A 113348-nucleotide genomic window follows, 5' to 3' on the forward strand; every position below is an offset into this window, starting at 1 on the left:
AACACCGCGCGCTGCAATACGCGCTGGAAGCTGAGCGTCGGCTGAGTGTCGCGCTCCTCTTCACTGACGGGCAGCACCGGTGTCGTTTGTTCGATGAAGGCTTCGAGTTCCTGACGCAGCGCCACCAGATCCACAGAACACGCTTCCAGCGCTTCACGGGCAGATGGGTTGCTGAGCAGTGCCAATAGCAGATGCTCCACGGTCATAAACTCATGTCGGTGCTCACGCGCTCTGGCGAAAGCCATGTTTAAACTGAGTTCCAGTTCTTGATTGAGCATAGGCACCTCCCCCAATTTTTATGCCTTTTCAGGCTTTTTCCAGCGTACACAGCAACGGATGCTCGTTCTCCCTTGCATATTCGTTCACCATCGCCACTTTGGTTTCGGCCACTTCGGCGGTAAAAATGCCGCAGATGGCTTTGCCACGATAGTGAACGGTAAGCATCAGTTGCGTTGCACGTTCAACATCATAAGAAAAGAACTTTTGTAGCACGTCAATAACAAATTCCATCGGCGTGTAATCATCGTTCATTAACATAACTTTATACATAGATGGCGGTTTTAGCGCGTCGCGCACTTTGTCTTCCGCCAGTTGGTCAAAATCCAGCCAGTCGTTCTTCTTACTCATTGTCAGTCGTCATCATCGGTTACGGTTTCCGGCAGAACATCTTCGCTGACAGGAGTCGGTACATACTTTGAATCTACCTCAGATATCAGATAACAAACATCTATTAATGCCATCCGCGATATCTGTCACATTCCCGTCAATAGCGTTAACTGCTTCAAAAATTTGGTTGATTATTGTCCCAACTCCAGCGCCTGACACTTGACGCAATGGTTGGTTTATCTAAATTGTACAGGCGTGAGTTGGCGAGGTTTTGAACAGCCCCCACTCCACCACCGGTTCATTCCATCTTACTTAATAAGATATACGAAGGATGTCGAAGCATGGAAATGGGTACTGTTAAGTGGTTCAACAACGCCAAAGGGTTCGGGTTCATCTGCCCTGAAGGCGGCGGCGAAGATATCTTCGCTCATTATTCCACCATTCAGATGGATGGTTACAGAACGCTAAAAGCCGGGCAGTCGGTTCGGTTTGATGTTCACCTGGGGCCAAAAGGCAATCATGCCAGTGTCATTGTGCCCATCGAAGCAGAAGCTGTTGCATAGCCCTCTGATTCATTGTGTACATCCTCCAGTCAAAATGCCAGCCCGATCGGCTGGCATTTTTATTTCCGCTACTCGCGCGCCAGCGCATCTACCGGATCGAGCCGCGCCGCATTGCGCGCCGGGAGCCAACCAAACAAAACGCCCGTCGCTGTTGAACATAAAAATGCCGTCAGCAGCGCAAACGGTGAGAAACCAATTTCCCAGCCGGGTAAAAACAGTTGCAGCGTAAAGGCAATCAGCATCGACAACGCAATCCCCAACGCACCGCCAACCAAACACACCAGCACCGCTTCAATCAAAAACTGTTGCAGCACATCGCTTGCCCGCGCGCCAACGGCCATACGAATGCCGATTTCACGCGTGCGTTCCGTCACGGACACCAGCATGATATTCATCACGCCAATCCCCCCCACCACGAGCGAAATAACCGCGACAAGCGTCAGGAACATCTGAAGAGTACGTGTGGTCTTTTCAGCCGTTTTCAAGAGGCCGTCCATGTTCCAGGTGAAGAAATCTTTCTTGCCGTGGCGCAGCGTAAGCAGACGCTCAATCTGTTGTTCAGCCTGGGCGCTGTCGTATCCCTCTTTCACCCTCACGGTAATGGAGTTCAGCCACGACTGGCCCATAATCCGCCCGGAAATCGTCGTGTACGGCAGCCAGACGCGCAAAATTTTGCTGCTACCGAACATCGACTGCTTTTCTTCTGCCACGCCAATCACCGTGGCTGGCATGTTCCCCACCAGGATCACTTCACCCACCACGCTGGATTTTCCCGGGAACAGCTGTTTACGCGAGTTTGCGTCGAGCACGACAACCTGCGCTCTCCCGGCGAGCTGCTCTGCGTTGAAGGTTGCCCCTTCGCTGAACGTCATGCCGTAAACGTTGAAATAGTCGCCGCTGACGCCGTTCGCGCTGGCCGCGACGTCGATATTCCCGTAACGCAGGCGCAGGTTTTGCGAAACGGCCGGAGTCGCCGAGTTCACCCACGGCTGCTTCTGGATCGCCGCCAGATCGTCATATTTCAGCGCCTGCTGATTTTGCGGCTCATCGTCGCCAAAATCTTTACCAGGATAGACATCAATGGTGTTCGTGCCAATCGCGCGAATATCCGCCAGCACCAGCTGTTTGGCTGCATCGCCCACCACCACAATCGACACCACCGACGCGATCCCGATGATAATGCCGAGCATGGTGAGGAGCGTGCGCATTTTATTCGCCGCCATCGCCAGCCAGGCCATGGTTAACGCCTCGCGAAAGCCGCTGACGAACTGCCCCCATCCCGTCGGTGGCGGCAGCACCTCTTTGTGCACGCCTGCGTGGTTTTTCCTGGCCGGTGGGTTGCTGATCAATTCGCCGTCATGGATCTCAATGATCCGCTCAGCCTGCGCTGCAACCTGCGGATCGTGGGTCACAATAATCACCGTGTGCCCCTGATCGCGCAGCTGGTGCAGGATCGCCATCACCTCTTCGCCAGAATGACTGTCGAGCGCGCCGGTCGGTTCATCGGCCAGAATGACCTGTCCACCGTTCATCAGCGCTCGGGCGATACTGACGCGTTGCTGCTGCCCCCCGGACAGCTGCGAAGGCTGATAATCAACGCGCTCCGCCAACCCCAGCCGGGTTAATAATGCCTGAGCGCGTTCGAGACGTTTTTTGCGCTCAACGCCCGCGTAAACCGCAGGAACCTCAACGTTTTGTGCGGCCGTCAGATGCGAGAGCAAATGATAGCGCTGGAAAATAAAGCCAAAGTGCTCGCGCCGCAGCCGCGCCAGCGCATCGCTATCGAGAGTGGAAATATCCGTTCCCGCCACGCGATATGTGCCACTGGTCGGCTTATCCAGACAGCCCAGAATGTTCATCAGCGTGGATTTACCGGAACCTGACGCGCCGACAATAGCGACCATCTCGCCAGGCTCAACCTGAAGCGTGATCCCTTTCAGAACCTCCACCGCGCCCTCTCCGGAAGGATAGCTCCGGCGAATATTATTCAGCTCAAGCAACGCCGTCATTTAGCGGCTCCGGGCTGACTTTCGCCGATGACAACTTCCTCTCCCTCTTCCAGGCCTTTGACTATCACCACGTCAGTATCATTGCGCTCGCCAATTTCAACCTCACGTTCGCGCGTTTCGCCGTTACGCAATACTTTGACTTTATAACGATTCACCCCCGCCGGTTCGCCGAGCGCCGCCAGCGGCACCGTCAGAACGTCTTTCACGCCGGTGAGCTGAATATGGACCTGTGCGGTCATCTCCAGACGCAGTACGCCTTTCGGGTTGGGCACTTCAAAACGGGCGTGATAGAAAATAGCGTCGTTGACTTTTTCCGGCGTCGGCAGAATGTCTTTCAGCACGCCTTCATAACGCGTAAGCGGATCGCCCAGCACCGTAAACCACGCCTTTTGGCCCGGTTTGAGATGGATTACGTCAGCTTCCGAAACCTGGGCTTTGACCAGCATCGTGCCCATATCTGCGAGTGTCAGAATGTTTGGCGCTTGCTGCGCGGCGATCACCGTCTGACCCTGAAGCGTGGTGATTTGTGTCACTTCGCCCGCCATGGGGGCCACGATGCGGGTGTATTCGAGATTCGCTTTGGCCGTATCCAGCGACGCCTGGTTACGTTTGATTTGCGCGTCAATCGTGCCTATTTGCGCCTGCTTGACCGCCAGCTCAGTGGCTGCGGTATCCAGATCCTGACGCGAAATCGCCTGGGTTTTGGCCAGTGCCTGCTGACGCCCAAGCGTCACCTGTGCGAGTTTACGTTCCGCCTCGGCCTGACTGCGCTGCGCCCGCAGCTCCATGAGCGTCGCTTCCACTTCGCGGATTTGGTTTTCTGCCTGCTCAGGATCGATAACCCCCAAAAGCTGGCCTTTTTTCACTTTGTCACCAATTTCCACAGAGAGCGTTTTCAACTGACCACTCACCTGCGCACCGACATCCACTTTGCGCAGCGCGTCCAGCTTTCCGGTTGCGAGGACGTTTTGTTGCAGTTCGCCCGGCCGGACAATCAGCGTTTGGTAGTGCGGCACGGGCGCGTTGAGAACCTGCCATAGCCAGAAACCACCGACGATTACCACCACTGCCAGCAGAAGATAGAGCTTCCTGCGTTTTCCCTTAAGGTTCATAAATATTCCAAATAAATGTTCTGGCAATTATAACCGTTGATTCTATCTAAACTGTTCGTCAACGAAACCCCTGTTTTTGGTATCGCAAAACCTTTGTTGACGCGCTGTTGATTATAGACCTGCTGAAATACAGATCTTATCCTGAAGCCGGTAATCATCATGTCTTCCATCGTCGATACACCTTATTCACAGCAGCCTCAACCAAAATCAGGCTGGCAGCTTTTCAAAAGTCTTGCTTCCGGTGAATATACGCCTGGCCTCGCCTGGCAAAACCCGTCATATCGACGCAAATTCATGTTACGTTCACTGGCGACACCGTTCAGCACCACCCGCCTGCTGGCAAGCCTGGCAAAGCAACCGCGGCTGATGCAAATGATGCAGGTCCAGCCTGGGTTGCCGTGCCGGTTACATCGCCCGTGGCTGTCTGTGAATATGGATCGTCAGAAAACGCTCGACGCGCTGGCCTGGCATTATCAGACAATGAATTCTGTTCTTCCCGCCGCGTTGATGAATGGCTATTTATCCAAACAGGGCATGACGTTACTGACTCTGACAGGAAAAGACGAGCAACAGTTTACCGTTCGCCTCTGCGCCGATGCGTTTCTGGATAAAGAAGGCGAAGCGACGCTGGCGTTTTGCGATCGGGAAAATACCATTCTGGCTGAGTTGACCTTTACGCTCTGCCAGTTTGAGGGAAAATCGACGCTGTTTATCGGTGGCATGCAGGGCGCAAAAGCCTTTGTTCCGCATGAACTAATCCAGGGGGCGACCAAAGCCTGCCACGGCCTGTTCCCGAAACGTCTGCTGGTGGAAGCCGCCATGACGCTGGGCGCAGTCTTCCCGGTTGAGCAGATTTTGGCGGTCAGTAACGCTACGCATATTTATCGCAGCTGGCGTTATCGCAAGAAAAAAGAGGGGAAACTGCTGGCGGATTACGACAGTTTCTGGCGCTCCATTGGTGGCGAACAGCACCCGACCGGCAATTTTTCGCTCGCGCTCGAAATGCCCCGCAAGTCTATGGAAGATATCGCGAGCAAGAAACGCGCCGAGTACCGTCGTCGCTATGAGCTTCTGGACAGCCTGATCGCTCAGGTCAATCAGGCCGCACGCGGCTAATCCGCTTTCCCGCGTGCCAGCCACAGCACGCGGGAAAACATTTTCCGCAGCAGCGTGGGCACAGACTCGACGCCCCTTCTTCCGGCCTCCGCCGCCACTTCAATCGCCAGATCGGGTTTTGACGAGCGATGAATCGCCTTCGTGATCACCCGCCGCATGTTCATCGGCACATTGACCGGAATCATCGCCACCCGGTGAAAAACGTCGTCAAAGCCCTGACGATACATAAAGTGTTCCATGTCCATCGCCGGCAATGCTGTGAGGTGCACGCGCTCCTCTTCCCCGTTATTACCCAGCACACCGCGCACGGTGCTAGCGTACTTTTTCCCGGCTTCATCACCATCCACCAGCACGTGCCATTCGATGCCCATACGGCTGGCAAACTTAATCAGCGGCTTTAAACCAGACTGGGCGAACTCAATGACTTTGATGCCTTCCGCATCGAAATGATGCCCGCACTGGCGCGCCAGTTCGTTGATCACCCAGGTTTCGGTTTCCCCTTCAACCAGGAGCCAGCAGCGCGCAAACAACGACGACGCGCGATTGAAACGAATATGAAAGGCAATGCGGCGACCATCTTCGGCGCTCAACCCGCCAGGGCCGAGGCGGAACGCCGTGACGCGTGATGACTCGCGCACCAGCCGACAGACGTGCTCGACGGGCGTCAATGAAAGCAGTTCTCCGGAATTAGTGGTGGTGATGCGCTGGAGCGGCAGCAAATTGAGCAGATGCCATGCCACCGAAAGCATGATGGGATGCAGCCGCGTTTCAGGATCTTCGACGAGCAACAGCGGACGGGCATCTTTGTCGAGCTGAAGATTGCCTTTCGCCTGCAACAGCGTGGAGAACAATCCCAGCAGGATGACGCGATGAGACCGTCCGCCAGGTTTATCGATCATCCGGTTGATAATGTCCAGATAGCGCCAGCTGCGCTGCTCGTCATACGAACGGCGGCGCATTAGCCGGTTATGCGTTTGCGTTGTCCCCTGCTCAGAAAAATAGTGCTCCAGCAGTTGCACCATCGCTGACAGCCCCTGGCGAATTTGCCCGTCAGTCAGATTTTGCGGACGAGCCACCAGCTCGCGCGCCAGAAAGTCCAGCTCGCGGGCCGTCACTTCGACTTCAGGCAAATGAGGCACCGTACCGTTACGGATCCGGCGCATAAAACGTGCGTCCCTCAGACGTAATACCGGCATCAGGCGCACCAGATGGCGAGCCTGTTCGTCGATATTCTCAAGCGCTATTTGATGACCTTTGGCATCCATAAACCCGCGCAGCGTCAGCACGGTGTCGTCTTGCGCCAGTTCACCTTCCAGACGGTAAAAAATGCGCTGGTAATTGTCGTCACAAGGCACCCAGCACGGTGAAAGCGGACGATAACGCCGAACGCGGTGGCGACCGGGCTCAAGTTCGCGGAAAGTCAGAATGATATGCAGATGACGTTCTCGCCCCAGGATATCGCCGGGCGGGAACCAGAAATCTTCCCGAGCAAAGCTGTACAGTTCCGCTCCAGGCGCAAGCAATAAGGTTAATGCATCCAGAAGACTGGATTTACCCCAGGCGTTTTCACCAATCAGAACATTGTTCTGTTCCAGCATGAGCGACAAACGATTAATGCCGCGAAACCCGACAATCTCCACACGCTCGAGAAGCATATAACCCCCGCGAATTAGTCACTTTTTCCTTCAAGTTATCAGGAGTATAGCGCCCAGCGACGAGACAGAACACTCTGGCGTCGGTTTGGTGTTTGTCACGCAGCGTTAAAATCAGAATTTGCTCGCGAGCTTTCATTTGAAATACGCCCTGCCGCGCAAGATACTACGCGTCCAGAATTGAGCTACGCTTTATTTCAGCCCAATTCCAATAATAACTAACATCACATTGCCTTAAATCAAATTAACAGAATTTATTTAAGTAGTATTGCTAAGTTATTGCTTTCTAAAATATCGGCTCTTTGAGTCGTCATCCTTTTAGGCGATATACAGCCGTACGCAAATTAGCGTATGGAATTTAACGAGGTGGTTATGTTTAGAAAATTAGCGGCGGAATGCTTTGGTACATTCTGGCTGGTATTTGGTGGCTGCGGTAGCGCAGTGCTTGCAGCAGCATTTCCGGAATTAGGCATTGGTTTTGCGGGTGTGGCATTAGCTTTTGGTTTAACGGTATTAACCATGGCATTTGCGGTCGGGCATATTTCCGGCGGTCACTTTAACCCTGCCGTGACATTAGGTCTCTGGGCCGGCGGTCGTTTCCCGGCAAAAGACGTGATTGGCTATATTATTGCCCAGGTTGTCGGCGGCATTATTGCCGCGGCGGTTCTGTATGTTGTCGCCAGCGGTAAAGCTGGCTTTGATGCGACAGCGAGCGGTTTTGCCTCAAACGGTTACGGCGAACACTCTCCTGGCGGCTTCTCTATGCTGTCAGCGATAGTGATTGAAATTGTCCTGACCGCCGGTTTCTTGCTGGTGATTCACGGGGCGACAGACAAAAACGCACCAGCGGGATTTGCGCCAATTGCTATCGGTCTGGCGTTAACCCTGATTCACTTGATCAGTATTCCAGTGACCAATACCTCGGTTAACCCGGCACGCAGTACCGCCGTCGCCCTCTTCCAGGGTGGCTGGGCGCTTCAGCAGCTGTGGCTGTTCTGGGTGATGCCAATTATCGGCGGTATTTTGGGTGGCGTGCTGTACCGCACCCTGCTTGAAAAGCGTCGTTAATTCACTCCGCGACTCAGCCGGGTGGTCATTGCGCCACCCGGCTTTTATTTTGCATCTTTACTGAGCAGTCTTTATTGGGTAGTGTCTTTGGCGCTATTCAGATACTTATAAAGGACAGGCTGTTCATGTTTTCAGGACTTTTAATCATTCTGCTGCCACTGGTAGTGGGCTACCTTATTCCCCTCCGTCACGCCTCCGCTTTAAAACTCATTAATCGCTTTCTGAGTTGGATTGTTTACGTGATCTTGTTTTTCATGGGGATAAGCCTCGGATTCCTGGATAATCTGGCCGCCAATCTGCTGTCAATTCTCCATTATTCCATTGTCACTATTGTGGTTATTTTGGTGTGTAATATTGCCGCGCTGTTGTGGCTAGAACGAACCATTCCGTGGAAAAATCATCACCAGCAAGAAAAATTACCCTCACGAATTGCGATGGCGCTGGAGTCATTAAAACTGTGCGGTGTGGTGGTGCTGGGTTTTCTGCTCGGCCTGACAGGGCTTGCGTTTTTACAGCACGCAACCGAAGCCAGCGAATATACATTAATTTTCCTGCTGTTCCTGATTGGTATTCAGCTGCGTAATAACGGCATGACCCTGAAACAAATCGTGCTAAATCGCCGAGGGATGATTGTCGCGGTGGTCGTCGTGGCAAGCTCCATGGTCGCGGGGGTGATTAACGCGTTTATTCTCGATCTGCCGCTAAAAACCGGCCTGGCGATGGCATCAGGGTTTGGCTGGTATTCGTTGTCCGGTATTTTACTCACCGAATCATTTGGTCCGGTTATCGGCAGCGCCGCGTTCTTTAACGATCTGGGTCGAGAACTGATCGCGATTATGCTCATTCCGGGGCTGGTGCGTCAGAGCCGCTCAACGGCGCTCGGCCTGTGCGGAGCCACATCGATGGACTTCACGCTGCCCGTTTTACAGCGCTCGGGTGGGCTGGAGCTGGTGCCTGCCGCCATCGTGCATGGTTTTATTTTGAGCCTGCTGGTACCGATTCTGATGGCGGTTTTCTCCGCCTGATACCTCTCTGGCGGTAGCCCTCTACCGCCAAAATTGCGCTAAATCAATATCCCTTTACTTTGTAGAAGAAAGACCTTTTCTACGTCCCGCCAAGCGCATAATCTTAAACATGTATCTAAAATATAACTTTAATAGGTGTGATTATGTTTTGTGTGCAATGCGAACAAACCATCCGTACCCCCGCCGGCAACGGCTGCTCCTACTCGCAGGGTATGTGCGGTAAAACGGCAGAAACGTCTGACCTGCAAGATCTCCTGATTGCGGCCCTGCAAGGCCTGTCCGCCTGGGCCGCAAAAGCGCGTCAATACGGCATTGTGGATCACTATGTCGATAACTTCGCACCGCGCGCCTTTTTCTCCACGCTGACTAACGTGAACTTCGATTCTCCACGCATCGTGGGCTACGCGCGTGAAGCCATTGCCCTTCGCGAAGCACTGAAAGCACAAAGCCTGAATGCAGATGCCAATGCTGCGGTGGATAACCCAATGGCTGACCTGCAACTGGTGAGCGACGATCTGGGCGACCTGCAGCGTCAGGCGGCAGACTTCACCCCGAACAAAGATAAAGCGGCGATCGGTGAGAATATTCTCGGCCTGCGCCTGCTGTGCCTGTACGGCCTGAAAGGCGCAGCGGCCTATATGGAACACGCCCACGTACTCGGTCAGTACGACAACGACATTTACGCCCAGTACCACAACATCATGGCGTGGCTGGGGACCTGGCCTTCCGATATGAACGCGCTGCTGGCGTGCTCAATGGAAATCGGCCAGATGAACTTCAAAGTGATGAGCATTCTGGATGCGGGCGAAACCGAGACTTACGGTCACCCAACCCCAACGCAGGTGAACGTGAAAGCGACTGCCGGTAAGTGTATTTTGATCTCCGGCCACGACCTGAAAGACCTCTACAATCTGTTGCTGCAAACCGAAGGAACAGGCGTTAACGTCTACACCCACGGCGAAATGCTGCCTGCACACGGCTATCCGGAGCTGCGCAAATTCAAACATCTGATCGGTAACTACGGCAGCGGCTGGCAGAATCAACAGGTGGAATTTGCCCGCTTCCCAGGCCCCATCGTGATGACCTCAAACTGCATTATCGATCCGACCGTCGGTTCTTACGACGATCGCATCTGGACCCGCAGCATTGTCGGTTGGCCAGGTGTGAGCCACCTCGAAGGTGATGATTTCGCACCGGTTATCACCCAGGCACAGCAGATGGCGGGCTTCCCGTTCAGCGAAATCGAACACATGATCACCGTGGGCTTTGGCCGCGAAACCCTGTTGGGTGCTGCTGATTCTCTGATCGATCTGGTGAGCCGCGAAAAACTGCGTCACATCTTCCTGGTGGGCGGCTGTGACGGCGCACGGGGTGAACGTAACTACTTCACCGATTTCGCCACCAGCGTCCCGCAGGATTGTCTGATCCTGACCCTGGCCTGCGGTAAATATCGCTTCAACAAACTGGACTTCGGCGATATCGAAGGCCTGCCGCGTCTGATTGATGCCGGTCAGTGTAACGATGCGTACTCAGCAATTATCCTGGCGGTGACGCTTGCAGAGAAACTGGGCTGCGGCGTGAACGATCTGCCGCTGTCTCTGGTGCTCTCCTGGTTCGAGCAGAAAGCGATCGTGATCCTGCTGACCCTGCTGTCGCTGGGCGTCACCAATATCGTCACCGGTCCGACCGCGCCAGGCTTCCTGACCCCGGATCTGCTGGCCGTGTTGAACGAGAAATTCGGTCTGCGTTCCGTGACGACCGTAGAAGAAGACATGCAGCAACTGCTGAGCGCGTAAGGAGTATTTATGACGATGCCAACCTCACAATGTCCGTGGCGGATGCAGGTTCATCACATCCATCAGGAGACGCCGGATGTGTGGACGCTTTCACTGCTGTGCCATGACTTCTATCCGTACCGTGCGGGTCAGTATGCGCTGGTTAGCGTTCGCAATGCTGCCGACACGCTGCGTGCGTACACCCTTTCCTCGACACCGGGCGTGAGCGAGTACATTACGCTCACCATCCGCCGTATTGACGAGGGCGCGGGATCGCAGTGGCTGACCAACGACGTCAAGCGCGGGGATTATATTTGGCTCTCCGATGCGCAGGGGGATTTCACCTGCGACGACAAAGCCGACGATAAATTCCTGATGCTGGCTGCGGGTTGTGGCGTAACGCCGGTGATGTCGATGCGTCGCTGGCTGGCAAAAAATCGTCCGCACGCTGACGTGCAGGTTATCTTTAGCGTGTGCTCTCCCGACGATGTGATTTTTGCCGACGAATGGCGAAATTATCCTGTGACGATGGTGGCAGAAAATAACGCCACTCACGGCTTTGTCGCCGGTCGTCTGAGCCGTGAACTGCTGCAAAGCGTGCCGGACATCGCGTCGCGTACGGTAATGACCTGTGGGCCTGCGCCGTATATGGACATTGTCGAAAAAGAGGTTCACGCGCTCGGGGTGACTCGCTTCTTTAAAGAGCAGTTCTTCACGCCAGTGGCAGAAGCCGTAACCAGCGGCGTGAAATTCACCAAGCTACAACCGGCGCAGACCTTTTTCGGTCGCGTTGGCACCACGCTGTTGGAAGCGCTGGAAAGCAACAAGGTTCCGATTGTCGCCGCCTGCCGTGCTGGCGTGTGCGGTTGCTGCAAAACGAAAGTGGTTTCCGGTGACTATACCGTCAACAGCACCATGACGCTGACGGAAGCAGAGATCGCCGAGGGCTACGTGCTGGCCTGTTCCTGTCATCCACAGGGTGATTTGGTACTGGCGTAAACTCGTTATCGCCTGTTAAAACGCGAAAGGCCAGCATCCGCTGGCCTTTTTATTTGGCGTATTTCCAGGCTGCCTGTACGGCAGTGAACTGAAGCAATCTACACCTTTCCTTTTGATACTTAAAGTGAAATTCGATTCCAGCGCGCCAAACCCTTTTTTTTTAGATACTTATTCTACTCAACAATATCAATGACTTAAACAGCACCCACAAAAAAGGGTTCCGAAGAACCCTCTCTGTGGAAGCTGGTTTTTATCTCGATATAAGCTCGCGCCGCCCGGATAAAACCTTACTTCCAGGCCGGGTCTTTGGCTAAGGCATAACGCCCAGCACCTAAAAACGCCACGGCTAACGCGCCGATAAAGAAATAGACCAGACTTTCGATCGCCCATGCGCCTACTGCGTCCAGCGCGAACGTTTTGCCGGTGCCGACCATCAGCCAGGCGACAATCATCGTGAAGGCCAGCACCAGCGCTGCCGGACGCGTCAGAATGCCCAGCACAATCAGCACAGGCGCAACCACTTCGCCAATCAACACGCCATAGGCGATAAACCCTGGTAATCCTTTTGCCACCAGCATGCCGCTAATGCCATCCACGCCGCCAATCAGCTTGTGCATCCCGTGGAACAGCATTAACCCACCAACGGCCAATCGCAGTAACAGCTTGCCAAAATCTTCATGTGTTAGCGTTTTATTAACAGCAATTAACAATGATTTAACCATCTGAAATGATTCCTGTTTTTAATTGAAGTCTCAACAGAATATGACGAATTGTTGCACAATGAAAGTAACTATTAATCAGGGGGATTTGACGGGCAGAACGGCCATTTTCTTCTAAGCTTGTAAGCGTTATCACATAACGGAGATGGACACCCATGAAACAGACCGTAGCGGCTTACGTCGCGAAAACGCTGGAACAAGCTGGAGTGAAACGCATCTGGGGCGTGACCGGCGATTCACTTAACGGACTCAGCGACAGCCTCAACCGAATGGGCACCATCGAATGGATGCCCACCCGCCATGAAGAAGTCGCGGCATTTGCCGCAGGCGCGGAAGCGCAACTGACAGGCGAACTGGCGGTTTGCGCCGGATCGTGCGGGCCGGGTAATTTGCATTTGATAAACGGTTTGTTCGACTGCCATCGCAATCACGTTCCGGTGCTGGCCATTGCCGCACATATTCCGTCGAGCGAAATCGGCAGCGGCTATTTTCAGGAAACGCATCCGCAGGAGCTGTTCCGTGAATGTAGCCACTACTGCGAGCTGGTTTCCACGCCGGAGCAAATCCCGCAGGTGATGGCAATTGCGATGCGCAAAGCGATCCTCAATCGTGGCGTTTCAGTCGTGGTGCTGCCTGGCGACGTGGCGTTGAAAGCCGCGCCAGAAGGGGCGAGCACGCACTGGTACCCCGCGCCGCAGCCGGTTGTCACGCCAGCGGAAGAGGAGCTCAAAAAACTGGCTCAGCTCTTACGCTACTCCAGCAACATTGCGCTCATGTGCGGCAGCGGCTGCGCGGGCGCGCATAAAGAACTGCTGGAATTTGCCGGAAAACTAAAAGCACCGATTGTTCACGCCCTGCGCGGCAAAGAACATGTGGAGTACGACAACCCTTACGACGTGGGGATGACCGGTCTGATCGGTTTCTCCAGCGGCTTCCACACGATGATGAACGCCGATACGCTGGTGCTGCTCGGCACGCAATTCCCCTATCGCGCGTTCTATCCAACTGACGCGAAAATCATCCAGATCGATATTAATCCCGGCAGTATTGGCTCGCACAGCAAGGTCGATATGGCGCTGATTGGCGATATCAAAGCCACGCTCGCGGCCCTGATCCCACATCTGGAAGAGAAAACCGATCGCAAATTCCTCGACAAAGCGCTCAGCGATTATCGTGACGCGCGCAAAGGGCTGGACGACCTCGCGAAGCCGAGCGACAAGGCAATTCATCCGCAGTATCTGGTGCAACAGATTAGCCATTTCGCCACTGATGACGCCATCTTTACCTGCGACGTGGGCACCCCCACCGTCTGGGCAGCGCGTTATCTGAAAATGAACGGCAAGCGCCGACTGATCGGCTCCTTCAACCACGGTTCAATGGCCAACGCCATGCCGCAAGCGCTGGGCGCTAAAGCCACCGCGCCGGAGCGTCAGGTTGTCGCCATGTGCGGCGACGGCGGATTCAGCATGCTGATGGGCGATTTTTTGTCGGTGGTACAGATGAAGCTGCCGCTGAAAATCGTGGTGTTCAATAACAGCGTGCTGGGATTCGTGGCGATGGAGATGAAAGCCGGTGGCTATCTGACCGACGGCACGGATCTGCACGATACCAACTTTGCGAAAATCGCCGAAGCCTGCGGTATCACGGGTATCCGCGTGGAAAAAGCCGCAGACGTGGATGAAGCGCTGCAACGTGCGTTTTCCATCGACGGTCCGGTGCTGGTCGATGTCGTGGTGGCCAAAGAAGAGCTGGCGATCCCACCGCAAATCAAACTGGAGCAGGCCAAAGGCTTTAGCCTGTATATGCTGCGCGCCATTATTAGCCGTCGCGGTGACGAAGTGATGGAGCTAGCAAAAACCAACTGGCTCAGGTAAAAATATCCTTTTAAAGTCATACGCAAAAATCATTCGTGATGCGTCAAAGCGGCAAGCCTGAAACCCCAGGAACACAAAATGTGACAGGGGTTTGCAGGTGCCGCTAACGCGCAGGCGTGAAAGATGCGTGTATATAAGGATATGCCATGATTGATTTACGCAGTGATACCGTCACCCGTCCGAATCGCGCCATGCTTGAAGAGATGATGGCCGCACCGGTCGGGGACGACGTGTACGGTGACGACCCAACGGTCAACGAACTCCAGCGCTATGCCGCGGAATTAAGCGGGAAAGAGGCGGCGCTGTTCCTGCCCACCGGCACGCAGGCCAATCTGGTCGCATTGCTCAGCCATTGCGAGCGCGGCGAAGAGTATATTGTGGGCCAGGGCGCGCATAACTATCTGTACGAAGCCGGTGGCGCCGCGGTGCTGGGCAGCATTCAGCCGCAGCCGATTGATGCCGCGTCTGACGGCTCCCTGCCGCTGGATAAAGTCGCGGCCAAAATCAAAGCCGACGATATTCACTTCGCGCGAACCAAACTGCTCAGTCTGGAAAATACCCATAACGGTAAAGTCCTTCCGCGCGAATACCTGAAAGCCGCGTGGGCGTTCACCCGCGAGCGCAATCTGGCGCTGCATGTCGACGGCGCGCGCATCTTTAACGCCGTGGTGGAATATGGCTGCGAGCTGAAAGAGATTACTCAATACTGCGATACGTTCACGATTTGTCTTTCAAAAGGTCTGGGGACGCCGGTCGGATCGCTGTTGGTCGGCGATGCGGGTTACATCAAGCGCGCCAACCGCTGGCGTAAAATGACCGGCGGCGGTATGCGTCAGGCTGGCATTCTGGCCGCAGCTGGACTGTATGCGCTGAAAAACAACGTCGCGCGCCTGAAAGACGATCATGACAATGCCGCTTGGATGGCGACTCAACTGCGTGAAATCGGCGCGGATGTGATGCGTCACGATACCAATATGCTGTTCATTCGCGTGGGTGATGAAAACGCCGCCGCACTGGGTGAGTTCATGAAATCCCGTGGCGTGCTGTTAAACGCATCCCCAGTGGTGCGCCTGGTAATGCACCTTGACGTCAGTCGCGAGCAGCTTTCTGACGTGGTGAAACACTGGCAGGCCTTTTTACAGCGCTAAGGAGCACACCGTGCCGCAACGTATTCTGGTGCTCGGCGCCAGTGGCTATATCGGTCAGCATTTGACGTCCGCATTGAGTGAGCAAGGACATCAGGTGCTGGCGGCGGCACGCAATACTGAGCGCCTCCAGAAGCTGAACCTGCCCAACGTCAGCTGTCACAATGTTGATCTCAACTGGCCAAAGGAATTGCCCGTCCTGCTGGAGGGCGTCGATACGCTCTATTATCTGGTGCACAGCATGGGCGAAGGCGGTGATTTTATCGCGCATGAACGCCAGGTGGCGTTGAACGTGCGCGACGCCCTGCTGAAAACGCCCGTTAAGCAGATCATTTTCTTAAGCTCGTTGCAAGCGCCTGAAAGCGAGCAGTCCGATCACCTGCGCGCGCGTCAGCTTACGGGTGAAATGCTGCGCAGCGCCACTATTCCGCTTACCGAATTACGTGCCGGGATCATCGTGGGCGCAGGATCGGCGGCATTTGAAGTGATGCGCGATATGGTTTACAACCTGCCGGTGCTGACGCCACCGCGCTGGGTACGCTCGCGCACCACGCCGATTGCGCTGGAAAATCTGCTGCATTATCTGATGGAACTGCTGAATCATCCCAGCGCGCAGCATCGCGTGCTGGAAGCCGCCGGGCCGGAAGTGTTGAGCTATCAGGAACAGTTTGAGCATTTTATGAGGGTTAGCGGACGTCGCCGCTTGCTGGTACCCATCCCCTTCCCAACCAGCTGGATCTCCGTCTGGTTTTTGAACATCATTACGTCCGTTCCGCCGACGACAGCCAAAGCGCTGATCCAGGGACTGAAACACGATCTGCTGGCCGATGACCGCGAATTGCGGGCGCTGATCCCGCAAGATCTGATCCGTTTCGACGACGCGGTGCGCAACACGCTAAAAGAAGAAGAGAAGCTGATGAACTCCAGCGACTGGGGTTACGACGCGCAGGCCTTTGCCCGTTGGCGTCCGGAGTACGGATATTACGCCAAACAGGCGGGCTACACGGTGAAAACCCGTGCCAGCCTCGAAGCACTCTGGGAAGTAGTCAATCAAATTGGCGGCAAAGAGCGCTATTTCTTTGGCAATATTCTCTGGCAAACGCGCGGCATGCTGGATCTACTGGTGGGACACAAGCTGGCAAAAGGCCGGCCTGAACACGCCATGCTGCAGCCAGGCGATACGGTCGATAGCTGGAAAGTGATCATCGTCGAGCCCGAAAAACAGCTGGCGCTGCTGTTCGGTATGAAAGCGCCAGGCCTTGGGCGATTGTGCTTCACGCTGAAAGACAAAGGCGATCACCGCGAACTGGACGTGCGCGCGTGGTGGCACCCGCACGGAATGCCGGGGCTTTTCTACTGGCTGTTGATGATCCCGGCGCACCTGTTTATCTTCCGCGGCATGGCAAAACGGATTGCGCATCTTGCAGAACACAAGTCAGAAAAAATCTGATTAAAACTCTGATTCTTTCACCTTTCCCATTGCATCGTGGCGTGATTCACGGAAGAATGCGCACGAAATTCTTTTCAACACAGTGGATTGATATGAAGGTACTGGTTACCGGCGCCACCAGCGGCTTAGGCCGAAATGCGGTCGAATTCCTGCGCAACAAAGGCATCAGTGTCAGAGCCACCGGTCGCAACGAAGCGATGGGCAAACTCCTGCAAAAAATGGGGGCTGAATTCATCCATGCCGACCTGACGGAGCTGGTTTCTTCGCAGGCCAAAGTTATGCTCGCCGGAATCGATACGCTGTGGCACTGCTCCAGTTTTACCTCTCCCTGGGGAACGCAGGAAGCCTTTGACCTCGCGAACGTGCGCGCCACCCGCCGTCTCGGGGAATGGTCTGTCGCGTGGGGAGTGCGGAATTTCATTCATGTCTCCTCCCCGTCTCTCTATTTCGATTATCACCATCATCGTAATATCCAGGAAGATTTTCGCCCGGCGCGGTTCGCCTGCGAATTTGCGCGCAGTAAAGCCGCCAGCGAAGAGGTGATCGATCTGCTGGCGCAGTCAAACCCGCACACGCGGTTTACCGTTCTGCGTCCGCAAAGCCTGTTTGGGCCGCACGATAAAGTGTTTATCCCGCGTCTGGCTCAAATGATGCATCACTACGGCAGCGTGCTGTTGCCGCGCGGTGGCGATGCGCTGGTGGATATGACCTATTTTGAAAATGCGATTCATGCGATGTGGCTGGCGAGCCAGCCAGAGTGCGATAACCTTATTTCAGGTCGCGCGTACAACATCACCAACGGTGAGCCGCAAAGCCTGCGTAATATCGTACAGCGTCTGATCGACGAGCTGAATATTCACTGCCGTATTCGTTCGGTGCCCTACCCGATGCTGGACATGATCGCCCGCAGCATGGAGCGCTTTGGCAATAAATCCGCCAAAGAGCCCGCGCTGACGCACTATGGCGTGTCGAAGCTCAATTTTGATTTTACGCTGGATACCACGCGTGCTGAAAACGAACTGGGATACAAGCCGATCGTCACGCTGGATGAAGGCATTGTACGCACGGCGGCGTGGCTGCGCGATCACGGTAAACTGCACCGCTAACGCGAATTATCCCTGCCCGTACTTTTCTAATAACGCCTCGGCAATCGCCATAGATTCCGCATCCGCAATACCGTTCCAGACCTCGGGACGGTAGTGCATCTGAAACGCCATAATAATGCGCTTATGCTGCGCCTCAGTGCTATTTTCCGGCACGTCATACCCGTAACGCGCCAGAAGATCGAGCAACGCGGCAGGTTCCACGCTCTGATACGGCGGCTTTCCGTTAAGATAAAATGCGACGCGAGCCGGATCGGGCCATGCGCCAATCCCCTGCTGGGCCAGCGCGTGCCACGGGAATAGCGGGCCAGGATCGTCTTTGCGCTGCGGGGCAATATCAGAATGCGCCACCACGTTCTGCGGCTTGATGTCGTACCGGGCAATAATGTCTTTGGCGAGCGGAATCAACGCGGCAATTTGCTCAGGCTCAAACGGGGTAAAGGTCTTCACGCTGCCCGTTTTCTGCCAGCCTCGGTTTTCCAGCTCAATGCCAATCGAGGTATCGTTAATACGGTTCGTGCCGCGCCAGAAACTCACGCCCGCATGCCAGGCCAGCTCGCTTTCAGGCACCAGTTGCCAGATGCGCGGTTTGCCGTCCGGCGCAGGCGGTTTAGCGGGAATAAGATAATGCGAGCTGACGTGTTTATCGGTCAGCGTTGCCAGAGAACTGTCGAAATCATCTGCTGTATAATGGATCACCAACACTTTAATGCGTGGATAGGCAGCCTGCGCCTGATGGCGGGTATCCAGCTCATACGTCCCTTTATCGACGATGCCCTTTTCACCCGCGCATCCCACCAGCAGCAAGGCCAGCAGGGAAAGAGACAGCAGACGTTTCATCGACGCGTTTTCACCGCGGTACCGCTGACGCTCACCATCAGCATGCTGGCGTCTTTACCGACCGTTTCATAGTCGATATCAATCCCCACAACCGCATCAGCGCCCAACGCTTTGGCCTGCTCGCCGAGTTCTTTGAACGCGATTTCGCGCGCCTTGCGCAGCTCTTTTTCATAAGCTCCGGAACGCCCACCGACGATATCGCGGATGCCAGCAAAAAAGTCGCGGAAAATATTCGCCCCCAGAATGGCCTCACCCGTTACCACGCCGCAGTACTCGACGATCGGCTGCCCTTCCAGCGTTGGAGTTGTTGAAAATTGCATCGTGTCTCTCCTTTTTACATGCCCTGAACCCTTAAGTTGCGACAACACGGCCGCAACCCGACGGATGACCGGTATCGCGTTCAACGCCTTAGCGCATCACTTCCCCAGCATTATCGGTGCGTTACGCTATGATTGAAAGGATAGTTAATCATTAAGGAAATCAACATGCGCTATTCTGCTTTGACGCTTTTGGTGCCTTGTGCGCTGCTGCTCAGCGCCTGCACCACGCCTGTTACACCGGCATTCAAGGACATCGGAACCCGCAGCGGCCCTTGCATTGACGGCGGTCCTGATGCGGTAGCCCAGCAGTTTTACGACTACCGTATCCAGCATCGCAACAACGACATCACCGCCCTGCGCCCCTATCTGAGCGACAACCTGGCGAAACTGCTGAGCGATGCCACTCGCGACCCGCAACACAACGCGCTGCTTCAGTCCGATCCGTTCTCCAGTCGCACCACGCCGCCTGACAGCGCAGCGGTCGCCAGCGCCTCCACGATTCCGAATACCGATGCGCGAAACATTCCGTTAAGAGTGAAACTGACTCAAGGCGACCAGTCCTGGCAGGACGAAGTGCTGATGATCCGCGAAGGCCAATGTTGGGCGATTGATGACGTTCGCTATATCGGTGGCAGCGTACACGCCCCGGCTGGCACGCTGCGCCAGTCGATTGAGAATCGCTGAGTAAAAATCGTTACCCCCGTAAAATGTCCGGCATTTCATGAGGAATGCCGACATTTATTCTCACCCCATTTGCCTTCCGCTATTTTGTGCTATGTTTAGATAGAATTACGGGTTATATTTAACTTTTAACGCATAAATATTGCATAACTATTCTGTCAACGGTACTATCTGCGGCCTCAATTGCTATAGATTGCCTGGATGAGTAAAGACTGCCCCGATGAGTATTCAACTAAACGGCATTAACTGCTTCTACGGCGCACACCAGGCGCTGTTCGACATCACGCTGAACTGCCCCGAGGGCGAAACGCTGGTTTTACTTGGCCCAAGCGGCGCAGGTAAAAGCTCACTTCTGCGCGTCCTCAATCTGCTTGAAATGCCACGCTCCGGTACGCTTGCGATCGCCGGCAATCACTTTGATTTTGCCAAAACGCCGTCCGACAAAGCGATCCGCGATTTGCGCCAGAACGTCGGCATGGTCTTTCAGCAATATAATCTCTGGCCGCACCTGACCGTGCAGCAAAACCTGATTGAAGCGCCCTGTCGTGTGCTGGGTTTGAGCAAAGATCAGGCGCTGGCGCGTGCCGAAAAATTACTGGAACGTCTGCGCCTGAAACCGTACAGCGATCGCTATCCACTGCATCTTTCTGGCGGTCAACAGCAGCGCGTTGCCATTGCACGCGCCCTGATGATGGAACCCGCTGTTCTACTGTTCGATGAACCTACCGCCGCGCTGGACCCAGAAATTACCGCCCAGATCGTCAGCATTATCCGCGAACTGGCTGAAACGAATATCACGCAAGTCATCGTGACGCACGAAGTGGAAGTGGCGCGCAAAACCGCCAGCCGCGTGGTGTATATGGAAAACGGTCTTATCGTCGAGCAAGGGGATGCGAGCTGCTTCACCGCTCCGCAAACTGACGCCTTTAAAAACTATTTATCTCACTGATGTGTTAGGGAAAATGATAATGAAAAAAGTATTGATTGCCGCACTGCTTGCTAGCATCAGCCTTTCCGCTACCGCAGCACAGACTATCCGCTTTGCCACCGAAGCCTCTTATCCTCCGTTTGAGTCTATCGATGCGAACAACAAAATTGTGGGCTTTGACGTGGACCTGGCAAACGCGTTGTGTCAAGAGATCGATGCGACCTGTACCTTCACCAACCAGTCTTTCGATAGCCTGATCCCAAGCCTGAAATTCAAGCGCATCGATGCGGTCATGGCCGGTATGGACATCACCCCTGAGCGTGAAAAACAGGTTCTGTTCTCTACCCCTTACTATGACAACTCCGCCCTGTTCATCGGTCAGAAAGGCAAATTTGCCTCTATTGATCTGCTGAAAGGCAAAAAAGTCGGCGTACAGAACGGCACAACGCACCAGAAATTCATCATGGATAAACATCCGGAAATCACCACCGTGCCTTATGACAGCTACCAGAATGCGAAACTGGATCTGCAAAACGGGCGTATCGACGCGGTATTTGGTGATACCGCTGTAGTTACCGAATGGCTGAAAGCCAACGATAAGCTGGCGGCAGTCGGCGATAAAGTGACCGACAAAGATTACTTCGGCACGGGTCTGGGCATCGCGGTACGTCAGGGCAACACGGAATTGCAGCAGAAATTCAACGCTGCGCTCGAAAAAGTGAAAAAAGACGGCACCTACGAAACCATCTATGCCAAATGGTTCCAGAAGTAAGATCTGATGAACGAATTTTTTCCTCTAGCAAGCGCCGCCGGGATGACCGTCGGCCTTGCCGTTTGTGCGCTCATTATCGGCCTGGCGCTGGCGATGATCTTTGCGGTATGGGAGTCAGCGAAATGGCGCCCAATCGCATGGATTGGCTCCGCGCTGGTCACCGTTCTGCGCGGACTGCCAGAAATTCTGGTAGTCCTGTTTATCTATTTCGGTTCGTCACAGCTGCTGCTGACGCTCTCTGACGGCTTCACGATAAACCTGGGTTTTGCCCAGATTCCCGTGCAGATGCAGATTGAGAACTTTGACGTCAGTCCGTTCCTCTGCGGCGTGATCGCGCTTTCGCTGCTCTATTCCGCCTACGCGTCGCAAACGCTACGCGGTGCGCTGAAAGCGGTGCCAATCGGGCAGTGGGAATCCGGTCAGGCGTTGGGTTTATCTAAGACGGCGATTTTCTTCCGTCTGGTGATGCCACAGATGTGGCGTCATGCCCTGCCAGGCCTGGGAAATCAGTGGCTGGTATTGCTGAAAGATACCGCGCTGGTGAGCCTGATAAGCGTGAACGATTTAATGCTCCAGACCAAAAGTATTGCCACCCGCACCCAGGAGCCTTTCACCTGGTATATCGTTGCGGCGGCTATCTACCTGGTGATCACGCTACTAAGTCAGTACGTTCTGAAACGCATTGACCTGCGTGCCACGCGCTTTGAACGGAGACCCGGCTGATGCTTGAGTATTTACCTGAGCTGATGAAAGGGCTTCACACCAGCTTGACGCTCACCGTGGCGTCCATTGTGGTGGCTCTGATTCTGGCGCTGATTTTTACCATCGTTTTGACGCTAAAAACGCCGGTGCTGGTGTGGATTGTTCGCGCCTATATCACGTTGTTTACGGGTACGCCGCTGCTGGTGCAGATCTTCCTGATTTACTACGGACCGGGCCAGTTCCCGGCGCTGCAGGAATACCCGGTTATCTGGCATCTGCTGTCTGAACCCTGGCTTTGCGCCTTGATTGCCCTGTCGCTGAACAGCGCGGCGTATACCACGCAGCTTTTCTATGGCGCGATCCGCGCGATTCCGGAAGGCCAGTGGCAGTCCTGCGGCGCGCTGGGGATGAGCAAGAAAGACACGCTGGCGATCCTGCTGCCGTATGCGTTTAAACGCGCGCTCTCTTCCTATTCCAATGAAGTGGTGCTGGTGTTTAAAAGCACGTCTCTGGCGTACACCATCACATTGATGGAAGTTATGGGTCACGGACAGCTGCTGTACGGCCGCACCTATGACGTCATGGTGTTTGGTGCAGCAGGTCTGGTTTATCTGATTGTGAACGGTCTGCTGACGCTGATGATGCGTCTTATCGAGAACAAAGCGCTGGCATTTGAGCGCAGAAATTAATCAATAAACTGCATAAACCGTGAGTCTTAAAGACGGGCAAGTCTAACCACTGCCCGTCTTTTTTTATGCGATAAATAATATTTAATCATTTTTATTGCATACAAATTCAATAAATGGCATTGTTTATCTATGCCGAAGACACGGCGCATAAGACAGATTGACAGACGGGAGCAGTAAAATGAAAAAGTACGTTCTGGCCGCATTACTGGCAACTTTCGCCGCTGGCGCATCAGCCGCAGATAAAATCAGCTTCGGCGTTTCCGCCACTTATCCGCCATTCGAATCGCTGGATGCCAGCAATCAGATCGTTGGTTTTGATATCGATCTTGCGAAAGCGCTGTGCAAACAAATGCAGGCCGACTGCACTTTTACCAACCACGCGTTCGACAGCCTGATCCCGGCGCTGAAATTTAAAAAATACGATGCGGTCATTTCCGGAATGGACATCACACCAGATCGTAGCAAACAGGTCTCTTTCACCGACCCTTACTATGCTAACTCTGCGGTCGTTATCGCGAAAAAAGACACTTACAAATCCTTCGCTGAGCTGAAAGGCAAACGCATCGGGATGGAAAACGGCACCACGCACCAGAAATATCTGCAGGATCAACATCCTGAAGTCAAAACCGTGGCTTACGATAGCTACCAGAACGCGATTATCGACCTGAAAAATGGCCGTATTGACGGGGTGTTTGGTGACACCGCCGTGGTGAACGAGTGGCTTAAAACCAACCCTCAGCTGGGTACAGCGACGGAAAAAGTGACCGACCCGCAGTACTTTGGTACTGGCCTTGGCATCGCGGTACGCCCGGATAACAAAGCCCTACTGGAAAAACTGAACGGTGCGCTGAAAGCAATCAAAGCCGACGGCACTTACCAGAAAATCAGTGACCAGTGGTTCCCACAATAATCACGTCTCGCCGGGCACTCGCCCGGCTTTTTATTTGTGATTTATAGCGGTACATAAAAGCGGAAACGCGCCCCGCTCGCCGCCTCCATCAGGTTAATCCCGCCGCCGTGCAGCTCCAGCATCCTTTTCACGATTAACAGCCCTAATCCGCCGCGATTTTCGCGCGATGCCTGCTGGCTCAACGCAGACGGTCGCTGGAATAATTCATCCCGCAACGCCGCCGCAATCCCCGGTCCGCTATCGGTCACTTCCACCTGCAATTGCTGATTCTCCTGCCACACCGCCAGGCGAATATCGCCGCCCGCAGGCGTGTGGCGCATCGCATTATCCAGCAGATTCGTCACCACCCGCTCGATCATCGAGACGTCAGCATTCACCAGAGGCAGCCGCCCTGGGACATCAATATGCAGGCGAAGCTCACGGGTCTGCGCGGTCAGCTCAAACTTCTGCGCCACGTCGGAAATCAGCTCGCCCATCGCAAAGCGTTCGCGCTGCGGTTTGATGCCGCCATATTCCAGGCGCGCCAGTTCAAACAGCTGTTGCGAAAGATGCCGCACCTTTTGCCCCTGTCGCAGCGCCGTGGCCAGATACTTCTGGCTCTCTTCTGCCGTCAGGGTCGCGGATTTCATCGATAGCGTCTCCAGATACCCCAGCAACGACGTGAGCGGCGTGCGCAAATCGTGAGAAATATTGGCGATAAATTCCCGACGCTGCCGGTCGCTGTCGGCCAGCTGATCCCACTGGGACGTAATCTTGCGCGCCAGTTCGATAAAGGTGTTGCGCAGGAGCGTCACCTCATCACCCGTGCTGTTTTCGAGCGGCTGGTCTGCAAGCTGTTTTATGGCGCTGATGCTGTCCTGCTCCAGACCGGAGACTTCCGCCGTCAGTCGCTTGACCGGTTGCGTCACCCAATAGCGCACCAGCAGGCCCGCCAGCAGGCCAAACAGGGCCACCAGCAGCAACGACCACATCGCAGTGCTCCAGAGCGTTTTGTGCCACGCCATGTCCGCGAGCGCATTAAACTCTTCACCTTGCAGGATGATGTACAAATAGCCGCGAAGCTGGCCGTCCTGGCGAAGCGGCGTGGCGCTGAAGACTTTTTGCTTATCGAGACTGCGCGGATCGTCGCCATACACCGGCCACGTTTCGCCGCTGAGGAAATTTTGCAGCGGCGCAATCGCAATGCGTTGCCGCTGAATATGCCCCGGCGGGGCCGCATCAGCCAGCAGCTCGCCGTCCGGCGAAATCACGTACAGCTCTACGCTGGGATTAAACGTCATCAGCCGATCGAACAGCGGCTTCAGACGATGGCGATCGACCTTGCCCTGCGCATCAAGAATCGGTTCGCGCTGAGCAATTTGCTGCGCCAGCCCGCCCGACAGGCGCTGAACCATGGCGTTGCCGTACTGCATGCTGGTGTAGAGCTGCACCACACAGGCCACGGCCGCGCTGAGCATCAGCAACAGAATAAACAGCAGCGTCAGCCGCTGGCTGAGGCTAAACCTGCGCGTCATGATGAAACTCCGCAAATTTATAGCCTTTGCCCCAGACGGTACGAATAATTTCCGGCTCGGCGGCGTCTTTTTCTATCTTGATCCGCAGGCGATTGATATGGGTGTTAACGGTGTGTTCGTAGCCTTCGTGCTGATAGCCCCAGACCTGCTCGAGCAAAGCCAGACGCGAGAACACCTCGCCGGGATGACGGGCAAAAAAGTACAGCAGCTCAAATTCGCGTGGCGTGAGCACCACCTCTTTGCCGTTCAGCTGCACGCTCCGCAAGAGCGGATCCAGCGCCAGGCCGTGCGCATAAATTTGCCCGTTGGCCTGCGCCTGCCCCATCGCCTGCTGGCGACGGAACAGCGCTTTAATGCGGGCAATCAGCTCCTGCACGGAAAAGGGTTTAGCCAGATAGTCATCCGCGCCGGTTTCCAGCCCGGTGATGCGGTCAGTTTCACTGCTGCGGGCGCTGATAATAATGATGGGCAGATAGCGGGTGAGCTGGCGAATGCGACGACAAATTTCCAGCCCGTCGACATGAGGCAACATCAGATCGAGGATCACCGCATCCCATTGCACCTGCTCAAGCAGCAGCAACGCTTTGGCACCGTCGGCCTCATGGGTAATGACGTAACCTTCGTCTTCAAGATGTAAACGCAGGAGAGACGCGATATCGCCGTCGTCTTCCACCAGCAGAATCTGTTTTGCCGCCGCCATTCATTTGCCTTTTTCAGTGTTTAACCGTTAAAGCTTACCTGATTTTGGGCGGCAGAAGAGTTCACATTTTGTTTAAGATTTGACGAGCAGCGTCAACACTTCGTAGTGCGCGGTGTGCGGGAACATATCAAAAAGCTGAACGCGCTCTACACGGTAGCCGGGCAAGTGGTCAAAATCCTTTGCCATGCTCCGGGCGTTACAGCTGGAATAGATGATGAAGTCAGGTGCCATCTGGCTCAGGTAATCGCACAGCGTTTTACCGATGCCCCGACGCGGAGGATTCACCAGCACCAGTTCAGGCACGCTGCCCTGACCGGTGGCGAACTCTGCAGAATCCAGCGCCTGAAAATGAAGATCGGTTAAGCCTAATTGCGCAGCAGAGTGTTTGGCGCAGGCAATGGCTTCCGGCGAAATCTCAATACCCGTCAGCGTCATCTGCGGCGTGGCGCAGTGCAGACCAAAGCCGCCAACACCACAAAAAAGATCCCACATATGATGGATGTTTAGCGCCCGCACCCAGTCGCGCGCCGTGGCATAGAGCCGACTCGCCACCGTCGGGTTGGTCTGGAAGAAACTGTGCGGGCGGATCCACAGCGGGACGTCGTTAAAACTTTCCGCCAGCGCCTGCTGCTCAGTGAAGAAAATCTCTTTCTCCCCTTCCATAATCGCCATATGTACCGGCTGAATATTTGCCGTGATCACCTTCAACTGCGGTAACTGCTGCTGAAGCCACGGCAGCGCCGCGCGCAGTTGTTCAATTTTGGCTTCGGAACGCAGGACAATGCGCAGCATCATTCCGCCGTCGAGCTGGCTTTCAGTTAACAGCAGGTATTTGAGTTCACCGCGTTTACGCTCAACGTTATAGGGCGTCAAACCCGCACGGGCGATAAAGGGTTTCAGCGCCGCGAAGACCGGCTCAAACGAAGCGGGATACAGCGGACAGTCGGTCAAATCTTCCGGCGTGCCGTCGCGGTGCAACATCCCCAGCAGCGGTTTTTCAACACTCCCACTCACCACCATTTTGGCTTTATTGCGAAAGCCCTGCTCCGGCCCGCTGACGGGTGCGCACCACTCCGCCACCGGGTGCGATGCAAGCAGCTGCTGCAAATCGGTCATTTTCGCGGAGAGTTGTTGGGAAACCGGCTGCTCAATCCACTGACAGGAGCGGCAACGACCGGCATCAAAGAGTGCGCACTGCATAGGAAAACCTTAAGAATAACGGGGCTGCGATTATATACACAAAATCATTCAAGTTGTATCAAGGCGGCAAGTCTAAGAATCCCCCGGCCTTATTCAAGGAAGTGACTGGGGTGAGCAGACGCAGCCAACGCAGAGACAGCTTAAAGAATGACGTGTATACACATTACTGCAGACGGAAAAACCGTCGGCTGGACGCAGGAACAAAGAGGAGGAACAGCACCAGCAAATCCGGAAGTTTTTGCAGCATAAGCGAGCGGAAAATTTCTCGTTTCGACTCACCGGCAATACTGAACAGCTCGGGATACCCATAGCCGATCGACGCGGCCCACAGATAACCGGTGGCAATCACCTGGGTCAGCAGAAACACCCACCGCGCCCAGTTACGTCCTTTCGCCAGGGAAAAAGCGCAGTAGATCTCAACGAAAACCAGCGCCAGGCTGCCCATGAAAACGAGTGTCAAATTCCACGTTTGCACGCTGCGATGGATAAATTCCCCCACGCCACGCAGACCCAGCATATTAAACAGCATCACTAAATCCAGACAGCGGATCATAATAATGGCGAGCGCCGCTACCTGCACAAGAGCAGGTACGTTCAGGCGAGCATGTGCTTGTCGCGATTTCGTTAAGAATCCCAATGTTTTTACTTCCCTGAAAAACAGTGCCGCGACACGCGCGGCACTTCATTGAGAATTTTAAATGCTTCAGCCGCGTCTTGCACGCTGGATATCGCGCACGCGCTGTTTTTCCGCGCGCGCCATCAGATACCAGGCAATAAAGCCCACGACGCCCACAACCCCTAAAATGATTGACGCCAGGGCGTTGATCTCAGGGTTAACGCCCATGCGTACGCTGGAGAAAACCAGCATCGGCAGCGTCGTGGCACCCGGGCCTGAAACGAAGCTGGCAATCACCAGGTCGTCGAGCGACAGCGTAAACGCCAGCAGCCAACCCGAGATCACCGCAGGCATAATCATCGGCAGCGTAATGATGAAGAAGACTTTAACCGGCGTAGCACCGAGATCCATCGCCGCCTCTTCAATCGAATGATCCAGCTCGCGCAGACGCGACGAAATCACCACCGCCACATAGGCGGTACAGAAGGTGACGTGCGCCAGCCAGATGGTCAACATGCCCCGATCCGCCGGCCAGCCAATCGCATGCGCCAGCGCGACAAACAGCAGCAGCAACGACAAACCCGTGATGACGTCCGGCATGACCAGCGGAGCGGTTATCATAAACGCAAAGCCCGTCGAGCCACGGAAGCGACCAAATCGCACCATCACCAGCGCGGCAATGGTGCCAAGAACAGAGGCCATGGTGGCTGCGCAGGCTGCAATCGTCAGACTCAACCCCACCGCGCTCATCATGGCGGTATCATGGAAAAGTTCGCCGTACCAGCGCGTCGACCAGCCCGCCCAAACGGTCACCAGTTTGGAGCTGTTGAACGAGTAGATCACCAGCATCAACATCGGGGCGTAAAGGAACGTGAAGCTCAGCACCAGAATCAGAATGCGCCACGGAGAGCGTACGACCGGTAAATTATTCATCCGTGATCTCCCATCTGTTTTTGCTGATGCTTGTGGAACCACATGATCGGCACGATCAGCAGCAGCAGCATGACAATCGCGACCGCAGAGGCCACCGGCCAGTCGCGGTTGTTGAAGAACTCCTGCCACAGCACGCGCCCAATCATGATGCTGTCCGGGCCGCCGAGCAGTTCCGGGATAACAAACTCACCGACTGCAGGGATAAACACCAGCATCGACCCCGCGATAATGCCGCCTTTGGTGAGGGGGACAATCACATTGAAAAACGTTTTCAGCGGACGGGCACCGAGATCCAGTGAGGCCTCCACCAGCGAATAATCAATGCGCGTCAGCGCCGTATAAATGGGCAGTACCATAAACGGCAGATAGGCGTACACAATGCCGATATACACTGCCAGATTGGTGTGCAAAATCGTCAGCGGCTGATCGATAACGCCGAGCCACAGCAAGAAGTTATTCAGTACACCGTTGTTTTTCAGAATCCCCATCCACGCGTACACGCGGATCAGAAACGAGGTCCATGACGGCAGAATCACCAGCAACAGCAGAATATTGCGCGTCGACGGTTTGCTGTGCGCCACCGCCCACGCAAGCGGATAGCCGATCGCCAGACAGCAGATCGTCGAGACCGCGGCTATTTGCAACGACTGCAAATATGCTTCGAAATAGAGCGGATCGTCGGTGAGCTGTAAATAATTACCCAAATTCAGCGCGATCGTCAGCGTTCCGTCCGCCCACTCCATCAGATTGGAATAAGGCGGGATCGCCCGCGCCATTTCGGCGAGACTGATCTTGAAGACAATCAAGAATGGCAGCAGGAACAGCAGGATCAGCCACACGTACGGCATGGCGATCACCAGCTTGCGGCCATGCGCCATCTGCATATGCGTCAGCCATTTCGCGAATCCGCTGGTTTTAGGCTCGCGGACAGGGGGTTCAAGTGTACTCATTGCCGCTCCTTATACCGTCAGCACGACGCAACTGTCCGCGTCCCAGCACAGACGCACTTCATCGCCCCACGTTGGCAGCCCTTTTCGGTAGCGGTGCTCGTTCTGCAACTGGGCGCTGATCATCTGGCCGCTTTTGAGTCGAACGTGATAAATCGAGAGATCGCCCAGGTATGCAATATGCACCACTTCTCCGACGGCAAGGTTATAGCCATCGGCAGGCGACGCCTCGCAGAGCATGATTTTTTCCGGACGCAGTGCAACGTAAACCGGCACGTTATCCACGACCGAGGCGTCAGGATCTACTTTCAGCGGATGCACCAGCCCTGGCGCTTCAATCACCAGACCATCTTCCTGACGTTCTTTCAGCAACCCTTCAAACACATTGACCGAACCTATAAATTCCGCGCTGTAGCGCGTGGTCGGGTGCTCGTAAATCTCTTCGGGTTCGCCGATTTGCACGAACTTACCGCGGTTCATGATCGCGATGCGTCCGGCCATGGTCATGGCCTCTTCCTGATCGTGCGTCACCATCACACAGGTCGCACCCACGCGCTCAAGAATATCCACCACTTCGAGTTGCATACGGTCGCGCAGCTTTTTGTCCAGCGCCCCCATGGGCTCGTCAAGCAGCAGCAGTTTTGGCCGTTTTGCCAGGCTACGCGCCAGCGCCACGCGCTGACGCTGGCCGCCAGAAAGCTGATGCGGCTTGCGCTTTGCGAATTCCTGCATATGCACCAGGCTGAGCATTTCGGCCACGCGTGCAGTGATTTCCGCTTTTGGCAGCTTGTCCTGCTTCAGGCCAAACGCGATGTTCTGCTCCACCGTCATATGGGGGAACAGCGCGTAGGACTGAAACATCATATTGATCGGGCGTTCGTAAGGCGGCACGCGGGAGAGATCGACGCCATCCAGCATAATTTGCCCGGCTGTCGGCTGTTCAAAACCGGCCAACATCCGCAACAGCGTGGATTTGCCACAGCCGGACGCGCCAAGCAGCGCAAAGATCTCGCCTTTGTAGATGGTGAGGCTGACATCGTCCACGGCATGCTGACCATCAAAGGACTTCGTCAAATTACGGATTTCAAGAAGCGGGGTCAGCGCTTTACGGGTTTTCGCCTGCGGGCGGGGGTTCGCTTCATTCACGGGGTGCTCTCCGGCATCAATCTAAACTGGTGCAGGCGCACCCTTTCGGTGCGCCTGTTGCCGGGATGTTCTGAACATTCCCGGCCTGGAAAAAGTCGGTGAATGAATTATTTACCGCTTTTCACCTTCGTCCACGCACGGGTACGCACGCGGTCGATTTTCGGGTCTTGTACTTTCAGCGTGAACAGCTTGGCGAACACATCTGCCGGCGGGAAGATTGCTGGATTGTCACGGACTTCAGCGCTGATCAGCGGCACCGACGCTTTGTTACCGTTGGCGTAGAAGACGTGATCGCTGATATGGGCAATGACTTCCGGACGCAGCAGGTAGTTCAGGAACTGATAGGCTTCATCTTTGTTTTTCGCATCCGCAGGCATTGCGAAGACGTCAAAGAACGCCAGCGCGCCCTCTTTCGGGATCGTATAGGTCACGTTCACGCCATTCTTCGCTTCTTTCGCGCGGTTGGCCGCTTGCCACACATCACCCGCCCAGCCGATGGCAACACAGATATCGCCGTTAGCGAGATCGTTAATGTACTGAGATGAATGGAAGTAACGAATGTTTGGACGCAGCTTGAGCAGCAGGTCGGTGGCCGGCCCGGTGTAGTCATCTGCTTTGGTGCTGTTCGGATCTTTGCCGAGGTAATTCAGCACGGTGGCAAAAATCTCTTCAGGCGCATCGAGGAATGAGACGCCGCAGCTTTTCAGCTTGGCCAGGTTTTCCGGTTTCAGCACCATATCCCAGCTGTCCAGCGGTACGTCGGTTCCCAGCGCCTTTTTCACTTTATCGACGTTGTAGCCAATCCCGGTCGTCGCCCACAAATACGGTAAGGCGTATTTGTTATCCGGATCGTGCTTCGCGACCATCTTCAGCACTTCAGGATCGAGGTTTTTCCAGTTCGGCATCTTGCTCTTATCCAGCGGCTGGAAAACGCCGGCCGCCAGCTGGCGCTCAAGGAAACTGGCCGAGGGAACCACCAGGTCAAAGCCGGTGCTGCCCGCCATCAATTTGCCTTCCAGCACTTCGTTGGAGTCAAAGACGTCGTAAACCACTTTAATCCCGGTCTCTTTTTCGAAATTCGCCACCGTATCCGGCGCGATATAATCAGACCAGTTATAAATGTGCAGCGTTTTTTGTTCCGCAGCGAGCGTACCGGCAGAGACAGCCATCAGAGCGCCCGCAACCAGACCCGATAACCATTTTTTATTAAAGGCGACCATATCGTTATTCCTTATGAAAGCTCGTTAACTGTTGTTAACAAACGAACTAAAAGCATGCATTTGGGGATATGCAAGAATCATGCATATTTTGTCGCTCTGCCTGACGCAAAAGAAAAAACCTTCTGGCAGTTTTCGCTCGCTTTTTTAAGCTCCGCAAGAATAACTGTAGCCTGTGCCCCAGGCTATAGCCCAGATTAAAAAGCGGTTTTTATCAATTTTTTACGCAGAAAGGGTCTATGTGATAAGCCGAACAGGCCCGCAGACAGGTGAAATATTCTTTAAAGGGAGGTTAATAGCAGCAGATTAGAGGGTGTTATGCAGCCGCTGCGGTAGCGACTGCGAGAGTGTCAGCGCGTTTTAGTGCAGAAACGCGTCGCGTGAATCGTTATTCTCGACCTCTTCATCTTCAGCCATAAAGAGCAGGTGGTGCGCGCTGGCCTCTAACATCACCATCGAGATTTGCTCTTCGCTCTGGCGCATAAACCAGGCAAACTGCTGAAATGACAACCCCGCACCGGCGCATAAAGACTGGCAAACCACCAATTTTGGCAGATTATCATCCTGAATATCGAGAAATGCTTTCACGGTCAAAGAACCGGCATTGATTGCCGATAAATCAGAGGCCAGGGCCAGCAGTGCCGACGGTTTTACTTCGGCCAGCGCCGAGAAAAGAATTACGTCGTTAATCAGGTCGATTTTGGCGTCAAAAATGCCGTCGAAATTTTGCATGTGCGGCAGGTGCAACGCCTGACAGGAATCACACTCAAAGTAAGTGATGCCAGCATCGTCGAGCCAGTGACGTAACGTATCCAGAGTTGGAACGACCTGTAAATCCATAGAGTGCAGCCTCGTAATAAAAAACTTTGCTTAGAGTACGCAAAAAGCGTGTTCCTAACCACCCGTTTTCAGGCAATAGCCCGGCGTGGCGTGGCGCTCAATCCATGAGATCATTTTACCCGCAATATCGACGCCCGTGGTTTTCTCTATCCCTTCAAGGCCTGGCGAGGCATTAACCTCCATCACCATCGGCCCCCGGTTAGCGCGCAAAATATCCACGCCCGCAATATCCAGTCCAAGGGTTTGCGCCGCTGTAATGGCGATTTCACGTTCGCGCTCGGTGATGTTCGCGATACGCGCCACGCCGCCACGGTGCAAATTAGAGCGGAAATCCCCGTCTTTCGCCTGGCGTTCAATCGCCGCCACCACCTCATTGCCGACGACCAGACAGCGAATATCGCGCCCTTTCGCCTCTTCGATATATTCCTGCACCAGAATATGCGCATTCAGGCCGCGAAACGCGTCAATCACGCTCTCGGCTGCCTGACGCGTTTCGGCCAGCACCACTCCAATGCCCTGGGTGCCCTCCACCAGCTTCACCACCAGCGGTGCGCCGCCCACCATTGCAATTAAATCGCTGGTGTCGTCGGGCGAATGGGCAATGCCGGTCATCGGTAAATCGATGCCCTGTCGGGCGAGTAACTGCAGGGAACGCAATTTATCGCGCGCGCGGGTAATGGCAACAGATTCATTCAGGGGATAACTGCCGAGCATCTCGAACTGACGCAACGCGGCGGTGCCATAGAAGGTCATTTGCGAACCGATGCGCGGGATCACCGCATCGAAGTGCGGTAACTGGCGACCTTTATAATGGATTGAAGACGCTGCCGGGCTGATGTTCATATAGCACGACAGCGGATCGAGGATCTCAACCGAATGGCCACGCTTATTCGCCGCATCAAGCAGGCGCTTACAAGAATAGAGCGTTCCATCCCGGGACAAAATGGCAATTTTCACCCTGCACCTCTCTAAAAACTCAATAAGAGCCTGCGTATCATATACGCAGCAGGGCGCAGGATAAATGTGCTATCGCACGGCCCAGCCCTGTTTATGTAAATAGTCGAGAATAAACGGACGGTTTTCTTTAATAATGGTGCGACGAATATGGTCACTCCAGGTGTCGCGACGATTATTGCTGTCGCGCGTCAGATAATAGTTGGCCAGGTCTTCGTCGTACTGCGCCAGCACGTCAGCATCCACGGGCTGATAGTGATTTTCATGCATCAGCATCGCAGCAGGAATACGCGGTTTCACGTCCGGGTTATCAGCGGGCCAGCCAAGGCACAGGCCAAACAGCGGTAAAACGTGTTTTGGCAGTTGCAGCAGTTCCGTCACACTTTCAATGTTATTGCGAATGCCACCGATATACACGCCACCCAAACCCAGCGATTCCGCGGCTGTTAACGCATTTTGCGCCATCATTGCGGTATCCACCACGCCCAGCAGCAGCTGTTCCGCCAGCCCCAGTTGCGCATCGGGACAAATTTGCAGATGACGATTAAAATCGGCGCAGAATACCCAAAACTCAGCCGCTTGCCCGACATGCTTCTGCCCGCCGGTCAGCGTCACCAGTTGCTCACGCATCGAGGGATCGGTAATGCGGATAATCGACGTGCACTGTAAAAAGCTGGAGCTGGAGGTTCCCTGCGCGCTTGCGATAATCGCTTCCCGCTGGGCATCCGTAATCGGTTGGTCGGTGTAATGGCGGATAGAACGGTGGGAACGGATCACATCAATCGTCGGGGTCATAGGTCTCTCTTTTCTCTCTCTTTACGCGGTTTCCAGCCAGTATAGGCAAAGATGGCGAACGTGTAATTGGCGAAATATAGCCTAAAGATATCAAAGCGACAGGTGAAACCTGCTTTTCATGAGGGCAGGTTATCGTGCACTATAAGCGTCATTCGCCGTCGGGCTTACGTTTTAGGAGAGAGATATGTTTGCAGTGATTTTTGGACGTCCAGGTTGCCCTTACTGCGTGCGCGCTAAAGAACTGGCAGAAAAACTGACCGCTGAGCGTGATGACTTTAACTTCCGCTACGTTGATATCCACGCGGAAGGCATCAGCAAATCTGACCTCGAAAAAACCGTGGGTAAACCGGTTGAAACCGTGCCGCAGATTTTCCTCGATCAGACGCACATTGGTGGTTTCACTGATTTCGAAGCCTATGCGAAAGAGAATCTGGGTCTTTTTGCTGCCCAGTAATGTGTGAAGCGCCCTCTCTGGAGGGCGTTTTTATTTGTGACGCAGACGTCGGATCAGACTGCGCGCAAAGAGAAAGCACAGCGCGCCCAGCGCACACCAGAATATTCCGCTCATCAGCCACGCCAGTTCCTGCCACAGCGAACGCGACGGTACAAACACCCAGCGCATCACCACCAGGCATAGCGGTGCCGCCAGAACCGCACCAATCAACGACTTAAATACCGCTTCACCGCGCGTCAGAAAACTGGCCACTATCCCTGGGAGAATGAAAAACAGTAACCCCAGCTCAGGATGACCTGATGACCGAAACGCGCCCTTCACATTCGCTAATACCAGGCAAACCACGGTAAACAACAAGAAACAGCAGGCGACCCCCGCCCAGTTCCGTTTTATGTTCAAAAATCCTCCTGACTTCATCTCTATCGAATACACATTCGTCCAGCGGACGCCCAGTCAGATAAAGCAACGTGGCACTCCTTGCCAAAGCCCATAGGTGATATGCGATCTTTACTGGCTCTGAATATCCAATGCGATTAGACTATCGGCCAGTTATTGTTCTTCGGATATATTCTTAGTGTGTGAAAAGTGTATTTTTCTGCTCGCGCATGGAACAAAACAGTAGCCTAAATAACCCTTTCTTTCAACAGCTTAACGGTAAACAAGAAGTTAGCCTTCGTGAATATAAACGTCGCAGATTTGTTAAACGGGAATTACATCCTGTTATTATTTGTTGTACTGGCATTAGGCCTGTGCCTGGGCAAATTACGCCTGGGTTCAGTTCAACTCGGTAATTCCATTGGCGTTTTAGTCGTCTCATTATTATTAGGCCAACAACATTTCAGCATTAACACCGACGCGCTAAACCTTGGATTTATGCTGTTTATTTTTTGCGTAGGCGTAGAAGCGGGCCCGAACTTTTTTTCAATTTTCTTTCGCGACGGCAAAAATTATCTGGTGCTGGCGCTGGTGATGGTCGGTAGCGCACTGATTATCGCATTAGGGTTGGGCAAACTGTTTGGCTGGGATATCGGGTTAACTGCAGGCATGCTGGCAGGATCGATGACCTCGACGCCCGTTCTCGTCGGCGCTGGCGACACGTTGCGCCACTCGGGGATGGAAGGGAGCCAACTTTCCGTTGCGCTCGATCATCTGAGTTTGGGTTATGCCCTCACCTATCTGATCGGTCTGGTCAGTCTGATTGTCGCCGCACGCTATTTGCCAAAATTACAGCACCAGGATTTGCAAACCAGCGCCCAGCAAATCGCCCGTGAACGCGGCCTGGACACTGACACTAAACGCAAAGTCTACTTACCGGTGATCCGCGCCTATCGCGTGGGGCCGGAGCTGGTGGCCTGGGCTGACGGTAAAAATTTGCGTGAGCTGGGGATCTATCGCCAGACCGGCTGTTACATCGAACGCATTCGCCGCAACGGCATTCTGGCGAACCCGGATGGCGACGCGGTGTTGCAGATGGGCGACGATATCGCGCTGGTAGGTTATCCCGATGCGCATGCCCGTCTCGATCCCAGCTTCCGTAACGGCAAAGAGGTGTTTGACCGCGATCTGCTCGACATGCGCATCGTTACCGAAGAGATTGTGGTCAAAAACCACAACGCCGTGGGTCGCCGCCTGGCGCAACTTAAGCTGACCGATCACGGTTGTTTCTTAAACCGCGTGATCCGCAGCCAGATTGAAATGCCGATCGACGACAATGTCGTTCTCAACAAGGGCGACGTGCTCCAGGTGAGCGGCGACGCACGCCGCGTCAAAACCGTTGCCGACCGTATCGGCTTTATCTCCATCCACAGCCAGGTGACCGATCTGCTGGCTTTCTGCGCCTTCTTTATTGTCGGCCTGATGATTGGGATGATCACGTTCCAGTTCAGCAACTTCAGCTTTGGCGTTGGCAACGCCGCCGGGCTCTTATTCGCCGGAATTATGCTGGGCTTCCTGCGCGCTAACCACCCAACCTTCGGCTATATCCCGCAGGGCGCGCTGAATATGGTGAAAGAGTTTGGCCTGATGGTCTTTATGGCGGGCGTCGGTTTGAGCGCGGGCAGCGGTATTGGACACAGTCTGGGTGCCGTCGGCTGGCAGATGCTGGTCGCCGGTTTGATTGTTAGCCTGCTGCCGGTGGTGATCTGTTTCCTGTTCGGCGCTTACGTTCTGCGCATGAACCGCGCCATGTTATTTGGCGCGATGATGGGTGCCCGCACCTGTGCGCCCGCGATGGAAATCATCAGCGATACTGCACGCAGTAACATCCCGGCCCTGGGCTACGCGGGCACATACGCCATTGCTAACGTGCTGTTGACGCTGGCGGGTACGCTGATCATCATCATCTGGCCGGGACTCGGATAACTCTCAAGTTTGCGCATCGAGAAAATTATTTTAGATATGCGCAGAACTTTTCCAAAAGGAGGCAGTCATAATTAGTGCCACTGCTTTTCTTTGATGTCCCCCAATTTGTGGAGCCCATCAACCCCGCCGTTTTGGTTCAAGGTTGATGGGTTTTTTGTTGCCTGCTATATTATCATCTTTAAACCAATAACTTACAGACAATCGGTATGGCCATTGGCGACAAAGTGGCGACAGCTTTATGCGTTTTTTGGTAAGGAAAAATTCTTGTGTCATCTCAAAATCTATCTAGGTACTCTTCATTGGTTTTCTACATTCAGGAAGAGACAAAACAATTTTTCATTGATGAGTGCTCAAAAGTTGGTCTCGAAGCAAAAAAAGTTCAGTGCTTTTCGGCAAACCCAAGCATTAAAGATTTTCTGAGTATAATTTTTGAACGCGGGCAAAAGTTTGCCCCTCAAGTGTTGAAGGTTTTGAATATGTTACAAAGAAAAAGCAGCATAAGGATTGAGGTTGCCGCAGATAGAAAAATTATCAACTTAAGCGGTGTCTCGACTGAAGATGCTCTTAAGTTAATTCAAGCTGCCGATGCAATAAAAATAACAGATACCGAGTCTGATTTAATTTCTGACGTGAGTCACCCTCCTGTACACAATAACTAAAACAAGGGGTTACGAAAAACAATAACCCCTTGTTTTTGACACTGTCCACTTAACGTCCACTAAGACAAGGAGTAGATACAGTGTCCTTATGTTCATATTTTGGATTATAGCCCCTGCATCATTCGTTCGTTGAGGAGCTTAGTCACTGCATCATTTTGCATTTCTAGCCAACTATCATATGTTGTGTTTTGTACAATGAAGCGTTCCCATTCATCATCGGGTATGGCTTTGAAATCTTCAGGTGACTCCACTTTGAAACCAGATTTTTCAAATAATTCTTCAATTGAAGTAAACGAAGAACACTCCCTCAAAAAATTTGAGTTAAATAACTCAGGAAAAGTTAACTGCGTAGTGTTTCCTACCTCTTCCAGATTTTCTTTTAACTTTCTGATTTTACTATTTAAATCTTTATGCATGTAGTCATTCCTCTGAAAAGTGCGTTTAATACACGATTAAGGCTTAATTACTATAGTTAGCTAACTAATTTTTCGATAGCGTCACCGCAAGCCTCGATAAAATCCGAGTTTAAACTAACCGTTGGTGAGTCAATATCAAGCTTTACATGGGTCACAGGATCTAAATCAGCTTCATGAACAATCGAATTACGCCTTGTGGCAATCAATTTCAGGTTTCTCTTTACAACCTCGTCACTAATTCCCATTTCAGTGGCAATTTTCACCCACTTATGGCTTTCATCCCAAATATACGATAAACCATCAGCAATCTTAGAAGGATCTTGATATGAAATAGTCTTCAATTTAGAAAACATTGCCTCTTTAAAAAAATACTCAGGAGGAGGTATTGTTGCTGCTTGCATTCGAAGGTATGTATTTAAGGGAAGAACCTCGTTGAGATATTTGGAAGTCGGATTTTTTCTTCCCAAATAAATTTCCAATACCCCATCTAATATCAGGTCATGAATTAGCTTATCAAATGCGCTAACACAATTCACTAGTTGCGCACGTAGGATGTCATCGTGAGACATGGGCAACTGGATTCTATTGCAAAGATAGTTATGTAATGCAGAAAGTTGCTTTGCCTCATTTATATTCCTTTTAAAAACCATATGCGCTCTAGACATAGTCCAACGTCCTTACAACTTTTTCAGCGAGCTCCTCAAATTGCAGGCGGAATCTGTCTCTATTAGAGGACATTTGATCAAATACAGGACCTGTTTCTCCAATTTCTTCATCCCTCAACTCAAATACAGGAACTTCTGCTGCATAGGACTTTGGCAAAAGTCCTTGGAAGTCCGGAATTTCTGCAAGACAGAATCCCTCATCAACAACGTCTTGAGGATATTCATTTAAACTCATACCAATACCTGTCAAGGATGGCATTAAATCCTCAACAACTTTGCGCTTTATCTCAGCAATGTTGTCCCTGTAAGGTCTTGCTGCTCGACCGTTCCTAACATTGAATCGCTGAATGAGCATCCCAACAAATTTTGTCTGAGATTCTCTTAAGGGGTATGCACTATCCTCAAAAAAGGAAAAATTAGTCTTTTTCCAGTCCATCCAACGAGGCAACACCTGTTTAAGAATATCTATAGCCATAATAGAGAATGGATCAGGGTTAGTCGGAATGATGAATGAATCAGAACAAAGAAATAAATTTTGATTTATTGAACTCAAACCTGGATTTAAATCAATCAACGTATATTCAATATCATATTTTTCTTCTGTAAGCTTAATTAATTCGGAAAAGGCGCCAGGCAAGTTTTGCAATGTGGCTAATGCGTTACCTGATGTCTGGGCAAATGTCAGTGAGGCTTCGTATTCTGATAAATTAGCATGACCTGCAAGAAGAAAAAGATTAGGAGCACGTGCTGGGGTTATACAGTCCACGGGTGCTATAGCTTGCGGTTTACCTTTGAAAGCAACTTCCACCCCATCTTTTAAATTATGTCTTTTTGTATTCTCTTCTGAATAATATTGTTCAAATCTATCGCCAAGTATTAAACTAGAAAGATTGCACTGGGGATCTCCATCGACTACTAACACTCGATGATTCCTCGATAACATCCATCCTAAATTATATACTGATGTGGTTTTACTAACCCCACCTTTGTGATTAAAAAAAACTATTCTCTTCGACATAATTATATTCCGTAATTTGTGGAAAACCTATTGCACATGATTGTTTTGATTCTACATTATGTAGTGTCGAGATAGAAGTTAACTACTCGAATCATCAATCTCCCACCATCTCTATACACTGTATACATTTGTAACGTTCAATGTTGCTTTTTCATTTAGATCCTAATAAGCAATCCGCCCTAAAGTGCCGCCATCCCTAGGTTTTCCATTACTACTAAAAAAAATCACTCAAAAGGAACGCCCCTTCCAGCATCACTAAAAATCATTATTACCATTAACTTTCAATATGTTAAATACATTATGGTATACGTTTAAGGACAATCAAGCTGAAAAACACTGAAATTTTTTTCAATCATTTCAGTTATGGTTTTCCGCAAAGCCTCCTGCACTGACGCGCCTGGCGTTCTGGTTTGTAGAAAAATAAAACTGAAAAACTTCAACGATCCAAAAACCGCAGGCGGGTGCGGTGTAGTGCGATTTTGGTCTGCGGATGATTTATTTTGTCATGCTGTGGCGCTCTCAGCGCCCCGCTGTGGGTACGATCTATTTTGACTGTTGCGGATGTTGTCAGAAGGAGAGGACATCGCAGAGCGCGGCGGGTTGCGCGTGATGCTATCCCCGCAAAGGGATAAAGATGAAATATCCCCGGCAGGGGATAAAGGGCATAAAAAACCCGCTTTCGCGGGCTGGGATTGGGTGAGGTTATTTCCCTATGACAGGGGAGTATTTTGAATTGAGGGTGTCAGCTTTTGTTCCCGTGTTCCGAATGGCGGCCGCATTAGTCGGCGCCCCCGTATTACTGTGGCTGTGGCTCGCTGTCTGTTCCGCCAGCTCTTTCACCACATCCAGCGTGTCCAGCATCAGCTGGGCAACGTTGATACTGCCGGAACCGATCCAGACCACTGGGGCAATAATCTGCTGCTGAACTGCCGCCACGCTTTTACGAATCTGGCCAATCTTCTCGATCAGGTCTTTGCCTGTCGTCACGGTCTGCGTTCCGGCAATATCAGTATCATCGTTCCCATCCACGCTGGCGACCCGGTTATTCACCGCCTGGCTGTAATCGCCTGTGCATACCTGCTGAATGGCTCCGGCCATCAGTGTGGACGTACCCAGCACCGTGACTTTATCCGTGGCTTTAATCGTGGTTTCCCGGCTGACCAGCTCGCGCTGTTCCGTGTCCGCTTTAACCACACGCGCCATTGACGTTTCGCTGATCGTCTGGTCAGTCTGTCTCACCCAGTCACCCGCCTGGGTAACACGCTGCGAGACTTCCGCACGCTGCTGCTGTAACTGCTCACCAGGCTGAATATCCGGGAGGCTGGTTCCGTCCGGGACGGTCTGGCGCACAAAGGGCTTATCAGGCCGTCCGCCCGTAAATCCGATCTCAACCAGCGTGCCTTCAGGCGGAAACTGGAACATCCCGGAATCATTACCCGCCATCGGAACCGGTAGCGGAACGGCAGAATAAACAGGCGTGTCTTTATCCGGATTGCCGTCAGCGTCAAGCAGCTGCACATCAACGGCATAACGCGGACGGAACGGATCGGAGAAATTCCCGCTTTTGACTGCCTCAACCGGATTCATAACACGGGCAAATTTGGGCAAATGCAGACCGGAAGCCAGCTCCGGATAATGGCTCTCAATCTGGCGCTGTACGGGTGTTTTTTGCAATGCCTGACCTGTGGCGCGGTTGCGCGGTGTCCACGTCACGCCCATCGTGTCATTTTCCAGGTGGACTTTCGTCACCCTTTCACCGTTCAGCTGAACACCAGGACGCAGACTCTGCACCACGGGCAGTGTCATGGAATTGCCCCCGGCCACTCCCTGGCTAAATTCATGAGGGATCTCAACCGGGCGATCAGCAAACAGCGCCTTTTCTGCACCGCCGATATACACACCACCATCCGATAGCTGATACCAGATGAAATCCGTGATGCCGAAAGCTTTGCCCAGATTGTCCAGCAACTGATAACCCGTCCCGCTGTGCGTCAAGTGCGGAATCGGGCGATCTGAATATTCGGCATCCGGCACGCTGAAGGTCAGCCCGCTGTGCTCCGTCAGCCAGCTGGCCACACTGCGCAGCGTGGGGTGCTGAAAGGAGCATGGCCAGAGGCGTTCGAATACGCCAACCAGCTCACGAACAAACAACCGCTGAAAACCATTTTCCGCAGGCTGCGAGCGCTCCACATACCCGGTAAACCATCGAAGCACCAGATCGGTATAACCCACATCGAGGCGAACCACTTTCCCGGTGTAGTCCTGCGTCGTCCCTGCCGTGATAAACCCCCGGCCGCAGCTGTTCAGCTCCAGCACCAGGCTGGCATCAGCCAGATGGATTTCATCCGTTGAAAGATACAGGCGTTTAATAGGCTTCATCTTTACCCCAGTACTTCATTGACGGGCTTCAGCACCTTACGCTCAAACCACGTCATTTTTTCTTCATCTTCGCCAGCTGCTTGGCTCCCGTTCTGGCCAGTGCCGCTTCCCGCCGTTTGTTTTACTGCCGTGGTTTTGCCGCTCGCCCTGGCCTCACGTTTTTCCTGCACGCTGATATGTTCCGAAAGCGTAAACGTCACCAGCCAGGACATGCGGCCATCCTGTGGCGGCGCGTCCAGCGTTCCGGTAAACGTCGCCTCACGAAAATTCACAGCGCGTGCGGCCTCATGGGCTACACGGTATTTCTGACGCTGGCCGCTGGCATCCGTCGCGCTGCCCAGCTCGAAGATGCGGCGCAGGATCTCAGGATTTTTAAAGGGAACCTCCCCGGACACGCGCAGCTCCTTCCCCTTAATGCCCTGCTCTGATTTCGTCGTGGCGCTGGTCTGGCCGGACTGGTCTTTATCCTGGAATTGCTGGGAAACCGTGACGCGCATGTTTTTCAGCAGAACGGCTTCCCCGTTAAGCGCCAGTGTCGGATTCGATGTCATGGATCATTCCTTTTATGCCGTCGAGATTGTCGCCAACCAGCATCATGGCAGCGGTATAAATTGCTGACTGAAGCGGAATCCCCTTTACCAGCTCCAGAAGCGCAGACGGCAGATCGCCGCTGGCTGTGAACACCCACGCCCTGGCGCTTTTTCCCTGTAAATCAGACAGCCCGCTGGCAATGTCTGAAATCATGCTTTCACGCTGCTGCTGAAAATCCCCCATCAGCTTTTTGACCGTGGGTATATCAGCCGTTGCAGCTGCTTCCTGCCGGGCTTTTTGTACCGCTGCGGCGGTCAGCGCTGTGCGGCTGGTCGGTACGGAAAGCGGGATCGCAGAGGGCAAACTCTGGCTGTATTTCGCCGGGATTTGCATTTTCTCCGCAGCCAGCTGCGCGGCGGATTGCGCCAGCCTCCCTACCTGGGTAAACGCCGGACTGGGGAACACGTCCACCAGTTGATTCAGGTTGGCCATGAAATTGTCATGCGTCTGGCCAGAAACCATCATGATCACGATATCCGCCGCCCCGCCCGTCCCGGCCAGCTTTTCAGCCAGGTAGTTGATAGCATTCACCGGACTGAGATAAGCCCCGTTTTCTGTCTGCTGCCCCAGCCCGTATACCCACGGGTGAGCAGGGATCACGGAACAATTCAACGCTCCCACTGAATCACTGAAGGCAATACGGGCTTCACGCCACATCAGAAGGAACCTCTGGCCAGTTGATATCCGGGGCGGCACTGGTATCAAGCCTGTTTAACATCACCCGGTATTTCTTCCACGCCGTCAGCAGCGCAATTTCTTCCTCTGAAGCCAGCTCCAGTTCAACAGCATCCTGAAGTGGGCCGATGGACTGAGCTGCCAGCTGCAACAGGCTTTGTTTATTCGCTTCAGCACGCGCGATGTGATCCACAAGCGCAGGGATGATTTTTTTGCCATCAAACATCCATCCACCATCAATATTGAAACCTTCCGGCACAGATTTTGTTGTGACTTCCGCCACGGCCATATTCACTGGCCATAGTGCGGACGCATCGTAATCCGCCGTTCTGATAATGCCGTCATCGGTGAAAGCAATTTTGAGTTTTACCGCCGAGAACTTTTCCTGGCTTGCATACCAGTCGTTCCCGTCTTCATCTTTCAGATAAAGAATATTTTCAGCCTCTTTTACTTCAGGCTCATAAAATGAAAGTTGTTTTAATTGCATACTCATCCCGAAATCGTGCGCCATGCGCCGTTAATATTGATTTGGAGCGGCTTGTACTGAATCGTGTCATCCACTGGCGCATCCCCTTCAACATACCAGCCCGTAAACGCGCACCCGCCCGGAACGTAATTCCAGCCATTACGCTTCAGTACAATCGTTCCGGGACTGCCCTGACGAACGTCAATCACCGTTGCCGTTTTACGCTGATAAAGGGCGTCAAAATTGCCATAATCAGACGGCACGACCTGGCCAGTCGCATTCAGCCCATGCCCTACGGACACCCGACCTGTAGAAAGGTTAACTGTAAGCGGACGCAGACTGCCGTATCCGCCCCATGCATCACCGCTCTTAGTGAGCATGAGATAAAGATTAGCGCCATCATTTCGCCAGAAGGTGCCGTAATTCCCGTATGCAATCCGGAAGCTGTTAGCATTTGAACTTTGAATTTCAGTACTGGCTTTCAGTGGACCATTATTGACAACAACGGACTTGCCAGCGTCAGGGTTAAGCGAAATAGACCCTTCCCACCCTAAAATAATGCCGCTGTTGCCTTTGTAGTTATAAAGCGATACATGGTAGCTATCGCTCCCCCGGCCAAAGTAAAACAGGTTATCGCCGTTGTAATCCTTGCCTAACAGATAGCTGGACTGGCCCGCAGCAAGCGGCCAGAGCGCTACCGTTGCGCCATTGCCTTTCACGGCAATGCCTTTCTGAAATGTTCCGCCCTGTGATGCCGAAACAGCATCAACATCCTCCGCAGTAGGCTTGTTAAATTCGCTGTACAGCTTTACCCAGGCAATGCCCTCGCCAGATTTCTGACGCCCGATATAGGCGTGGTGGTTCGCCCCATCAATGCCGAAATAGTTAGTTGCTGGCGTACCGTCATACGGGAGCGTAATCCCTGATTTAGCCTCTGACGTATCGCGCCAGAACGAGGCGATGGTTTCTTTCGAAACGTTGGTATCTCTGGCTCCCCCACCCAGCCCCAGCCAGCCGACGACTGGCACACGCCCGGCAGTAGTGTCCGACATTGACGTAACAACATTGGCTTTTGACGCTGTGCCCAGGCTGTCTCTTACTTTCACCAGTTCATCATTCACGGCTTTGACAGCTTTAGGCGTGGCGGCTTGCGTTTCAGATGTGCTGGCCAGCGAACTGCTTAACTGCACAATCCCCTTCTGTCCGGTAGTGGCATCCTGAGCAGTGTATTTTGCCGTGGCCAGATCAAAGACAGCCTTCACCGCTTTGGGTGTTGCGGCCATCCCTTCAGATTCGCTGTCTGTGGCACTGCTTAACTGGGTGAAACCCTTAACCGACGTGGTGGCATCAGGATGATTGCGTGATTGCTCATGCTTTTTTAGCGCGTCGCTGGCGGTCTGATCGTTAAGCGTGCCTTTCGGACGCAGATCGGTAATGTTGCCCTCTGCATCGATGCTGGCCACCGCAAAAACGTAATGCTGTACGCCGTTCTGGACATAATCCGCCAGGTTCGCCGCCTGGGTGATTTTGCTGGTAACACTCCAGGCGCTGGTCAGTGTTCCCGTCCAGGTTACATCCAGCCACACTTTTACGGGCTTAGCTGCCACGGTAATGTTCTGGTTAGCGGCCAGCTGCGCACGCAGACCACGGACATATCCCGCCCCGGCAGTGACAAAGAACTGGGAACCCTTTTTCGCAACCAGCCAGCCATCGCCCAGAAAAGCAGCCGCCCCGTAAAGGTCGATATTCTCCTGGCGCTGACGCTCGTCAATTCCGGTCATGCGGGCAGTAAAATCAATCTGCCAGGTTTCAGCTGGCGTGCTGATTCCGGTTTCCACCTGAGCGCCGTCATACTCCATCAGGAACGAACGGGTAAGCACGTTCCCCTGCTGGCCATCCTTCGTTTTCAGCTTTTGCTGAACCGGGGCATGAACAATCATGGCCAGCGTGTTGCTTGCCTTGTTAATCAGCCCTACCCAGTTAAACGAAAAATCACCCACTTCCGCACCCAGTACAACGGAATGCACCACGGCATTATCGTTTACCACGCCTTTACGGCTCACCGCCTGGCGGTGAACGATTTGCGCAGCGGGCGGCAGTGTTTCGTTGCGGTCAATCGGCTTATTGATATCCAGCCCCGGCACGCTGGCAAAAACAAACTCATCCAGCAGGACGGCTTCGCCCGTAACTGCCTGGCTGGCTTTCCACTGCTCAAAGGCCAGTGTGATCGCTGTCTGTGACATATCTTGCTCCCTATAAACTCGCGCTAAACGTTGCGCTGCTGGCTTCCGTCGCATTCAGGCGAGCCGGATAAACTACATATTCCCCCTGATCCCATCCTGCCCGGATGGCCAGGCTTTCAGACGTGATCACTTCAAACTGATAGCGGCGGCAGGTTCTGCCGTACTGGCGGATTATCTGAATCATCAGTTGCGTGTTATCTGCCACCTGGCTGTCTGTCACGCGCACCAGGATCACATCCCAGTCAATCTCCGGCTGCCGTTCAACCAGCTCCACATACCCGATACCCAGCCGTGCAAAAATATTGATAAACCCCTCAACCGAACCCGCGTCACGGGCATTGATAAAGGCGTAAGCCACGCGCTTGCGATACAGCGATAACGGTTCACCACTAAATCGGGTGATGTCCCGGTCATAGGCGATGAGGTTCAGTACCGGCTCAATACAGGTCAGCGGATCAAACTGCCGCAGCGGCCACGTAATCCAGGCGTATACCTCCGCCCAGAATGTCCGCGCGGTTTTCAGCAGCGCCAGCGGTTCGCCTTTATTCATCCATGACGGCAGTGCAAGGCTGGCCAGTTTTTTCAGAAAATCAGTCATCTTTCAGGCTCACCGTTAAACTGTTCAGGCGCGGTACACTCAGATCGCTGGTAATGTCTTTCAGCGAAAATTCCACAGAATCCGAATCCGGGAAGGTTTTGTGAACCTCACGCGCCAGCTGCGAAAAAGAAAAGCGGGAATAGGGCCACGTTTTTTTCACCTCAAAATCCGTGTTTTCCCTGAAGGCACAGCGGATCAGGTTTTCAATGCCTTTTTTCAGCGCGTCCTGCTGTTCCTGTTCAACGTTGCTAAGATTCCGCACATAAACCGAAACACTCAGATCGTGACGGGTTTCCGGCATGGCAAAACACTGCATATCGTCGCCGTGGCCGTGATGGCCCTGCGTGTTGATATAGTCATTCACCGCTTCAATAAACGGCTCTGACGTCACCCCGCTATCCAGCAACAGATAGGCGTTCGCAGTGCCTGGGCCACGGGGTGCATCATGCAAAAAGAAAATGCGATCAATACTCAGCCCGGCCACGCTGGCAATCATCGAGCGGTAAACCGCGTCGGTGTGATAATTCCCCACCAGGTTGAACTGATTCCGGCAGCGTTCGCGCAGCTCATCATCGCTTTCTTCATCCGCCCCCGGCACGGTCAGCCAGTCCTCTTCACTCGCCACATGGCTGATGCCGTCCACGGCCACGGGTAAAATGCGAAAGTAGCCGGGCGCAAGGTTGTATGCGCCACCCGTTCCGGTAGCTTTTGCCGCCAGTAATGCGCTGGCGGTTCCGGACGGGATCACCACATCGGCCACGGTGGCAAAGGCGTAAACTTTGCCGTTAATCCTTTCGGTCTGGATAACCGTTCCCGCTGACACGGTGACGGCCTGATTTCCGTCTTCTTTGTAAAAGCGGATCACCCCTTCCGCAGCGCTGGCGGGTTTCGCCGTGACGTTCACCGCCCACGCCAGCAGACGCAGCAGCTGCCCCCCTGCCGTGGCCACAAACATATTGGTCATGACCACAGAAACCAGCGCATCCTTCAGCCACATTACCGGCGCTGTGACAATGGCGGTGATCAGCCGCCAGAACGGAGACATGCGCGATGTATTAGTGATCAGCCCTTCCTGCGCGGCGATGGCGTTAAACCGGGTGCGCACGGCCTCTTCAGTAACAGGCATCCCGCTGGCCTTCACTACCTCTTCAAAATCCACCTGCGGCTTTTCTGTCATAAGTCCACCTGCGCTGAAACTCTGCCAAAGTCAGACGTGCTGGCCGTTACCCATAAGCGCTTCTGGCTTTCCGCGCTGACTTCCACTGTGCCAGGCACAATCCGTTCATCGCTTTCTATCATCAGCTCCAGCTGCGTGAAAATATCGGCGCGTAAAGTCGGGCTGCGTTCGCCAATTAATTGCGTGGCCAGACCGCTTTCAAGAATGCTGTGAATAATGTCCTGCCCGATGCTTTTGCGGTTATTACATAATTCAGGCTCTTTTCCGGTATTCAGAACAAAATTACCGTTTTCAATCAGCAGATCGATGTAAAGCAAATCACTCATGGGTTTAGCTCCTGCCATTCCTGCAACTGTCCCGGTGAAAGTGTTTCTTTCGGATAGATGTTCACCGTGTCAATTTTGCGGCTGTTATCCGTCACAGATTTAGAATTACTGTTTATCGTTTTACTGATACCGCCCCGCTCAACACCTTTAAGCTCACCACCTGTTAAAAGAATATTGGGCGCAAGTGCTGGCGGAGGTTCAGGTACTAACGCCTTTTGCGTTAGTGTATTAATTTCTGGTACTGCATATGCTGGCTGCTCAACCTGTTTCACGTTATAAGGCATGGGAGGCATATTTACAGGCGTGGCATTTTTATTAGCCACCATCTGCGGCAGCATTCCTTTTTTATTATCGGGAACGGACTCCGCAGCCAATGCAATATTCACACCTGGGATATTATTTAGTTTTTCAACAATCCAGTTCCATGATTTTAAAAAGCTCCCTTTAATGGTCTGCCAGACATTATCAAACATCAACACAATACCGCTGGCCATCCCGCTTAACACTTCAGACGGAGAGAACCCGGACAGGAGCGCAATAAATCCATTCCAGCCGTCACTGATAAACTGCCAGGCGCTGGCAAAGATACCCGCCAGCCATTGCACCACTGATGCCACCACGGCAAAGGCTTCCGTATTCATAACAGCAGATTTAACCGCGTCCCAGTGTTGAATCAGGAGGTAACAGCCAGCCGCCAGCGCAGCTATTGCCCCAATTACCAGCAGGATCGGCCAGCTCATGAGATTGATTCCAATACCGGCCATAATCGCCGCCATGCGCACCGCCAGCAGAATGCCGCGCAATGCCCCCAGCGTGGCATTCCAGACCACTACAGCCTTCTGTGCCAGCCAGATAGTGGCGGTATAAATACGGGTAACGGAAGCGAGGACAACCCAGATCCCGCGCAGACCTCCCATGACAAAGGCAGAAACACCCATCAGGATATTCACGATAGCACCCACAGCGGCGAATCCCAGCAGCGCCATCGTGGCGTACCCCACCACCCGCGCAATGTTAGGAAACAGCTGCATCCAGCGTGCAAAGGTCTGCCCCATATCGGCCAGGCGATTCAGCAGCGGATAAAGCACCGGGATCAGCGTCAGGCCGATAACGGTTTTGATGGCCGTCAGGATTGCGATAAAGCGATCCCAGGGTTTCACCATTTTCGCCGCCATTTCCTGCGTGCGCTTCAGACCATCAGCCCCGCCCAGTTCCGTGATATTTCGCTGGAGTAAGGCCACATTGCCATAAAGCTGTTTAACCACTGCCGAACTGTCACCAAAGGCAGCATCCAGTTCCGCCTGTGCTTTCAGGTTCCCTGCCAGACTCTTGCCATACTTGCCCTGTAGCTTTATCAGCATTTCGGGCATGGACAGCATTTTTCCGGTTGCGTCCGTAAAGGACAGTCCGAGTTTTTTTCCGCCTTCAATCGCGCCCGTTATAAAGCCTTCATAGGCGCTGCTCGCTTCCGTCCCCAGCGTACGGCTCAGTTGCCCCAGAACGGCCAGCTGTTCATCCAGCCCGACACCGTAGTTTGTCCCTACGCCGCGCGCGCCTTCCATCAGGTCTTTGATTGTAGCCATTTCCGCGCCGAACGTTTTACGCATGAACACCATTTTGCCCGCCAGCTGCTCCGCAAACTGGACTTTGCCCAGGCGCTCCGCATCAGCGGAAAAGTTGCCGAACATCTGCCCCATAAATTCCGACGTATCAGCGGCTGTGGACTTCAGGGCAAACGCCAGCACGTTGGCGACTTTGGTCACTTTCGGCAGTTCACTGCCCGTCTGCCCGGCAATGGAGGCGTTGATTTCTTCCGTGGATTTAACGAACTCCACGGCGCTGGCTCCGTAAGTTGTGCTGAAGGTCAGCGCGTCCCGCTGTACGGTTTTGAGCGCGGTATTGTCGATACCTTTTGCGGCCGCATCATTCAGCGCGTCATACATTTCGATGGCCGGAGACAGCGCACCTTTGATGGCCATCCCCGTTCCTGCCAGCGCCAGCGCACCGCCGCCAATCTGCATAAACGCTGCTTTTGATTTTTCCGCAAAGCCGGTCACGTTGCCCTGCACCTGTTTTAACGGGCGGGACAATTTATCGATCAGGCTTAATGTAAAATCTAACTGTTTCATTCAGAGCCTTTAAAAGCAGTGCTTATTCCGTTTGCCGTGGCAATACGCATATTTTCCCAGTGGCGATTATCCAGCCAGACAGCGGCGGCGATATCGTCAATAGAATCTTCCCCGTGGGGTAAATAATGGCGGCGTAAAATTAAATACTGATCGAGTCCGTTTTGCTCAATTGCCCGGACTCGCTTTGTCAGTTTTTTACTTCAATTTCCAGTTCTGGCGCGTAAATCTCATTAACCTTGCCAGCTAACTGCAACGCCGCACCCGGACGTTTTAATAGTTCCGCCAGCGCGTCTTTACTTTCTGGCTCCACAATACGGGTGAGATAGTTGTGCGCCGGGGCGACTTTGTTATCCATCGCCATTTCATTAATGAATTTGTTATAGGCGGTCTGGTTAGGCGCGAAAATAATTTCTTTACCGCATACAACGAATTTAATTTGCTGTTCCATTTAATACACTCTCTCGCTTATTCATTTCGTCAATCAGCGTGTTATGACGCGCTGCGCATACAGAATATAAATCCTGATATTCAATTGCCGGGGCAGCAATATCCGCCCCAGTATTCCCTTTAATGCGCGGAAGATTTTCCGTTGGGCATTTTCGCTTCAGGTTTTCCTGATAAGGTACGTTCGGTATTTTCGACGGTTGCGTTGAACATGCTGATAAAGTCAGCAGACACGCAAACGTTAGTGAATACCGGCTTAATAATTTCCGTCCTGATTTCTTTGGGTCTGCCACTTTCCAGCGCCTCCAGTTTCTCTTCCAGCCCCCTGGCGGACTCGCTGGCAACCTCCTGCATGGTTTTGCGTGACCTCTCCCCTGCAACCTGCGCGGCGGAGTTGATCGCCAGCTCCAGACTGTCACGCCGCCAGTCAGCGGTCAGCCAGCCCCAGACAAACGCCAGCGCAACCACAGCAAGCCACTGGCCGTTTGTCATCAGCGCACCCCGTTATGTTCCAGGCTGAAGTGATTTCCGTCCGGACGGGATGTAAAGCGCCCGCCCCATGTACCGCCCAGCGATTCCCAGTATTCACCCAGTGGCAGATAATCATCCGTGCGGGTCTTGTACTCCCCGTTAACAAACAGATTGAAATCCACGCCCAGGCGTTGCGTGTGGAGGCTGTTCGTAATGCCGCTGCCCTTTTTGGCATTCAGCGCTGCCTGTTCCGGCGTGCGGTACGCTTCGCCAAAGGTCAGGCGGTAGCCGTGCTCCTCAGCCCAGTGGATCAGATTGGCCACCATAACGGTAAATAACTGCTGTTTTTCACTTAGTGTCACGATTTGTCACCCCCCTTTGTTTTTCCCGCTGCACGCCTTCGCAGCCACACTTCCACTGCCTGATAACCCGCAATCCCCAGACCTGCACCCAGCCCCTGAATGGCCAGCGGACTGGCCTCCGGGATTTGAATCAACGCAGCCCCTGCAATCACTGAAACAAAACTGCCCAGAATGACGCGGCTGATAAACAGCCGTGGGGTAATGGGATCGTTACTGGCCAGCACTTTGGCAATGGCTATTAACGCGCCCATCAGTAAGAGCGAATAAAGGCTCTTTTCATGCTCCTGCATCCCTGCCCCTTACCCGATCAGATTTTCCGTGGCTTCCGCTTCCAGATACGGAACACCGTTGATGTTGACGAACTTCGGACTGGTCACGAAATATTTGATTTTGTGCGTCGATACGCCGCCACCCTTCGGATCGATATCCAGTAGATTGCTCAGTTGTAGCTTGCAGCCGAACGTTTCCACCTTGACCTCTTCACTGCCCGCTTTGGCGTAGAAGAGGAAATCCACAGGCTCAATACCACGCCACGAACCCGCCGAACGTGCTTTGGCTGTCAGCACGCCCAGCACTTTGGAACTGACTTCAATTTCACCCTCAGCGGACACATCACCATCAACATGGCCATCCGGCACACCCCGCGTCTGCGCAGCGGCGCTGTTGTCCGTAATATCGAGCGAAATTTTTTCGATGTGGATCAGATCGCCGTCAACGTAAGAATCAAACGACATACCCGAAATACGCTTACTCATGCGGTGGCCTCCAGGCTGGCATCAAGTAACAGGCTGATCGTGATTTGCAGCGGCACTTCCCACGTACGCACCACAATGTAAATTTCCACGGCCTTTTTGTTCTTCCAGACAATGGTCACATCGCCATCCTGCGGCGGCTTCACTTCCCCAGGGAATGACACGCCGTTAATGCTGGCCGCCGTGGACATTTCGCGCAGCGGACGTGCAAACAGCGTCTGATGAGCGGCAATGCTGCCCGGCGTGCTGTTCAGCGAACGATCTGCGATTTTGCCAATGGCCAGCAGACGGACACGGCGGGCGGCTTTGTCAGCCACGCGCAGCGTTTCAATGGACTGATAATCACCGCCTTCCACATCCAGCGTGCGACCATCAGACCAGTAAAAACCGTCATAATCCGGATACCACATCGGTACACTGAAACGTTGCATTTCCAGCGCCTGAAGCGTGGCCAGCTCCAGCACCTCCCCTGTGCCATCCAGCGGCAGTTCATCACTGCCCAGGCTAATCAGCGCCCCGGTTTTCACCCGCGCCGGACTGTCCGCCACAGTCACAGCACGACTACACAGCCGCCCGGCCAGCACGCCCGGATCATTGCCCCAAAGTCGGGGAACCAGCTGCACCGCTTTTTCCGCAATGCCTTCCTGAAGCGTGGACAGACGAGTGAGATAGTCAGCCTGCGCCTCTTCATCCTGCATTCCCTGTGTGGCCAGGATGAACCACACCCAGCGGCCATATTTGGCAATCAGCTCTGCACGTAACGTGACAGCCAGATTAATGTCCGCTTTTGTTGAAATATCATCACTCAGCATCACGCCTTCAACAGAGCACGACACCTGCGCCGCTTTGACGGCTTTCGCCCACGCACCCGGCTCGCTGTCAGCAGCCAGCACATGAACAAATCCCCACCAGTTCTGGCCCGCGTTCGCCATTGCCGCCAGCACATCACTTTTTAGCTGGCTGTCATCTTCACCCAGCAGCGCATCAAAATCGCTCTGGGTATTGATGGCCAGTGTCTTTCCTGTGTTTTTGGTTCCCGTTCCGATATACAGCACCGAGCGTTCCACCTCATTGGTTTCGCCCAGCAGCTGGTTTACCTGATTCACGGTCACATTTGGCCAGGTCATGTTCTCCCCCTGATATCCTGCGCATTTACATCCCAGCCAAAGCCAATGGCCTGAAGCTGGCGTGCCAGCGCCTTGTTAAAGTCCTCATCACCCATTCCCAGAAATGCACGGGAGGGGAGATCGATAGTCCAGCTTGTTTTCACGGCCTTCCCGCTCAACTTGCGGATCAGTAAACCTGCCTGTCCGTAGGCCATTTCACTGGTAATTTCCCGGATAGTGGGCTTTTTCCAGCGCTTGCCCCGGCGCACCCGGTAGCCCAACGCACGCAGTTTTTTTCCCTGTGCGGCGGTGGCCATCTTCCCTGGCTGCGCTTTTCCTGGCTTGCTGGCGCGACTGACACGCACCCGCATCCCTGTTTGCTGTGAGTACCCCACCGTGCCAGCAGGGACAGGGGTTTCTCCGTTCCGGTAGCCGCCACCCTGCAAATAGATCCGCACGGCCTGAATCTCCGGCATTTCCCGCACATGCAGCAGTTTTGGCATGTTGCGCAGCATCTTCCCTTTGCGCTTCGTTTTACGCCCTGCCCAGGCTGCGCCGTCCGGCTCTTCCTGATTACGCACGTTGCGTTTGGCGGCGGCGATCACGCCATATTTCGCCATTCGCCACAGCAGCCGCTGGCGCTTTTTGGGCGGTAGCTCCATGCTGGCCAGCGCTTTCTTCAGCTCCGCCAGCTGGCGTTTATTAAGCTCGCCTCCGGCAATCACGGCACGTCACCCACAGGCGCACCCGATTCATCCACGCCGTAAATGGTAGCGGTCAGCGCCGTCCAGATTTCTGGCTCAACCAGTGACCAGCGCTTGCCCTGCCACGGAATAAGGCCGTTTTCGTCCTCCTGGATCACCAGTTCATCAGCCATCGGAACTGTCAAAACAATGTCGGCGGTTTCTTCATCCGCCACTGACACATCCCACTGCGGATCGGTTTCCGTGATACCGATATCGTCAAGCAGCTGCCTGTCAGCATCATCCAGCCAGGCGAGCATCAAAGACATCAGCAGCTGCGGCGGATAGAGGCGATAAGGGAAACGCTCCCAGGTCAGTACCGCGTCATAACGAATAACCGCCTGGCGATACTGTCCCAGCCCGAAATCCTTCGCCGCCTCAATACATGCCATTTCATCTGTAACGCTGGAAAAGGAACGCATCGCGCGTGCGGGTACGTTGTCGGTAAAAAACGCCGTCAAATTTTCAAGCTGCGTCTGGCTCATACTTTTTTCACCGTTGCCCTTTTCAGTCCCTTCATGCGGCGGATAACCACAGAGGCTTCAGTCAGCAAACCCGCACGGCTTTCCGTGCTTTCCTGCCCTGGGTGAGAATCACGCCGCCCCACTGTGGCAAACTCCCCCATCAAATCGGCTTTTGCCCTGGCAAAAACCGCTTTGATATACTGCGCACACAGAGCATTTAGCTCCCCCATTCGCGCCCCTGGCGCGTCCGCTGCGCTCAGAACCCCCTTCGCCTTCCAGCTGGCTTCCACCTTTTCCAGCTCCGCATTGACTTCCGCCACTGCCGCCAGCACTGCCTGGGCTACCGTGTCCGCGTCAACGTCTGCCGGGATAGCCCGCTGCGCCTGAAAATCTTTCAGATTCAAATCTGGCCAGAATCCTTCGTTTTTCAGCGGCGCATCCTGGTAATCAAGCGGCTTTCCACTAAACATGGCATCCCCGAATAAATAGGCGGGCTGTCCGGTTTCCACGGCGCAGCGTCACATCGTGTTGCTGCCCTCCACCGCGCCCGCCTGGCCTGCGGTAGTCTTTAAGGCTGAACGGGTGTCAGCTCGTCTTCATCAAACCAGGAATCCACGGCGCGGCCATCGGCGGCCAGATAGTGGATCAGGTACTGATTGCGGCAGTTGGTGTATTCAGCACGGGCTTTAACATGCCCCGCTTCACCGCTGATCGTGACTTTCACCAGCTGCCCCAGCGCGTGTTTAAACTTGATTACTGTTGCCATCTTTCAATTCCTTTTCGAGGCGTCGGATACGTGCGGCAATGGTCTGCCGCTGTGTCTTGACGCTGATTTTTAAATAATGTTTTTCAGCAGTGGCCAGCAGTTCATCGGCTTTTTTCAGCGTGTCGATATCGTCAACGCTCGCCGCTGTTTTCTGCCCGTCATCGCCGCGCAGTAGCTGCAACCCGGCGAACTTGAACCACTTCGCCGTCACCTGCTCATGCAGCCGCCATTTGGTGATCACATTCTCAAACGTGCGGGAGAAATACGGCTCAATGCTTTCCCCGCGCCCCGCAGACTCCTCCGCCCAGGCCAGCATCGTATCGGCCACGAACGTTGGGAAATTGCTGCGCAGTCGCTCTGGCGTGGCCTGTTGCTGCTCAATAGCGATATCAGCCCAGTCCAGCGCCTTATCGAGATCGCCCACATCAAACAGCCAGATCACGCACCAGGCCAGAACCGGATTCGCATACACCTGGCCGCTGGCCAGATACGCTTCCACAGTCGGAACCCATTTCGGCAGCAGCACATTGCGCTTATGCTCAACGCGATCAGCAATCAGCGGGAGGCTACGCAGCTGTTCCACATCCGTTTCCAGCGCCTTAATCAGCAGGTGCATGCTTTCCGTGGTTCCAACGGCCAGGCTTTGCTTCAGTTTTTGTTCCATAGCAATGCGCTGGCTGTGACGTTGCGCGGGAGAAAGTGACATTGATTAGCCCTCCCCAGGCTCTGCGACTTTACCGATGGTCACAGCATCTTCATCAATCGCCGCATAGAGTTCCGGCACTTCTACCGCATAGCCTTCGTTACGCAGATAGCTGTTCTCAAACTGCTTGCGATCATCTTCAAAGCGGGCTTTACGCTGGCGCGTATTGCGCTGGGTGTAGATGTGAAGGTTAGAAAGCGGTGTTACCACCATGCGTTTGCCCGGCATGAATGGCGGGATAATCGCCTGACGGCCAGCAATGGTGTTACCCAGCATCTGCGCCGCAATCTTTTCAGTCGGGCGGTCAGCAGCCTGGAAAAGGCGGTACTGTTCAGCGGCCACCAGGTCAGCACCAACCAGCACCACCAGACGCGGGTCATTGCGGAACTGCGCCGGGATTTTGGCGTTAATCAGATCAGAGGCCATCGCATCTAGGGACTTGTAATCCCCCGCCTCATCCAGCACAACCGGATCGGTCATAATCTGGTTGCCATCCATCAGGGTTTTCATGCGTTCATGCCAGCCAATGTTCACATCTTCGCCGTTTGGGTTAGCATCTGGATCAGTGGTTTTGGCGCGGGATTTACCGTTAAAGCCAACACGCAGCATATCCATCGCAAACGCCTGGGTACTGAAGGTCTGCACCAGGTTATAAAACTCGTTTTCTTCCTTCCCGGCGTTCGCCCAGACGGACAGCAGATCCCAGCGCAGCGCCGCGCAGCTGTCTGTTTCAACCAGTGAATAGTCATTGCCGTCAACACCAACCTGACGAACAAAACGGCCTTTCTCACTGCGCCCGGTATGAAGCGCGGATGCGCCGACAGAAATGACCTGGCCACTCAACTGGTCAACATCCAGCGCAGTAATCCAGTTCAGGAACTCTACGGACTCCAGCAACGCCAGACGTAATGCATTTTCCTGCGGGTCATTCAGGGCAAAATATCGGCCTGGGTTTTGCGTGCCAAACTGCTGCGACATCCCCGCCGAATATTTATCCAGTAATTCCCGCGCACGGTTATTCAGTAACATAAGACTCCCTCGCAATTTCGCGATAATTAATTTTTTCGTGCTTATTCGCGACGCGTTAATTACAGATATTTAAACTGGCCGGATTTTTCCTGAACCTGACGCTGTTTCCGTTGACCACCTTTATTTCCCAGTTCGTTAAATCGGGAAACAATTTCTTTGGCGTTATCACGAATTGCGGCAAACTCTTCCGTGTCGACAACTTCAGTAATAGTGTCAACATCGTCCTGCACAGAATTAAGCTGGGTTTCAATAGTACCCACACGCGCTTCCAGATCGTTCAGTGCGCTGGCCAGCGCCTGCAATTTATCATCCGCTGGCGGTTCATCCTGCGGGTTTTCATCTTCGAACTTCGGTTTAATACCAAACAATTTCTGCCAGTTTTTCATCTTCCCTTCCTGCGTAATTTTACCGTTACGGGAAATTACACAACTGTAATATCCCTGTTTATTCAATTTGCGGCGACTAAAGCGCAGCCGTGTTGTTCCTACACTTGCGGGCTGATCAGTCACGGCCAGACCCTTGAGATAAGTGCGCTCACCTCCGCGCCAGTTCAGTTCCGGCTCAACGGAGAAATAAAGCAACTGGCCTTCATCATTGGCATAGATCAGACGCTTATTCGGGCAGAGGCTGACAAACAGCCGCGCCAGCCCGTCATCACCGTCCTGCCACATCGCTTCAAGCACTTCGCCAAAGTTCCCGGCGTAACGTTCATGTTCTGGCCAGAGTAGTGCGGCGTAATGTATTGCGTCATAGGTTTCCCCCATGTCGATAATCCATTGCCGTTCCAGAATTCGTCCGTCAACCGTATCTCCTTCAGTCGCAACACACAGCCATCCAGTTTTTAAATGCGACACATATTCCCTCCTCCGTCCATTTACTGTTTTCTCGCTGTGGACTGGATTATTGCTAATTAACACCATCACTGCATCACGCTTTATTCTGTTCAGTTCGGTTATAAGCCATTGCCGAACTAACACGAATTAACCCCGCCGTTTTTTTATGAGCGGCACGGCATAATTAAATCTATGGCTAAATACTCAGAAGAATTAAAAGGCGTTGTCCGCGCGCTTTACCTGCGGCGCTATACGCCGAAAGAAATTGCATCAGAATTAAATCTGCCGAATGCGCGGATCGTTTACTACTGGGCTGAAAAAAACAAATGGGCTGACTTACTCAGTTTTGAAAGTACAGAGGAAGCGATTGAACGCCGTTACCAGCTGTTAGCCGGGCGCGATAATAAAAGCGACCTGGATTTAAAAGAAATGGATTTGTTGATTGCACACGCCACAAAACTGCGTGCGCAAAGTAATAAACATAAAGAGAAGCTGGCCTCCAGCCAGGGGGAACGGCAAGGAGCTGCGCGAGGGGATAACGAGGATGAACCCCGCAGCAAACGCAAGTATAAGAAAAACGATATCTCGTCACTGACTCAGGAAGATTTTGACACCTGGGCTGACGAACATCTTTTTGAATATCAGAAACACCTGCGCTGCAACATCGGTCAGCTGGTCAGGAACATCCTGAAAAGCCGCCAGATCGGTGCAACCTGGTACTTTGCCTTTGAGGCGTTCGAGAACGCCGTCATGACGGGCGATCCGCAAATCTTCCTGTCAGCGTCCAAAGCACAGGCGGAAGTATTCCGGTCTTATATCGTCAATATTGCAGAGCAGTATTTCGGTATCGTGCTGACCGGGAACCCGATCCGCTTAAGCAACGGCGCAGAGCTGCGTTTCCTCTCCACCAACAAAAACACTGCCCAGTCATACAGTGGCCATCTCTACTGTGACGAATATTTCTGGGTTCCCAACTTCGCCAGACTGAACGAAGTGGCCAGTGCGATGGCTACACATGACAAGTGGCGCACCACGTACTTTTCCACGCCATCAGCCAAGACGCATCAGGCGTACCCGTTCTGGACGGGTGAAGAGTGGAAACAGGGCAGTAAGAAACGCACGGCCATTAAATTTCCACTGTTTGATGAAATGCGGGACGGCGGGCGACTCTGCCCGGATGGCCAGTGGCGCTATGTCATCACGATGGAGGATGCCATTGCGGGCGGCTTCAATCTGGCCAACATTGAGAAGCTGCGAAACCGCTATAACACGGCCACATTCAACATGCTCTATATGTGCGTGTTCGTGGACAGTAAAGATTCCGTGTTCAGCTTTTCCGACCTGGAAGCGTGCGGCGTGGAGGTGGACACCTGGCAGGATCACAACCCGGACGCTAAACGGCCATTTGGTGACAGGCCAGTATGGGGCGGATTCGACCCGGCACGCAGCGGCGATTTGTCGTGCTTTGTGATTGTCGCCCCGCCGATGTTCGCCGTGGAGAAATTCCGCGTGCTGAAGGTGATTTACTGGAAAGGCATGAACTTCCGTTATCAGGCAAAGCAGATCAAACAGCTGTTCGACCAGTACAACTTCACTTATCTGGGTGTGGACGTAACCGGGATCGGCCAGGGGGTATTTGACAATATCCAGCACTTTGCCATGAAGGTTGTTGTCCCGATTCGCTACGACATGAACACCAAAAATCAGCTGGTACTGAAAGCCGCGGACGTGGTGGAAAGCCAGCGTATCGAATGGGACAAAAATCTGAAGGAAATCCCCGCCAGCTTTATGTCTGTGCGGCGCACCACTACGCAAAGCGGTAACGCCATGACCTTTATTGCAGACCGCAGCCAGGACACTGGCCACGCAGAGGCATTCTGGGCAATTACCCATGCCCTGCATAACGAACCACTTAACTACGAAAACAAACCAAAATCCCGCTGGGGTGTAAGGAAACAGGCAGCATGAGCAAAAAGAAACGCTTTGTGAAACGCGAGCAGCGCAGCGACCAATCCAAAAAAATGAGCATTATCAGCTTTGGTAAACCAGAACCGGTACTGACAACCGGAACCGATTACCGGGAAATCTGGTACGACAACGCCGCCGATCACTTTACCCAGCCGATTGACCGTCTGGCACTGGCGCAGCTTATCAACCTGAATGGCCAGCACGGCGGCATTATCCATGCCCGTAAGAACATGGTGACGTCCGATTATCTGGGCGGCGGCCTGACGTATGACGAACTGGAGGCAACGGTATTTGATTACCTGACTTTCGGGGATATTGCTGTGGCCAAAATCCGTAACGGCTGGGGGGATGTGATCGGGCTTCAGCCGTTGCCGGGGTTATACCTTCGCCGCCGAAAAGAGCGGGAAAATGCAGAGACAGTACCGGGTGACTACGTGGTTTTACAGGAAGGTGAACCGCTGGCCTTCCCGCCTGAAGATATCATTTTTATCAAAATGTATGACCCACAGCAGCACATCTATGGTCTGCCTGATTATATCGGCGGCGTACACTCCGCGCTGCTGAACAGCGAGGCGGTTATTTTCCGCCGTCGCTATTACCACAACGGCGCTCACACGGGCGGGATTCTTTACACCCGCGACCCCAGCATGACGGATGAAATGGAAGAAGAGATTGAACAGCAGCTGCGTGACAGCAAAGGGATCGGCAACTTCTCCACCATCCTGGTAAACATTCCGGGCGGGGACGGTGACGCTATCAAGTTTATTGAGATGGGGGATATTTCGGCCAAAGATGAATTTGCCAGCGTGAAGAACATCAGCGCCCAGGACATTCTGAACGCGCACCGCTTTCCTGCCGGGCTGGCGGGTATCGTTCCGCAGAACACTGCCGGGCTGGGCGACCCGGAGAAGGTTGAACGCACCTACAAAAAGAATGAAGTTCTGCCGATTCAGCGCCGTCTGGCGATGGCCATCAAATCCGATCCGGAAGTCCCGGCACATCTGCATTTGAATTTTGCTGTTGAAACAACAGAGAAGGGTGCAGCATGAGGCAAAAAAGGCTAAAATCCAGGCATTATTTAACAGCCGGAGAGCGGAATATGAGAGTCCTGAAGATTGAATGCCCGGAGTGCGGCTCAAAGGCTGTGATTCGTAAAACGAACCGAAAACACCGCCAGATTGCGGATATTTACTGCGCCTGTGCAGATGTTGAGTGTGGGCACACCTTTGTTATGAATTTGACGTTTTCCCACACTCTTAGCCCCAGCGCTAAAACGGGTGATGCTTTGGTGCAAACCTTGCTTAAAACCCTTTCGCCAGTACAAAGGCAGTTGGCGCTAGATTTATTAAAGATTGCTCCCGCTGTTTAATGTCTCGCCAGTGATGTTTTTTTGGCATTCAATATTACATCACTGGCCTTAACATTATTCTCAATTAGTTTCTCTGCGGCTATTATTTTTGCAGCCTTAGCCAATGTAAAATAGCCTATAAAACCAAGCTCAAAAACATAGATAACCACTCCAATAACAAACTTAGCCAACGGTAATGACTCGAGAGGCTTTAATATCACAGGATTAAATAAATATGCATATGAAGGGATTAAAGGAATAGAAATAAAAGCCAAAAAGTAAACCCCAAGACATAGTACCTTCAATAGGTTTCGGTATACTGAGTAAGAATATTTCTTCTTCTTCCAACTAAAGAGGGTTAGCCCTTTCTCCTCTAGATGAACATATTGAGAACATCGTTTATACGAAACCATAGCCTTAATTGGATCAACAACAGCAAGTAATCTTTTTCTCTGCAAAGGAGTTAAGTTTACATTACCTGTAAAAGCAGCGACACCAAACTCGTACCCAATACTTTCCAAATCTGGATTGTTAGTTTTCTGATACAATTCATATGCAAATTTACTTTTGTTTGAAAAATTATTAAAAATCCTGTTGGATTCAAAATCCATCCACTTTCGATAACCGATAACAAATAATATCGTAGCAAAAACAAAAGAAATTATTGTAATAACCGATTGTACATCTTCCATTGTATTTTCCGTTAAGCACGCTAAAAGTTTTCGTACACAAATTATCGTATGTAAATTTCTAGCTCAATAGCTAAGATCGGGACGGGGAGCTAAGACTCCCCAGGTCTGTCACAAGCGAGAACGACAATCTGTTTGTATTAAACGCCGACATTCTGCCAATTGAGCACTTGAAAGACGATTTAGTTTCGTTGACAAATCTGACGACAGTTCATCAAGCCACGCGATCGCCACATCTTTTTCATCATCGCTACATTCGCTTTTTGCCACTAACTTAGCAAACAAAGCAATACGCTGAAGTGCAATAGTCTCAATTAGTAAATCCTGCACAGCATCCTCCCACGCAAACAACTGTATAGATACACAGTATACATAAAAGCACGATTTGTGAAATGATAATTCACGTGAATTGAAATTTACGTATTACATATCACGCACTTACACACCATCACTGCCAGCCTGGCCATTGTTCATCCTCTGGCTTACTCCTTTTCTCCTGTAACCTCCCCTTCCTGTAAATCAGGGCTGTTCGCCCAAATATCAGACCGCCGCCGCGCTTCAAAATGTCTATTTCTTCCTCCGTTCCGGCAAATCCGCGCTGGTTCAGTTCCAGTTTTAACCACCTCCGGTTTCCACCCTCCGTACAGTTATTGACAGAACTCCTAGGCGGCGCATTCGCGCCGCTAACTGCAACCGCCTGATCGGCGGTTAACTTCGGTACAATCTTCCACTTTGTGAGCCGCGTTAAGATCGGCGTACCTACGCCAATAACTGGAGAGAAAACCCCCTTAACCCGCACGATTTCCTCACCATATGCGTTATATTCCTGGCCTGTTTCGTACCAGGTTCTGGCAATCAACTCATCCCTTCTGACAAATGGTCCCCCCTGTTCATTGATGTACTTTGCCCAGTCGCCGTTATCTGCCGCATCATGCACAGCGGCAAATTCCACGCTCAACCCCATAGCGGTATCGTGATCAGCCATTCGGCGTAGCTCACGCCATACCGTAACCGGTGCGCCACCAACGAACTGAAACTGACGGATACGCCAGCAGGATGCCCAGGCAGCAGCGGCTACCGCAGCTTCTTTCATGGGCTTACCACTTTCATCATCCAGTTCATCGTCCAGTGCGTAACCATCAATATTTTTAGAAATGTATTTGGCCACATATCCCGTTGCCGACCCTTTTTCTGGATCGATGCTTTCCGCATGAAAACGGGCTTTTCTCGCTTTATCGGTAATCAACTCTGCGTGGTCTTCATCCATCGCGTAATCACGCAAAATTCCTCGCACCTGCACAACCTCTTCTGGGCGCATAAACAGCAGCATATGCCAGTGTGGCGTTCCATCGTGATGCTGCTCAGCTACCCTAATCCCAAAAACACGCAAATCATTGCGGTGCAGTTTTGCCCGGATTCTTCCCCACACTTTTCTTAAATATCCCTGCGTATCTGCTGGACTGCTGCCATCCCACTTGCGGTTGCGATGGCCATGAACGGTAGTAGCGTGATACTTGGACGGTGCAGTTATGGTGTAAAACTCCCCCACATAACCCAATTCGTTACAGACATTTTCAAAACCTCGAATACGCACCATCATTTCCGTACGCCGTATCGCTGGGTTTGCCACGCTTCCCCAGTATTTATCGATCAGGCTGATTCGGTTGCCTTCTTCATCCTCCAGTTCCATGGATTTAAGAAATTCCCGTGTGCGGCGCTTCTGCTCTTTCCATTCGCGGATCATCTGCTTGCTGGCGTAGGTGCTGATTTTTTTACTGACATGATTCAAGGAAATTTGCAGATGCTCACGCCACTCCGCTGCATGTCTGCGCAGTCGTCGTGCCCACCATTGATCGGACATCATCCGCGAAAGAGCTGCTGCGGCCTGCGGTTCATCAAAGTAGCGATTCATTAGTTTTTCAAAGTCTGGGGCAATTTGGCGGAATGCCTGGGTGATACTCGCAGCGCGCACATAAAGCGCATACAGCAACTTCAGCGCACCTGCATCAGGCATTTCATCGTTGATAAGGCTGAGTTCCATAGTGATGAACGTCGAAACATCTTGCGCCAGCAGGGCAATGTCTTCTTTCGACATATCAGGAAGGTGATTAAAGCGATGCATCAGGCGGACAGTATCGGCTGTCATTTTGCCGATGTTATAACGCTTTGAAACGATATTTACGCGCGGCAGAATGCGCTCAAGGAATGTTTTTGCGAGAAACGCGTTTGCACGTTTTATGCCCTGCTCTTTCTCCAGTTTACTGGCCGTCGAATTTACTGACATACGGACAATCAGTGGCTGCTTTTGTAGCAAATCCTGAGCGCACGCTAACGCCGCATTATCCCGATCACGTTGGTTTAATTCTTCGTATGTGGGGAACGGGCTTGCGATTGCCTCTAGCGGCGCGTTCCAGGTGTATGCCCACTGTTTGATCGCCGATTCGCTTTCCGATAGGTTAGGCATAAACCCTCCAGACCATATGGAAAATCGCATGAAGCACCGTTACACCCGAGATTGCCCCCGCCCAGATTATGATGAAACGATCACCGAGTGGCTGAACACGCTTGATATTGATGACGGAATGATGAGCTATCCCGTGGCTATTTATCACGACGGGTACATTTACCGGGTGATTACAGGCCACGGAATGAGTGAATATGTTTCTATCCGTATTTTTTTGGGTGAGATTGGGCTGACCAACCTTATAGATGATACGGCCACATTCCGGGGTTACGATGCAGTGATGGCTATTCCAGATGTAAAAGCAGCAATGGCTGAAGGCATATTTAGGATGGCTGACATCCCCAAAAATACCCCTCCCGCTAAGTAAGTAAACACGATACGCAACATCATACCGCCAGATATCGGCGGCATGATGTTGACCATGATTGAAAGCGAGATCGGTCACGCCCTACCCGCCAGGCTGTGCCAGATTTTTAGATACTTACGCACCAGCCAGACAGCCAGTTCAATGCCCCACGCAACTGGCCATAGCGCTGCCCAGACATGAACAATGATGAAATCCATCATATCTGGCACATAGTCCCCACTATCTTTCTTCAGGTTACGGGTATTAACAAACAGGAAGACCAGAGCTATAACCACGTAAACGCTGTAGTAAACCCAGAGCCAGATTGATTCACCGAAGACAATCACGCAGCCCCCTTATTCACCGCAATGTTGAGCGGGGATTTAAGGATCAACTCTTTAGCCACCTTCTGACTCGCAGCTGCTGCACCAACACTGCGTGGTGCATTTACCCGTACAGCATCAAAACCGGCATACAGATAGCGCACCATTTCCAGATCGCTGTTTGACGCAACAACACTCACGCCCTTTTCAGCGAGGCGGCGCAGCCTTCTGGCCAGCCGTCCCTGATCAAGATGTGAAAAGCCGCTTTCCGTGTATGAGGTGAAATTTCCTGATTCCGTCAGGTATGGCGGATCGCAATAGACCACATCCCCGGCACGAACCAAGGCCAACGTTTCGGAGTAATGCGCTGTGATAAACGTCGCGCGCTTCGCCTTTTCAGCAAATGCACGGACTTCATCAAGCGGGAAATAGTTCTTCTTGTACTTCCCGAACGGAACATTGAACTGGCCACGGCGGTTGTAACGGCAAAGCCCATTAAAGCCGTGGCGGTTCAGGTACATGAAACGGGCAGCAGCTGCAACGCTTTCAGCCCCATGTACTTTCCCCGACAAGTTGAACGCGTCCCGAACGGCATAGTAAAAAATGGCGCGACTCTCCTGTTCACCTAACCCCCCGGCAGAAAAAAGGGTTTCAAGCTCCATGAGAAATGCGTCTGTGTGGTAGGCCATAGCCTTATAGAGATTGACTAAATCCGGGTTCAGGTCAGCGATCAGATATTCGTCATAGTCCGTATTCATCATTACGGCGCACGAACCCGCGAAAGGTTCCACCAGGCGCTTACCTTCCGGCAAGTGGCCACACAACTGCTGCATCAGGCGGACTTTACTACCTACCCATTTAAGCGGTGTTTTTATTGCCATGCTGCACCGCCTTTACTGCAAATGGCCACAGCCTCTTCACGGATCAGCTCTACGATTTCCGCAGCACTCAGCCCTTCATTGGCGGCAAAAGTGGCAAGCTTATCCAAACGGGTGGAACATAGATCAGCTGCTGCAACCTTACCCTCCTGCGTGGCCTTAATAAGCATTGCCATCAGGTCAATACCTGATTCTGTTGCTGGTAAATTCTGACGAGTCATGTGCATTTTTATTTCCTTAAGGCAAAAGAATCCCCGGCCATCGCAGGGATGGCCAAAAACTCAGACTGTTAATTAGTGGAAAGAAACGGTAATGGGCGCGGCTGAATAGCTCGGCGCGGGTACTTTGTGTAACTCGTAGGTATTGCGCCACCACTCCTGGATCAGCGCCTTAATCTCTCCTACTCCTAACGCTCCAGCGGTATAAAAAATGGTTCGAATGCTGGCCAGCGCTTCAACCTGGGCATATTTGCTTTCGGCTTCGCGGTACACGCAGCACCAGAAGGCTGTATTTAAAGCAAGCCAGTGACGCGCGTTTGTCATGTGCTCAGTGTCGTTAAAGAAAAAAGGATGCAAAGCCACACGGCCACTTTTTACGGTACTTTTCTCCAGAAAGAGAATGACGTAATTATGTGGAACACCCCACACAGCCAGCTCCTGTCCCAGTTCTTTGGCGTTTACAGAGATAATGGACATTAATGATTCTCCTGCTGTTGCAACTTATGAACGATATGAGGCGCGATAATCATCTGCACGCCATTACTGCTGTGGATCGGATGTGCCTTTTTCACCTGGCGGTTGGCGCTGCGTTTCGAAAAATCGCTGTCGCACAAACTCCCGAATCCTTCAAACGTCAGACGCGCCCTGGATATTCCCTGGCGCAGTTGAATCATTGCCCGGTAATCCAGGCGCTCGAATAACTCAGACCAGTTGCATTTACACAAGTGAGCCTTAAACACGTCCGTTCCTGAAGCAACTGCGGCAGCATGTAAAACAACCCCGCGCCATTCTGGTGTTAATTTGTCCCACCATTCGGCGGCTTCGCTTTTCTCGCTCCAGTATTTACGGCGGATATTTCCAAGCCATTTCAGGCCTAGTTCATGTTGCTCCGAATTAATGGCCATAGCGTCCCCGTGTAAATCCGAACAAACGGGACCACCACGGACGACGAGATAAACGGGCGTTGAACTTGTATTGGTGGCCAGGGTTCCAGCGCTGGCCGTTTGGCAGTTCAATCCAGCCTGTAGACCCGCTGGCCAGTTGTATGGCCGGAGATTCATTTTTCAGGTAAGTCACAAAAGCTTTCATGGTTATCCCTCACATCATGCCGCTGGCACTGCTAGTAACGATATCGACGGCAGCAGCAAGAACCGGCGCAGACTGGAGACGGCTTTCAACGGTGTAAGCCAGGACGGAAAGGGAACGGATAGCATCTCGCGCACGGTCAAGAATTTGTGTACGGCGCGCGGCTGTCATGTGCTCAGTTGATACAGCTTCCCCAGCGATCGCCCCCACATTGGCGGTGGCACTCAACGCGCAAAACTGCATGTTGGCTTCAGTGGCGTTATTGACCGGAACGGATGGAAGGCAATTAATCTGCCCCAGCATCCCATCCAGTAAACGGGCATCTTCCGTGTAATCGGTGATAGCCAGAAGCTCGTCGCAGGTCAGACGGTGCGGTTGAACCGGGTTCAATTTATTGCGCAGCATTTGTGGGCGCATACCAACGGCAGCAGCCACATCTTCTAGATTGTGCGCCAGCGCAAACGCTCGGCAAGCTGCATCAAAATGTGCATGTTTGGAAGTTTGGTAATCAAACATAGTCAGCACCCTCTCAGCGTTTCAAAATCGAATCAGTTAAGTACGATGTTGCAACCCGCAAGGGCGTCGATAGTAAGAGCCGCGATATTGATCATGACCTTTTCACGGCCTAAGTCTTTACGAAGTCGGTGACGAGGCAGACGGCCATCCTTCAACATCGCTTCAACGGTATCTTCCGGTAAACCAGTGAGTTCGATGTACTTCTCTTTTGAAATTGAAGGGACTGGCAGATTGATTGAAATGTTTGTGGTCATGGTGCAAGATTCCTCGTTTAAGTCTCAAACCGTAGCAAGCGGTGATAAGTATTAAATAACTCCATTTCCGTACTTCAAGCGGAAGGCTAATGCTTCAAATGGAGTTAGTCAACAAATAAAACTCCAAGGGCGTAATTATGGACTTCAATAAAGGCGGGCAGGAAGTAATCAAGCGATTGCTAACAGCTTATGGGTTCAAGACACGACAGGCTTTATGCGATCAGTTGGGTGCATCAACTAGTACGATGAGCACCCGATGGATGAGGGATATTTTTCCTTCTGACTGGGTTATTCAATGCGCTATGGAAACTGGCGCCTCACTAGAATGGCTTTCTTTTGGTGAGGGTGAACCCTTCAAAAATGGAGATAAAAAAACTCCAAATGAGTACCCGCAGACTGCAAACGATAATGCTTTGGGCGATGTAATTGCGGTTCCTCGGAAAAAAATCATTGATGGAATTATCTACGACTCCAATTTTTTTATGCTCGACAAAGCAATGCTCCCTACTCATCTATGCAAGCCAGTAATAATTTTTGAGGATGAAACTCAATATCTTGCAGAACAAAAAGGTGACGAGGTATCGGATGGAACTTGGGTTGTGGAGATTGAGGGGAAAGTTAGCATCAAAGAACTCACCCGCATTCCAGTTGGCAGGGTGCTTGTTGCCCCAGTTTCAGGCGGTCAATCTTTTGAATGTGGAATTAATGACCTTAAGCCACTGGCGAAATGCCATTACTACCTAATGACAAATGTTTGATAACAGAACTATCAAACATTGACACTGTATAAATAAACAGTAAATCATACCCCATCTTAAAGTAATAAGGGGTATTCAATGGCAGTTCGTAAACTTGAAGCAGGAAAATGGATATGCGAATGCTACCCAGCCGGACGCACTGGGCGCAGGGTAAGAAAGCAGTTTGCCACTAAAGGTGAAGCACTGGCGTTTGAGCGCCACATCATGGACGAAACAGCGGCCAAACCATGGTTAAGTGAAAGTGTTGACCGGCGTTCACTAAAAGATGTTGTAGACCTTTGGTATAAACTGCACGGCACCTCTTTGTCCGCAGGTAAACACGTTTACGCTAAGCTCTTACTCATAGTCAATGCACTAGGCAATCCTACAGCCAGTTTGCTAACACCCAAGATGTTTGCCCATTATCGTGATAAACGCATTACCGGAGAGATTTACTTCAGTGAGAAATGGCGAAAAGGTGCCAGTCTAGTTACCGTCAACCTAGAGCAGAGTTATCTCAGCAGTGTTTTCAGTGAACTCATTCACCTGGGTGAATGGTTACAGCCTAATCCTCTGGAAAACATGCGCAAATTCACCATAGCCGAAAAGGAAATGGCTTGGCTGACGCATGATCAAATAGCAGAATTAATGTATGACTGTCAGCGTCAAAACCGATTGCTAACACTCGTCGTTAAAATTTGCCTGTGTACTGGCGCGCGCTGGCGAGAGGCGGTAAATCTTACACGTTCGCAGGTTACAAAATATCGCATCACTTTTACCCGGACGAAGGGGAAGAAAAATCGTAGCGTACCGATCAGCCCTGGCTTGTATGAAGAATTAACTTCCCTTAAAGGATTTAAGTTCTTCGACGATTATTATTTCCAGTTTTCATCAGTAATGGACAAAACCTCCATAATCCTGCCACGCGGTCAGCTTACTCACGTGCTACGCCATACCTTTGCCGCGCACTTTATGATGTCCGGTGGGAACATTCTCGCCTTGCAAAAAATATTAGGCCATCACGATATCAAAATGACTATGCGCTACGCGCATCTGGCACCAGAACACCTGGAATCAGCACTACGCTTCAATCCGTTGGCCACCATGCCCAGTGGCGACGAAGTGGCGGCGACCATTGCCATTCCCTAATGCTTACTACCAATCACAACCTATTTAACTTATTGATTTAATTATAAGTCATTGTTTTTAATAACCCATTTGCATAAATGGGTTTTTTGTTGCCTGTTATTCATAGCCTCTCCATTCACAACCACCTCGATCCTTACTTTCTCCAGCCGCTGCTGGTTATCATCAGTAAACCAAAAATTTCATATCTGACCCGAACTCAATCCGAGCGGATATTTGAGCGCCTACGTCTTACAGTTATTTATATAATTAAAAGCAATCACTTATATTCATATCAATGTAAAAAATATCTGGTTTTAAAGGGCACTCCAGAGAGATAAAGCCTGAAAAGCGTGACGAATGCCTAACAGAATCAGGAAGCAATAAGCAATCACATCCTCGTATCTCTTTCAGCAATGCTCACCAGCAATCCGTCCCACCATCCGTCGAATATCGTCTCGCGAGAGCGGCTGCCTGTCCGTCACAAAATGCAGCGTCATCCCTTCGATAAAGGCATCCAGGGCACGTGCAGTCACCGGATCAAACCACTGCTCAAGCGTCGACTGACTGGTTTGCATCCAGTCCTGCATCACCTTTTTTAACGCAGGCTTGCGGCTCATCAGCGCGTAAAGTTGATACATTAGCTCCATATTATGTGGCGTGGTCACTTCAGAACTGTGGATCAGCGTGGTAATGGATTCGCAGGCCATTTCCGGCCCGGTGACGCCCGCAAAAAAGTCGCAATATTGCTGTGACATATGACAGGTAAAACGCGTGAACGCCTCTTCCAGCAGTGAATCCATACCGTCGAAATAATAGGTCATCGACCCTAGCGGCACCCCCGCACAGGTGGCGATTTTACGGTGCGTGACGGCATCTATCCCATGCTCTGCAATGGTCTCCAGAGTAGCCTGAAGAATTCTTTCCCGGCGCTGTGGATCGTTCGGTCGTCTGCTCATAAATTCCTCTTTCCGTTTGTGTACAAATGTACACAAACTTGCTAGTGTTGTCGCTATTGTTATGCTTCTGGTGTGATTCGAATGACCTCAACCTCTCCACGCAAGGCCCTGCAGCGACGCATGTGGGCGCTCTTTATGTTCTTCTTTATTCCTGGATTGCTGATGGCATCCTGGGCTACGCGCACGCCCGCGATCCGCGACATTTTGACGGTATCGACCGCAGAAATGGGCATCGTGCTGTTTGGTCTGTCGATTGGTTCAATGAGCGGCATTCTTTGCTCTGCGTGGCTGGTTAAGCGCTTTGGTACACGCACCGTCATCCGCACCACCATGTGCTGCGCGGTGCTGGGAATGGTGTTTCTGAGCGTAGCGCTATGGTTTGCCTCGCCGCTGATGTTTGCCCTCGGCCTGACGGTATTTGGTGGCAGTTTTGGCGCGGCAGAAGTGGCGATTAACGTAGAAGGTGCCGCCGTTGAACGCGAAATGGATAAAACCGTGCTGCCGATGATGCATGGCTTTTATAGCCTCGGCACGCTGGCAGGCGCAGGCGTGGGTATGGCGCTGACGGCATTCGGCGTCGCGGCAAACTTACATATTCTACTGGCGGCATTGGTCTGCATTATCCCTATTCTCACTGGCATCACCGCGATACCTGATGGCACCGGTAAAAATACCGCGGAAGAGCAAAAATCGGTGGTGAAAGGTTTGCCGTTTTATCGCGACATGCAGTTGATGCTGATTGGTGTCGTGGTTCTGGCGATGGCCTTTGCCGAAGGCTCCGCTAACGACTGGCTCCCGCTATTAATGGTCGACGGTCATGGCTTTAGCCCGACCTCCGGCTCGCTGATTTACGCTGGATTCACCCTCGGCATGACCGTCGGGCGCTTTACCGGCGGCTGGTTTATCGATCGCTACAGCCGTGTGGCCGTAGTCCGCGCCAGTGCATTAATGGGTGCGCTAGGCATCGCGTTGATTATCTTTGTCGACGTGGACTGGATAGCAGGCGTATCGGTAATTTTATGGGGCGCAGGCGCATCGCTTGGATTCCCGCTGACTATTTCCGCTGCCAGCGACACTGGCCCGGATGCGCCGACACGTGTCAGCGTGGTGGCGACGACGGGCTATTTGGCCTTCCTGGTCGGTCCGCCGCTGCTCGGTTTCCTCGGTGAACATTACGGGTTGCGCAGCGCCATGCTGGTGGTGTTAGCGTTAGTCATCGTTGCCGCGCTGGTGGCCAAAGCGGTCGCCAAACCGGATTCGCAAGACTCAGCTATGGAGAAGGGATATGAGCGTTAAGTTAATCGCAGTCGACATGGATGGCACCTTTTTAAGCGACGCCAAAACTTACAATCGTGAACGCTTTCTGGCGCAATATGAACGCATGAAACAGCAAGGTATTCGCTTCGTGGTTGCCAGCGGGAATCAATATTATCAGCTGATCTCTTTCTTCCCCGACATTGCGCATGAAATTGCCTTTGTCGCGGAAAATGGCGGCTGGGTGGTAAATGCCCGGGAAGATGTGTTCAACGGCGAGCTGACCAAAACGCAGTTTGATACCGTCGCGCGCTTTCTCTGTTCATTGCCCGAAGTAGAAGTCATCGCCTGCGGGAAAAACAGCGCTTATACCCTGAAATCGTACGACGACTCCCTCAAAGAGATGGCGGCAAAATATTACCACCGTCTCGAAATGGTCGAGAATTTCGATAACCTGAACGACATTTTCTTTAAGTTTGGGCTTAACCTGCCGGACAGCGAAATCCCACGCATTCAGACCATGATTCATGCGGAACTCAGCGATATTATGGTGCCGGTCACGACCGGGCACGGCAATATCGATTTGATAATTCCGGGTGTGCACAAAGCGAACGGTCTGCGTATTTTGCAGAAGCGTTGGGGCATTGAGGACAACGAAGTGGTGACCTTCGGTGACAGCGGCAACGACGTCGAAATGCTGCGTCAGTCTGGCTTTAGCTTTGCGATGGCGAATGCCAAAGCGCATATCAAAGCCGTCGCGCGTTTTGAGGCACCGCACAATAATGACGAAGGCGTGCTGGACGTCATCGAGAAAGTGTTAACCAAAGAAGCGCCGTTTAACTAAAGGCTTAGCCCGGTCGCGTTGCTGCGCTGGCCGGGCTCTCCACACTGTTACGGCTGTAACGCGTTGCCGACGCGTTTATTTTTCAAGAATATCACCATCAGCCCCACCCACAGTACGCCGTTCGCCAGATTAAACAGGCTGAAAAGGCCGTTACCGCCAAGGATGTAAGCATGTTTGCTGACTTCGATCCCGACGGTAAAAATCAGCATCTGCAGCATGCCCATCGCGGCCGACACCGTTCCTTTACTCATCTCACTGGCAAACAGCGTCAGGCGCACCAGGCCTGCGTTGGCAAGACCAATCCCAAACGCATAAATGCTCAGGCCAGCGGTCATCCACAGATAAGCATGTGAAGAGACCACCGTGGCGACAGCGGCGAGAATCAAACCGCCTGCAATCGGCCCGCCGCCCAGGATGATCAGCGAGCGCACGGAGCGGCGTGACGTCAGACGGGCAAGCACCAGATTACCGATAATGAGCGCGCCAAAAATCGGCACCTGCAACAGGCCATATTCATAGCTGCTGAGTTTCTCACCGCTGATAATAATCACCGGCGACTGCGCAATCCACGCCAGCAGCGGCAGGCTGACAAATCCGGTTGCCAGCGCGCCCGCCACGAAGCGGACGTTTTTCAACACTTCTTTATAATCGCGGCCTAACTCTTTGAGCGACAATTTTTCGCCCAGTCGGGTCGCGGTTTCTGGCATTGCGCGATGCAGGCCGTACCAGGAAATCGCCGCTAACAGCGCGAAAAGGATAAACATCCCTTCCCACGGCGCAACGTGTACCCAGGCCGCGCCCACCAGCGGGCCGAGCAGCGGTGCTATCAGCGCCACGTTCGCCATCAACGCGGTAATTTTGATGCACACCGCCTCTTCAAATGACTCCTGGATGGCGGCATACCCCACAGCACCGATAAAGCAGAGGCTCACGCCCTGCAAAAAGCGCAGCACCATGAATTGTTCGATCGTTTGCGCCAGCAAAATGGCGAGGCAGGTGACGATAAACCACACCACGCCGGTCAGCATAACCGGACGGCGGCCAATACGGTCCGACAGCGGTCCCAGCAACCACTGCAAAAACATGCCCCCCGCCAGATAGGCGGTCATGGATGTGGGTACCCACTCGATTCCAGCGTTGTATTGCGCGACCACCGCCAGCATACCGGGCTGGATCATATCGTTAGCGATATAGGTCGAGAATTCGTAAAGCACCAGACACAGCGGAAACAGTAACGCCTGACGACCCAGACGATGACCGGAAGAAGAAGAACGGTTTAACATGCGGTCTCTTTATGATGAAAAATCGCGATGATTTTAATGAATTGGCCGGTGTCGAGATAGTGAATTATTGAAGATAAACAGAAATACAGCACATATCGCTGTCGTTTAAGGTTTCCTTAAGTTGCCCCCCCTATGATAACCCTATTTCCCGTCATCGAATGTCATCATGGCCCCATTACCTGTCGCATCAGAATTATCTAAGTCACAGACAACTAAGACAAAACCGCTTTACCGTCTGCCGGCACGCTTTTATGGTTATCAGCTTTTGGCGCTAGGGGTTCTGGCGGTGCTGTTTACCTGGCTTTCGCGCGACGAAATGCTGGACCGCTGGATAACGGGCTTTTGGTTTGACGCGGCAACGCACCGTTTTCCGCTGCAACAGAACCACTTGCTCGATTTACTCAATCACCGACTGGCAAAGTTCATCGCCATTGCGTTGGCTGCCGTCGCGCTGATTTACGGCGCGTATCGTCGCAACGCGCCGCTGGTGACGGGCGCGTTATTGATGGGGCTCGGCACCCTGGTCGTCGGCGTCCTGAAAAGCATGAGCCATCACAGCTGCCCGTGGGATCTGGTGGAGTACGGCGGTAAGGCTGTTTCGTATCCCCTGTTCGGCAGCGCGCCGGTTGATAGCGGCCCGGGCCGTTGTTTCCCCGGCGGGCACGCGTCCAGCGGCTTTATGGTGATGGGACTGTTTTTTGCGTTCTGGCGCGAGCGTCCACGTCTGGCCTGGGGCTTTGTCGCACTCGGCGTTATCTCTGGGCTACTGATGGGCTATGGCCAGGTAATGCGCGGCGCGCATTTTTTCTCTCACAACCTGTGGGCAGGTTGGTGGGTATGGTTTTCTCAGGTTTTGGCTTATGGCCTTGTTTCAGCCTGGTTTGCAAAAGAGTGATGATGGAATGCTAGAGAATCTTAATTTAGGCCTGTTTTATCTGATTAATGCCACCCCGGCCTCGCCAGAGTGGATGATTGTCTTCGCCAAATTTATCGCCAAAGATCTGATTAACATTGTCCCGGCGCTGGTGGTGATCCTCTGGCTATGGGGGCCGCGTAAACAGGTCAGCGCGCAGCGCCAACTGGTGATAAAAGTCGCCATGGCACTTGCTGTCAGCATGACGGCATCGTGGATGCTGGGACATCTGTTCCCACACGATCGGCCGTTTGTCGACCATATTGGCTCCAATTTCCTGCATCATTCGGCGGATGACTCTTTCCCAAGCGATCACGGCACGGTGATCTTCACCTTCGCGCTGGCTTTCCTGTTCTGGCATCGCGTCTGGTCTGGCGTGGTCCTGATGGGCATCGCGATCGCGATCGCCTGGTCACGCGTCTATCTGGGCGTTCACTGGCCGCTGGATATGCTCGGCGGTCTGCTGGTGGGTATGATTGGCTGCCTGAGTGCGCAAATCCTGTGGAAGCTTTTTGGTCCTCAGCTCTATCGCGGACTCCAGCAGGTCTATCGCATCTGCTTTGCCCTGCCTATCCGCAAAGGCTGGGTACGTGACTAATCCCGGTGCGACAGGTTACACTTGAGCCCCCGCGTTGCGGGGTTCACTTTTGATCCTGAGGACCTATGGAAACACGACGCGACGACCGCATTGCCCAGCTACTGCAGGCGCTGAAGCGCAGCGATAAGCTGCATCTCAAAGAAGCCGCGACGTTGCTAGGCGTCTCTGAGATGACCATTCGTCGCGATCTGAACAGCGAAAGTGCCCCCGTGGTGCTGCTCGGCGGGTATATCGTTCTCGAACCTCGCAGCGGTAGTCACTATCTGATTAACGATCAAAAAACCCGTCTGGTCGAAGAAAAACGCAAAGCCGCGCGTCAGGCCGCGTCGTTAGTCCAGCCGCATCAAACCCTGTTTTTTGATTGTGGTACCACCACGCCCTGGATTATCGAAGCCATCGATAACGAACTGCCGTTTACCGGCGTCTGTTATTCGCTAAACACTTTTCTGGCCTTACAGGAAAAGCCCGAGTGCCGGGTGATTCTTTGTGGCGGGGAGTTCCACGCCAGCAACGCGATTTTCAAGCCGCTCAATCTGCAGGATACGCTTAGCAACCTGTGTCCGGATATCGCCTTTTATTCGGCGGCGGGCGTCAGCGTACGCCAGGGTGCGACCTGTTTTAATCTCGAAGAGCTGACGGTGAAGCATTGGGCGATGAATGCCGCGCAGTATCATGTACTGGTGGTGGATCACAGTAAGTTCGGGAAAGTGCGCTCGGCAAGAATGGGCGAACTGTCGCGGTTTGATGCGATTGTCAGCGACTGCCGCCCGGATGATGACCTGGTAGACCATGCAAAAGAGCATCACATTAAGCTGATCTATTAGGCTGATGCCCGCATCTCAACTCTCCCTGTGGGAGAAAGCGCAAATACTAAAACGGCAACCTGAAGGTTGCCGTTTTGCATTTATCTAGGAGAACCAGCTCCCGAACCACTGGTGGAATTTCATCAGGACGAAATCCCACATCCGGCTAATGAAGCCGCCCTCTTCCACCGCTTGCATCACAATCAGCGGACGCTGCTCGATGGATTTACCGTTTAGCTGGAAGTCGATTGTCCCGACCACCTGGCCCTTTTTCAGCGGTGCGGTAAGCTGCGGGTCCGTCAAGGTGTAGCTGGCTTTCAGGTTTTTCAGCTGTCCGCGCGGAATGGTCACTGAACCGGCTTCACCCGCGCCCAGATTGACTTCACTCTTATCGCCAAACCACACGCGCTGGCTGATAAACGTCGCATCCGGCTTGATCGGCGTGACGGTTTCGAAGAAGCGGAAGCCCCAGGTCAGCAGTTTTTCTGATTCGTTGAAGCGGATACGATCCGTTTTGGTCCCCAGCACCACGGAGATCAGGCGCATATCGCCCTGCGTTGCCGAGGCCACAAGGTTATAACCCGCACCCGCTGTGGTGCCGGTTTTCATACCGTCCACGTTTACGTTGCTACTCCACAACAGGCGGTTGCGGTTCGGCTGACGAATCTTGTTGAAGGTAAACTCTTTCTCTTTGTGAATGGCGTACTCTTCCGGCACATCGTGAATCAGCGCCTTGCCGAGCAATGCCATATCACGCGCGGTACTGAATTGCCCTGGCGCATCCAAACCGTGAACGGTTTTGAACGTGGTTTTGGTCAGGCCCAGTCTTTGCGCGTAACCATTCATCAAGCCAATGAATGAATCCTGACTGCCCGCCACATAATCGGCGAGCGCGATGCAGGCATCATTGCCCGACTGAATGATTACGCCTTTATTCAGATCGGAAACGGACACCTGATCGCCCGGTTTCAGGAACATAACGGACGATCCGCGCAGCGCCGGGTTGCCGGTGGCCCAGGCATCTTTGCCGATGGTGACCATATCGTCGAGCTTGATTTTGCCTGCTTTTAGCGCCTGGCCCACCACATAGCTGGTCATGATTTTGGTCAAACTCGCCGGATCGAGCTGTTCGTCCGCGTTGCCTTCCGCCAGCACTTTACCGCTGGCGTAATCCATCAAAATCCAGGCGCGCGCGTCAACCGGAGGCGCTTCAGGCGCGGCTTGTTCAGCTGCATACAGTGTTGGAGAGAACAAAAACAGTAGCGCAGAGCCTGCTGCCAGGCCGCGCAGAGAAGAAGTTAGTTGCGTCATAAATGCCACCCGAGTGTCCATTCTAAAAATCACGTCACATCACCGTGTCGCAAGAAGCGATGAGTAATAGCGCACAAATGCGTTCAAAGAAACCTAAACGAGGTAAAGTTTTTAAAGTTTACGCAATAACATTCAGATACGCTTTGATAGAGACGATTTTTTTGTCACCTGTTGCGTAATTGTTGGGTTTATCTCACCATGGAATTCGTTAGATTTCATTCACAAAACCGATGGTTTGATGATTTCAGGAGTCAGTATGATTACGCTGTGGGGCAGGAACAATTCGACTAACGTCAAGAAAGTCCTCTGGACGCTGGAAGAGCTGGATTTACCGTTTAACCTGGTGATGGCCGGTTTGCAGTTTGGCGTGAATAAAGACGCCGAGTATCTGGCGATGAATCCGAATGGCCTGGTGCCGCTGTTACGTGACGATGAAACGGATTTAACGCTGTGGGAATCTAATGCCATCGTGCGTTACCTGGCGGCTCAGTACGGTCAAAATCGCCTGTGGGTCGACGCCCCCGCGCAGCGTGCTCAGGGTGAAAAATGGATGGACTGGGCGAACCAGACGCTCTCGCCTGTCCACCGCGTGATCCTGATGGGGCTGGTCAGAACGGCTGAACCCGACCGCGATTATCCCGCTATTCACGCGGCACAAGCCACCTGCGAAACGCTGTTCGCGATGATGGATGCTGAACTGGCCGACAAACCGTGGTTCTCCGGGGAAAACTTCGGCGTGGGTGATATTGCGGTGGCACCGTTCGTCTGGAACCTCACACAGATTGGCCTGACCTGGGCACCGCGCCCGAATCTCGAGCGCTGGCTGAAACAGCTCAGCGAGCGCCCGGCGTATCAGAATGTGGTGATGATACCCGTCAGCTAATCACTGTTTGGACGGGCTGACTTTCCACAGTTGCCCGTCTGATTCATCTGTCAGGACATATAAATATCCATCCGGGCCAACGCGGACATCGCGGATACGGGAGCCTTTATCGCCCAGAATCCTCCCGTCTTCCGTCACCTTGTCGCCGTTCACGCTCAGCACGATCACGTCTTTCTCTTTCAGCGCGCCGATAAACAGCTTGTTTTTCCACTGCGGGAACACCTCGCTGTTGTAGAACGCCATCCCACTGACTGCCGGCGATTTCTTCCAGACAAACAGCGGCGGCTCGGTGCCGTCGTGGTGCTCGCCTGTCGCTTCCGGGATCTTCAGGCCGCTGTAGTTGATGCCGTGTGTCGCCAGCGGCCAGCCGTAGTTTTTGCCTTTTTCCGGGATATTAATTTCATCGCCGCCGCGCGGGCCATGTTCATTCAGCCACAGCGCATCGCTCCAGGGATTCATCGCCATCCCCTGCGGATTGCGAATGCCGTAGGACCAGATTTCCGGCCGCGCACCGGCTTTATCAACAAACGGGTTGTCGGCTGGCACTTTACCCTGATCGGTCAGACGCACCACTTTGCCCTGCAGTTTATCCAGATCCTGCGCCGTCGGACGCTGGTTGTTTTCCCCCAAGCCGATAAACAGATAGCCCTTACCATCAAACACCAATCGCCCGCCGAAGTGGTTGCCGGTAGACAGTTTTGGCATCTGGCGGAACACCACCTGGAAGGATTCTATGCGCGACAGGTCATCGCTAAGACGGCCATAGCCCACCGCCGTACCCGCTTTGCCGTCATTTCCGACTTCGGCGTAGCTCAGCCAGATGCGGCGAGATTGTTCAAAATCGGGTGCGAGAACAACGTCGAAAAGCCCACCCTGCCCGCTGTCCCACACTTTTGGAATACCCACAATCGGATCGGATAGCCCTTTACCCGCCTGCCAGTGCTTAAGCTGTCCGCCTTTTAGCGTGATCAGCATGCCCTGATTATTGGGTAAAAAAGCCAGCGACCAGGGGTGATCCAATTTTGTCTGGAGAATATCGACCTTAACCGCTGCGGGCGCAGCCATCACCGACGTGGATATCAATAAGAAAGACAAAGAAATAAGCGAAGATCGACGCATAACGCACTCCTTTTCGACGTATGGCATAAAGATTAGCCAGGCAGCGCAGGCGCGTTAGCGTTTTTACAAAAGCTTAATCAGAAGGGGGAGTTGCCTCCCCCGTGGCTCAGTGCTGTTGGAGCGGAGTGTGCTCTTTCAGGCACATAATGCAGAGAGTGAGTGTTGTCAGGCAGTGTTCAAGCTTATCTGCGCTGACGGCTACAAACGTTGGGCAATCATGGTGCCCGGTCATCAAACAGACGGCGGCTTTAGAAAGCGCGTCTGCCGCGCGACCTAGGATGCGTTGCTCATCCGCATCGTAGTGCTCCCTCAGGATTGGCGCTTGTTTACGCATGTAGGCGCACAGTTCAAAACAATTTTCGCGCAGATGGTCGCTTTCGCTGACTGACATATACCCTTTTGCCACCCTTAACTGCAGATAAGCTGCAAGGTCAATTCGGGCATTGATCAGCTTGTTCAGCAGATCGCGTTTCAGTCTGTCAACGGACATGCTATTTCCTCCCTAATCAGCCATTGTGCAAAGAAAGCATAAGTTCATTTTTTGTACAGATCACTGCCTGAGATCAATAAATGGTAACCGTTTAACATCTTTTACAATGTTAAAAATTTCGTACTAATGCTTTTTCTGGCACAGGGAAAAGCCTCCCGCGCTTAGCCTTTGATTCGGGGGTCCAGCGCATCGCGCAGTCCGTCGCCCAGCAGATTAAACGCCAGCACCGTGAGGAAAATGGCCATGCTCGGGAAGAGCGCAACGTGGGGCGCAATGACCATATCTGCCCTCGCTTCATTCAGCATTGCACCCCATTCCGGCGTAGGCGGCTGTGCGCCCAACCCCAGGAACGACAGACTCGCCGCCGAGATAATCGACACACCGATTCGCATCGTGAAGTAGACCACAATGGATGACACGGTGCCGGGCAAAATGTGGTTGAAGAGAATGGTCGCATCGCTGGCACCGATGCTGCGCGCCGACTCGATAAACGTCTGCTGCTTGAGCACCAGCGTATTGCCGCGCACCAGACGCGCAAACGCCGGGATGGAAAACACCGCCACGGCGATGATCACATTTGCCATGCCGTTGCCCATAATCGCTACCACCGCAATCGCCAGCAAAATACCCGGGAAGGCGAACAGCACATCGCAGATGCGCATGATAATACGATCCCACCAGCCTTCGTAATACCCCGCCAGCAGTCCCAGCACCGTGCCTATCGCAGCGCCGATCAGCACGGCGAAAACGCCCGCCGCCAGCGAAATCTGCGCGCCCACCAGCACACGACTAAAAATATCGCGCCCAAGGGAATCCACGCCAAACCAGTGCACCATTGACGGGCCGTCATTCAGACGGTCGTAATCGAAATAATTTTCCGCATCATATGGGGTGATCCAGGGCGCCAGAATCGCCACGACGATCAACAGCAAAACGAACAGCCCGGCGGTCATTGCCACAGGCTGACGACGAAATCGCCGCCAGAACTCCAGCCACGGCGTGCGGATATGGTCCGGTTTTATCCCCGGCATCGCGTTTAGCATGGCCTGACGGCGCCAGTGTAACAATCTCATTTACTTGTACCTGATTGCCGGGTTAATGGCGGCGTACAGCACGTCCACCACTAAATTGATAAGAATAAACTCCAGTGAAAACAGCAGGACTTCTGCCTGAATCACCGGATAGTCGCGCATGTCGACCGAATCGACCAGCAAGCGACCTAGCCCCGGCCAGTTGAACACCTTTTCGACCACAATCGAGCCGCCCAGCAAAAAGCCAAACTGCAGGCCCATCATTGTGACGACCGGGATCATCGCATTGCGCAGACCATGCTTGAGGATGACCCACTTTTCGCTCACGCCTTTGGCGCGCGCGGTTCGCATGTAATCTTCACTCAGCACATCCACGAACGAGGCGCGAGTAAATCGCGCCATCACGGCGGACACGGCAGCGCCCAGCGTAACCGATGGCAGAATGTAGTGCTTCCAGGTGTCTGCCCCCACCGTAGGCAACCAGCCCAGTTCCACCGAGAAAATCTGCATCAACAGCATGCCCAGCGCGAACGCCGGAAAGGAAATTCCCGTCACGGCCAGCGCCATGCCAAGCTTATCAGGCCAGCGGTTGCGCCAGACGGCAGCAATAATGCCCGCCGCAAGACCAAACACCATGGCCCACAGCATACTGGCGATGGTGAGCCAAAACGTCGGCATAAAGCGGCTGGCAATTTCTTCGGACACCGGACGACGCGACACCATTGACGTGCCGAAATCGCCCTGTAAAACGTTGGTGATGTAATGCCAGAACTGGACATACAGCGGTTGATCGAGACCCAGCTGCTTGCGCACCATCTCAATAACCGTTGCGTCCGCCTCTGGCCCGGCAATCAATCGTGCCGGATCGCCCGGCAGCATATGGACAAACAAAAACACCAGCACCGCCACGATAAGTAGCGTTGGAATCAACCCCAGCAGGCGTTTAAACACATAATTCAGCATGCCTTTCCCTCTCATCCCGCACGCCGTCGCCTGCGGGAATGAGTTCTGTTATTTCAAATCCGCATCGTCAAAGCTAAAGCCCGTATCCGGCATAATGTAGAAACCCGTCAGCGCTTTGTTATGCGCGGAAACCAGTTTTTCTACCACCAGCGGGATCCACGGCGACTCTTTCCAGATAGTATCCTGCGCGTCTTTATACAGCCGCGCTTTCTCTTCTGGTTTAGTGGTTTTCAGCGCGTCAGACAGATCTTTATCCACCTGCGGATTGCTGTAAAACGCGGTGTTAAACAGCGTTGGCGGCCAGTTCTGCGAGGCAAACAGCGGCGACAGCGCCCAGTCAGCTTCGCCCGTTGAGGCTGACCAGCCGGTGTAGAACATTCTCACACCGCTCTCTTTCTGGCTTTTCCCTTCCACTTCTGCGGCACGCTGCCCCGCATCCATCGCGGTTAACTGCGCTTTAATACCCACCTGCGCCAGTTGTTGCTGGGTGAACTGCAACACTTTCTGCGCAGTACTGTGATTATGCGACGACCACAGCGTAGTGCTGAAGCCGTTGGGGAATCCGGCCTCTTTTAACAGTTCGCGCGCTTTCGCCGGATCGTACGGCCACGGCGTGTAGGTTTCGGCATACTGGATCGACGGCGGGACGACGCCGGTGGCTGGCGTCGCGTAGCCCGCAAAGGCGACCTTCACCAGCGCCTGACGGTTAATCGCGTAGTTGATCGCCTCACGCACTTTCGGATTATCAAACGGCTTTTGCGTGACGTTCATGCTGATGTAACGCTGCATGATCGACGGGCTGGCGACCAGCTCCAGCTTGCTGTTTTTTTGCAGGATCGCCGCCTGCTCGTAAGGGATCGGGAAGGCAAACTGCGCTTCGCCGGTTTGGAGCATCGCCGCGCGGGTGTTGTTATCCACCACCGGACGCCAGGTGATAGAGTCCAGCTTTGGCAGCCCTTTCTGCCAGTATCCGGCGAATTTCTTCACCTTCACAAAATCGGTTTGATTCCAGGTGACCAGCTCATACGGCCCGGTTCCAACCGGATGGAAGCCAATCTCTTTGCCGTATTTTTTCAGCGCGTCTGGCGAAATCATCGCCGTCGCCGGGTGCGCCAGAATATTGATAAACGCCGAGAACGGCTCTTTTAAGGTGATTTTAACGGTCGTGGGATCGACGGCCTCAGTGCTGGCGATATTCTTGTACAGGTTATAGCGCTTGAGGCTGTTCTCCTTGTTGCTGGCGCGATCCAGGTTGACCTTCACCGCCTCGGCGTTGAAGTCTGTCCCGTCCTGGAACTTCACGCCGCTGCGCAGTTTGAGGGTGTACACCAGGCCGTCATCAGAGACGGTATAGCTCTCCGCCAGCACGTTTTTCAGCTTCATCTCTTTATCAAGGCCAAACAGTCCCTGATAAAACGACTTCGCCACCGCCTGCGACAGCGTGTCGTTGGCGTCATACGGATCGAGCGTGGTGAAGTTTGATGCCACCGCAACAACCACATCTTTGGCCGCAAAGGCAGGGCTTGCCGCCAGCGCCGCCGTGACACTCGCGGCTAACAGCCATGGTCGAGCAACAAATTTTGTCATTTTATTCTCCTGTTGTTCCCTGTCTGTCAAATGTTATAACCACGAAAACGCATTGTTCTGACGCGGAGGTGCGACGAAATGGCCGGGGCCAACCTCGCGTAATTCAACCCGTTCTGCCCGCTCACCGCGTTTACGGATATTGCCTGGCATCTCATCCTGGAGCAGCACGCGCTGGCCGTGGCGATGTGCCGGATCGGCGACCGGTACGGCCGCCATCAGCTTACGGGTGTAAGGATGCTGCGGATTTTCAAACACCGCGCGACGCGGACCAATTTCAACAATTTGCCCCATGTACATCACCGCCACGCGATGGCTGATGCGCTCCACTACCGCCATATCGTGCGAAATAAACAAAAAGGCGATGCCCAGATCGCGCTGCAAGTCGAGCAGTAAATTGATAATTTGCGCCCGGATGGAGACGTCCAGCGCCGACACCGACTCATCCGCTATCACCACTTTCGGGTTTAGCGCCAGCGCACGCGCGATGCAAATGCGTTGTCGCTGGCCGCCAGAAAATTCGTGCGGATAACGCCAGGCATGTTCCGGTTTCAGCCCCACGCGCTCCAGTAACCACGCCACGCGACGCTGGGCCTCTTCGCCTTGCAATAACCCGTGCACCCGCAGCGGCTCCATGATCGAATACCCCACCGTCTGGCGCGGATCGAGCGACGCATAGGGGTCCTGGAAGATAAACTGAATATCGCGCCGCAGCGGTTGCAGCTGGCTCGCCGACAGCGTGTCGATGCGCTCGCCGTTGAAGATAATACTGCCTTCCTGCGACTCAACTAACCGCAGTAACGCGCGTCCGGTGGTGGATTTGCCACAGCCTGACTCCCCCACCAGCGCAAGCGTTTCGCCGGGCCATAAATCAAAGCTGACGTTTTCGACGGCATGCACTTCGCGCTTCACACGATTCAGAATGCCGCCGCGCAGCGGGAAGCGCGTCACCAGGTCGCGAACCTGAAGAATGGGCTCGCCCGCCACCACCGTGTCTTGCTCCGTTTCGGCTTCCTGATGCTGCGGATCGTTCATCGAGATCAGCGGAAAACGACGCGGTAAATCGCTGCCGTTCATCGCCCCAAGACGCGGGACTGCCGCCAGCAGCGCTTTAGTGTAAGGATGCTGCGGCGCATGGAAAATCTGCTCCACGCTGCCCGTCTCCACCGCTTCGCCCTGATACATCACCAGCACCCGGTCGGCGATATCCGCCACCACGCCCATATCGTGAGTGATAAAAATCACCCCCATATCCATATCCTGTTGCAGCACTTTAATAAGCTGCAAAATCTGCGCCTGAATCGTGACGTCCAGCGCGGTGGTCGGTTCATCGGCAATCAGCACCGCCGGACGGCATGACAGCGCCATCGCAATCATCACCCGCTGGCGCATCCCACCAGAAAGCTGATGCGGATAGCGCGAAAGGATCGTCTGCGCCTCCGGAATGCGGACCTGTTCCAGCATGCGTTTGGCCTCCGCCAACGCCTCTTCACGGTTTAAGCCCTGATGTAAGCGGATCGACTCGGCAATTTGCTCGCCCACCGGAAAGACCGGATTAAGCGACGTCATCGGTTCCTGGAATATCATCGCCATATCTGCGCCGCGCACACTCTGCATTTGCGACTGACTCATTTCCATCAGGCTGACCACTTTCTGACTGCGCCTGCGCAGCAGCATGCTGTCACACTCGACAGTGGTGCCAGACTGCTCCAGCAAGCGCATGAGCGACAGCGCCGTCACGGATTTACCGGAACCGGATTCGCCAACAATCGCCAGCGTCTCTCCGCGTTTGAGTGAGAACGAGAGATGCTTTACCGCCGGTACGGGCCGCCGCTCTTCCTGAAACGCGATGTTCAGGTTGTGAACCGCCAATACCTGCTGGCTGTCCAGATCGTTACTGTGCGGCACCCATAACCCCCTTATTCACGATAAATTCCCGTTGTTGGTGCATCGCCTGCATAACCCCAGGCGCGATACATGCCTTCACTGTTGAACGGCAACGCAACGTTGCCCTCACGATCGACAGCGATAAGCCCGCCGCTCCCGCCCAACGCGGGCAATTTTTCCATCACCACGCGCTCGCAGGCCTCAGCGAGGCTTAAATTGCCGTAATCCATTAACGCCGCAATGTCATAGGCGGCGAGCGTGCGGATGAACACTTCCCCCGTGCCGGTGCATGAGACCGCCACATTGGCGTTATTGGCATAGCATCCCGCGCCGGGTAAAGGGCTGTCCCCTACCCGACCGGGTAATTTATTGGTCATGCCGCCGGTGGATGTCGCTGCCGCCAGGTTGCCCTCTTTATCGAGCGCCACCGCGCCAACCGTACCCATTTTGGTGCTCTCATCCAGCGGGGCCGAATGATCCAACTGGGTGATCCCCGCCGTGCGTGCTTCCAGTAATTGCTGATAACGCTCAGGCGTGGAGAAAATGTCAGGCAGAACCGTTTCCATTCCGTGCTCAGTGGCAAATTTTTCTGCCCCGGCCCCCATCAGCAGCACGTGCGGGCTTTGCTCCATCACCAGACGCGCCGCCAGAATCGGGTTGCGCAGATGGCTGACACCAGCGACAGCACCGGCTTTAAGCGTGTTGCCGTCCATCACGCAGGCATCCAGTTCGTGTGTTTCATCGCGCGTAAATACCGCGCCAATACCCGCATTAAACAGCGGGCACTCCTCCAGAAGACGCACCGCTTCAGTGACCACGTCCAGCGCGCTGGCTCCCGCTTCCAGCATTTTTTGACCGGTTTCGACAATGACAGACAGCGCATTGACGTAGCGTTTTTCCTGCTCAGGACTCAGCTTTGATCGGGTAATTGCCCCTGCTCCACCGTGTATTGCGATAACCGCATTCACCATATCAATCACCCATCAGCGTAAAGGCGCTGCTTTTTCTATAAATATCATTATCGTGGCCGGAGCTTCAGATGATTTTTGAATATAGAAAGACGCAACTGTGATGTAAAGCGTACACCATCGGAGTCATACAGTTAGTGGCACTTTTCTGCCATAATGCCCACTTTCGTTGCAATCCCGCAGGAGTGACCCATGGATTTTACCGCCGGACTGATGCCGCTTGAGACGGCACTCACGCAGATGCTCGACCAGATTTCACCGCTCAAAGAGCACGAAACGCTACCTTTACTGCGCTGTTTTGGTCGCGTGACGGCGAGCGATATCGTCTCTCCGCTGAACGTGCCGGGGTTTGATAACTCTGCGATGGACGGTTATGCGGTGCGTCTTGCAGATATTCAGGCAGGAAATGCATTGCCGGTCGCCGGAAAAGCCTTTGCGGGCCAGCCTTTTCAGGGTGAATGGCCGCAGGGAACCTGTATTCGCATTATGACAGGTGCCCCGGTGCCAGCGGATTGCGACGCGGTGGTGATGCAGGAAGAGACCGAGCAAACCGACGAGGGGGTGCGTTTTACCGCCAGCGTTAAGCCGAACCAGAACATCCGCCGCGCCGGGGAAGATATCACGCTGGGTGCAGCCGTTTTCGCCGCCGGGAAAAAGCTGACGGCCGCTGAACTGCCGGTTCTGGCATCGCTGGGTATTGCTGAGATCGACGTGGTGCGCAAAGTGCGCGTTGCTCTGTTCTCGACGGGCGATGAGCTGCAGCTGCCGGGTCAGCCGCTTAAAGCGGGGCAAATCTACGACACCAACCGTCTGGCCGTGCATCTGATGCTGGAACAGCTGGGCTGCGAGGTCATTAACCTCGGCATTATTCCTGACGATCCGGAACAATTGCGCGCTGCGTTTATACAAGCGGACAACTCCGCTGATGTGGTGATAAGTTCCGGCGGCGTATCCGTTGGCGAAGCGGATTACACCAAAATTCTTCTCGACGAGCTGGGTGAAATCGGCTTCTGGAAGCTGGCGATTAAACCGGGCAAACCGTTCGCTTTCGGTAAGCTTGACCACAGCTGGTTCTGCGGCCTGCCGGGCAATCCGGTGTCAGCGGCGCTGACGTTTTATCAGCTGGTGCAGCCGCTGCTGGCAAAATTGTCCGGCAACACGGCACAGGGCCTGCCCGCACGTCAGCGCGTACGGGCCGCTACGCGCCTGAAAAAATCACCGGGTCGTCTTGATTTCCAGCGTGGAATTTTGGCACGAAACGCCGAGGGTTTACTGGAGGTGAGCACCACCGGCCATCAGGGTTCACATATTTTCAGCTCCTTCAGCCAGGGCAACTGCTTTATCGTTCTTGAGCGCGAGCGCGGAAACGTCGAAGCGGGCGAGTGGGTTGAGGTCGAAGCCTTTAACCATTTATTTGGAGGCTGAGCATGTCGGTAGAACTGAGCGATCAGGAGATGCTGCGCTACAACCGCCAGATCGTGCTGCGTGGTTTTGATTTTGACGGTCAGGAAGCGCTCAAAGCCGCCCGCGTACTGGTGGTGGGATTAGGTGGTTTGGGCTGTGCGGCGGCGCAATATCTCGCGGCGGCGGGCGTCGGGAGTATGACGCTGCTGGATTTCGACACCGTGTCGGTATCCAATTTGCAGCGCCAGACGTTGCACAGCGACGCGACAATTGGTGAGCCGAAAGTCGCCTCCGCTCATGCCGCGCTGGCGCGCATTAATCCTCACGTTCAGTTCACATTGATTGACGCTTTGCTCGATGACACTGCGCTATTCGCGCGAATCGCACAGCACGACCTGGTTCTTGATTGCACCGATAACGTCGCCATTCGTAATCAACTTAACGCGGGCTGTTTTACCCATAAAACACCGCTGGTTTCCGGCGCGGCGATTCGGATGGAAGGCCAGATCAGCGTATTTACTTACGCCGACGGCGAGCCCTGCTATCGCTGTCTGAGCCGTCTGTTTGGCGAGAATGCGCTGACTTGCGTCGAGGCGGGCGTCATGGCGCCGCTGGTCGGCGTGATCGGGTCATTGCAGGCTATGGAAGCGATTAAAGTGCTGACGCATTACGGAACACCGGCGGCGGGAAAAATCCTGATGTATGACGCGATGAGCTGTCAGTTCCGCGAGATGAAACTGATGCGTCATCCCGGATGCGAGGTCTGCGGGGGGTAATGCAAAACGGCAACCAACGGTTGCCGTTTTTCGTGTTTGTCCCCTCTCCGTTTCGTTGAGGATTGGGGTAACGGCATCAGGCCGTACAATCAAATAGTTGTCCGGCCAAACGCACCCTGCCAGTCCTGCTCAAACTTCGCTACTGCCGCATCCACCGCGGGAGCGTTAATAAACTGCTGCGCCACATCCAGCGGCAAAGTGATGGCCTCGCAGCCCGCCAGCAAACAGTCCAGCGCCTGGCGCGGGGTTTTAAAGCTCGCCGCCAGCACTTTTGCCTGCGGCGCATGCAGCGTCAGCAATTGCTGTAATTCCACCACCGTTTGAATCCCGTCGCCGCCCTGTGCGTCCAGGCGATTCACATAAGGCGCAACATATTCCGCGCCAGCCAGCGCCGACAGCATGCCCTGCGCAGCACCGTAAACCGCCGTTCCCAGCGTTGGGATCCCTTCGGCTTTCAGCATTTTAATGGCTGCCAGCCCTTCTGCCGTGACGGGCACTTTGACCACCAGATCGTTAATTATGGCGCGTAATTTACGCGCATCGTCGACCATCGCTTCGGCCGTAGTCGCCATCACCTGCGCGAACAACCGGCCTTTCCTCCCCAGCGCGTCATGCAACTCTGGCAACAGCACGTCCAGCGGTTTTTTCCCCGCCGCCACAATACTGGGATTGGTGGTTACGCCCGCCAGCGGGAAAATGCGCGCCAGTTTTTTGACTGCAGCAACGTCGGAAGTATCGAGATAAAGTTCCATGATCACACCCTCAAAATTAGCCTGCCCTAACACTACCACGTAAAAACTCGCCGCAGAGTTGACGCACATCAAAATAACTTTCATTCGAAAGTTATTTAATCTTCATACGCAACAAGAGGCGACATTATGATTTTCAATATTCAGCGCTATTCGACGCATGACGGTCCCGGTATTCGTACCGTGGTGTTCCTGAAAGGCTGCTCATTAAGCTGCCGCTGGTGTCAAAATCCTGAGAGCCGTTCTCGTACCCGAGACGTCCTGTTTGACGCCCGCCTGTGCCTGGAAGGCTGCGACCTCTGCCAGCAGGCTGCGCCAGGGATTATCGACTGCACGCTGAATGGACTGATTATTCATCGCGAAAAACTCAACGATGCAACGCTTAACGCCCTCACCGACTGTTGCCCGACGCAAGCGATGACCGTATGCGGTGAGGAGCAACAGGTCGCCGATATTATGGCCACCGTGCTGCGCGATAAACCCTTTTACGATCGCAGCGGCGGCGGTATCACACTCTCCGGCGGCGAGCCGTTTATGAACCCTACTCTGGCCCACTCGCTGTTCAAAGCCAGCCACGAACAAGGCATACATACTGCCGTTGAAACCTGTCTGCATGTGCCGTGGCACGCGATCGAACCCTCGTTGCCGTATGTTGACCTGTTTCTCGCCGATCTGAAACATGTCGATGGCGACGTGTTTAAACAATGGGCTGGTGGCTCGGCTAAGCGCGTACTGGAAAACCTGAAACGCCTTGCGGCGGCAGGCAAAAAAATGACTATCCGCGTTCCGCTGATTCCCGGTTTTAACGCAGATGAAGCGTCTGTCAAAGCGATTACACGTTTTGCCGCCGATGAGCTGAACGTCCGCGAGATCCATTTTCTGCCGTACCACACCCTTGGCATGAACAAATATACCCTGCTCGGCCAACCTTACTCTGCCCCTGATAAACCGCTCGATAACCCAGCGTTACTGGACTTTGCCCTGGCGTTTGCTGACCAGAATGGGTTAACCGCCACCTTACGAGGATAATGTTATGACACAGCTGAATCTGAACACGTTGACCGATCGTATTAAGGCGCATAAAACCGCTCTGGTGCATATTGTTAAGCCGCCCGTTTGTACCGAGCGCGCGCAGCATTACACCGAAATGTACCAGCAGCACATGGATAAGCCTATTCCGGTGCGTCGCGCGCTGGCGCTGGCCCATCACCTGGCGAATCGTACCATCTGGATAAAACACGACGAGCTGATCATTGGCAACCAGGCAAGCGAAGTCCGCGCCGCACCGATCTTCCCGGAATATACCGTATCGTGGATTGAAAAAGAGATCGACGATCTGGCCGACCGTCCGGGCGCGGGCTTTGCCGTCAGCGAAGAGAATAAACGTGTTCTGCATGATATTTGCCCGTGGTGGCGCGGCCAGACGGTGCAAGATCGCTGCTACGGCATGTTTACCGACGAGCAAAAAGGGCTACTGGAAACCGGGATTATCAAAGCCGAAGGCAATATGACCTCCGGCGATGCCCACCTGGCAGTGAATTTCCCACTGCTGCTGGAAAAAGGGCTCGACGGGATGCGGGCCAAAGTGGCCGAGCGCCGTACCCGCATTAACCTGACCGTACTGGACGATCTGCACGGCGATCAGTTCCTAAAAGCGGTTGATATCGTGCTGGACGCCGTCAGCCTGCATATTCAACGCTTTGCCAGCCTGGCGCGTGAAATGGCGAGCAATGAGATCCGCGAAAGTCGTCGCGACGAGCTGCTGGCAATGGCAGAAAACTGCGATGTGATTGCCCATCAGCCGCCGAAAACCTTCTGGCAGGCGCTACAGCTGTGCTATTTCATCCAGCTGATTCTGCAAATTGAGTCCAACGGTCACTCCGTCTCCTTTGCCCGTATGGATCAGTATCTCTATCCGTTCTACCGCCGCGACGTTGAGTTGGATCAATCGCTCAGCCGCGAAAACGCGATTGAAATGCTGCACAGCTGCTGGCTGAAATTGCTGGAAGTGAACAAAATCCGTTCCGGCTCGCACTCAAAAGCGTCGGCGGGAAGCCCGCTGTATCAGAACGTCACGATTGGCGGACAGAAGCTGGTCAACGGCGACGCGATGGACGCGGTGAACCCTGTCTCTTACGCGATTCTGGAATCCTGCGGCCGCCTGCGTTCCACTCAGCCAAACCTCAGCGTGCGTTATCACGCGGGTATGAGTAATGACTTCCTCGACGCTTGCGTGCAGGTGATCCGCTGCGGATTTGGGATGCCCGCGTTTAATAACGATGAAATTGTGATTTCCGAGTTCATCAAGCTCGGCGTCGAAAAAGAAGACGCTTACGACTATGCGGCGATTGGCTGTATCGAAACCGCCGTTGGCGGCAAATGGGGATACCGCTGCACCGGCATGAGCTTTATTAACTTCGCCCGCGTGATGCTTGCCGCGATGGAAGGCGGTCGCGATGCCACCAGCGGCAAGGTTTTCCTGCCGCAGGATAGAGCGCTCTCCGCCGGTAACTTCGATAATTTCGAGCAGGTGATGGAATCCTGGGACAACCAGATTCGCTACTACACGCGCAAATCCATCGAAATTGAATACGTGGTGGACACCATGCTGGAAGAGAACGTACACGATATTCTCTGCTCTGCGTTGGTGGACGACTGTATTGAGCGCGCGAAAAGCATTAAAGAGGGCGGCGCGAAATATGACTGGGTGTCGGGTTTGCAGGTCGGTATCGCCAACCTCGGAAACAGTCTGGCTGCGGTGAAGAAGCTGGTCTTTGAACAGGGCACAATCGGTCAGCAACAGCTGGCAGCCGCGCTGGCGGATGATTTCGAAGGGCTGACGCATGAACAGTTGCGCCAGCGTTTGATCAACGGTGCACCGAAGTACGGCAACGACGATGACAGCGTCGACCTGCTGCTGGCCCGCGCTTACCAGACCTATATTGAAGAGCTGAAGCAGTACCACAACCCGCGCCACGGCCGTGGGCCGATCGGCGGTAACTACTACGCGGGTACGTCGTCTATTTCGGCAAACGTGCCGTTTGGTGCGGCGACGATGGCAACGCCGGATGGCCGTAAAGCGCATACCCCGCTGGCGGAAGGCGCAAGCCCGGCATCGGGTACCGATCATCTCGGTCCAACAGCGGTTATTGGTTCCGTGGGTAAATTACCGACTGAAGCCATTCTGGGTGGCGTGCTGTTAAATCAGAAGCTGAATCCGGCAACGCTGGAGAACGATTCGGATCGTCAGAAGCTGATGATCCTGCTGCGCACCTTCTTCGAGGTGCATAAAGGCTGGCATATCCAGTACAACATTGTGTCACGTGACACGCTGCTCGAAGCGAAAAAGCATCCGGATCAGTATCGCGATCTTGTGGTGCGTGTCGCGGGCTACTCGGCGTTCTTCACCGCGCTGTCGCCGGACGCGCAGGACGATATCATCGCCCGTACGGAGCACACGCTTTAATCTCTCCGCTCTGATGCCCTCACCCCAGCCCTCTCCCACAGGGAGAGGGTGCACACACTCAAAACGGCAACTTGGTTGCCGTTTTGCTTTAGGTTTCGAATGAAATAGATTTGTGGTTCGGGTCACATTGTTATTAGAATGTTTCTGGTCGCAGTAATATTCTGGAGAACAATGTATGACCGTAAAAGTTATCGTCACCGATATGGACGGAACTTTCCTTGATGATGCCAAACAATACGATCGTGAACGCTTTCAGGCACAATTCGAGCAGCTAAAGGCACGTGATATTGAATTTGTTGTTGCCAGCGGAAACCAGTATTACCAGCTCATCTCGTTCTTCCCGGAACTGAAAGAACACATTTCTTTCGTCGCTGAAAACGGCGCGCTGGTGTTCGATCACGGCGAGCAGATTTTCCACGGCGAATTGACCCGCCACGAATCACAAATCGTGATCGGCGAATTACTCAAAGATAAACAGTTGAATTTCGTCGCCTGTGGATTAGAGAGCGCGTATGTGAGCAATAGCGCCCCTGACGAGTTTGTCGCGCTGATGTCAAAACATTATCACCGCTTAAAGCGCATCAGCGATTATCAGGACATTGACGACGTACTGTTCAAGTTCTCACTGAACCTGCCGGATAGCGATATCCCCGATCTCATCGACAAACTGCATGTTTCGCTGGACGGCATCATGAAGCCCGTCACCAGCGGTTTCGGCTTTGTCGATTTGATTATCCCTGGCCTGCATAAAGCCAATGGTATCAGCCGCCTGCTCAAACGCTGGGGCATTTCCCCGCAGGAATGCGTAGGGATTGGCGACAGCGGTAACGACGCCGAAATGCTGAAGCTGGTGAAATATTCGTTTGCGATGGGCAATGCAGCGGAAAGCATTAAATCGATTAGCCGTTTTAGCACTGACGATAATAATCATCAGGGTGCGCTGAACGTCATCCAGGCCGTGCTGGACCATACCGATCCTTTCAACGCGTAATTCCCTTCTGGCCGGGGCTAAGCTCCGGCACATCACTCTTTTCCGATCCTGCGGTACACGTCAAATTTTTAAACTTGCATTAACTTATTTTTAACTTAAAGTATCACTTGTAGACACTTTTACTTTCGAATGAAAGATGCGAGGCGGTTATGACGTTAACGTTTACCAGTGAAATTTTGCCTGCGGACCCTAAAGCCGCGATTCGCCAAATGAAACGCGAGTTACGCGCGCAGATCGGTGACGTTCAGGCGGTTTTCGACCGGCTGAGTGATAAAATTGCGACTCGTGTGGCGGAAATTAATGAATTGAAAAACAAAGGGGAATCCGTCTGGCCGGTTATCCCTTTTGAAGATGTGAAGAACGGCACGATAACCGCCGCGCAGCGTGAAGCGGTCAAACGCCGGGGTTGCGCAGTCATCAAAGGTCATTTCCCGCACGAGCAAGCGCTGGCGTGGGATAATTCCATGCTCGACTATCTCGATCTCAACCAGTTCGACGAGGTCTACAAAGGGCCAGGCGATAACTTCTTTGGCTCATTAAGCGCATCGCGTCCGGAAATTTATCCGATTTACTGGTCGCAGGCGCAAATGCAGGCGCGTCAGAGTGAACAGATGGCGCAGGTGCAATCGTTTCTGAATCGTTTGTGGACGTTCGAGAGCAACGGCAAACAGTGGTTTGACCCGGATGTCAGCGTGATTTATCCGGATCGCATCCGCCGCCGCCCGCCTGGAACAACGTCCAAAGGCTTGGGCGCGCATACCGATTCTGGGGCGCTGGAACGCTGGCTGCTTCCGGCTTATCAGCAGGTGTTTGCTCGGGTGTTTGACGGTAACATCGATCGGTACGATCCCTGGAACGCCGCGCATCGCACCGAAGTGGAAGAGTACACCGTGGATAACACCACCAAGTGCTCTGTGTTCCGCACCTTCCAGGGCTGGACGGCGCTGTCGGATATGATCCCGGGCCAGGGCTTGTTACACGTCGTGCCGATCCCGGAAGCGATGGCGTACATTCTGTTGCGTCCGCTGCTCGACGATGTGCCGGAAGATGAGCTTTGCGGCGTGGCGCCAGGGCGCGTACTGCCGATTTCCGAGAAGTGGCATCCGCTGTTGATTGAAGCGTTGACCAGCATTCCGGCGCTCGACGCGGGGGATTCTGTGTGGTGGCATTGCGATGTGATTCACTCCGTCGCGCCCGTGGATGATCAGCAAGGCTGGGGCAACGTGATGTACATCCCTGCCGCGCCGATGTGCGAGAAAAATCTCGCCTACGCGAAAAAGGTCAAAGCGGCGCTGGAAACGGGCGCATCACCGGGCGATTTCCCGCGCGAAGATTACGAAAAAACCTGGCAGGATCGCTTTACCGTGAACGATCTGAATATCCATGGCAAGCGCGCGCTCGGCATGGTCTAAGCGTCGTAAAGTCCTTCCCGCTCCACGGCGGTGCGTCGTTTTCCCTGACGTATCCGCCGTACCGATTCCCGCACCGTCAGCGTCCCGTTGAGTAATAGCGTTCCCACCGGCGCATCCGGGCGCATCAAACGCTGCTGGAGCATATGAACCGCTTCCGTTCCCAGCTCATCGCGTGGAACGTGCACTGCCGTTAAGGGAACATCCTGAATCGCCGCCAGATTGAAACCGTCGATGCTCATCACCGAGACATCCTGCGGCACCCGCAAGCCATGCTTTTGCAACGCGCTAATGGTGCCTGCGGCCATGAAATCGCCCCCCACCAGAAACGCCGTTGGCAGGTTTTTAGCGGGCGTTCGACTGAGCCATTCGCTGACCTGCTGTTCCGTTTCTGTGGCGCTGAAGCTGGGCACCACCAGCAGATCGCGTTTATCGTTAAATTTCAGATTGTGCGTCTGCCAGCCATCACGGATGCCCGCCAGACGCAGCTCCATGGTATACCGGCGCAAGCACAACACATTCATGATCTCTCGGTGACCCATTTCGAACAGATACTCCGCGGCACGTTCACCGATGGCGCGGTGATCGGGGGCGACAGCAGGCAAGCGCATCCGGCTGTCACGACAGTTAATGAGCATACAGGGTTTAGCAATATCAACGGCCAAATCGTGAATATGGGGATCGTCAATGCCCAGTAATATCGCGGCCTGAGTGTCCGTTTCGTTCATACGGGCGAGAAAGAGCTGCGCGTCGCTGTCGTTCTCCTCAAGCGCACAGTAGCGAAGCCTGACCTCATGAGACGCGAGCCCTTTGCTGACACTCTGAATCACGCGGTAGTAAAAGATGTCGGACCGCTCGTCAAAGGCACGCTGCGGGGCGAAGACCACCAGGCTATTCAACAGTAACCGACCCGCCGCCATGCCATCCATGACGCCGAGTTCCCGTGCGCATTCCAGCACCTTCTGACGGGCTTTTTCGCTGGTGTTTGCCTTCCCTGCCAGGACACGAGAAACCGTGCTGATCGAGAGCTGCGTCCGGCTGGCAATTTCTGCGATTTTTAGCCTTTTATCCATTTTGTGATCTCGCTCCATTTGCTAAATGCAAAAATTTTCATAGTGTGGAATTCCCATATCTACAGGCTTTAATGGCATCTTGCCAAAAAACGAATGCCACTTATGAGAAAGCTTGCACAAAATCCACTATTGCCCGCTCATTTTCTGCCATAAGGTGAACTTGTCACACAACTTCCATACTAGTTGTATATCAACTTGAAGCGAAAAACAGATAACTTTCAACGCCATAATAATCTGTGTGACAACCGAATCGTACCTTCCCCCTACCGTCCGTCTTGTGGAGAGAGAAAATGAGTCAGGGCATTAATACTCCGGTTGTGGCAAGCAAAACCCGCCGCGTCATCAAAAATCTGCGCTGGTATGTGCTGGTGCTGTTTTTGCTGGGCGTGACCGTCAACTACATTACCCGTAACTCGTTAGGCATTTTGGCGCCCGAGCTGAAAGCGACGATGGGCATTACCACCGAACAATATTCCTGGATTGTCGGCGCGTTCCAGATTGCCTATACCATTTTCCAGCCCCTGTGCGGCTGGCTTATCGACGTGATTGGCCTGAAAATTGGCTTTATGGTCTGCGCCGGGATCTGGGCATTAATGTGTATTTTCCACGCCGGTGCGGGGAGTTGGGTGCATCTGGCTATCCTGCGCTTCTTCATGGGTGCCTCGGAAGCCGCCGCCACGCCGGCTAACGCCAAAACCATTGGCGAATGGTTCCCAAAATCTGAGCGCCCTATTGCTGCCGGTTGGGCAGGTGTCGGTTTCTCGATCGGTGCGATGCTGGCACCGCCCATTATTTACTTTGCGCATGCGTCGTTCGGCTGGCAGGGTGCGTTCATGTTCACCGGCGTACTGGCCCTGCTGTGGGTGATTTTGTGGTGGGCGTTCTACCATAATCCGGAACAGCACCCGAATCTGGGCAAAGACGAACTGGCGTTCATCAAGCAGGATAACGAGCCACCAGCCGTTAAGCTGCCGTTCCTTACCGCGCTCAAAACCGTGTCCAAAAATAAGCGTTTCTACGGCATCGCCATTCCCGCGTTCATGGCTGAACCGGCCTGGGCTGTGCTGAGCTTCTGGGTTCCGCTGTATCTTGCCAAAGAACACGGCATGGACCTGAAACAGATCGCGATGTTTGCGTGGCTGCCGTTCCTGGCCGCCGATCTCGGCAGCGTCGTGAGCGGATATCTTACCCGTCTTTATACCCGTCTTTTCGGCTGCTCGCGTGTGAACTCCGTGGTGGCCAGCTCCGTGACCGGCGCGTTCCTGATGATTTCTCTGGCTGCGGTTGCTATCACCCGCGACCCGTATATCACGATTGCGCTTATCTCTATCGGCGGGTTCGGTCATCAGATTATCTCCTGCATGCTCAGCGCCCTGGTGGTGGAATCGTTCGACAAAGGCCAGATGGCGACCGTCAACGGCATGCGCGGCTCAGCGGCCTGGATCGCCAGCTTCTTGTTCTCACTGCTAATTGGCGTAACCGCCGACAAAATCGGCTTTAACCCGCTGTTCATTGCCATGGGCTTCTTTGACCTGATTGGCGCATTTTTCCTGGTCGCATTTATTGCTGAACGTCGCGCCAAGCGCGCCTGATACTGGATGTATTGCATATGAAAACATTGAAAAACTGGACGCTGGCGAAGCAGTCAGCGAATCATCTGGAATTGCTGGTTGATTCTCAACATCACCTGAGCCTGTATGTGCTGGAAGAAAACCTGTTCCGCGTGCTGATTAAGCGCAAAGGCGAGCTGGCGCTGGAGAAAACCTGGAGCATTGCGCCAGACCAGGACGTGCCGTGGGAAGGCCGGCATCGTGAAGATCTCAGCGGCTTTAGCTGCCCGACGTGGACGCTCACGCAGCAGGACAATGCGCTGGTGATTGCCACCGAACAGCTGCGCGTAACCGTGCATCAGCCGCTGTGGCTGGAGTGGCATTATCGCAATGAGGCAGGTGAATGGCAGGCGCTGGTGAACGATCGCCCAACAAGTGCCTATCTGCTTAACGCCCACGGCGACGGCGCAGCCCACTACCTGAGCCGTCGTAAAGATGAGCGTTTTTATGGCCTGGGCGAGAAAGCGGGTGATTTGCAGCGCAACGGCAAACGCTATGAGATGCGCAATCTGGATGCGATGGGCTATAACGCCGTCAGCACCGATCCGCTGTACAAGCATATTCCGTTTACCATCGCCCGCCGCGACGACGTGAGCTACGGCGTGTTTTACGACAACCTGAGCAGCTGCTGGCTGGATCTGGGTAACGAAATCGACAACTACCACACCGCCTATCGCCGCTGGCAGGCCGAAGCGGGTGATATTGATTACTACATTTTTACCGGCAAACGCGTGCTCGACGTCACCAAAGCCTTCGTGCGCCTGACCGGGAAAACGCTTTTCGGACCGAAATGGAGCCTGGGCTACAGCGGCTCAACGATGCACTACACCGACGCACCCGACGCGCAAAATCAGCTGATGAACTTCATCCGCCTGTGCGAAGAACATGCGATCCCGTGCGACTCGTTCCAGCTGTCATCCGGATATACCTCGATTAACGGCAAGCGCTACGTCTTTAACTGGAACTATGACAAAGTGCCGCAGCCCAAAGTGATGAGCCAGGCCTTCCACGACGCCGGTCTCAAGCTTGCGGCGAATATCAAACCCTGTCTGCTACAGGATCACCCACGCTACGGCGAAGTGGCCGAAAAAGGCCTGTTTATCCGTGATTCAGAAACCGATGCGCCAGAACGCTCAAGCTTCTGGGACGACGAAGGTTCACACCTTGACTTTACGAATCCACAAACGGTTGAGTGGTGGCAGAACGGTGTGACGACCCAAATCCTGGAAATGGGGATTGATTCCACCTGGAATGATAACAACGAGTTTGAAGTCTGGGATGGTGAGGCGCGCTGTCACGGCTTCGGTCAGGACATTGCGATCAAACACATTCGCCCGGTGATGCCGCTGCTAATGATGCGCGCGTCAATGGAAGCCCAACAGAAGTTTGCCCCGGAAAAACGTCCGTATTTGATCTCGCGTTCTGGCTGCGCCGGAATGCAGCGCTACGTCCAGACCTGGAGTGGCGACAACCGGACCAACTGGGAAACGCTGCGCTATAACACCCGCATGGGCCTGGGCATGAGCCTGTCCGGCCTGTTTAACGTCGGCCACGACGTGGGCGGTTTCTCCGGCGATAAACCTGACGCCGAGCTGTTTGTGCGCTGGGTGCAGAACGGCGTGATGCATCCGCGTTTTACCATTCACTCGTGGAATGACGATCGGACGGTGAATGAGCCGTGGATGTATCCGGGCGTGACCCCTGCCATTCGCGGTGCCATCGAACTGCGCTATCGGCTGCTTCCCTATCTTTACACTCTGCTTTGGCAGGCTCACGCTGACGATGAGCCGATGCTGCGCCCGATGTTCCTCGATCACGAGCATGATGCGCAGACGTTCGAAGAGTGTGACGATTTTATGCTGGGCCGCGATGTACTTGTCGCGAGCGTCGTCGAAGCGGGACAGCGTGAGCGCCGTCTCTGGCTGCCAGACAACGAGACCGGCTGGTACGATTTTTACACCCACGAATGGTTCTCCGGCGGTCAGTGGAATACCCGCGATGCGCCCCTGGAAAAACTGCCGTTAATGATTCGCGCCGGTGCCGGTTTGCCGCTGAGCGAACGCATCACGCATGTGTCAGCTGAAAAAGATGATACGCGCGAGCTGAAATTGTTCCCGCTGAAAGGCGTGGGGACAACGTCTGGCATGCTGTTTGAAGACGACGGCGAAAGCTGGGGTTATCAGAAAGGCAACGCCTTGTGGCTGACCTGGAAAATGGTGTGCGAGGGTTCAACAATCACGCTGAAGGTGGACGTGCGCGGTGATTATCGTCCGGCATGGAAAGCGTTGAAAGTAACGTTACCAGTGGGTGAGAAACGTCAGTTGTTGATCAACGGGATTGAGCAGAGTGAGTGGGCTTTGTAGTCGTTGATTGCCGGGTGGCGGCTACGCCTTACCCGGCCTACATGACAGAAGTATTTCCCTAAGTATTTCGCGTTACAGCAAGGCGGCAAACCTGCAAATCCCCGGGAGCTGACATATGTCAGTGACCGGGGAGAACAGATGAAACCAACACAGCGGCAGCGTGAAAAACGACGGGAAATTAGTCGTCGATGCCTTTACTGCGCAGATAATCTTCGTAGTTGCCGGTGAAGTCCACGATGCGCTCTGGCGTAATCTCAATCACGCGGGTCGCCAGCGAGCTGACAAACTCACGGTCGTGAGAAACGAAGACCAGCGTACCCTGATACATCTCCAGCGCCATGTTCAGCGATTCGATAGATTCCATATCCAGGTGGTTCGTTGGTTCATCCATTACCAGAATGTTTGGTTTTTCCAGCATCAGCTTGCCGAACAGCATGCGACCTTTTTCCCCACCGGAAAGCACTTTCGCAGGCTTTTTGATATCGTCCTGGCTGAACAGCAGACGGCCAAGAATGCCACGAATAACCTGCTCGTCGTCGCCTTCTTGCTTCCACTGGCTCATCCAGTCAAATACGGTCAGGTCATTTTCGAATTCATATTCGTGATCCTGCGCGTAATAGCCAATCTGCGCGTTTTCAGACCATTTCACCGTACCGTGATCGGGCTGAAGCTCAGCCACCAGGGTTTTCAGCAGCGTAGATTTACCCACGCCGTTGGCGCCCAGAATCGCAATTTTCTCGCCCACTTCCAGCAGCAAATTGAAGTTTTTGAACAGAGGGCCGTTATCAAAACCTTTGGTCAGTGCTTCTACTTCCAGCGCATTACGGAACAATTTCTTGTCCTGCTCGAAGCGAATGAATGGGTTCTGACGGCTGGAGGCTTTCACTTCGTCCAGCTTAATTTTATCGATCTGACGGGCACGAGACGTTGCCTGACGAGATTTAGAGGCGTTGGCACTAAAGCGGCTCACGAAGGATTGCAGATCGGCAATCTGCGCTTTTTTCTTGGCGTTATCAGACAACAGACGCTCGCGCGCTTGTGTCGCTGCCGTCATATATTCATCGTAGTTGCCCGGATAAACGCGCAGCTCGCCGTAGTCCAGGTCAGCCATATGGGTGCAGACCATGTTCAGGAAGTGACGGTCGTGCGAAATGATGATCATGGTGCTGCCACGTTCGTTGAGCACCTGCTCCAGCCAGCGAATGGTATCGATGTCCAGGTTGTTCGTCGGTTCATCAAGCAGCAGAATTTCTGGGTTAGAGAACAGCGCCTGGGCTAACAGCACGCGCAGTTTCCAGCCTGGCGCGACTTCGCTCATCAGGCCGTAATGTTGCTCAACGGGAATACCGACACCGAGGAGCAGTTCGCCCGCGCGGGATTCGGAAGAGTAACCGTCCATCTCACCATAGAGGACTTCGAGGTCGGCCACTTTATAGCCGTCTTCTTCACTCATTTCTGCCAGAGCGTAAATGCGGTCACGCTCCTGTTTCACTTCCCACAGTTCCCCGTGTCCCATGATCACAGTGTCGAGTACCGAAAACTCTTCAAAGGCGAACTGGTCCTGGCGAAGCTTACCGAGACGTTCGTTCGGATCCAGCGACACGTTGCCGAGCGTTGGCTCGAGATCGCCGCCGAGAATCTTCATAAAGGTGGATTTTCCGCTACCGTTGGCACCAATCAGGCCGTAACGGTTGCCGCCGCCAAACTTGACGGAAATGTTTTCAAACAGCGGCTTACTGCCAAACTGCATAGTGATGTTGCTGGTAACTAACACGGGAGATTCCTGCGAAAAAGTGTGATAAACACATCATTATGCCACAATTCCTAAATGAGATCCCGTGTTGCAGCGAACCGCTAAACTTTAACGAAAGTGAAAAAAATGTGATTTCGTACACATCTGAATTCCCAGGGGGAGGGAATGCACATATAATGCGCTCCCATCACTGACTCAGACTCATCAACTAATCGCCAGAGTGGCAAAGATACCTCGCATAACATGAATATGAAATTATCAACGCTTTTTGCGGCGGCGTTAGCCGTAGTAGGTTTTTGCAATACCGCTTCTGCGGTAACTTATCCGCTGCCGACAGACGGTAGCCGTCTGGTGGGTCAAAACCAGGTGGTTATCGTGCCGGAAGGCAACGACCAGCCGCTGGAATATTTTGCAGCTGAATATCAGTTGGGCCTGTCTAATATGCTGGAAGCAAACCCGGGCGTTGACCCGTATCTGCCGAAAGCGGGCACCGTGCTGAACATTCCTCAGCAGCTGATTCTGCCGGACACCGTCCATGAAGGCATCGTGATCAACAGCGCGGAAATGCGTCTGTACTATTACCCGAAAGGCACGAATACCGTGATCGTTCTGCCGATTGGTATCGGTCAGTTGGGCAAAGATACCCCGCTGAACTGGACCACTAAAGTCGAACGTAAAAAAGCGGGTCCAACCTGGACGCCTACCGCGAAAATGCACGCAGAATACATCGCTGCCGGCGAACCGCTGCCAGCCGTTGTGCCTGCGGGCCCGGACAACCCTATGGGTCTGTACGCGCTGTACATTGGCCGTCTGTATGCGATCCACGGTACTAACGCCAACTTTGGTATCGGCCTGCGCGTCAGCCACGGCTGTGTGCGTCTGCGTAACGACGATATCAAATTCCTGTTCGAGAACGTGCCAGTTGGGACGCGCGTGCAGTTCATCAATGAGCCTGTTAAAGCCACTTCCGAGCCGGATGGCAGCCGCTACATTGAGGTGCATAACCCGCTCTCTACCAGCGAAGACCAGATTAATAACAATGAAATCGTACCAATTAATCTGAAGAGCAACGTGCAGGCTGTTACAACTCAGCCAGACGTTGAAGCGACGGTTGTTGATCAGGCCGTGCAGAACCGCTCAGGGATGCCGGTTCGTTTGAACTGATTCGAATCGCGGCGTAAAAAAAGCGGGCTTTTAGCCCGCTTTTTTATTATCCGTTATTCACGATAACTATCCCGCCGTGATCGTAGCGGTAGTGGCAGTGGGCATATTCCAGCGGCGTACCGTCTTCCAGATAGATAACCTGCTCGACTTCCAGTACCGGATCGGTTTGTTCACACAGCAGATGCTGCATATCAAGCGCCGTCGGTTTTAACGCGCGAACCACCCGATACGACCCCATAATTTTCAGCCCCAGCGTCTCCTGAACGTACTGAAATACCGAGCTTTCAAGGTGCGCTTTGTTCAGGCCCGGCACCAGATTCAGCGGCATCACGGTTGAGTCCAGCGACATCGGCTCGCCGTTGAGCGAGCGCAAACGGATAAAATCATAAACGGGCGTATCGACATTAATCATCAGCGAAGACTGCTCTTTCTCATTCGGAAAACGCAGTTCGAAATGCACCACTTTGCTGCTGACCGTTCCAAGATGTTCCCAGGTTTTGGTCGCACCAAAATAGTCGCTTCCGGAAAGATCCCACTGCGACAGCTGCAGGAAGTTTTTACGGATAAATGTCCCCTGCCCCTGGCGCGTATACACCAGCCCTTCCACAATCAGCTGGCGCATGGCCTGCTGAATCGTCATGCGGCTGGTGCTGAACTCCGCCGCCAGCGCAAACTGGTCGGGCAACGGTTCGTTGGCGGCATACTGCTGACTGATAATGCGTTTTTTGATTTCCCGCGCTATGGTGATGTACTTCGCCGCCATCGCCTTTTCCTTATGATTGATCCGCTATCACACTGTTTTTCAACGCCACTCGCTCTGCAATCTTGAGGAAAGGCAGGTAGAAGAATACACCAAATACAATGATTGCCAACTGCACCACCACCGCGCGCCAGTCTCCGGCCGTCGCCAGCCAGGCGCTGAGTATTGGCGGTGTTGTCCACGGGATCATCACGACACAGCGGGACATCAGCCCGAGCGTGGTACAGAGCCAGGCAAAATAAATGCCGATGGCCGGCAACAGGACAAACGGAATCATCAGCGGCAGGTTAAACACGATCGGCAGGCCAAAAATTACCGGCTCGTTGATATTGAACAATCCCGGCGCCAACGACAGCCGCGCGACCTGCTTTGACGAATTTTGTCGTGCAAAGATAAAAATCGCAATCAGCAGGGAAAGGGTACTCCCGGTTCCGCCAATCATGCCGAAGGTGGGGACAAAGATATTGTTGATAATATGCGGAATCGGCTGCCCGTTAGCGAACGCGATCATGTTCTCGTTGGTGTTGATCAACAAGAACGGTTCCAGAATCACGCTGTTCACCACCGACTGATGAATCCCCAGCGTAAACAAGAAATTACCAAAGCTGTAGATAAAAAGCGTGCCCGGCAGGCTGGTATTGATCAACCGCAGCGGCTGCTGGATAAACGTCGTGATCAGGTGAATCAGATCCGTGTGCAGCACGTTGGCGAGCAGCGCTGCCAGCACGGCAAACAGAGAGAGCGTAATGATCGTGGGGATAAGCGTGGTAAACGATTTACTGACTGCTGGCGGCACGTTCTCGCCCAGCGAAATGTGCAGCGACTTTATGCGAGATATCGCGATAAAAATTTCGGTAGAAAGCAGGCCAATGAGCACTCCTGCAAAGATCCCCGTCGAGCCAATATTGGAGAACGTCAGTACCTGCGTGACGTTCACCGCCGTCTGACTCCCCACAGGAACCAGCTGTAATTGCATCGGCATCATAATGATAAAACTGCTGACAGCGATAACCACTGCCGAGACCGGATTGTCGAAGTCTTTGTTGCGTGCCAGCGACCAGGCGATCATCGGCGCTAACAGCAGCGCCGCGATATTTAACGTGCCGTTAATGATCGCCTCGCCCCACACTTTAAACTCGGCGAGCGTGTCGCCCTCAAGCACCCACGGAAACACCACGTTATTCACCAGCACCGCAAGCCCGGCGAGAATGAATATGGGCATGACCGTGGCAAAAGCGTCGCGCAGAGAACGTAAGTGCACCTGGTTTGCCAGGCGCGCTGAGAACTCAACAAACTTATCAACAAAAGACTGCATCGCAGGTGTGATTTTTGTATCAGACATAGCGGATATTCCCATCAATCAGTCACAAAAACGGTCCGGCAGCGTACGACTTACAAATCGCGTCCGTTACTATGGATGACCTGTTTCAACCAGGCGTAGCTTTTTTTCGGCACGCGTTTCAGGTCTTTGAGATCGTGGTTTTCACGGTTTACATACACCACGCCGTAGCGCTTACGCATATCCCCCTGTGAACTGAGAATATCGATCAACCCCCAGCCGAGATAACCGATGACCTGCGCACCGTCTTCAAACATGGCCGCTTTCATGGCGTCAAAATGCTTGCGGTGATAGTCAATGCGGTAGTCGTCTTCGATCTGATTGACGCCATCCCAGGATTCGATAACGCCGATCCCGTTTTCTATCGGGAATACCGGTAAACGCCAGTCGTTGTAGTAGCGGGTGATAATCGTGCGAAAGCCCAGCGGATCGATTTGCCAGTTCCATTCGGTAGCCTTTAGGAACGGATTATTTTTTTCGCCGTGTGCAAGGTAATAATTGACGGGTGTCCCTTCTGGAATCGGATCGCTGTCCAGCGTTTTACTGGCGTAATAGCTAAAGGCCATGTAGTCATTTTTAGTGCGCGCCAGCAGCGCCAGATCCTCTGCACGATAAATATCGCTGAAGCCCTGCTGCTCTACGACCGCCATCACCGCTGGGCTGTAGCCCTGGCCGGCAAAGACGCGCAGCAGATTCTGGTTGAGGAATTCGTCATATTGCTGCGCGCAGAAGATGTCGCGCGGCTTGCAGGTGGCAGGGTAAATCAGCTGATGCGCCAGCATGCCGCCCATCAACTGGCCGGGTTTCGTCTGATGCAAATATTCGGTCAGAGCCATATGCCCCACCATCGTGTGATGCTCGATTTGGTAAAGCTCTCGCAGGGTTTGCTCGCCCTGCATATACCCTGACACACGGAAGGCTTCCGGCATATGGAAGATGTTCTGCTCGTTGTAGGTCAACCAGTACTTCACACGGTCACCGAAGCAGTCGATCATTTTTTTGCCGTAACGGATAAATGCGTCCATCACTCGTCTGTCCATAAATCCGTTGTATTCGTTCGCCAGCGCCAGCGGCATGTCGAAGTGGTACAGGCACACCATAGGCTCAATACCGCGCGCGATCAGATCGTTAATGAATCGGTCGTAAAAAGCGATGCCTTCGTCGTTAAACTCGCCATCACCCTGCGGGCAAACGCGGCTCCAGGCGATCTGGAAACGATAGCAGTTCATGCCCAGATCCTGCATTAAATCAAAGTCTTCTTTGTAGCGATGGTATGAGTCGGTCGCCACTTTCCAGTCGGATGCGTTTTCACCGGCTTCGCGAATGTCATACACCGACATCCCTTTTCCGCCCTCGTTCCACGCGCCTTCCGTCTGCATGCTGGAAACTGAGTTACCCCATAAAAAATTCGCTGGTAGTGATTGATTCATGTTCGCCCCTATATGACTAGTCATTTAAATTTCATGACTAGTCATATAGCTAAAGATGAAAAATCAATCAAAGAGAAGGATCGTTTTTTGTGAGCGGGATAGAAATAAAAAAGCCGGACGCGCCATGCGAATCCGGCTTGAAGATCGGAATTAACGATTACTGCTGGGCTAACTGATTGCGACGATATTCACCCTGGCGCTCCAGCATCCAGCCTGGATATTCACGCGGCAATGCGCTCACCGCATCCAGCTGTTTCAGCTCATCTTCGCTCAGGCGAATGCCCGTTGCGGCAATGTTATCGTCAAGCTGATCGACGCGTTTTGCGCCAATGATCACGCTGCTGACCACTTTCTGATGCAGCAGCCACGCCAGCGCGATTTGCGCGACGGAGACGCCTTTGCTGTCAGCCATCGCGCGCATCACATCCACACAATCGAATGCCCGGTCTTTATCCACTGGCGGGAAATCAAATTCCAGGCGGCGTCCGCCGGTTTCGCTTTTGCCGTCGCGATCGTATTTGCCGCTCAGCAATCCCCCTGCTAATGGACTCCACACCATTAATCCCACGTTTTCGCTTTGCATCATCGGCACCAGCTCACGCTCAAGATCGCGCCCGGCGATGGTGTAGTACGCCTGCAACGACGCAAAACGAGCCAACCCCAGACGCTCAGAAATTCCCAGCGCTTTGGCGATTTGCCAGGCCGCCCAGTTTGACACACCGATGTAACGCACGTGACCGTGCTGGACCAGATTATCCAGGGCGTAAAGTGTCTCTTCGATCGGTGTGGCCGGGTCAAATCCATGGAGTTGATAGAGATCGATATGATCGAGCTGCATGCGCCGCAGGCTCTCTTTGGCACTGTTGATGATGTGATATCGCGAGCTGCCGCGAGAGTTAACGCCTGCCGTGCCGGTTTCACCAAAGACTTTGGTGGCGACAACCACATTTTCACGCGGAATTTTCAGGTTCTTCAGCGCCTGCCCGGTGATGATTTCCGAGCGCCCTTCTGAATAGACATTGGCGGTATCAATAAAGTTGATTCCCGCATCCAGCGCACGCCCTACCAGCTTTTCGGCATCGCTTTGCTGAAGCTGACCAATCTTGCCCCACATGCCGTCTTCACCCCCGAACGTCATGGTGCCAAGGCACAGCTCGGAAACAAACAGACCCGTATTACCCAGTTTTTGATAACGCATACGACGCACCTCGCAATCTTCGTTTAAAAGCTACCAGAGAGTTATACCTCTCTGGTCCCGATTGCGAATGTGTCGTTCCTGTCTATTTCTTGCCCATTTCTCTAAACCAGCATAAAGCCAATGAGTGCCGCCCAGATGAGCATCGGCAGCGACCAAACGTGAAAACGCCACCAGATACGGCGATCGTTCGCCATTCTGAGCGCGATCAGGTTCGCCAGAGACCCAGGCAACAGGCCAAATCCTCCGACGTTCACGGCCCAGGCTAACAGCACGGTGGGCGGCACGTAGTTGATCAGCAAAATGGTGGAGGGCACGTTACTGATGAATTGCGACAACCCGATTGCCGTCAGCCACAGTCCGAGAGGTGACAAATCGGTCACGCTGTGCAGCGCGCCTTGCAAAACGGGCAGCTGAATCAACAGATGCACATCGATAAACATGGCGATAAATACCAGCAGCAACGTCCAGTCGACGCTTATCAGCACACGACGTGCCAGCACCAAAAAGCCCGCCGCCACCAGCAAAGCGCCCCAGAGTGCGAACTTCATTTCAAGTGCTGTCAGGAAAACGATATACAGCGCCAGACAACCCCACACCAGACGCGGCTTCCACTGGGGAGTCACGCTTCCGCTATGATAATTGAGTGCTTTATTGGGAAACGCGAACCAACACACCACCAGTAGCGATGCCATCATGGCGAGCGCCAGCGGTGCCATTTGCCAGGTAAAGGCCGCGAACGACAGCCCCGAGCGTCCCCACAGCAAAATGTTTTGCGGGTTGCCAATTGGCGTGAGCAGCGATCCGGCATTCACGGCCAGCGCTTCAAAGATAATCAGCCGGTTAACCGGGATTTCGCAGAGCTTGCGTAACGTCAGAGTGAGCGGCACCACGATGAAAAGCGCCACATCGTTGGTCAGAAACGTGGAGAGGAGCGCGGCGGCCAGCACCATAAACAGGGCTAATTTGCGTTCGGTAGCAAACCGACGCACCGTTTTGCGCCCCAATACATCAAAATAACCGCTGAGCTCAACGCCTTTGGTCAGCATCATCAGCCCGCTGAGGGTAATGATCGTGTGCCAGTCTATGGCCTCAGGCCAGCCTTTTGGCGCAAAGGGCACGAAAAAGCTCAGCCCGACGCCAATAACGAGTAGCAGATGGAAAAAGCGATCGCGGGTAAGCGCCTGCAGTCCAGGGATGTTCATTCAGCAGGGGTACCGTATTTTAGAGTAAATTCGCGGAATCTCTCCAGCGTCTCTTCACTGACGTGATGCTCAATCCCTTCCGAATCACGGCGAGCCGTATCCTGGCTCACGCCCAGCACCAGCAAAAAGTTTTCGACGATCTGATGGCGCTCCCGGCTTTCCTGGGCCAGTTTTTCCCCTTCTGGCGTCAGGAAAACACCCCGCCAGGGGATCATTTCGATCAGCCCGACTGACGCCAGGCGTTTTAACATTTTCGCGACCGTAGGTTGAGAGACGCCAAGGCGCGCGGCCATATCCACCTGACGGGCTTCTCCGACTTCGCGAAAGAGATCCGAAATCAGCTCAACGTAGTCATCAATTAATTCGCGACGGTGCGCCTCACGCACCTGACGAAACCCTTCAACGTGCTCTTCAACATTCACCAGTTGCGTCTTTTTTTTTGTAGTTGGCTTACCTGCGCGACTGTTCATTGTACTTCCTCAGTGGGGTGACGCCCATGGCGTCCTATAACGAGAGCGCACAGTGTAAACCATAGCTCTACAAGCACAAAAATTTAACGATTTAGCCATAGCTATACAATATAGCCTGTGCTATATCTGTATGTAATGCAGTCACCCTTCACGGATCGAAGGGATCTGAAATCAGGAGGTCACATGAACGAATTCAAGAGGTGCATGAACGTGTTTAGCCACTCCCCCTTTAAAGTGCGATTAATGCTGTTGAACATGCTGTGCGACATTTTTAACGGTAAGCCACAGCAGAACGACAAACCCAAACACTAAGCGGCGTTGCGGTACGCCGCTTCATTTTTCTGTCATATTCCCTCCGTATTCTGGTCGTTTGCCCCTCATTCCCCGATCTTTTTTACGGATTTGCAGCCCCTCTCGCAAAACATCTTATTAGCAACTGTTGACCTAATTGCCGACTGGCTCTATCTTCTTGCAGCCCTGCACCATTTGCGGCTCGCGATAGCGGACCCTTACTCCCTCTCCACGCACTGTCAGGCAGGCTTTGACCCTCGACGCCAGGGTGAGCACATGGCGTTTTATGATAGTGACCTATGAATTTAACCCTGAAAGACACGATCGTTACCCGCAGTCGGGCCTTAAGCCCGTGGACGGGATTCTACTTTCTGCAATCACTGCTGATTAACTTTGCGCTTGGCTATCCCTATAGCCTGCTGTACGCCGTCGCATTTACCTGCCTGCTGCATCTGATGTGGCGAAGCGCACCGCGTGTGCAAAAAGTGGTAGTGGGAATTTGCTCTGTGGTCGCCGCGATGTATTACCCTTTTGGCCAGGCTTATGGCGCGCCAAACTTTAATACTTTGCTCGCGCTGCACTCCACGAATATGGAAGAGTCGACGGAGATTCTGACGATTTTCCCGTGGTACAGCTACGTCATTGGCCTGCTCATTTTTGCGCTGGGCGTGATTGCGGTGCGTCGTCAGCCGCAGGAGAAAAAGTCATGGAGCAAAATAGATAACCTGTGCCTCGTCGTCAGCGTAGCGGCCTTTTTTGTGGCTCCGGTACAAAACCTGGCGTGGGGTGGTGTTTTCAAGCTGAAAGACACGGGTTATCCCGTTTTCCGCTTCGTAAAAGATATTGTGGTAAACAATAGAGAAGTGATCGACGAGCAGGCGCGTATGGCTGAGCTTTCAAACATGAAAGACACCTGGAACGTGCTGGCAGTGAAGCCAAAATACCATACTTACGTGGTCGTGATTGGCGAAAGCGCGCGCCGTGATGCGCTGGGCGCCTTTGGCGGTCACTGGAATAACACGCCGTTTGCCAGCTCAGTGAACGGCGCGCTCTTTACAGATTACGTCGCAGCAAGCGGATCAACCCAAAAGTCACTTGGCCTGACGTTAAGCCGCGTGGTCGATGGGAAACCGCAGTACCAGGATAACTTTGTCACGCTGGCCAACCGCGCCGGTTTCCAGACGTGGTGGTTTTCCAATCAGGGCCAAATCGGAGAATATGACACGGCGATTGCCAGCATTGCCAAGCGTGCCGATGAAGCTCAGTTCCTGAAAAACGGCGATTTTGAGGCGGATAAAAACACCAAAGATGAAGCCCTGTTGAAGATGACTTCGCAGGTGTTTGCCTCTCAACGCACCCAGCCACAGCTGATCGTCCTGCATCTGATGGGATCGCATCCGCAAGCGTGCGATCGCACGCAGGGGAAATACGCAGAATTCGTGCAGTCAAAAGAGACGTCCTGCTATCTCTACACGATGACGCAAACCGACGATCTGCTGAGCAAACTGTATACCCAGTTACAAAACACGGGTGACAGCTTCTCCATGGTTTACTTCTCGGATCATGGTCTGGCATTCAAAGAACGGGGTAAAGCGGTACAGTACCTGGCGCACGATGACAAGTTCCAGCAGAATTTTCAGGTGCCGTTTATGGTGCTGTCGAGCGATGATAAAAAGCATCGTGTGATTAAAGCGCGCCGCTCAGCGAACGATTTCCTGAACTTTTTCGCGCAGTGGACCGGGATTTCTGCAAAAGAGATCGCCAACAATTACCCGTTTGTGTCTAACAAGAAAGCGCCCCCCGTCTACGTTACCAACTTTAAGTTACAGAAAGTGGAATACACCCATTTGGGGACGGATGTGTTTGAGATAAAAAGTCGCTGATTTATGCGGCCTGCACCTCTCTCCTGGTGTGAGAAAGTACCAATACAAAATGGCAACCCTTTGGGTTGCCATTTTGTTGTTACCTTCCAAAAAAAAATCCGCCACAAGGGGCGGATTTTTATTTCATCACCGAAGTGATTAGAAGCGGTAACCCACGCCTGCGATCCAGGTGCCAACGTCAACGTTGCGGATGCGGCTCTGCTCATAGGAGAAGTCCAGAGCAACGTTTTCGATTGGGTTGAACTGCATACCAGCGCCGTAAGAGAAACCGTAATCGCTGTTAGTTGCGCTGCGGTTCAGGCTTTCGTTCTCGGTCTGCTGGAATTTACCGTAGCCAACACCTACAACACCGTAGATGCTTGCCCAGTCATTCAGGCGGAAAGCTGGACCTGCGGTAACACCGTAGTACTGAGCTTTATTATACG

Annotated in this window: 119 protein-coding genes (2 of these 119 running past the window's edge); 42 read left to right on the top strand and 77 right to left on the bottom strand. The window is 53.4% G+C overall.

All coding sequences use genetic code 11. From position 1 onward, the window contains the following. Together clpA and clpS are read right to left on the bottom strand one after the other, a co-directional pair. Positions 1-278: the 5' portion of an ATP-dependent Clp protease ATP-binding subunit ClpA gene (clpA, locus tag AC0LWE_RS06235; protein WP_059178474.1), read on the bottom strand. The gene continues 2002 nt to the left of window position 1, outside the view; 278 of the gene's 2280 nt are visible here — the first part of the coding sequence; its start codon is at positions 276-278; the stop codon falls past the left edge of the window. Between the two features lie 28 nt (positions 279-306). After that, positions 307-627, bottom strand: coding sequence for an ATP-dependent Clp protease adapter ClpS (gene clpS / locus AC0LWE_RS06240; protein WP_012016798.1), 321 nt, complete (start codon positions 625-627; stop codon positions 307-309). A 320-nt stretch (positions 628-947) separates the two neighbouring features. Between clpS and cspD the strand changes: the two genes are divergently transcribed. Further along, the gene (gene cspD, locus AC0LWE_RS06245; protein ID WP_059178475.1) at positions 948-1169 is read left to right on the top strand and encodes a cold shock-like protein CspD; all 222 of its coding nucleotides are present in this window, start codon (positions 948-950) and stop codon (positions 1167-1169) included. A gap of 68 nt (positions 1170-1237) precedes the next feature. Here the strand turns inward: cspD and macB are convergent, their stop codons facing one another. Continuing rightward, entirely contained in the window at positions 1238-3178 is a 1941-nt protein-coding gene (gene macB / locus AC0LWE_RS06250; protein ID WP_059178476.1) for a macrolide ABC transporter ATP-binding protein/permease MacB, read from the bottom strand. Next, the gene (gene macA, locus AC0LWE_RS06255; protein ID WP_059178477.1) at positions 3175-4290 is read right to left on the bottom strand and encodes a macrolide transporter subunit MacA; all 1116 of its coding nucleotides are present in this window, start codon (positions 4288-4290) and stop codon (positions 3175-3177) included. The genes macB and macA overlap by 4 nt, the downstream gene beginning before the upstream one ends. A gap of 159 nt (positions 4291-4449) precedes the next feature. Here macA and AC0LWE_RS06260 point away from each other — a divergent pair, with 159 nt between their 5' ends. Further along, the gene (locus AC0LWE_RS06260) at positions 4450-5406 is read left to right on the top strand and encodes a VirK/YbjX family protein (RefSeq protein WP_219346825.1); all 957 of its coding nucleotides are present in this window, start codon (positions 4450-4452) and stop codon (positions 5404-5406) included. Here AC0LWE_RS06260 and AC0LWE_RS06265 read toward each other — a convergent pair. Next, positions 5403-7061 carry an ATP-dependent endonuclease gene (locus AC0LWE_RS06265; protein ID WP_219346826.1) on the bottom strand — a complete coding sequence of 553 codons (1659 nt, stop codon included), beginning with the start codon at positions 7059-7061 and terminating at the stop codon, positions 5403-5405. The two genes, AC0LWE_RS06260 and AC0LWE_RS06265, sit on opposite strands and share 4 nt — an antisense overlap. Before the next feature lie 348 nt (positions 7062-7409). On the opposite strand from AC0LWE_RS06265, the gene aqpZ reads away from it, so the two are divergent. The 4 genes from aqpZ to hcr all read left to right on the top strand — a co-directional run bounded on the left by aqpZ (position 7410) and on the right by hcr (position 11925). Beyond that, the gene (gene aqpZ / locus AC0LWE_RS06270) at positions 7410-8126 is read left to right on the top strand and encodes an aquaporin Z (RefSeq protein ID WP_323486270.1); all 717 of its coding nucleotides are present in this window, start codon (positions 7410-7412) and stop codon (positions 8124-8126) included. Positions 8127-8251: 125 nt separating this feature from the next. Beyond that, positions 8252-9151 carry a LysO family transporter gene (locus AC0LWE_RS06275; protein WP_219346827.1) on the top strand — a complete coding sequence of 300 codons (900 nt, stop codon included), beginning with the start codon at positions 8252-8254 and terminating at the stop codon, positions 9149-9151. A 143-nt stretch (positions 9152-9294) separates the two neighbouring features. Next, the gene (hcp, locus tag AC0LWE_RS06280) at positions 9295-10947 is read left to right on the top strand and encodes a hydroxylamine reductase (protein ID WP_219346828.1); all 1653 of its coding nucleotides are present in this window, start codon (positions 9295-9297) and stop codon (positions 10945-10947) included. A gap of 9 nt (positions 10948-10956) precedes the next feature. Next, entirely contained in the window at positions 10957-11925 is a 969-nt protein-coding gene (gene hcr, locus AC0LWE_RS06285; RefSeq protein WP_474265045.1) for an NADH oxidoreductase, read from the top strand. A 287-nt stretch (positions 11926-12212) separates the two neighbouring features. Here hcr and AC0LWE_RS06290 read toward each other — a convergent pair whose 3' ends face one another. Next, complete coding sequence (locus AC0LWE_RS06290) at positions 12213-12647, bottom strand: DoxX family protein (RefSeq protein WP_059178483.1); 435 nt, start codon at positions 12645-12647, stop codon at positions 12213-12215. Positions 12648-12799: 152 nt separating this feature from the next. Between AC0LWE_RS06290 and poxB the strand changes: the two genes are divergently transcribed. From poxB to AC0LWE_RS06310, 4 genes are all read left to right on the top strand, one after another. Then, on the top strand, positions 12800-14518 hold the full coding sequence (gene poxB, locus AC0LWE_RS06295; RefSeq protein WP_474265048.1) for a ubiquinone-dependent pyruvate dehydrogenase: 1719 nt from the start codon (positions 12800-12802) through the stop codon (positions 14516-14518). Between the two features lie 146 nt (positions 14519-14664). Beyond that, entirely contained in the window at positions 14665-15666 is a 1002-nt protein-coding gene (gene ltaE / locus AC0LWE_RS06300; RefSeq protein WP_219346830.1) for a low-specificity L-threonine aldolase, read from the top strand. Positions 15667-15676: 10 nt separating this feature from the next. Beyond that, on the top strand, positions 15677-17113 hold the full coding sequence (locus tag AC0LWE_RS06305; RefSeq protein ID WP_219346831.1) for an SDR family oxidoreductase: 1437 nt from the start codon (positions 15677-15679) through the stop codon (positions 17111-17113). A gap of 92 nt (positions 17114-17205) precedes the next feature. Next, positions 17206-18219, top strand: a complete 1014-nt coding sequence (locus tag AC0LWE_RS06310) for an NAD-dependent epimerase/dehydratase family protein (protein WP_072241823.1) — start codon at positions 17206-17208, stop codon at positions 18217-18219. Positions 18220-18225: 6 nt separating this feature from the next. On the opposite strand, the gene AC0LWE_RS06315 is transcribed toward AC0LWE_RS06310, so the two are convergent. Both AC0LWE_RS06315 and AC0LWE_RS06320 read right to left on the bottom strand, forming a co-directional pair. Further along, the gene (locus AC0LWE_RS06315; protein WP_219346832.1) at positions 18226-19056 is read right to left on the bottom strand and encodes an N-acetylmuramoyl-L-alanine amidase; all 831 of its coding nucleotides are present in this window, start codon (positions 19054-19056) and stop codon (positions 18226-18228) included. After that, entirely contained in the window at positions 19053-19376 is a 324-nt protein-coding gene (locus AC0LWE_RS06320) for a heavy metal-binding domain-containing protein (protein ID WP_012016782.1), read from the bottom strand. The genes AC0LWE_RS06315 and AC0LWE_RS06320 overlap by 4 nt, the downstream gene beginning before the upstream one ends. 165 nt (positions 19377-19541) lie before the next feature. On the opposite strand from AC0LWE_RS06320, the gene AC0LWE_RS06325 reads away from it, so the two are divergent. The 6 genes from AC0LWE_RS06325 (at position 19542) to artJ (ending at position 24058) form a co-directional block, all read left to right on the top strand. Beyond that, the gene (locus AC0LWE_RS06325) at positions 19542-20060 is read left to right on the top strand and encodes a lipoprotein (protein ID WP_202667089.1); all 519 of its coding nucleotides are present in this window, start codon (positions 19542-19544) and stop codon (positions 20058-20060) included. Between the two features lie 217 nt (positions 20061-20277). Further along, positions 20278-21006, top strand: a complete 729-nt coding sequence (gene artP / locus AC0LWE_RS06330; RefSeq protein ID WP_059178490.1) for an arginine ABC transporter ATP-binding protein ArtP — start codon at positions 20278-20280, stop codon at positions 21004-21006. Positions 21007-21025: 19 nt separating this feature from the next. Next, positions 21026-21757 carry an arginine ABC transporter substrate-binding protein ArtI gene (gene artI / locus AC0LWE_RS06335; protein WP_219346833.1) on the top strand — a complete coding sequence of 244 codons (732 nt, stop codon included), beginning with the start codon at positions 21026-21028 and terminating at the stop codon, positions 21755-21757. Between the two features lie 6 nt (positions 21758-21763). Next, entirely contained in the window at positions 21764-22480 is a 717-nt protein-coding gene (gene artQ / locus AC0LWE_RS06340) for an arginine ABC transporter permease ArtQ (protein ID WP_059178492.1), read from the top strand. After that, entirely contained in the window at positions 22480-23148 is a 669-nt protein-coding gene (artM, locus tag AC0LWE_RS06345; protein WP_131488467.1) for an arginine ABC transporter permease ArtM, read from the top strand. Before artQ ends, artM begins: the two co-directional genes overlap by 1 nt. Positions 23149-23326: 178 nt before the next feature. Beyond that, positions 23327-24058, top strand: coding sequence for an arginine ABC transporter substrate-binding protein ArtJ (gene artJ, locus AC0LWE_RS06350; RefSeq protein ID WP_131488469.1), 732 nt, complete (start codon positions 23327-23329; stop codon positions 24056-24058). Between the two features lie 41 nt (positions 24059-24099). Here the strand turns inward: artJ and AC0LWE_RS06355 are convergent, their stop codons facing one another. The 11 genes from AC0LWE_RS06355 to nfsA form a co-directional block, all read right to left on the bottom strand. Next, positions 24100-25572, bottom strand: a complete 1473-nt coding sequence (locus tag AC0LWE_RS06355) for a sensor histidine kinase (protein ID WP_202667091.1) — start codon at positions 25570-25572, stop codon at positions 24100-24102. After that, a complete protein-coding gene (locus tag AC0LWE_RS06360) occupies positions 25556-26272 on the bottom strand; it encodes a response regulator transcription factor (protein WP_202667092.1) in 717 nt (238 codons plus the stop codon). Before AC0LWE_RS06360 ends, AC0LWE_RS06355 begins: the two co-directional genes overlap by 17 nt. 72 nt (positions 26273-26344) lie before the next feature. Next, complete coding sequence (gene rlmC / locus AC0LWE_RS06365; protein ID WP_219346834.1) at positions 26345-27472, bottom strand: 23S rRNA (uracil(747)-C(5))-methyltransferase RlmC; 1128 nt, start codon at positions 27470-27472, stop codon at positions 26345-26347. 163 nt (positions 27473-27635) lie between these two features. After that, positions 27636-28133 carry a YbjO family protein gene (locus tag AC0LWE_RS06370; RefSeq protein WP_164841601.1) on the bottom strand — a complete coding sequence of 166 codons (498 nt, stop codon included), beginning with the start codon at positions 28131-28133 and terminating at the stop codon, positions 27636-27638. A 42-nt stretch (positions 28134-28175) separates the two neighbouring features. Then, the gene (gene potI, locus AC0LWE_RS06375) at positions 28176-29021 is read right to left on the bottom strand and encodes a putrescine ABC transporter permease PotI (protein WP_131488479.1); all 846 of its coding nucleotides are present in this window, start codon (positions 29019-29021) and stop codon (positions 28176-28178) included. Continuing rightward, positions 29018-29971 (bottom strand): putrescine ABC transporter permease PotH, encoded by a 954-nt coding sequence (potH, locus tag AC0LWE_RS06380; RefSeq protein WP_059178500.1) that lies wholly within the window; start codon positions 29969-29971, stop codon positions 29018-29020. Before potH ends, potI begins: the two co-directional genes overlap by 4 nt. Before the next feature lie 9 nt (positions 29972-29980). Next, positions 29981-31114, bottom strand: a complete 1134-nt coding sequence (potG, locus tag AC0LWE_RS06385; protein WP_219346835.1) for a putrescine ABC transporter ATP-binding subunit PotG — start codon at positions 31112-31114, stop codon at positions 29981-29983. 107 nt (positions 31115-31221) lie between these two features. Continuing rightward, a complete protein-coding gene (gene potF / locus AC0LWE_RS06390) occupies positions 31222-32334 on the bottom strand; it encodes a spermidine/putrescine ABC transporter substrate-binding protein PotF (RefSeq protein WP_012016768.1) in 1113 nt (370 codons plus the stop codon). Between the two features lie 357 nt (positions 32335-32691). Continuing rightward, on the bottom strand, positions 32692-33171 hold the full coding sequence (locus AC0LWE_RS06395) for a YbjN domain-containing protein (RefSeq protein ID WP_059178502.1): 480 nt from the start codon (positions 33169-33171) through the stop codon (positions 32692-32694). Between the two features lie 54 nt (positions 33172-33225). Beyond that, positions 33226-34128, bottom strand: coding sequence for a 30S ribosomal protein S6--L-glutamate ligase (gene rimK, locus AC0LWE_RS06400; protein ID WP_219346836.1), 903 nt, complete (start codon positions 34126-34128; stop codon positions 33226-33228). Positions 34129-34197: 69 nt separating this feature from the next. Beyond that, the gene (nfsA, locus tag AC0LWE_RS06405) at positions 34198-34920 is read right to left on the bottom strand and encodes an oxygen-insensitive NADPH nitroreductase (protein WP_059178504.1); all 723 of its coding nucleotides are present in this window, start codon (positions 34918-34920) and stop codon (positions 34198-34200) included. Positions 34921-35104: 184 nt separating this feature from the next. On the opposite strand from nfsA, the gene AC0LWE_RS06410 reads away from it, so the two are divergent. Continuing rightward, on the top strand, positions 35105-35374 hold the full coding sequence (locus tag AC0LWE_RS06410) for a GrxA family glutaredoxin (protein WP_012016764.1): 270 nt from the start codon (positions 35105-35107) through the stop codon (positions 35372-35374). A 30-nt stretch (positions 35375-35404) separates the two neighbouring features. Here the strand turns inward: AC0LWE_RS06410 and AC0LWE_RS06415 are convergent, their stop codons facing one another. Further along, positions 35405-35773, bottom strand: coding sequence for an inner membrane protein YbjM (locus tag AC0LWE_RS06415; RefSeq protein WP_059178505.1), 369 nt, complete (start codon positions 35771-35773; stop codon positions 35405-35407). Between the two features lie 276 nt (positions 35774-36049). Here AC0LWE_RS06415 and AC0LWE_RS06420 point away from each other — a divergent pair, with 276 nt between their 5' ends. Next, a complete protein-coding gene (locus AC0LWE_RS06420) occupies positions 36050-37735 on the top strand; it encodes an aspartate:alanine antiporter (RefSeq protein WP_219346837.1) in 1686 nt (561 codons plus the stop codon). 266 nt (positions 37736-38001) lie between these two features. After that, positions 38002-38394, top strand: coding sequence for a hypothetical protein (locus AC0LWE_RS06425; RefSeq protein WP_234593775.1), 393 nt, complete (start codon positions 38002-38004; stop codon positions 38392-38394). Positions 38395-38498: 104 nt separating this feature from the next. Here the strand turns inward: AC0LWE_RS06425 and AC0LWE_RS06430 are convergent, their stop codons facing one another. The 26 genes from AC0LWE_RS06430 to AC0LWE_RS06555 form a co-directional block, all read right to left on the bottom strand. Then, the gene (locus tag AC0LWE_RS06430) at positions 38499-38810 is read right to left on the bottom strand and encodes a hypothetical protein (protein WP_234593776.1); all 312 of its coding nucleotides are present in this window, start codon (positions 38808-38810) and stop codon (positions 38499-38501) included. A 56-nt stretch (positions 38811-38866) separates the two neighbouring features. Next, on the bottom strand, positions 38867-39475 hold the full coding sequence (locus AC0LWE_RS06435) for a HEPN domain-containing protein (protein ID WP_234593777.1): 609 nt from the start codon (positions 39473-39475) through the stop codon (positions 38867-38869). Then, a complete protein-coding gene (locus AC0LWE_RS06440) occupies positions 39468-40493 on the bottom strand; it encodes a ParA family protein (protein ID WP_234593778.1) in 1026 nt (341 codons plus the stop codon). Before AC0LWE_RS06440 ends, AC0LWE_RS06435 begins: the two co-directional genes overlap by 8 nt. A gap of 702 nt (positions 40494-41195) precedes the next feature. Continuing rightward, the gene (locus AC0LWE_RS06445) at positions 41196-42872 is read right to left on the bottom strand and encodes a phage baseplate assembly protein V (RefSeq protein WP_234593779.1); all 1677 of its coding nucleotides are present in this window, start codon (positions 42870-42872) and stop codon (positions 41196-41198) included. 2 nt (positions 42873-42874) lie between these two features. Further along, entirely contained in the window at positions 42875-43423 is a 549-nt protein-coding gene (locus AC0LWE_RS06450; protein ID WP_123428387.1) for a baseplate complex protein, read from the bottom strand. Continuing rightward, the gene (locus AC0LWE_RS06455; protein WP_234593780.1) at positions 43395-44120 is read right to left on the bottom strand and encodes a hypothetical protein; all 726 of its coding nucleotides are present in this window, start codon (positions 44118-44120) and stop codon (positions 43395-43397) included. Before AC0LWE_RS06455 ends, AC0LWE_RS06450 begins: the two co-directional genes overlap by 29 nt. Next, complete coding sequence (locus AC0LWE_RS06460) at positions 44110-44625, bottom strand: tail fiber assembly protein (RefSeq protein ID WP_474265060.1); 516 nt, start codon at positions 44623-44625, stop codon at positions 44110-44112. Before AC0LWE_RS06460 ends, AC0LWE_RS06455 begins: the two co-directional genes overlap by 11 nt. 2 nt (positions 44626-44627) lie before the next feature. Continuing rightward, positions 44628-46847, bottom strand: coding sequence for a tail fiber protein (locus AC0LWE_RS06465; protein WP_234593781.1), 2220 nt, complete (start codon positions 46845-46847; stop codon positions 44628-44630). A gap of 10 nt (positions 46848-46857) precedes the next feature. Continuing rightward, on the bottom strand, positions 46858-47445 hold the full coding sequence (locus AC0LWE_RS06470) for a hypothetical protein (protein ID WP_234593782.1): 588 nt from the start codon (positions 47443-47445) through the stop codon (positions 46858-46860). Then, positions 47438-48622, bottom strand: coding sequence for a baseplate J/gp47 family protein (locus tag AC0LWE_RS06475; RefSeq protein WP_234593783.1), 1185 nt, complete (start codon positions 48620-48622; stop codon positions 47438-47440). The genes AC0LWE_RS06470 and AC0LWE_RS06475 overlap by 8 nt, the downstream gene beginning before the upstream one ends. Continuing rightward, positions 48619-48948: a DUF2590 family protein gene (locus tag AC0LWE_RS06480; protein ID WP_123428376.1), complete on the bottom strand. Its 330-nt coding sequence runs from the start codon at positions 48946-48948 to the stop codon at positions 48619-48621. The genes AC0LWE_RS06475 and AC0LWE_RS06480 overlap by 4 nt, the downstream gene beginning before the upstream one ends. Further along, positions 48945-51077: a phage tail tape measure protein gene (locus AC0LWE_RS06485; protein WP_474265063.1), complete on the bottom strand. Its 2133-nt coding sequence runs from the start codon at positions 51075-51077 to the stop codon at positions 48945-48947. Before AC0LWE_RS06485 ends, AC0LWE_RS06480 begins: the two co-directional genes overlap by 4 nt. Next, positions 51074-51268, bottom strand: a complete 195-nt coding sequence (locus AC0LWE_RS06490; RefSeq protein WP_411909866.1) for a DUF6890 family protein — start codon at positions 51266-51268, stop codon at positions 51074-51076. The genes AC0LWE_RS06485 and AC0LWE_RS06490 overlap by 4 nt, the downstream gene beginning before the upstream one ends. Beyond that, positions 51265-51525 (bottom strand): putative phage tail assembly chaperone, encoded by a 261-nt coding sequence (locus AC0LWE_RS06495; RefSeq protein ID WP_234593785.1) that lies wholly within the window; start codon positions 51523-51525, stop codon positions 51265-51267. The genes AC0LWE_RS06490 and AC0LWE_RS06495 overlap by 4 nt, the downstream gene beginning before the upstream one ends. Positions 51526-51644: 119 nt before the next feature. Further along, the gene (locus AC0LWE_RS06500; protein ID WP_234593786.1) at positions 51645-52013 is read right to left on the bottom strand and encodes a hypothetical protein; all 369 of its coding nucleotides are present in this window, start codon (positions 52011-52013) and stop codon (positions 51645-51647) included. After that, positions 52013-52354 (bottom strand): M15 family metallopeptidase, encoded by a 342-nt coding sequence (locus AC0LWE_RS06505; protein ID WP_234593787.1) that lies wholly within the window; start codon positions 52352-52354, stop codon positions 52013-52015. Before AC0LWE_RS06505 ends, AC0LWE_RS06500 begins: the two co-directional genes overlap by 1 nt. Then, a complete protein-coding gene (locus AC0LWE_RS06510; RefSeq protein WP_123428364.1) occupies positions 52351-52644 on the bottom strand; it encodes a phage holin family protein in 294 nt (97 codons plus the stop codon). The genes AC0LWE_RS06505 and AC0LWE_RS06510 overlap by 4 nt, the downstream gene beginning before the upstream one ends. Positions 52645-52653: 9 nt before the next feature. Continuing rightward, entirely contained in the window at positions 52654-53109 is a 456-nt protein-coding gene (locus tag AC0LWE_RS06515) for a phage protein (protein WP_107703029.1), read from the bottom strand. Further along, the gene (locus AC0LWE_RS06520; protein WP_234593788.1) at positions 53106-54233 is read right to left on the bottom strand and encodes a DUF2586 domain-containing protein; all 1128 of its coding nucleotides are present in this window, start codon (positions 54231-54233) and stop codon (positions 53106-53108) included. The genes AC0LWE_RS06515 and AC0LWE_RS06520 overlap by 4 nt, the downstream gene beginning before the upstream one ends. Then, positions 54230-54937: a hypothetical protein gene (locus AC0LWE_RS06525; protein WP_234593789.1), complete on the bottom strand. Its 708-nt coding sequence runs from the start codon at positions 54935-54937 to the stop codon at positions 54230-54232. Before AC0LWE_RS06525 ends, AC0LWE_RS06520 begins: the two co-directional genes overlap by 4 nt. Then, positions 54934-55440: a phage tail protein gene (locus tag AC0LWE_RS06530; protein WP_234593791.1), complete on the bottom strand. Its 507-nt coding sequence runs from the start codon at positions 55438-55440 to the stop codon at positions 54934-54936. Before AC0LWE_RS06530 ends, AC0LWE_RS06525 begins: the two co-directional genes overlap by 4 nt. Then, the gene (locus tag AC0LWE_RS06535; RefSeq protein ID WP_184957381.1) at positions 55437-55889 is read right to left on the bottom strand and encodes a head completion/stabilization protein; all 453 of its coding nucleotides are present in this window, start codon (positions 55887-55889) and stop codon (positions 55437-55439) included. Before AC0LWE_RS06535 ends, AC0LWE_RS06530 begins: the two co-directional genes overlap by 4 nt. Before the next feature lie 98 nt (positions 55890-55987). Further along, positions 55988-56185: a hypothetical protein gene (locus tag AC0LWE_RS06540; protein WP_234593594.1), complete on the bottom strand. Its 198-nt coding sequence runs from the start codon at positions 56183-56185 to the stop codon at positions 55988-55990. Then, positions 56163-56891 (bottom strand): phage terminase small subunit, encoded by a 729-nt coding sequence (gpM, locus tag AC0LWE_RS06545; RefSeq protein ID WP_234593593.1) that lies wholly within the window; start codon positions 56889-56891, stop codon positions 56163-56165. Before gpM ends, AC0LWE_RS06540 begins: the two co-directional genes overlap by 23 nt. A 3-nt stretch (positions 56892-56894) precedes the next feature. After that, a complete protein-coding gene (locus tag AC0LWE_RS06550) occupies positions 56895-57917 on the bottom strand; it encodes a phage major capsid protein, P2 family (RefSeq protein WP_234593591.1) in 1023 nt (340 codons plus the stop codon). Between the two features lie 59 nt (positions 57918-57976). Continuing rightward, on the bottom strand, positions 57977-58771 hold the full coding sequence (locus tag AC0LWE_RS06555) for a GPO family capsid scaffolding protein (RefSeq protein WP_234593590.1): 795 nt from the start codon (positions 58769-58771) through the stop codon (positions 57977-57979). A gap of 171 nt (positions 58772-58942) precedes the next feature. Here AC0LWE_RS06555 and AC0LWE_RS06560 point away from each other — a divergent pair, with 171 nt between their 5' ends. Genes AC0LWE_RS06560 through AC0LWE_RS06570 form a run of 3 tightly spaced genes read left to right on the top strand, consistent with a single transcriptional unit; the run spans position 58943 to position 62087 of the window. Next, positions 58943-60718 carry a terminase large subunit domain-containing protein gene (locus AC0LWE_RS06560; RefSeq protein WP_234593589.1) on the top strand — a complete coding sequence of 592 codons (1776 nt, stop codon included), beginning with the start codon at positions 58943-58945 and terminating at the stop codon, positions 60716-60718. Beyond that, the gene (locus AC0LWE_RS06565) at positions 60715-61767 is read left to right on the top strand and encodes a phage portal protein (protein WP_234593588.1); all 1053 of its coding nucleotides are present in this window, start codon (positions 60715-60717) and stop codon (positions 61765-61767) included. The genes AC0LWE_RS06560 and AC0LWE_RS06565 overlap by 4 nt, the downstream gene beginning before the upstream one ends. Continuing rightward, positions 61764-62087 (top strand): Ogr/Delta-like zinc finger protein, encoded by a 324-nt coding sequence (locus AC0LWE_RS06570; protein ID WP_234593586.1) that lies wholly within the window; start codon positions 61764-61766, stop codon positions 62085-62087. Before AC0LWE_RS06565 ends, AC0LWE_RS06570 begins: the two co-directional genes overlap by 4 nt. On the opposite strand, the gene AC0LWE_RS06575 is transcribed toward AC0LWE_RS06570, so the two are convergent. The 3 genes from AC0LWE_RS06575 to AC0LWE_RS06585 all read right to left on the bottom strand — a co-directional run bounded on the left by AC0LWE_RS06575 (position 62084) and on the right by AC0LWE_RS06585 (position 65249). Next, positions 62084-62758 carry a hypothetical protein gene (locus AC0LWE_RS06575; protein ID WP_234593585.1) on the bottom strand — a complete coding sequence of 225 codons (675 nt, stop codon included), beginning with the start codon at positions 62756-62758 and terminating at the stop codon, positions 62084-62086. The two genes, AC0LWE_RS06570 and AC0LWE_RS06575, sit on opposite strands and share 4 nt — an antisense overlap. 108 nt (positions 62759-62866) lie before the next feature. Continuing rightward, on the bottom strand, positions 62867-63085 hold the full coding sequence (locus AC0LWE_RS06580; protein WP_234593584.1) for a hypothetical protein: 219 nt from the start codon (positions 63083-63085) through the stop codon (positions 62867-62869). 118 nt (positions 63086-63203) lie between these two features. Beyond that, positions 63204-65249, bottom strand: coding sequence for a replication endonuclease (locus AC0LWE_RS06585; protein WP_474265070.1), 2046 nt, complete (start codon positions 65247-65249; stop codon positions 63204-63206). Between AC0LWE_RS06585 and AC0LWE_RS06590 the strand changes: the two genes are divergently transcribed. After that, on the top strand, positions 65248-65586 hold the full coding sequence (locus AC0LWE_RS06590; protein ID WP_234593582.1) for a hypothetical protein: 339 nt from the start codon (positions 65248-65250) through the stop codon (positions 65584-65586). The two genes, AC0LWE_RS06585 and AC0LWE_RS06590, sit on opposite strands and share 2 nt — an antisense overlap. Positions 65587-65660: 74 nt before the next feature. On the opposite strand, the gene AC0LWE_RS06595 is transcribed toward AC0LWE_RS06590, so the two are convergent. The 8 genes from AC0LWE_RS06595 to AC0LWE_RS06630 form a co-directional block, all read right to left on the bottom strand. After that, positions 65661-65912 (bottom strand): hypothetical protein, encoded by a 252-nt coding sequence (locus tag AC0LWE_RS06595; protein ID WP_180261235.1) that lies wholly within the window; start codon positions 65910-65912, stop codon positions 65661-65663. Then, a complete protein-coding gene (locus tag AC0LWE_RS06600) occupies positions 65909-66769 on the bottom strand; it encodes a DNA adenine methylase (RefSeq protein ID WP_234593581.1) in 861 nt (286 codons plus the stop codon). The genes AC0LWE_RS06595 and AC0LWE_RS06600 overlap by 4 nt, the downstream gene beginning before the upstream one ends. Then, positions 66760-66993: a DUF2732 family protein gene (locus tag AC0LWE_RS06605; protein WP_234593580.1), complete on the bottom strand. Its 234-nt coding sequence runs from the start codon at positions 66991-66993 to the stop codon at positions 66760-66762. Before AC0LWE_RS06605 ends, AC0LWE_RS06600 begins: the two co-directional genes overlap by 10 nt. Positions 66994-67059: 66 nt before the next feature. Next, positions 67060-67461, bottom strand: a complete 402-nt coding sequence (locus AC0LWE_RS06610) for a hypothetical protein (RefSeq protein ID WP_234593579.1) — start codon at positions 67459-67461, stop codon at positions 67060-67062. After that, positions 67461-67889: a hypothetical protein gene (locus AC0LWE_RS06615; protein WP_234593577.1), complete on the bottom strand. Its 429-nt coding sequence runs from the start codon at positions 67887-67889 to the stop codon at positions 67461-67463. The genes AC0LWE_RS06610 and AC0LWE_RS06615 overlap by 1 nt, the downstream gene beginning before the upstream one ends. Next, positions 67879-68073, bottom strand: a complete 195-nt coding sequence (locus AC0LWE_RS06620; protein ID WP_234593576.1) for a phage filamentation protein Fil family protein — start codon at positions 68071-68073, stop codon at positions 67879-67881. Before AC0LWE_RS06620 ends, AC0LWE_RS06615 begins: the two co-directional genes overlap by 11 nt. 9 nt (positions 68074-68082) lie before the next feature. Then, complete coding sequence (locus tag AC0LWE_RS06625) at positions 68083-68586, bottom strand: phage regulatory CII family protein (protein WP_234593575.1); 504 nt, start codon at positions 68584-68586, stop codon at positions 68083-68085. A gap of 32 nt (positions 68587-68618) precedes the next feature. Next, complete coding sequence (locus AC0LWE_RS06630; RefSeq protein WP_234593574.1) at positions 68619-68840, bottom strand: regulatory phage cox family protein; 222 nt, start codon at positions 68838-68840, stop codon at positions 68619-68621. A gap of 137 nt (positions 68841-68977) precedes the next feature. On the opposite strand from AC0LWE_RS06630, the gene AC0LWE_RS06635 reads away from it, so the two are divergent. After that, entirely contained in the window at positions 68978-69598 is a 621-nt protein-coding gene (locus AC0LWE_RS06635) for a phage repressor protein CI (RefSeq protein ID WP_234593572.1), read from the top strand. 78 nt (positions 69599-69676) lie between these two features. Then, complete coding sequence (locus tag AC0LWE_RS06640) at positions 69677-70726, top strand: phage integrase (RefSeq protein ID WP_234593571.1); 1050 nt, start codon at positions 69677-69679, stop codon at positions 70724-70726. A 386-nt stretch (positions 70727-71112) separates the two neighbouring features. On the opposite strand, the gene AC0LWE_RS06645 is transcribed toward AC0LWE_RS06640, so the two are convergent. Beyond that, positions 71113-71661, bottom strand: a complete 549-nt coding sequence (locus tag AC0LWE_RS06645; RefSeq protein ID WP_202665185.1) for a TetR/AcrR family transcriptional regulator — start codon at positions 71659-71661, stop codon at positions 71113-71115. A gap of 81 nt (positions 71662-71742) precedes the next feature. On the opposite strand from AC0LWE_RS06645, the gene AC0LWE_RS06650 reads away from it, so the two are divergent. Both AC0LWE_RS06650 and AC0LWE_RS06655 read left to right on the top strand, forming a co-directional pair. After that, positions 71743-72957, top strand: coding sequence for an MFS transporter (locus AC0LWE_RS06650; RefSeq protein WP_202667111.1), 1215 nt, complete (start codon positions 71743-71745; stop codon positions 72955-72957). Beyond that, positions 72947-73759, top strand: coding sequence for a Cof-type HAD-IIB family hydrolase (locus AC0LWE_RS06655; RefSeq protein ID WP_219346846.1), 813 nt, complete (start codon positions 72947-72949; stop codon positions 73757-73759). The genes AC0LWE_RS06650 and AC0LWE_RS06655 overlap by 11 nt, the downstream gene beginning before the upstream one ends. 47 nt (positions 73760-73806) lie before the next feature. On the opposite strand, the gene AC0LWE_RS06660 is transcribed toward AC0LWE_RS06655, so the two are convergent. Further along, the gene (locus tag AC0LWE_RS06660) at positions 73807-75042 is read right to left on the bottom strand and encodes an MFS transporter (RefSeq protein WP_202667113.1); all 1236 of its coding nucleotides are present in this window, start codon (positions 75040-75042) and stop codon (positions 73807-73809) included. Between the two features lie 166 nt (positions 75043-75208). On the opposite strand from AC0LWE_RS06660, the gene AC0LWE_RS06665 reads away from it, so the two are divergent. The 3 genes from AC0LWE_RS06665 (at position 75209) to deoR (ending at position 77377) form a co-directional block, all read left to right on the top strand. Continuing rightward, on the top strand, positions 75209-75937 hold the full coding sequence (locus AC0LWE_RS06665) for a phosphatase PAP2 family protein (RefSeq protein WP_059178531.1): 729 nt from the start codon (positions 75209-75211) through the stop codon (positions 75935-75937). Positions 75938-75944: 7 nt separating this feature from the next. Then, positions 75945-76553, top strand: coding sequence for an undecaprenyl-diphosphate phosphatase (ybjG, locus tag AC0LWE_RS06670; RefSeq protein ID WP_131487179.1), 609 nt, complete (start codon positions 75945-75947; stop codon positions 76551-76553). Between the two features lie 65 nt (positions 76554-76618). Then, positions 76619-77377, top strand: a complete 759-nt coding sequence (deoR, locus tag AC0LWE_RS06675; protein WP_174342222.1) for a DNA-binding transcriptional repressor DeoR — start codon at positions 76619-76621, stop codon at positions 77375-77377. Between the two features lie 84 nt (positions 77378-77461). Here the strand turns inward: deoR and dacC are convergent, their stop codons facing one another. Beyond that, positions 77462-78667 carry a serine-type D-Ala-D-Ala carboxypeptidase gene (gene dacC, locus AC0LWE_RS06680; RefSeq protein WP_059178742.1) on the bottom strand — a complete coding sequence of 402 codons (1206 nt, stop codon included), beginning with the start codon at positions 78665-78667 and terminating at the stop codon, positions 77462-77464. A 256-nt stretch (positions 78668-78923) separates the two neighbouring features. On the opposite strand from dacC, the gene AC0LWE_RS06685 reads away from it, so the two are divergent. Beyond that, positions 78924-79550 carry a glutathione S-transferase family protein gene (locus AC0LWE_RS06685; RefSeq protein WP_202667115.1) on the top strand — a complete coding sequence of 209 codons (627 nt, stop codon included), beginning with the start codon at positions 78924-78926 and terminating at the stop codon, positions 79548-79550. On the opposite strand, the gene AC0LWE_RS06690 is transcribed toward AC0LWE_RS06685, so the two are convergent. The 7 genes from AC0LWE_RS06690 to iaaA all read right to left on the bottom strand — a co-directional run bounded on the left by AC0LWE_RS06690 (position 79551) and on the right by iaaA (position 87595). After that, a complete protein-coding gene (locus AC0LWE_RS06690) occupies positions 79551-80669 on the bottom strand; it encodes a PQQ-dependent sugar dehydrogenase (RefSeq protein WP_202667116.1) in 1119 nt (372 codons plus the stop codon). Positions 80670-80775: 106 nt separating this feature from the next. Further along, the gene (gene bssR / locus AC0LWE_RS06695; protein ID WP_202667117.1) at positions 80776-81159 is read right to left on the bottom strand and encodes a biofilm formation regulator BssR; all 384 of its coding nucleotides are present in this window, start codon (positions 81157-81159) and stop codon (positions 80776-80778) included. 161 nt (positions 81160-81320) lie between these two features. Beyond that, positions 81321-82232 (bottom strand): glutathione ABC transporter permease GsiD, encoded by a 912-nt coding sequence (gsiD, locus tag AC0LWE_RS06700; RefSeq protein WP_174342224.1) that lies wholly within the window; start codon positions 82230-82232, stop codon positions 81321-81323. After that, positions 82233-83153, bottom strand: a complete 921-nt coding sequence (gsiC, locus tag AC0LWE_RS06705; RefSeq protein WP_059178537.1) for a glutathione ABC transporter permease GsiC — start codon at positions 83151-83153, stop codon at positions 82233-82235. Between the two features lie 48 nt (positions 83154-83201). Beyond that, on the bottom strand, positions 83202-84740 hold the full coding sequence (gene gsiB, locus AC0LWE_RS06710; RefSeq protein WP_219346847.1) for a glutathione ABC transporter substrate-binding protein GsiB: 1539 nt from the start codon (positions 84738-84740) through the stop codon (positions 83202-83204). Positions 84741-84773: 33 nt separating this feature from the next. Continuing rightward, entirely contained in the window at positions 84774-86645 is a 1872-nt protein-coding gene (gene gsiA, locus AC0LWE_RS06715; protein WP_202667119.1) for a glutathione ABC transporter ATP-binding protein GsiA, read from the bottom strand. A gap of 11 nt (positions 86646-86656) precedes the next feature. Continuing rightward, a complete protein-coding gene (gene iaaA, locus AC0LWE_RS06720; protein ID WP_059178540.1) occupies positions 86657-87595 on the bottom strand; it encodes a beta-aspartyl-peptidase in 939 nt (312 codons plus the stop codon). Between the two features lie 189 nt (positions 87596-87784). Here iaaA and moeA point away from each other — a divergent pair, with 189 nt between their 5' ends. Beyond that, entirely contained in the window at positions 87785-89017 is a 1233-nt protein-coding gene (gene moeA / locus AC0LWE_RS06725; RefSeq protein ID WP_202667121.1) for a molybdopterin molybdotransferase MoeA, read from the top strand. Positions 89018-89019: 2 nt separating this feature from the next. Further along, the gene (moeB, locus tag AC0LWE_RS06730) at positions 89020-89772 is read left to right on the top strand and encodes a molybdopterin-synthase adenylyltransferase MoeB (RefSeq protein ID WP_131487170.1); all 753 of its coding nucleotides are present in this window, start codon (positions 89020-89022) and stop codon (positions 89770-89772) included. An 89-nt stretch (positions 89773-89861) separates the two neighbouring features. On the opposite strand, the gene fsa is transcribed toward moeB, so the two are convergent. Next, positions 89862-90524, bottom strand: coding sequence for a fructose-6-phosphate aldolase (gene fsa, locus AC0LWE_RS06735; protein ID WP_219346848.1), 663 nt, complete (start codon positions 90522-90524; stop codon positions 89862-89864). A gap of 126 nt (positions 90525-90650) precedes the next feature. Here fsa and AC0LWE_RS06740 point away from each other — a divergent pair, with 126 nt between their 5' ends. The 4 genes from AC0LWE_RS06740 (at position 90651) to AC0LWE_RS06755 (ending at position 96390) form a co-directional block, all read left to right on the top strand. Beyond that, positions 90651-91550, top strand: coding sequence for a glycyl-radical enzyme activating protein (locus AC0LWE_RS06740; RefSeq protein ID WP_219346849.1), 900 nt, complete (start codon positions 90651-90653; stop codon positions 91548-91550). A 4-nt stretch (positions 91551-91554) separates the two neighbouring features. Continuing rightward, positions 91555-93987: a formate C-acetyltransferase/glycerol dehydratase family glycyl radical enzyme gene (locus tag AC0LWE_RS06745; protein ID WP_219346850.1), complete on the top strand. Its 2433-nt coding sequence runs from the start codon at positions 91555-91557 to the stop codon at positions 93985-93987. Between the two features lie 175 nt (positions 93988-94162). After that, on the top strand, positions 94163-94978 hold the full coding sequence (locus AC0LWE_RS06750; RefSeq protein WP_202665196.1) for a Cof-type HAD-IIB family hydrolase: 816 nt from the start codon (positions 94163-94165) through the stop codon (positions 94976-94978). Between the two features lie 149 nt (positions 94979-95127). Further along, entirely contained in the window at positions 95128-96390 is a 1263-nt protein-coding gene (locus AC0LWE_RS06755; RefSeq protein WP_219346851.1) for a DUF1479 domain-containing protein, read from the top strand. Here AC0LWE_RS06755 and AC0LWE_RS06760 read toward each other — a convergent pair. Continuing rightward, the gene (locus tag AC0LWE_RS06760) at positions 96387-97460 is read right to left on the bottom strand and encodes a LacI family DNA-binding transcriptional regulator (RefSeq protein WP_059178549.1); all 1074 of its coding nucleotides are present in this window, start codon (positions 97458-97460) and stop codon (positions 96387-96389) included. The two genes, AC0LWE_RS06755 and AC0LWE_RS06760, sit on opposite strands and share 4 nt — an antisense overlap. A 290-nt stretch (positions 97461-97750) precedes the next feature. Here AC0LWE_RS06760 and AC0LWE_RS06765 point away from each other — a divergent pair, with 290 nt between their 5' ends. Further along, positions 97751-99052 carry an MFS transporter gene (locus tag AC0LWE_RS06765; protein ID WP_059178550.1) on the top strand — a complete coding sequence of 434 codons (1302 nt, stop codon included), beginning with the start codon at positions 97751-97753 and terminating at the stop codon, positions 99050-99052. A 17-nt stretch (positions 99053-99069) separates the two neighbouring features. Beyond that, entirely contained in the window at positions 99070-101433 is a 2364-nt protein-coding gene (locus AC0LWE_RS06770) for a glycoside hydrolase family 31 protein (RefSeq protein WP_219346852.1), read from the top strand. Between the two features lie 178 nt (positions 101434-101611). Here the strand turns inward: AC0LWE_RS06770 and AC0LWE_RS06775 are convergent, their stop codons facing one another. Next, positions 101612-103207: an ABC-F family ATPase gene (locus tag AC0LWE_RS06775; RefSeq protein WP_174342237.1), complete on the bottom strand. Its 1596-nt coding sequence runs from the start codon at positions 103205-103207 to the stop codon at positions 101612-101614. Between the two features lie 222 nt (positions 103208-103429). On the opposite strand from AC0LWE_RS06775, the gene ldtB reads away from it, so the two are divergent. After that, positions 103430-104350: a L,D-transpeptidase gene (ldtB, locus tag AC0LWE_RS06780; protein WP_059178553.1), complete on the top strand. Its 921-nt coding sequence runs from the start codon at positions 103430-103432 to the stop codon at positions 104348-104350. A 46-nt stretch (positions 104351-104396) separates the two neighbouring features. Here the strand turns inward: ldtB and AC0LWE_RS06785 are convergent, their stop codons facing one another. The 6 genes from AC0LWE_RS06785 to mntR form a co-directional block, all read right to left on the bottom strand. After that, positions 104397-105113: a GntR family transcriptional regulator gene (locus tag AC0LWE_RS06785; protein ID WP_059178554.1), complete on the bottom strand. Its 717-nt coding sequence runs from the start codon at positions 105111-105113 to the stop codon at positions 104397-104399. Between the two features lie 10 nt (positions 105114-105123). Continuing rightward, complete coding sequence (locus tag AC0LWE_RS06790) at positions 105124-106452, bottom strand: PTS sugar transporter subunit IIC (RefSeq protein WP_174342238.1); 1329 nt, start codon at positions 106450-106452, stop codon at positions 105124-105126. Positions 106453-106502: 50 nt separating this feature from the next. Next, positions 106503-107879 carry a glycoside hydrolase family 1 protein gene (locus AC0LWE_RS06795; protein WP_219346853.1) on the bottom strand — a complete coding sequence of 459 codons (1377 nt, stop codon included), beginning with the start codon at positions 107877-107879 and terminating at the stop codon, positions 106503-106505. A 157-nt stretch (positions 107880-108036) separates the two neighbouring features. Further along, positions 108037-109077: an aldo/keto reductase gene (locus AC0LWE_RS06800; RefSeq protein ID WP_202667130.1), complete on the bottom strand. Its 1041-nt coding sequence runs from the start codon at positions 109075-109077 to the stop codon at positions 108037-108039. Positions 109078-109178: 101 nt separating this feature from the next. Then, a complete protein-coding gene (locus tag AC0LWE_RS06805) occupies positions 109179-110279 on the bottom strand; it encodes an anion transporter (protein WP_219346854.1) in 1101 nt (366 codons plus the stop codon). Further along, positions 110276-110749, bottom strand: a complete 474-nt coding sequence (gene mntR, locus AC0LWE_RS06810; RefSeq protein ID WP_059178559.1) for a manganese-binding transcriptional regulator MntR — start codon at positions 110747-110749, stop codon at positions 110276-110278. The genes AC0LWE_RS06805 and mntR overlap by 4 nt, the downstream gene beginning before the upstream one ends. A gap of 183 nt (positions 110750-110932) precedes the next feature. Between mntR and mntS the strand changes: the two genes are divergently transcribed. Together mntS and AC0LWE_RS06820 are read left to right on the top strand one after the other, a co-directional pair. Further along, positions 110933-111061: a manganase accumulation protein MntS gene (mntS, locus tag AC0LWE_RS06815; protein ID WP_059178560.1), complete on the top strand. Its 129-nt coding sequence runs from the start codon at positions 110933-110935 to the stop codon at positions 111059-111061. Between the two features lie 278 nt (positions 111062-111339). Further along, a complete protein-coding gene (locus tag AC0LWE_RS06820) occupies positions 111340-112923 on the top strand; it encodes a phosphoethanolamine transferase (protein WP_219346855.1) in 1584 nt (527 codons plus the stop codon). A gap of 138 nt (positions 112924-113061) precedes the next feature. Here the strand turns inward: AC0LWE_RS06820 and ompX are convergent, their stop codons facing one another. Then, positions 113062-113348 carry the 3' portion of an outer membrane protein OmpX gene (ompX, locus tag AC0LWE_RS06825; RefSeq protein WP_059178562.1) on the bottom strand. It continues 232 nt past the right edge of the window, so the window shows 287 of its 519 coding nt (coding positions 233-519); its start codon lies off the right edge, out of view; its stop codon occupies positions 113062-113064.

This window comes from Lelliottia sp. RD5, assembly GCF_056032945.1.

What these genes read in the sequence shown, in the direction of transcription:
- clpS (WP_012016798.1), bottom strand. Translation starts at nt 627, where the DNA reads ATGAGTAAGAAGAACGACTGGCTGGATTTTGACCAACTGGCGGAAGAC.
- cspD (WP_059178475.1), top strand. Translation starts at nt 948, where the DNA reads ATGGAAATGGGTACTGTTAAGTGGTTCAACAACGCCAAAGGGTTCGGG.
- macB (WP_059178476.1), bottom strand. Translation starts at nt 3,178, where the DNA reads ATGACGGCGTTGCTTGAGCTGAATAATATTCGCCGGAGCTATCCTTCC.
- macA (WP_059178477.1), bottom strand. Translation starts at nt 4,290, where the DNA reads ATGAACCTTAAGGGAAAACGCAGGAAGCTCTATCTTCTGCTGGCAGTG.
- AC0LWE_RS06260 (WP_219346825.1), top strand. Translation starts at nt 4,450, where the DNA reads ATGTCTTCCATCGTCGATACACCTTATTCACAGCAGCCTCAACCAAAA.
- AC0LWE_RS06265 (WP_219346826.1), bottom strand. Translation starts at nt 7,061, where the DNA reads ATGCTTCTCGAGCGTGTGGAGATTGTCGGGTTTCGCGGCATTAATCGT.
- aqpZ (WP_323486270.1), top strand. Translation starts at nt 7,410, where the DNA reads ATGGAATTTAACGAGGTGGTTATGTTTAGAAAATTAGCGGCGGAATGC.
- AC0LWE_RS06275 (WP_219346827.1), top strand. Translation starts at nt 8,252, where the DNA reads ATGTTTTCAGGACTTTTAATCATTCTGCTGCCACTGGTAGTGGGCTAC.
- hcp (WP_219346828.1), top strand. Translation starts at nt 9,295, where the DNA reads ATGTTTTGTGTGCAATGCGAACAAACCATCCGTACCCCCGCCGGCAAC.
- hcr (WP_474265045.1), top strand. Translation starts at nt 10,957, where the DNA reads ATGACGATGCCAACCTCACAATGTCCGTGGCGGATGCAGGTTCATCAC.
- AC0LWE_RS06290 (WP_059178483.1), bottom strand. Translation starts at nt 12,647, where the DNA reads ATGGTTAAATCATTGTTAATTGCTGTTAATAAAACGCTAACACATGAA.
- poxB (WP_474265048.1), top strand. Translation starts at nt 12,800, where the DNA reads ATGAAACAGACCGTAGCGGCTTACGTCGCGAAAACGCTGGAACAAGCT.
- ltaE (WP_219346830.1), top strand. Translation starts at nt 14,665, where the DNA reads ATGATTGATTTACGCAGTGATACCGTCACCCGTCCGAATCGCGCCATG.
- AC0LWE_RS06310 (WP_072241823.1), top strand. Translation starts at nt 17,206, where the DNA reads ATGAAGGTACTGGTTACCGGCGCCACCAGCGGCTTAGGCCGAAATGCG.
- AC0LWE_RS06315 (WP_219346832.1), bottom strand. Translation starts at nt 19,056, where the DNA reads ATGAAACGTCTGCTGTCTCTTTCCCTGCTGGCCTTGCTGCTGGTGGGA.
- AC0LWE_RS06320 (WP_012016782.1), bottom strand. Translation starts at nt 19,376, where the DNA reads ATGCAATTTTCAACAACTCCAACGCTGGAAGGGCAGCCGATCGTCGAG.
- AC0LWE_RS06325 (WP_202667089.1), top strand. Translation starts at nt 19,542, where the DNA reads ATGCGCTATTCTGCTTTGACGCTTTTGGTGCCTTGTGCGCTGCTGCTC.
- artP (WP_059178490.1), top strand. Translation starts at nt 20,278, where the DNA reads ATGAGTATTCAACTAAACGGCATTAACTGCTTCTACGGCGCACACCAG.
- artI (WP_219346833.1), top strand. Translation starts at nt 21,026, where the DNA reads ATGAAAAAAGTATTGATTGCCGCACTGCTTGCTAGCATCAGCCTTTCC.
- artQ (WP_059178492.1), top strand. Translation starts at nt 21,764, where the DNA reads ATGAACGAATTTTTTCCTCTAGCAAGCGCCGCCGGGATGACCGTCGGC.
- artM (WP_131488467.1), top strand. Translation starts at nt 22,480, where the DNA reads ATGCTTGAGTATTTACCTGAGCTGATGAAAGGGCTTCACACCAGCTTG.
- artJ (WP_131488469.1), top strand. Translation starts at nt 23,327, where the DNA reads ATGAAAAAGTACGTTCTGGCCGCATTACTGGCAACTTTCGCCGCTGGC.
- AC0LWE_RS06355 (WP_202667091.1), bottom strand. Translation starts at nt 25,572, where the DNA reads ATGACGCGCAGGTTTAGCCTCAGCCAGCGGCTGACGCTGCTGTTTATT.
- AC0LWE_RS06360 (WP_202667092.1), bottom strand. Translation starts at nt 26,272, where the DNA reads ATGGCGGCGGCAAAACAGATTCTGCTGGTGGAAGACGACGGCGATATC.
- rlmC (WP_219346834.1), bottom strand. Translation starts at nt 27,472, where the DNA reads ATGCAGTGCGCACTCTTTGATGCCGGTCGTTGCCGCTCCTGTCAGTGG.
- potI (WP_131488479.1), bottom strand. Translation starts at nt 29,021, where the DNA reads ATGAATAATTTACCGGTCGTACGCTCTCCGTGGCGCATTCTGATTCTG.
- potH (WP_059178500.1), bottom strand. Translation starts at nt 29,971, where the DNA reads ATGAGTACACTTGAACCCCCTGTCCGCGAGCCTAAAACCAGCGGATTC.
- potF (WP_012016768.1), bottom strand. Translation starts at nt 32,334, where the DNA reads ATGGTCGCCTTTAATAAAAAATGGTTATCGGGTCTGGTTGCGGGCGCT.
- AC0LWE_RS06395 (WP_059178502.1), bottom strand. Translation starts at nt 33,171, where the DNA reads ATGGATTTACAGGTCGTTCCAACTCTGGATACGTTACGTCACTGGCTC.
- nfsA (WP_059178504.1), bottom strand. Translation starts at nt 34,920, where the DNA reads ATGACCCCGACGATTGATGTGATCCGTTCCCACCGTTCTATCCGCCAT.
- AC0LWE_RS06410 (WP_012016764.1), top strand. Translation starts at nt 35,105, where the DNA reads ATGTTTGCAGTGATTTTTGGACGTCCAGGTTGCCCTTACTGCGTGCGC.
- AC0LWE_RS06430 (WP_234593776.1), bottom strand. Translation starts at nt 38,810, where the DNA reads ATGCATAAAGATTTAAATAGTAAAATCAGAAAGTTAAAAGAAAATCTG.
- AC0LWE_RS06435 (WP_234593777.1), bottom strand. Translation starts at nt 39,475, where the DNA reads ATGTCTAGAGCGCATATGGTTTTTAAAAGGAATATAAATGAGGCAAAG.
- AC0LWE_RS06440 (WP_234593778.1), bottom strand. Translation starts at nt 40,493, where the DNA reads ATGTCGAAGAGAATAGTTTTTTTTAATCACAAAGGTGGGGTTAGTAAA.
- AC0LWE_RS06445 (WP_234593779.1), bottom strand. Translation starts at nt 42,872, where the DNA reads ATGAAGCCTATTAAACGCCTGTATCTTTCAACGGATGAAATCCATCTG.
- AC0LWE_RS06450 (WP_123428387.1), bottom strand. Translation starts at nt 43,423, where the DNA reads ATGACATCGAATCCGACACTGGCGCTTAACGGGGAAGCCGTTCTGCTG.
- AC0LWE_RS06455 (WP_234593780.1), bottom strand. Translation starts at nt 44,120, where the DNA reads ATGTGGCGTGAAGCCCGTATTGCCTTCAGTGATTCAGTGGGAGCGTTG.
- AC0LWE_RS06460 (WP_474265060.1), bottom strand. Translation starts at nt 44,625, where the DNA reads ATGCAATTAAAACAACTTTCATTTTATGAGCCTGAAGTAAAAGAGGCT.
- AC0LWE_RS06465 (WP_234593781.1), bottom strand. Translation starts at nt 46,847, where the DNA reads ATGTCACAGACAGCGATCACACTGGCCTTTGAGCAGTGGAAAGCCAGC.
- AC0LWE_RS06470 (WP_234593782.1), bottom strand. Translation starts at nt 47,445, where the DNA reads ATGACTGATTTTCTGAAAAAACTGGCCAGCCTTGCACTGCCGTCATGG.
- AC0LWE_RS06475 (WP_234593783.1), bottom strand. Translation starts at nt 48,622, where the DNA reads ATGACAGAAAAGCCGCAGGTGGATTTTGAAGAGGTAGTGAAGGCCAGC.
- AC0LWE_RS06480 (WP_123428376.1), bottom strand. Translation starts at nt 48,948, where the DNA reads ATGAGTGATTTGCTTTACATCGATCTGCTGATTGAAAACGGTAATTTT.
- AC0LWE_RS06485 (WP_474265063.1), bottom strand. Translation starts at nt 51,077, where the DNA reads ATGAAACAGTTAGATTTTACATTAAGCCTGATCGATAAATTGTCCCGC.
- AC0LWE_RS06495 (WP_234593785.1), bottom strand. Translation starts at nt 51,525, where the DNA reads ATGGAACAGCAAATTAAATTCGTTGTATGCGGTAAAGAAATTATTTTC.
- AC0LWE_RS06500 (WP_234593786.1), bottom strand. Translation starts at nt 52,013, where the DNA reads ATGACAAACGGCCAGTGGCTTGCTGTGGTTGCGCTGGCGTTTGTCTGG.
- AC0LWE_RS06510 (WP_123428364.1), bottom strand. Translation starts at nt 52,644, where the DNA reads ATGCAGGAGCATGAAAAGAGCCTTTATTCGCTCTTACTGATGGGCGCG.
- AC0LWE_RS06515 (WP_107703029.1), bottom strand. Translation starts at nt 53,109, where the DNA reads ATGAGTAAGCGTATTTCGGGTATGTCGTTTGATTCTTACGTTGACGGC.
- AC0LWE_RS06520 (WP_234593788.1), bottom strand. Translation starts at nt 54,233, where the DNA reads ATGACCTGGCCAAATGTGACCGTGAATCAGGTAAACCAGCTGCTGGGC.
- AC0LWE_RS06530 (WP_234593791.1), bottom strand. Translation starts at nt 55,440, where the DNA reads ATGAGCCAGACGCAGCTTGAAAATTTGACGGCGTTTTTTACCGACAAC.
- AC0LWE_RS06535 (WP_184957381.1), bottom strand. Translation starts at nt 55,889, where the DNA reads ATGTTTAGTGGAAAGCCGCTTGATTACCAGGATGCGCCGCTGAAAAAC.
- AC0LWE_RS06540 (WP_234593594.1), bottom strand. Translation starts at nt 56,185, where the DNA reads ATGGCAACAGTAATCAAGTTTAAACACGCGCTGGGGCAGCTGGTGAAA.
- gpM (WP_234593593.1), bottom strand. Translation starts at nt 56,891, where the DNA reads ATGTCACTTTCTCCCGCGCAACGTCACAGCCAGCGCATTGCTATGGAA.
- AC0LWE_RS06550 (WP_234593591.1), bottom strand. Translation starts at nt 57,917, where the DNA reads ATGTTACTGAATAACCGTGCGCGGGAATTACTGGATAAATATTCGGCG.
- AC0LWE_RS06560 (WP_234593589.1), top strand. Translation starts at nt 58,943, where the DNA reads ATGGCTAAATACTCAGAAGAATTAAAAGGCGTTGTCCGCGCGCTTTAC.
- AC0LWE_RS06565 (WP_234593588.1), top strand. Translation starts at nt 60,715, where the DNA reads ATGAGCAAAAAGAAACGCTTTGTGAAACGCGAGCAGCGCAGCGACCAA.
- AC0LWE_RS06570 (WP_234593586.1), top strand. Translation starts at nt 61,764, where the DNA reads ATGAGGCAAAAAAGGCTAAAATCCAGGCATTATTTAACAGCCGGAGAG.
- AC0LWE_RS06575 (WP_234593585.1), bottom strand. Translation starts at nt 62,758, where the DNA reads ATGGAAGATGTACAATCGGTTATTACAATAATTTCTTTTGTTTTTGCT.
- AC0LWE_RS06590 (WP_234593582.1), top strand. Translation starts at nt 65,248, where the DNA reads ATGAAGCACCGTTACACCCGAGATTGCCCCCGCCCAGATTATGATGAA.
- AC0LWE_RS06585 (WP_474265070.1), bottom strand. Translation starts at nt 65,249, where the DNA reads ATGCGATTTTCCATATGGTCTGGAGGGTTTATGCCTAACCTATCGGAA.
- AC0LWE_RS06600 (WP_234593581.1), bottom strand. Translation starts at nt 66,769, where the DNA reads ATGGCAATAAAAACACCGCTTAAATGGGTAGGTAGTAAAGTCCGCCTG.
- AC0LWE_RS06605 (WP_234593580.1), bottom strand. Translation starts at nt 66,993, where the DNA reads ATGCACATGACTCGTCAGAATTTACCAGCAACAGAATCAGGTATTGAC.
- AC0LWE_RS06610 (WP_234593579.1), bottom strand. Translation starts at nt 67,461, where the DNA reads ATGTCCATTATCTCTGTAAACGCCAAAGAACTGGGACAGGAGCTGGCT.
- AC0LWE_RS06615 (WP_234593577.1), bottom strand. Translation starts at nt 67,889, where the DNA reads ATGGCCATTAATTCGGAGCAACATGAACTAGGCCTGAAATGGCTTGGA.
- AC0LWE_RS06620 (WP_234593576.1), bottom strand. Translation starts at nt 68,073, where the DNA reads ATGAAAGCTTTTGTGACTTACCTGAAAAATGAATCTCCGGCCATACAA.
- AC0LWE_RS06625 (WP_234593575.1), bottom strand. Translation starts at nt 68,586, where the DNA reads ATGTTTGATTACCAAACTTCCAAACATGCACATTTTGATGCAGCTTGC.
- AC0LWE_RS06630 (WP_234593574.1), bottom strand. Translation starts at nt 68,840, where the DNA reads ATGACCACAAACATTTCAATCAATCTGCCAGTCCCTTCAATTTCAAAA.
- AC0LWE_RS06635 (WP_234593572.1), top strand. Translation starts at nt 68,978, where the DNA reads ATGGACTTCAATAAAGGCGGGCAGGAAGTAATCAAGCGATTGCTAACA.
- AC0LWE_RS06640 (WP_234593571.1), top strand. Translation starts at nt 69,677, where the DNA reads ATGGCAGTTCGTAAACTTGAAGCAGGAAAATGGATATGCGAATGCTAC.
- AC0LWE_RS06645 (WP_202665185.1), bottom strand. Translation starts at nt 71,661, where the DNA reads ATGAGCAGACGACCGAACGATCCACAGCGCCGGGAAAGAATTCTTCAG.
- AC0LWE_RS06650 (WP_202667111.1), top strand. Translation starts at nt 71,743, where the DNA reads ATGACCTCAACCTCTCCACGCAAGGCCCTGCAGCGACGCATGTGGGCG.
- AC0LWE_RS06655 (WP_219346846.1), top strand. Translation starts at nt 72,947, where the DNA reads ATGAGCGTTAAGTTAATCGCAGTCGACATGGATGGCACCTTTTTAAGC.
- AC0LWE_RS06660 (WP_202667113.1), bottom strand. Translation starts at nt 75,042, where the DNA reads ATGTTAAACCGTTCTTCTTCTTCCGGTCATCGTCTGGGTCGTCAGGCG.
- AC0LWE_RS06665 (WP_059178531.1), top strand. Translation starts at nt 75,209, where the DNA reads ATGGCCCCATTACCTGTCGCATCAGAATTATCTAAGTCACAGACAACT.
- ybjG (WP_131487179.1), top strand. Translation starts at nt 75,945, where the DNA reads ATGCTAGAGAATCTTAATTTAGGCCTGTTTTATCTGATTAATGCCACC.
- deoR (WP_174342222.1), top strand. Translation starts at nt 76,619, where the DNA reads ATGGAAACACGACGCGACGACCGCATTGCCCAGCTACTGCAGGCGCTG.
- dacC (WP_059178742.1), bottom strand. Translation starts at nt 78,667, where the DNA reads ATGACGCAACTAACTTCTTCTCTGCGCGGCCTGGCAGCAGGCTCTGCG.
- AC0LWE_RS06685 (WP_202667115.1), top strand. Translation starts at nt 78,924, where the DNA reads ATGATTACGCTGTGGGGCAGGAACAATTCGACTAACGTCAAGAAAGTC.
- AC0LWE_RS06690 (WP_202667116.1), bottom strand. Translation starts at nt 80,669, where the DNA reads ATGCGTCGATCTTCGCTTATTTCTTTGTCTTTCTTATTGATATCCACG.
- bssR (WP_202667117.1), bottom strand. Translation starts at nt 81,159, where the DNA reads ATGTCCGTTGACAGACTGAAACGCGATCTGCTGAACAAGCTGATCAAT.
- gsiD (WP_174342224.1), bottom strand. Translation starts at nt 82,232, where the DNA reads ATGAGATTGTTACACTGGCGCCGTCAGGCCATGCTAAACGCGATGCCG.
- gsiC (WP_059178537.1), bottom strand. Translation starts at nt 83,153, where the DNA reads ATGCTGAATTATGTGTTTAAACGCCTGCTGGGGTTGATTCCAACGCTA.
- gsiB (WP_219346847.1), bottom strand. Translation starts at nt 84,740, where the DNA reads ATGACAAAATTTGTTGCTCGACCATGGCTGTTAGCCGCGAGTGTCACG.
- iaaA (WP_059178540.1), bottom strand. Translation starts at nt 87,595, where the DNA reads ATGGTGAATGCGGTTATCGCAATACACGGTGGAGCAGGGGCAATTACC.
- moeA (WP_202667121.1), top strand. Translation starts at nt 87,785, where the DNA reads ATGGATTTTACCGCCGGACTGATGCCGCTTGAGACGGCACTCACGCAG.
- moeB (WP_131487170.1), top strand. Translation starts at nt 89,020, where the DNA reads ATGTCGGTAGAACTGAGCGATCAGGAGATGCTGCGCTACAACCGCCAG.
- fsa (WP_219346848.1), bottom strand. Translation starts at nt 90,524, where the DNA reads ATGGAACTTTATCTCGATACTTCCGACGTTGCTGCAGTCAAAAAACTG.
- AC0LWE_RS06740 (WP_219346849.1), top strand. Translation starts at nt 90,651, where the DNA reads ATGATTTTCAATATTCAGCGCTATTCGACGCATGACGGTCCCGGTATT.
- AC0LWE_RS06745 (WP_219346850.1), top strand. Translation starts at nt 91,555, where the DNA reads ATGACACAGCTGAATCTGAACACGTTGACCGATCGTATTAAGGCGCAT.
- AC0LWE_RS06750 (WP_202665196.1), top strand. Translation starts at nt 94,163, where the DNA reads ATGACCGTAAAAGTTATCGTCACCGATATGGACGGAACTTTCCTTGAT.
- AC0LWE_RS06755 (WP_219346851.1), top strand. Translation starts at nt 95,128, where the DNA reads ATGACGTTAACGTTTACCAGTGAAATTTTGCCTGCGGACCCTAAAGCC.
- AC0LWE_RS06760 (WP_059178549.1), bottom strand. Translation starts at nt 97,460, where the DNA reads ATGGATAAAAGGCTAAAAATCGCAGAAATTGCCAGCCGGACGCAGCTC.
- AC0LWE_RS06765 (WP_059178550.1), top strand. Translation starts at nt 97,751, where the DNA reads ATGAGTCAGGGCATTAATACTCCGGTTGTGGCAAGCAAAACCCGCCGC.
- AC0LWE_RS06770 (WP_219346852.1), top strand. Translation starts at nt 99,070, where the DNA reads ATGAAAACATTGAAAAACTGGACGCTGGCGAAGCAGTCAGCGAATCAT.
- ldtB (WP_059178553.1), top strand. Translation starts at nt 103,430, where the DNA reads ATGAATATGAAATTATCAACGCTTTTTGCGGCGGCGTTAGCCGTAGTA.
- AC0LWE_RS06785 (WP_059178554.1), bottom strand. Translation starts at nt 105,113, where the DNA reads ATGGCGGCGAAGTACATCACCATAGCGCGGGAAATCAAAAAACGCATT.
- AC0LWE_RS06790 (WP_174342238.1), bottom strand. Translation starts at nt 106,452, where the DNA reads ATGTCTGATACAAAAATCACACCTGCGATGCAGTCTTTTGTTGATAAG.
- AC0LWE_RS06795 (WP_219346853.1), bottom strand. Translation starts at nt 107,879, where the DNA reads ATGAATCAATCACTACCAGCGAATTTTTTATGGGGTAACTCAGTTTCC.
- AC0LWE_RS06800 (WP_202667130.1), bottom strand. Translation starts at nt 109,077, where the DNA reads ATGCGTTATCAAAAACTGGGTAATACGGGTCTGTTTGTTTCCGAGCTG.
- AC0LWE_RS06805 (WP_219346854.1), bottom strand. Translation starts at nt 110,279, where the DNA reads ATGAACATCCCTGGACTGCAGGCGCTTACCCGCGATCGCTTTTTCCAT.
- mntR (WP_059178559.1), bottom strand. Translation starts at nt 110,749, where the DNA reads ATGAACAGTCGCGCAGGTAAGCCAACTACAAAAAAAAAGACGCAACTG.
- mntS (WP_059178560.1), top strand. Translation starts at nt 110,933, where the DNA reads ATGAACGAATTCAAGAGGTGCATGAACGTGTTTAGCCACTCCCCCTTT.
- AC0LWE_RS06820 (WP_219346855.1), top strand. Translation starts at nt 111,340, where the DNA reads ATGAATTTAACCCTGAAAGACACGATCGTTACCCGCAGTCGGGCCTTA.